Origin of the sequence: Pseudomonas sp. Mn2068 (genome assembly GCF_049319725.1) — a bacterium.
GTDB classification, from domain to species: domain Bacteria; phylum Pseudomonadota; class Gammaproteobacteria; order Pseudomonadales; family Pseudomonadaceae; genus Aquipseudomonas; species Aquipseudomonas gingeri.
Genome location: NZ_JBMOUG010000008.1, coordinates 109,797 through 221,889, shown reverse-complemented (window position 1 = coordinate 221,889; position 112,093 = coordinate 109,797). Strand labels below are relative to the sequence as shown.

Sequence of the window (112,093 nt, the reverse complement as noted above, 5' to 3'; positions counted from 1 at the left end):
GCTTGCCGAGGTTTGACAGGGCCTGTTCGAGAAAGGGCGTGTTCGGGCGCAACTCGATGGCCTGCCGATAACCCGGGGCGGCGAGGTCGCGCTCGCCCAACGCCTCGTAGACAAAGCCGGCCAGGTAGTGACTGAACGCGCTCTGGTAGCCGTTTTTCAGCGCCAGAACTTCGGGCGCATCGAGGATCGCCACCGGATAGCCCTGCAAATCCTTGTAGCGCAGGCTGATGCCCTGCTCACGGGCCTGCGTCTCCAGCCGCAGGTATTCCTTGTCGCGCAATTGTGCGATCTGCGCTTCGCGCTCATGGGTTTTCTTGATATCGACCCGGGCACCGTCGAAGTCGCGCAGGGCCAGGAGGTTGAGGGCCATCTGGGTGGTCAGCATGACCTTTTCATAGTCATAGCCGTCGTAGCGGCGGATCTTGTCGTTGATCGACATCGTGCCCAGTTCGGCCAGGAGCTTGCCGTAGTCGAAGTCCGTCGCGTCCTCGCGCTGGAACACCGCGCGATCCGCGGTCCGCCAGGCCCCCTGGCTGGCGAGCAGGTCGCCCCTGGCCCGCAGCAATTCGCCTTTCTCCAGGTAATACAGCAGGTCCTTGGCGTCCCAGGGGTTATGACGTTCGAGCAGGTACAAGGCCTCGTCGACATTGCCGGCGGCCAGTTGCTCGTTGGTTATCCGCAGTTCGTCGTTGTAGTCGCGATAGGCCGCGCAACTGCCCAGCAGACAGAAGAGGCACAAGAAAGTGAAGAGGCGCAAACCCATTTGCGTATGGCTTCCCTGGCGTCCGGAAGTGGTTCGGTTGTGCATTTCCTGCACAGGACATGTCGCAGAAGCGGCGTAGTTGTACCCGGGGCGCGTCCATAGACTTTCTGCGAGATGTTTTACTTCCTTCCTTGCAGGAGTTCCACCATGTTTGCGTTCCCTTCGAAATCCCTGCCACAGCTTTTTGCCGCGCTGTGTGCCGGCCTGAGTCTTTCATTGAGCCTGCCGATGCAGGCCGTGGCCGGCGAAAACCCGCCACCGACCATCCGGGCGATGTTCGGTGCCAAGCCCCTGGAGCGACTGGAGCCGGCCAGTACAGCGCTGCTGGTGATCGACTTCCAGAACGAGTACTTCACCGGTCGCATGCCGATCCCGGATGGCCCGGGAGCGCTGGAAAAGACCCGCGAACTGATCGCCTTCGCCGACCGGGCGAAGATCCCTGTCTACCATATCCAGCATGTCGCGCCAGCGGGTTCGCCGGTATTTGCCCGGGGCAGCGAGGGCTGGAAATTCCATCCGGACATGCGGCCACGCCAGCAGGACAAGGTCCTGGAGAAAACCACCGTCAGCGTCTTCGCCAGCACGGACCTCGATGCCCGGCTGAAGCGGGACGGGATCAGGACCCTGATCATCAGCGGGCTGATGACCCATGCCTGTGTCGCCGGAGCGGCCCGGGACGCGGCACCGCTGGGTTACCAGGTCGTGGTAGCATCGGACGCGACGGCAACCCGCGCGATCACCCGCTACAACGGTGAGGGCGTCGACAAGGACAGTCTGCATCGTGCCGCCCTGGCCGAGATCGAAGACACCTTTGGCGACGTGCTGACCACCGCGCAGATCATGCGCCTGTCGCTGCACTGAGTGTCGACCCATCACTGGCGGGATGAACCCGGTCATGAATCAATTGCTGGCCATGCGAGCTTTTCGCTGCATCGTTGAATCCGCGGGTTTCAGCGCCGCTGCCGAGCGCCTGGACACCACGCATTCGACGATTTCCCGGCAACTGCAGCAGCTCGAACAGGCGTTGAGCGCGCGCTTGATCAACCGCAACACCCGCCGCTTCAGCCTGACGCCTGCCGGCGAACAGTACTACGCTGCCTGCGTCGATATCCTCGACCGTGTCGATGCCGCCGGGCAGGCGCTGGCCTCCGAGCGGCCTGCCGGCCCGTTGCGCATCAGCGCGCCGGTGGTGATCGGCACGCTGGAGCTGGCGAGCTGGTTGCCGGCCTTCCAGCAGCGCTACCCCGAGATCCAGGTCGACCTGTCCTGCGACGATCGTTTCATCGACCTGGTGGCCGAGGGCATGGACGTGGCCTTGCGGATCAGTACGCCGTTGGCCGATTCGTCGCTGGTGGCGCGGCTGCTGATCGTCTCGGAACTGGTGCTGGTGGCCTCGCCGGCCTATGTCGCCCGCCACGGCTTGCCGCGTCGTGCCGAGGAACTGGCGGGGCATCGCTTGCTGGCCTTCAGCGGGGGTGCGGACTGGGAGCTGGCACCGCCCCGGGGCGCGCCCGTGCGGATACGCCCCCAGGGTCAATTCAAGGCGGACTCGATCAGCGCGCTGCACGCGGCGGCCCTGGCCGGCGTCGGCATCGCCGCGTTCACCCGGGTGACCGTGCATGAGGCGTTGCTGAGCGGCCAGTTGGTCCGGCTGCTGCCGAACTACAGCCTGGGGCAGCGACACTATTACGCACTCTATCCCCATGGGCGGCACCTGGCGCCCCAGGTGCGGGCGTTTGTCGACCACATGAGCGAGCATTACCGGGGACTGGCGGTCGGCCATTGAAGAGCACTATTTGCACCTTCGGGATGCACGGCGCTTGAGTGAAGCGCAGTGAGAGGGAACAATGTGTTACTTCGCATTTCCATTTAGGTTGTTTCAATGATTGTTCCCACGCGTTTCCTGGCCTGGCTGATGCTGCCGATGTTCGCCCTATGCAGCTCCAGCCTGCTGGCGAACACGGTGGAAGGCGCCCCCCAGGCCCTGCACCTGATCGACTACATCGGCGCGGACTATCCGGCCACGGTGGCGGATGGCAAGGTCATCGACGAAACCGAATACCACGAACAGCTGGAGTTCCTGACGGCCCTGCAGAAGCTGGTGGTCGCGCTGCCGGCCCGTGCCGAGCGGGCGGAGCTGGAGCAGGGCGTGGTCGATCTGCGCACGGCCATCAGCCAGCGCCAGGACGGCACGCTGGTCGCGCGCCAGGCCCGGCAACTGGGGGCACGACTGGCGGTGACCTATGAGGTCAGCCAGGCTCCGGCCATCACCCCGGACCCGAGCCGTGGTGCACCGCTCTACGCCCAGCAGTGTTCGGTCTGCCATGGCGACACGGGTGCCGGCGACGGTCCGGCGGGTGTCGGCCTGACACCGCCACCGGCCAACCTGCGGGATGCCGCGCGCCTGGATCGGCTGAGCCTGTATGGCATCTACAACACCCTGACCCTGGGTGTCGAAGGCACGGACATGCCGTCGTTCGCCGACCAGCTCGATGAACGTCAGCGCTGGGACCTGGCCACCTATATCGCCGGCTTCAGCGCCGCGCCGGTGGCAAAGAGCGACAAGGCCTACAACCTGGCCGACCTGGCCCGCCAGACCCCTGCCGAAGTGCAGGCCGCCGAAGGCAACGAGGCCGCCGCGCTGTTCCGCGCCCAGCGTGCCCAGCCGCCGCAGGTCAAGCGCGGCCCGGCGCAGTTGCTCGACTACACCGGCGCGACCCTGGACAAGAGCCTGGCGGCCTACCGTGCCGGCGACCATGAGCAGGCCTACGACCTGTCCGTGGCCGCCTACCTGGAAGGCTTCGAACTGGTCGAAAGCTCCCTGGACAACGTCGACGCCACCGTGCGCAAGGACACCGAGAAGTCCCTGATGGCCTATCGGCAATCCCTGCAGGACGGCCTGCCGGTCGAGCAGGCCGAGCAGCGCCTGGCGTTCGCCAAGGGCAAGCTCAAGGAATCCGCCGGGTTGCTCGGCAACGACGGCCTGAGCCAGTCCCTGAGCTTTATCTCGGGCCTGCTGATCCTGCTGCGCGAGGGCCTGGAAGCGATTCTGGTGCTGGCGGCGATCCTCGCCTTCCTGCGCAACACCGGCCAGCAATCGGCCGTGCGCAGCGTCAATATCGGCTGGGGCCTGGCCTTGCTGGCGGGGCTCGGGACCTGGGCACTGGCGGCCTATGTGATCGATGTCAGCGGCGCCCAGCGCGAGTTGCTGGAAGGTTGCACGGCGCTGTTCGCCAGCGTGATGGTGCTCTGGCTCGGCGTGTGGATGCACGATCGCCGTCATGCCGCGGCCTGGCAGGACTACATCAAGAGCAGCCTGGTCAGCGGTGGCGGCCGTTTCGGTTTCGCGATCCTGGCGTTCTTCTCGGTGTATCGCGAGCTGTTCGAAGTGATCCTGTTCTATGAAACCCTCTGGCTGCAGGCCGGTCCTGCCGGGCACAACGCGGTGCTGGCGGGCGGTGCGACGGCGCTGGTGCTACTGATCGGCCTGGCCTGGGTGATCCTGCGCGGCTCGGCGAAACTGCCGCTGGCACTGTTCTTCGGTATCAATGCCGGGTTGCTGTGCGCGCTGTCGGTGGTGTTTGCCGGCCATGGCGTCAAGGCGTTGCAGGAAGCCGGGATCTTTGGCACGCGGCCGGTGGCGTTCTTCGACTTCGACTGGCTGGGAATCCATGCCGACGCCTACTCGCTGGGCGCCCAGGCTGTCGCCTTGCTGGCGATCATCGTGCTCTACAGCCGCAGCAAGCTGGCCGAGAAGCGTCGGTTGCAGGCTTCCTGAGCATGCGCGTGTGGATCGATGCCGATGCCTGTCCCAAGGCGGCCAGGGACCTGGTGGTGAAGTTCGCCCTCAAGCGCCACTTCGACGTGGTGCTGGTGGCGGGCCAGCCGCAGGTCAAGCCGGCCTTCGCCTGCGTCAGGTTGATCGTCGTGCCCAGCGGACCGGACGCCGCCGATGATTACCTGGTGGAGCATGCGGTGTCGGGGGAACTGGTGATCTGCAGCGACGTGCCGCTGGCCGACCGCCTGGTGAAAAAGGGCGTGGCGGCACTCGATCCGCGGGGCAAGGAGTTCGACCCGAACAACATGGGCGAGCGGCTGGCGGTGCGCAACCTGTTCACCGACCTGCGCGAGCAGGGGCAGATGGGCGGCGGTCAGCCGCCCTACGGCGAGCGGGAGAAGCAGGCTTTCGCCAATGCCTTCGACCGCATCCTCACCCGGCTTTCCCGCGCTTCCCGAGCTTGATCCACAGGGGTGCGATCAGGCCTGCTGGGTCAGTTCCAGCACCCGATCCACCAGCTTGTTGATCCCGGACGCCGCCTCGCCGATGGACTGCGCGAGCATATAGGCCGGGGTCGTCACCAGCTTGCGTGCCTTGTCCTCGACTATATCGCCCACCGCGCATTCCTTGTGGGTGGCGCCCATCTTGTCCAGCGCGGCGGCGGTATCGGCGTCGTTGCCGATGGTGCAGGTCACGCCCGGACCGTAGATCTTCGCTGCCAGGGCCGGGGTGATGCAGATCAGCCCCACCGGCTTGCCGGCTTCGGCAAAGGCTTCGGCCAAAGCCAGGACTTCGGCCTGTACGCTGCAATTGGCCCCTTCCAGGGCAAAGTTGGAGAGGTTCTTCGCCGCGCCGAAGCCGCCGGGTACGATCAGCGCGTCGAATTCCCGGACGTCGGCTTCGCGCAGGTCCTTGACCTCGCCCCGGGCGATGCGTGCCGACTCCACCAGGACATTGCGCGACTCGGGCATTTCTTCCCCGGTCAGGTGGTTGATCACATGCAACTGGGCAATATTCGGCGCAAAGCACTGTACCTTCGCGCCGCGCTGGTCCAGGCGCAACAGCGTGAGCACGCTTTCCTGGATCTCGGCGCCGTCGTACACGCCGCAGCCGGAAAGGATTACCGCGATTTTCTTGGTCATGTTCGATCTCCCGATGCCTGGCGTTAAATGTCTACCAATCTGGCATTCATTGTCAGCGGAATTTTTCCCGACTACACCTAATCTTGGACCCATCGTTCCTTTCGGGTGGCGCCATGGACCTTATTGCCCTTGCGGTTCCGTTTTTCGTCGTGCTGATCGTTGTCGAACTGCTGGCCGACTATTGGCGCGGCACCCGCAATTATCGCGTGGCCGACGCGATCAACAGCCTCAGCACCGGTGTGCTCTCGACTACCACCGGCCTGCTGACCAAGGGCGTCGGCCTGGTGACCTACGCCGTCGCCCTGGAGCACCTGGCGTTGTTCGACCTCGCGGCCGACAACCCCTGGGTCTGGGTCATGGCCTTCGTGGTCTATGACTTCTGCTACTACTGGCTGCATCGCATGGGTCATGAGCGCAATATCCTCTGGGCCGCGCACTCGGTGCATCACCAGAGCGAGGACTACAACCTGTCCACGGCCCTGCGCCAGACCAGCACCGGCTTTCTGCTGAGCTGGATCTTCTACCTGCCGCTGGCCGTCCTCGGTGTGCCGTTGACGGTCTTCGTGACAGTGGCGGCGTTGAACCTGCTGTATCAGTTCTGGGTGCATACCCGGCACATCCCCAAGCTCGGCTGGTACGAATGGTTTTTCGTCACGCCCTCCAATCACCGCGCGCACCACGCACAGAACCCTCTCTATATGGATCGCAACTACGGCGGCGTGTTCATTCTCTGGGACCGCCTGTTCGGCACCTTCCAGGAGGAGGATGACGCCGAGCCGGTGGTGTTCGGCGTGACCACGCCGCTGGCCAGCTGGAATCCGTTGTGGGCCAACCTGCAGTTCTATGCACAACTGGCGGCCGACGCCCGGCATGCCGAAAGCTACCGCGACAAGCTGCGGATCTGGTTCATGCGCACCGGTTGGCGTCCGGCGGATGTGGCGGCGAAGTACCCGCTGGCAAAGCACGACCTGGCGAAGTTCCGCAAGTTCGAGGTGCCGCTGGAGCCGCGCCAGCAGGTCTATATCGCCTTGCAGTTCGTGGTGTACGTGGCGCTGGGCAGCTACCTGATGAACTTCGCCGCCAGCCTGTCGCCAATCGCCCTGGTCCTGGGCTGGGGGGCCATGCTGCTGGGGCTGTTCGTGCTGGGGGCGGCGCTGGAGAACCGGCCGTGGGCGTTGAAGCTGGAAGTGACGCGGCTGCTGTTGAATGTGCCGCTGGTCTGGCTGGCACCGCTGGTGGGGTTGTGGCCGGCCAGCCCGCTGGGCTGGATCGGCCTGCTCAGCTACAGCCTGCTGAGCGTGATCGGCCTTTACTGGAGCCGTAGCCGGCTCATTCGCCTGGCGGGGTCTTAGGTCCGGCCAGGGAGGCTTCGGCCTCGGCCTTGCGGGCGAGGCGCGCGCTCTTGATGCGGCGCCAGCTCCAGAGGATCAGGCCGACCACCAGCAGGCCGCCGAGGACCCACAGCTCGTATTTCTTCACGCTGCCCAGCAGACCTTCGAGGATCGCGCCGAAGTGATAGGCGGCGGCGGCCAGGGCCGCGGCCCAGATCGCCGCGCCGATGCCATTGAGCAGCAGGTAGCGTCCCGGTGGATAACCCGACAGGCCGATCGCCACCGGCATCACCGTGCGCAGGCCGTAGACGAAACGGAAGCTCAGCACCCAGATATCCGGATGACGACGGATATGCTCCAGTGCCCGGTCGCCCATCATCTGCCAGCGCGGCTTGCGCGCCAGCAACTTGCGCCCATGCCGGCGCCCCAGGAAATACCACAGCTGGTCGCCGGCATAGCTGCCGAAGAAAGCCACGATAACCACCAGGTTGATGTCCATGTATCCGCGGAACGCGAGGAAGCCCGCGAGAACCAGAATGGTCTCGCCTTCGAAAAACGTGCCGAGAAACAGGGCGAAATAGCCGAAATCCTGCAGAAATTGTTGGAGCATTGTCTGGATGCTGGCGAAATGAACGCGCAGCCTAACCCTTCGAGGACAGAGAGGAAAGTGTCCAAATGTGTCTCGACGTTAACATTTCCTACAAGAACGGCGCGTGCGGCGCCCGGTCGCAGGAGTAAGCACAACTGTCATTCCTTCGTCATAATGGCCGCTTATAACTGCCATGCTCGCCCGCCTGCGCGGGCTCAGGAGTCTGCCGTGAGCTTTACCCCCGCCCATCGCCTGTTTCCCGCCACCCGCCTGCGACGCAATCGTCGTGATGATTTTTCTCGGCGCCTGGTGCGTGAGAATGTTCTGACTGTCGACGATCTGATTCTGCCCGTGTTCGTGTTGGACGGTGAAAACCATCGCGAAGCCGTGGCTTCGATGCCGGGCGTCGAGCGCCTGACCATCGATCTGTTGCTGGAAGAGGCGGCGAAGTGGGTCGAGCTGGGGATTCCCGCGCTGGCACTGTTCCCGGTCACGCCGGCCGGGTTGAAGTCGCTGGATGCCGCCGAGGCCTGGAACCCGCAGGGCATTGCCCAGCGCGCCACCCGCGCCTTGCGTGCGCGATTTCCGGAGCTGGGGGTGATTACCGACGTGGCCCTGGACCCGTTCACCACCCACGGCCAGGACGGCATTCTCGATGAGGAAGGCTACGTCCAGAACGATATTACCGTCGACGCGCTGGTCAGGCAGGCCTTGTCCCATGCCGAGGCCGGGGCCCAGGTGGTCGCGCCGTCCGACATGATGGATGGCCGCATCCAGGCGATTCGCGAAGCCCTGGAGCTGGCCGGCCACGTCAACGTGCGGATCATGGCCTACTCGGCAAAATACGCCAGCGCCTACTATGGCCCGTTCCGCGATGCGGTGGGTTCGGCGCTGAACCTGGGCAAGGCGAACAAGGCCTCGTACCAGATGGACCCGGCCAACGGCAACGAAGCCCTGCATGAAGTGGCCGCCGACCTGGCCGAAGGTGCCGATATGGTCATGGTCAAGCCGGGCATGCCGTACCTGGATATCCTTTACCGGGTCAAAGATGAATTCAAGGTGCCGACCTTTGTCTATCAGGTCAGCGGTGAATACGCCATGCACATGGCGGCGATCCAGAATGGTTGGTTGAGTGAAGGGGTTATTCTCGAATCCCTGACCGCTTTTAAACGTGCCGGCGCTGATGGCATCCTGACTTACTTTGCCGTTCGCGCCGCTCAATTGCTACGAGAGCAAAAATAGCCCTCACAGGAACACTCGATGAATACCGAAGGACTCAGCGAAGTTGAAGTAAAAGACGCTCAACCGGTGGTCGAGCAGATCGTCGAAACCCCGCCGGAGCTGGAACCCGCGCCGGTGGTTGCCGAGGCGCCGCATGTGGCGGTGCCGTCGGCGGTGGCGATTCCCAGCCTGGATGACAGCAGCCTGTACATCCACCGCGAGCTGTCGCAGCTGCAGTTCAACATCCGCGTGCTGGAACAGGCGCTGGACGAGTCCTACCCGCTGCTGGAACGGCTCAAGTTCCTGCTGATCTTCTCCAGCAACCTGGATGAGTTCTTCGAGATTCGCGTTGCCGGGCTGAAGAAACAGATCACCTTCGCCCGCGAACAGGCCGGCGCCGACGGCCTGCAGCCGCACCAGGCCCTGGCGCGCATCAGCGAGCTGGTCCACGGCCAGGTCGACCGCCAGTACGCGATCCTCAACGACATCCTGTTGCCGGAGCTGGAAAAGCACCAGGTGCGCTTTATCCGTCGCCGCTACTGGACCACCAAGCTCAAGACCTGGGTCCGCCGCTATTTCCGCGACGAGATCGCGCCAATCATCACGCCCATCGGCCTCGACCCGACGCACCCGTTCCCGTTGCTGGTGAACAAGAGCCTGAACTTTATCGTCGAACTCGAGGGCATCGACGCCTTCGGTCGCGATTCCGGCCTGGCGATCATCCCCGCGCCGCGCCTGCTGCCGAGGATCATCAAGGTACCCGAAGAGGTCGGGGGCCCTGGCGATAATTATGTATTCCTCTCGTCGATGATCCACGCCCACGCCGACGATCTGTTCCAGGGCATGAAGGTCAAGGGCTGCTACCAGTTCCGCCTGACCCGCAACGCCGACCTGGCGCTGGACTCCGAGGATGTCGAAGACCTGGCCCGCGCCCTGCGCGGCGAGCTGTTCTCCCGTCGCTACGGCGATGCGGTGCGCCTGGAAGTCGCCGACACCTGCCCGAAACACCTGTCGGACTACCTGCTCAAGCAATTCAACCTGTCCGAGACCGAGCTGTACCAGGTCAACGGCCCGGTGAACCTGACCCGGCTGTTCAGCATCACCGGCCTGGACAGTCATCCGGAGCTGCAATACACGCCGTTCACTCCGCAGATCCCCAAGCTGCTGCAGAACAGCGAGAACATCTTCAGCGTGATCAGCAAGCAGGACATCCTGCTGCTGCACCCGTTCGAGTCCTTTACCCCGGTGGTCGATCTGCTTCGCCAGGCCGCCAAGGACCCGCACGTCCTGGCTGTGCGCCAGACCCTGTACCGCAGCGGCGCCAACTCGGAAATCGTCGACGCGCTGGTGGATGCCGCGCGTAACGGCAAGGAAGTCACCGCGGTGATCGAATTGCGCGCGCGCTTCGACGAAGAGTCCAACCTGCAACTGGCCAGCCGCCTGCAAGCGGCCGGTGCGGTGGTGATCTACGGTGTGGTCGGCTTCAAGACCCACGCCAAGATGATGCTGATCCTGCGTCGCGAAGCCGGCGAGATCGTCCGCTATGCGCACCTGGGCACCGGTAACTACCACGCCGGCAACGCCCGCCTTTACACCGACTACAGCCTGCTGACTTCCGACGACGCGCTGTGCGAGGACGTCGGCAAGCTGTTCAGCCAGCTGATCGGCATGGGCAAGACCCTGCGCATGAAGAAACTGCTGCATGCGCCGTTCACCCTGAAGAAGGGCATGCTCGACATGATTGCCCGGGAAACCCAGTTCGCCGTCGACGGCAAGCCGGCGCACATCATCGCCAAGTTCAACTCGCTGACCGATCCGAAGATCATCCGCGCGCTGTACAAGGCCAGCCAGTGCGGCGTGCGGATCGACCTGGTGGTGCGCGGCATGTGCTGCCTGCGTCCGGGCATTGCCGGTGTCTCGCACAATATCCATGTGCGCTCGATCATCGGCCGCTTCCTTGAGCACACCCGGGTGTTCTACTTCCTCAACGGCGGCGAGGAACAGATGTTCCTGTCCAGCGCCGACTGGATGGAGCGCAACCTCGACAAGCGCGTCGAGACCTGCTTCCCGGTGGAGGGCAAGAAGTTGATCCTGCGGGTCAAGAAGGAACTGGAAAGTTATCTCACCGATAACACCCACAGCTGGAGCCTGCAGTCGGACGGCCGCTACATCCGCAACACGCCGACCGGCAACCAGAACGCCCGCAGCGCCCAGGCGACCCTGCTCGATCGCCTGAGCAACCCGCTGCTCAGCGTACGTTGAGGGTAATACTGACTCGGGTCAGCCACTCCGCTTCCAGCGCGAAGTCGGCCTGAGTCAGCTGGTTCTGCTCCAGCCAGTCCTTGGGAAACACTACATCCAGGCTATCGCCGTCGGCACGCAAGGTGACCTGCGGCATTTCCTGGGTGCCACGGATGTGATGGAACAGGATCGCGAAGCGCAGCAGTACGCACAGGCGGATCAGCTTGGTGCCTTCATCGCCGAACTCGGCAAACTTGTCCCTGGGGATGTTGCGGCGATGCCCGCGCACCAGCAACGCCAGCATCTGCTGGTCTTCCCGGGAGAAGCCGGCGAGATCGGAGTGCTCGATCAGGTAGGCGCCGTGCTTGTGGTACTGGTAGTGGGCGATATCCAGGCCGACTTCATGGACCTTCGCCGCCCAGCCCAGCAGTTCCCGCCAGACACCGTCTTCCAGCTCCCAGTCCTTGGCCACCTGGTCGAAGGCATAGAGCGCCTTGCGCTCGACCCGCACGGCCTGCTCCTGGTCGACGTGATAACGCTCCATCAGCGAGGTGAGGGTGCGTTCACGGACGTCTTCGTGGTGATGGCGACCCAGCAGGTCGTAGAGCACGCCTTCGCGCAGTGCACCGTCGCAGTGATCCATGCGTTGCAGGTCGAGGGCATCGAAGATCGCCTCGAGAATCGCCAGGCCGGCGGGGAAGATGGTCCGACGGTCGGGCTTGATGCCCTCGAAATCGATTTTCTCTGCGTCGCCGAGCTTGAACAGTTTGCGCTTGAGCCAGGCCAGGCCTTCGGCATTGACCTCGCCGCCGCCGTGGCCGCCGGCTTTCAGGGCCAGGCCGATGGCGCGGATGGTCCCGGATGAACCGATGGCCTCGTCCCAGGTCAGGCGATGCAGGGCATGCTCGATGCTCATGATTTCCAGGCGCGCCGCCGTGTAGGCCTGGGCGTAGCGCGCCGGGGTGATCTTGCCGTCGCGGAAATACCGCTGGGTATAGCTGACGCAGCCCATCTGCAGGCTTTCGCGCAGCAGCGGTTCGAAGCGCTGGCCGATGATGAATTCGGTGCTGCCGCCGCCGATATCGGCGACCAGGCGCTTGCCCGGGGTGTCGGCGAGGGTGTGGGAGACACCGAGGTAGATCAGTCGGGCCTCTTCACGGCCGGAAATGACTTCCACCGGGTGACCGAGGATTTCCTCGGCGCGGTGGATGAACTCGGCCCGGTTGCGCGCTTCGCGCAAGGCGTTGGTGCCGACGATCCGCACGGCGCCCAGGGGCATGCCGTTGATCAGTTGGGCAAAACGTTTCAGGCAGTCGAGCCCGCGCTGCATCGATTCTTCGCTGAGCCTGCGCTCTTCATCGATACCGGCGGCCAGCTGAACCTTTTCGCCGAGCCGCTCCAGAATGCGTATTTCGCCGTTCTGGGCCTTGGCCACGACCATGTGGAAGCTGTTCGAGCCCAGGTCGATAGCGGCGATCAGGGAAAGATTCTTGGCTTGGGAATGCGGCATGGTTGAAGGATCTCGGTCGATAACCCGGCCATCGTGCCACGATCGACCGTCGCCGCCAACGGATGGTGCTTGAGGCTCGGTAGACCACCGGGCTGTTTACCCGGTCAGGCAGGAAAGATCAGGGCGATGAGTGGGACTGCTTTTGAAAGGGCTTGGCGTATCTGGAAATTTTTATCAACGAGACGATATTAGGTGATTTTTCCTACTGAAATATGACATTCCAGTGACGCAGACGACGGGAGGAGGGGAGTGCCGTGGCATGCGCCACGCACAAGCGTGGCGCAACCAGGGGGCAGCAAGGGAGGTTCGGGCGGGCGAGGGCTCAGGCCTGCGCTTCCACGGTGCCGATGAAGTTGGCCAGCTCGGCGGTCTGCGGGTTGGCGAACAGCACCTTCGGATCGCCGATTTCATGCACCTTGCCCTGGTGCATGAACACCAGCTTGTCGCCGACTTCCCGGGCAAAGCGCATTTCGTGGGTGACCATGATCAGGGTCATGCCTTCCTTCGCCAGCTGGCGCACCACGCTGAGCACCTCATTGACCAGTTCCGGGTCCAGCGCCGAGGTGATCTCGTCGCAGAGCAGGACTTTCGGCGACATCGCCAGGGCCCGGGCGATGGCCACGCGCTGTTGCTGACCGCCGGACAGGCGATCCGGGAAGGCATCGAATTTTTCCCCCAGGCCGACCCGTTCGAGCATCTTGCGCGCCAGGATGGCGGCCTTGGCCTTGGGTACCTTCTGCACGACCTGGGGCGCGAGCATGACGTTTTCGCCCACCGTCAGGTGCGGGAACAGGTTGAACTGCTGGAACACCATGCCGACCTTCTGGCGCAGGCTGCGCAAGTCGGCGCGGGCGGCGTCGAGGTATTCGCCATCGACCTCGATCACCCCGTCGTTGATCGACTCCAGGCCGTTGAGGGTGCGCAGCAGGGTGCTTTTGCCCGATCCGCTGCGGCCGATGATCGCCACCACCTGGCCTTCCTCGACGCTCAGGTCGATGCCTTTGAGCACATGGTGGTCGCCGTAGTATTTATGCAGGGCGGAAATTCTAAGAAGCGGCATGCAGTCTCCTTTCCAGGTAGCGCGCGCTGAGGGACAGGGGGTAGCACAGCAGGAAGTAGCCGGCGGCTACCAGGCCGTAGACCATGAAGGGTTCGAAGGTGGCGTTGGCGAGCATGCCGCCGGTCTTGGTCAGTTCGGTGAAGCCGATGATCGAGGTCACCGCCGTGCCCTTGACCACCTGCACCGAAAAGCCCACGGTCGGCGCCACGGCAATGCGCAGGGCCTGCGGCAGGATCACATGGCGCAGTTGTTCGTAGGGAGTGAGCGCCAGGCTGGACGAAGCCTCCCACTGGCCATGGGGAATCGATTCGACGCAGCCGCGCCAGATCTCCGCCAGGTAGGCGCTGGTGAACAGCGTCAGGGCGATTGCCGCCGCCAGCCAGGGCGAGATATCCACCCCGAGCAGGGCCACGCCGAAAAACACCATGAACAGTTGCATCAGCAGCGGCGTGCCCTGGAACAGTTCGATATAGGCGCGGGCAAAGCCGCGGGCCACGGACCTGTCGCAAATGCGCATGACCATGATCAGCAGGCCGATCAGGGCGCCGCCGACAAAGGCCACCAGCGACAGCACCAGGGTCCATTGCAGGCCCGCCAGCAGGTTGTTGACGATATCCCAGAAGGTGAAGTCCATCAGCGGCTCCTCGCCAGGTAGCGGCGCCCGAGCCAGTTCAACAGCTGGCGGATCAACAGGGCCATGCACAGGTAGATCAGGGTGGTCAGGGTGTAGGTTTCAAAGGCGCGGAAGTTGCGCGACTGGATGAAGTTGGCGGCGAAGCTCAGTTCCTCGGTGGCGATCTGCGAACAGACCGCCGAGCCCAGCATGACGATGATGATCTGGCTGCTCAGGGCCGGCCAGACCTTGCCCAGCGCCGGCAGCAGGACCACGTGGCGAAAGGCTTCGAAACGGCTCATCGCCAGGGCGGCCGCGGCTTCCAGTTGCCCGCGCGGGATCGCCTGGATACCGGCGCGGATGATCTCCGTGGAATAGGCGCCGAGGTTGATCACCATCGCCAGCACCGCCGCCTGCCATTCGGAAATCTGCAGTCCCAGGGACGGCAGGCCGAAGAAGATGAAGAACAACTGCACGAGGAACGGCGTGTTGCGGATCAGTTCGACATAGACGCCGAAGATCGCCGCGAAGGGCTGGATCCGCCAGGCCCGGACCACCGCCCCGACGATCCCCAGACTGACCCCGAGCAGGGTGCCGATGGCGGTCAGTTCCAGGGTGAACAGGGCGCCGCGCACCAGCAGGTCGGCGCTGTGCAGCACCGGCAGGAAGTCGAACTGATAAGCCATGGAGCGGACCTCGGGAAAACCGGATCAAAGATCGGCGGGCAGGGGTTGCTTGAGCCAGAGTTGGGCGTTCTTCTCGAGGCTGCCGTCAGCCTTGGCCGCGGCGAGGATCTGGTTCACTTTCTCCAGCAGGGCCGGTTCGTTCTTGTTCACCCCGACGTAGACCGGGGAGTCCTTGAGCTTCACTTTCATCGCCGGAATGCGTTTCGGGTTGCGTTCGGCGATGGCCACCATCACCACGTTGCCGCTGGCGATCAGGTCGACCTGCTTGGCCAGGTAGGCGGCGATGGTGGTGTTGTTGTCCTCGAAGCGCTTGATGGTCACGCCTTCGGGCGCCACGGCGGTCAGCTCGATATCCTCGATGGCGCCGCGGGTGACACTGATGGTCTTGCCCTTGAGGTCAGCCAGGCCGTTGATCGAGGCTTCGGGCGGACCGAACACCGCGAGGTAGAAGGGGGCATAGGCGCGGGAAAAGTCGATGACCTTCTCGCGCTCGGCGTTCTTGCCGAGGCTGGAGATCACCAGGTCGACCTTGCCGGTGGTGAGGAACGGAATACGGTTGGTGCTGTTGACGGGGATCAGTTCCAGCTTGACCTTGAGCTGGTCGGCCAGCAGTTTCGCGGTGTCGATATCCAGGCCGCGTGGCTTCATGTCCGGGCCGACCGAGCCGAATGGCGGGAAGTCCTGGGGCACGGCGACCTTGAGCGTGCCGCGGGCGACGACGTCATCCAGGCCGTTGGCATGGGCGGCCGCCTGGCCCAGCATCAGGCTGGCGAACAGGGCAGTGAGCAGGGCGCTGAAGCCTTTGGTCATGGCAGATCTCCGAATTGAAAAGGCGATGATTTCTGTCGGTCGATATTGCACAGCCCATGCCAGACTGGCCTGGAACCGCGCCCTTCATGGCTTCAAGGCGCTTTTCATGGTCTTACTGGTCTGAACAGTTGCCAGGCATTTCGCACTGTTATCGGGCATTGGCCGCGCCGACCGAACCAGCGCTGGGCGTGACTTGCCGCCCGCTCGCAATAGCTTTACAACTAGCGCTCCACCGGACCGATCAGCCTGAAAACAATGAATTCGATTTCCCGCGCCGTACCCGAAGTGGCGCTGCAAGCCATCCGTAAACTGATCAGCGACGAGGGCTTTGGCCCGGGCGATGCGCTGCCCTCGCAACGCGACCTGGCGTTGCAACTGGGGGTGAGCCGCGCTTCCCTGCGCGAGGCGCTGTCGTCCCTGAGTGCACTGGGGGTGATCAGCGTGCAGCCGGGCAAGGGCGTATTTGTCCAGGCGACGGTCGAACAGGTGCCGGCGGCCGGCGGGTTGTCCTGGCCGTTCGCGGCCCAGGCGTCGGCCGAGGACATCTTCCAGCTGCGGTATGCCCTCGAAGGGTTCGCGGCCGGGCTGGCGGCGGTGACGTTGACGGCGGACGAGCTGGACACCCTGCAGGACAATGTCGACGCCATGCGCGCCGAATTGCGCGCCGGGGATTTCGAGGCCGCTGCCCGCCTGGACTTCGATTTCCACCGGCGGATCCTGCTGGCCAGCGGCAATCAGGCGATGGCCGGCATTCTCAGTGCCAGCGCCGAGCTGTTCCTGGAAAGCCAGAAGCTACCGTTCATCCGGGCGGAACGGGCGATGGAAACCTGGCAGGAGCACCGCAAGATCCTCCGCGCCCTGGCCCGGCGCGCCTGCGGCCCGGCGCAGAAGGCCATGCAGGAACATGTGCGCAATGCCGCGTTGCGCACCGGGATCGCCTTTGTCACGCCCGGTTGATCAGCCCCAACCGAAGCTGCGCACGGGCTCCTGCAAGGGGCGGTGCTGTTCACGCGCGCGCATTTGTGCGGAAGAAGTCGGATTGGGCTATACCCTGACTCATGGAACACCATAGTTAGACTCAATCATCTGCGGCTTCCTGTACGTAGGAAGGACGGCTATGATGAGCAACGTTTTTTTTGGCTCACAACTCCGGAGACATCCATGAGCAGCGATCTTATCAAGCACGTCACCGACGCGAGCTTTGAAGCAGAAGTCCTGAAGGCTGAAGGCCCTGTCCTGGTCGACTACTGGGCTGAGTGGTGCGGTCCGTGCAAGATGATCGCGCCGGTCCTGGACGATATCGCCACTACCTACGAAGGCAAGCTGACCATCGCCAAGCTGAACATCGACGACAACCAGGAAACCCCGGCCAAGCATGGCGTGCGTGGTATCCCTACGCTGATGCTGTTCAAGAACGGCAACGTCGAGGCGACCAAGGTCGGCGCCCTGTCGAAGTCGCAGCTGCAGGCATTCCTCGACGCCAACATCTAAGCGTCGTTCGGCTGTCCTCAAAAAGCCCCGCAAATTGCGGGGCTTTTTCGTAAAAAGGGGCTAGACGCTCCGAAACCCAGGTGTTACATTCGGCCCCGCACTGGTTTCTCCACTGCCCCCTGCAAGCCGTCGCCGACGCTCTCCTTTTCGAACAAGTACGCGATCCTGTCGCCTTCTCTGCGGCGCGGCCTCATTAAGCCAAAAGCTTAATTTCCCCCCTCCATAAATGATTACGTCATTCCTATATGAATCTGACTGAACTCAAGCAAAAGCCGATTACCGAACTGCTCGAATTGGCCGAACAGATGGGCATAGAAAATATGGCCCGTTCGCGCAAGCAGGATGTGATTTTCTCCCTGCTGAAAAAGCACGCGAAAAGCGGCGAGGAAATCTCCGGTGATGGCGTGCTGGAGATCCTCCAGGACGGCTTCGGCTTCCTGCGTTCTTCCGACGCATCCTACCTGGCCGGCCCGGACGACATCTACGTCTCGCCAAGCCAGATCCGTCGCTTCAACTTGCGCACCGGTGACACCATCGTCGGCAAGATCCGCCCTCCGAAGGAAGGCGAGCGTTATTTCGCCCTGCTCAAGGTCGACACGATCAACTACGATCGTCCGGAAAACGCCAAGAACAAGATTCTCTTCGAGAACCTGACCCCGCTGTTCCCGACCGTGCGCATGAAGATGGAAGCCGGCAACGGTTCCACCGAAGACCTGACCGGTCGCGTGATCGACCTTTGCGCTCCGATCGGCAAGGGCCAGCGTGGCCTGATCGTGGCACCGCCGAAAGCGGGCAAGACGATCATGCTGCAGAACATCGCGGCGAACATCACCCGCAACAACCCGGAAGTGCACCTGATCGTACTGCTGATCGACGAGCGTCCGGAAGAAGTGACCGAAATGCAGCGCACCGTGCGCGGCGAAGTGGTTGCCTCGACGTTCGACGAGCCGCCGACCCGCCACGTGCAGGTTGCCGAAATGGTGATCGAGAAGGCCAAGCGCCTGGTCGAACACAAGAAGGACGTGGTGATCCTGCTCGACTCCATCACCCGTCTGGCCCGTGCCTACAACACCGTGATCCCGAGCTCCGGCAAGGTCCTGACCGGTGGTGTCGATGCCCACGCCCTGGAGAAACCGAAACGTTTCTTCGGTGCCGCGCGGAACATCGAGGAAGGCGGCTCGCTGACCATTATCGCCACCGCGCTGGTTGAAACCGGTTCGAAGATGGACGAAGTGATCTACGAAGAGTTCAAGGGTACCGGCAACATGGAACTGCCCCTGGACCGCAAGATCGCTGAAAAGCGCGTCTTCCCGGCGATCAACATCAACCGTTCCGGCACCCGTCGCGAAGAGTTGCTGACTGCCGACGACGAACTGCAGCGCATGTGGATCCTGCGCAAGCTGCTGCATCCGATGGATGAAGTGGCCGCCATCGAGTTCCTGGTCGACAAGCTGAAACAGACCAAGACCAACGATGAGTTCTTCCTGTCGATGAAACGCAAGTAAGACCGCGTTTCAGGTCAGAAAAAAGCGCCCCGACGGGGCGCTTTTTTTTTGCCGGGCGCGTTTGGCAGGGAACGATCGCCGTGCCTGATCGTCTCACCACACGCTGGCCATAATGGACATCAGGGCAGAAAGGCGGTTTTTGATCGGCGAGCGCAGGATTGAAAAACGCGGCTACGCTGGATGTCACCGTATTTTCCATCTGAACAGGTTTCTCCGGTTGATGAGCTCTCTCGCCTATCGAAAGGATATCGACGGCTTGCGTGCTGTAGCGGTCATCGCAGTTGTGCTGTTTCATTTTGATGTTCCTGGATTCACCGGCGGTTTCGTCGGCGTCGACGTGTTTTTCGTGATCTCCGGTTACCTCATCACCTCGATCATCTGGCGCGAGCGTCAGGACGGACGTTTCAGTCTCGTCGAGTTCTGGAGCCGGCGTGCCCGGCGTATCCTGCCGGCACTGTTCGTTATGATGCTGGCGAGTCTGGTGGCCGGGTGGTTTCTGCTGGCCCCCAAGGACTACGACGAGCTGGGACGCTCTGTTCACTACCAGGTGATTTTCACTTCCAACCTGTTGTTCGCGCGTCAAGATGGCTATTTCGAGACGGCGTCCGATCTCAAGCCGCTGCTGCATACCTGGTCGTTATCGATCGAAGAGCAGTTCTACGTCATTTTTCCGCTCCTGCTGATGTTGCTGTCGAGTCGCTTGAAGTATTGGCGCATGGCCTTGTTCCTGTTGCTGCTGATGTCTTTTGCCATGAGTCAGTGGACGCTAGGCCTCTCTCCGCAAAAAGCCTTTTACCTCTTGCCCATGCGCGCCTGGGAGTTGCTGGCAGGCGTGGTGTTGGCGGTCATGCCTGTCGGGCAACGTATCAGCCTGATAAAGGCCCAGGCCGTCAGCGTGTTCAGCCTGGGGCTGATCCTGCTGGCGGTGTTTGCTTATGATTCGGGCACCTCCTTTCCCGGGGCTGCGGCCTTGTTACCGGTAGTGGGCGCGGCTGGCCTGATCTGGGCCAACGGCCAGCAGGCAACCCTGGTGGGCCAGGTGCTGGGCAGTCGTTTGCTGGTAGGCGTCGGGTTGATTTCCTACTCCTGGTACCTGTGGCACTGGCCGGTGCTGGTGTTTGGCAAGTACGCCAGTGTCTACGGCCTGGGGGCCTGGGGGCTTGCCGGCCTGTTCATTTTGAGCCTGGTGCTGAGTTATGGATCCTGGCGGTTTGTCGAGGTGCCGTTTCGTGAGCGACGCTTGTTGGCCGGTCGCCGGCAGATCCTCTTGGTGTCTGGTGTGGCCATCCTCGGCCTGGGCCTGTTGGGAAAGAGCCTGGGTTGGGCCGCCGGTGTTCCCTGGCGGCTGTCACCCCAGGCGCTGCAATATGCCCAGGCGCGCACCTGGAGTCCCGAGCTGATGAGCTGCCTCTCGGATGACAAGAAACGCGATCGCCCGTTCTGCCACTTCGGTCCGCAACCTCAAGCGGCGCGCGCGCTGGTCTGGGGGGATAGCCATGCCGCGGCGTTGATTCCGGCCCTGGAAGATGAAGCGCGCAAGCACGGCGTCAACATTACCCATGCCGCCTATTCCGGGTGCCTGCCTTTCAGCAGGAGCGAAAGCACCCCGGGTTGTGCGCGCTTCAACCAGCGTGTAGCCCGGGCGCTGGACGAGGAAAAGTACAGCGACGTGGTGCTGGTCGGACGCTGGAGCCTGTACGTCTATGGGCAACGCTCGGGTGATACCGGGCCTGCCCTGATGGACCCGGCAACCGGGAAATACGACCGGGCCGTCGCCGAGCGGCGTTTCGCCGAAGGCATGGGGAACCTGGTGCGGCAGTTGCGCGGCGCTGGTCATCGGGTCTGGCTGGTCAAGGAAGTCCCGCTGCAGGACTTCAGTGTGCCTTATCGTCTCAGTCGCCTGGCGATGGTGGGGCTGCCCATCAACAGTGAGGGCATAGCCCTGGCGGAGCATCTCAAGCGTCAGGCCTATATCGATGCGCTGTTCGTGCAACTGGCTGATGCCGATCCCGAAGTGGAGTTGCTGGATCCTGCGCCGAAATTGTGCGACGCAATCGCCGGGTGCCGGGTCGAGCTTGATGGCCGCTCGTTGTACTCCGATGACAACCATCTCTCCGACGTGGGATCGCGGTATGTCGAGGCGTTCCTTGAGCCCTTGTTCACCACCTTGCGCAATCAAACCGTGACGGGGCGTCTTTAGCGGGAATGGCTGGCAAGGATATGCAATAAGCTGCCAGCGGTCGTAAGAGCAGGTAGGATGTACGCCTATTTTACGGGTGCATGGTTAATGAAATTCAAGGATCTTCGGGATTTCGTGCAGCAACTTGAGCAGCGCGGAGAGTTGAAACGTATCCAGGTGCCGGTTTCCCCAGTCCTGGAGATGACTGAAATTTGTGACCGTACCCTGCGCAAGAAGGGGCCGGCCCTGCTGTTCGAAAAGCCTACCGGCTTCGATATTCCCGTGCTCGGCAACCTGTTCGGCACGCCGGAGCGCGTGGCCATGGGCATGGGTGCCGAGGCGGTCGGCGAGCTGCGGGAAATAGGCAAGCTGCTGGCGTTCCTCAAGGAACCCGAGCCGCCGAAGGGGCTGAAGGATGCCTGGTCCAAGCTGCCGATCTTCCGCAAGATCATTGCCATGGCGCCCAAGGTGGTCAAGGACGCGGTCTGCCAGGAGGTGGTCATCGAAGGCGATGATGTCGACCTCGGCATGTTGCCGGTCCAGCATTGCTGGCCGGGCGACGTCGCGCCACTGATCACCTGGGGCCTGACGGTCACCAAGGGGCCGAACAAGGATCGCCAGAACCTTGGCATCTACCGCCAGCAGGTGATTGCCCGCAACAAGGTGATCATGCGCTGGCTCAGCCATCGTGGCGGCGCGCTGGATTACCGCGAGTGGTGCGAAAAGCACCCGGGCCAGCCGTTCCCGGTGTCCGTGGCCCTGGGCGCGGACCCGGCGACCATCCTCGGCGCGGTCACGCCGGTGCCGGACAGCCTGTCCGAGTACGCCTTTGCCGGCCTGCTGCGGGGCAATCGCACCGAGCTGGTGAAATGCCGTGGCAATGACCTGCAGGTCCCGGCCACCGCGGAGATCGTCCTGGAAGGCGTGATCCATCCGGGCGAGATGGCCCCGGAAGGCCCCTATGGCGACCACACCGGCTACTACAACGAAGTCGACAGCTTCCCGGTGTTCACCGTCGAGCGCATCACCCACCGGATCAAGCCGATCTACCACAGCACCTACACCGGACGGCCGCCGGATGAACCGGCGATCCTCGGCGTGGCGCTGAACGAAGTGTTCGTGCCGATCCTGCAGAAGCAGTTCCCGGAAATCACCGACTTCTACCTGCCGCCCGAAGGCTGCTCGTACCGCATGGCCGTCGTGACCATGAAGAAGTCGTATCCGGGCCACGCCAAGCGCGTGATGCTGGGTGTCTGGTCGTTTTTGCGACAGTTCATGTACACCAAGTTCGTTATCGTCACCGACGACGATATCAACGCCCGGGACTGGAACGACGTGATCTGGGCCATTACCACGCGCATGGACCCCAAGCGCGACACGGTGATGATCGACAACACGCCGATCGACTACCTCGACTTCGCCTCGCCGGTTTCCGGCCTGGGGTCGAAGATGGGACTGGATGCCACCCACAAGTGGCCCGGCGAAACCACGCGCGAGTGGGGCCGGGTGATCGTCAAGGATGAGGCCGTGACCCGGCGGATCGATGCCATGTGGAACCAGTTAGGAATAGATTGATGCGTGTGACCTTGCAGCCCACCGGAGCCGTGCTCGAGATACGGCCCGGCGAGCGGATTCTCGATGGTGCCCGGCGACTGGGCTACGACTGCCCGCAGAGCTGTCGCAATGGCAATTGCCATGTCTGCGCGGCGTTGCTGGTGGAAGGGCGGGTCGAGCAGGCGGGCGATGTGCGTGACCATGGCGAGTTCTACACTTGTATTGCCGAGCCCCTGGAAGATTGCGTGGTGCTCTGGGATGGTGTTCTCGCCCTGGGAGAGCTGCCGGTGCGTAGCCTTGCGTGTCAGTTGACCGAATGCGCGGAAATCGGTGGCGATGTCTGGCGGGTGCGCCTGCGGGCCCCGGCGGGCAAGCCGCCACGTTATCACGCCGGGCAATACCTGATGATCGAGCGCGACAGCGGCGAGAAATCGGCGTTTTCCCTGGCCTCGGCGCCTCACGCCGGGCGTGACCTGGAGCTGCATGTGCTGGTGCGCGAAGCCAGTGCGCAGAACCTGATCGAGCAGTTGCAGCGCAACGGGATGGCCCGGGTCGAGTTGCCGTTCGGCGATACCCACCTGGCGGAACTGCCGGACGGCCCGCTGGTGCTGATCGCCGCAGGTACCGGTATGGCGCAGATGCACAGCCTGATCGAGCATTGCCGCTCTGCTGGCTTCCAGCATCCGGTACACCTGTACTGGGGCGTGCGCCGGCCCGAGGATTTCTACGAGCTGGAACACTGGGACGAATGGAAGACGCTGCCCAACCTGTTCCTGCACAAGGTGGTCAGCGATCTGTGCGGCTGGGAAGGCCGTTGTGGCATGCTGCACGAGGCGGTCTGCGAGGACATCGCCGATCTGTCGAGCGTGCAGGTCTATGCCAGCGGCTCACCGGCGATGATCTATGCGACGCTGGACGCGCTGGTGGAGGCCGGAATGGATGCCCACCAGATGCGCGCCGACGTGTTTGCCTACGCGCCCAGGCCCTGACCGCGGCAGGCGGTGTTGCCCCGGTGGGTGGTTCGGAGGCTCAGAACCGCACCCCCGTGGTAATCATCGCCGCATTGAAACCCAGAAATACCAGTTCGGTCGCCAGCGGCCCGTAATGGGCGCCGACCGACGGAATGATCACGGGCGCCACGCCCAGGCGATTCAACGGGATCTTGTCGCGGTACTCACCGCGATATCCCTGTAGCAACCCTCCCGTCACCTTCGCATACAGCGGATAACGCGAGCTGTCGAAACGCTGGCCGACGTAGCCGTAGTACGAACGCTGGCTGAACGAGTTGCGAAAGGTCGCCGCGCCATACACCCATCCCGACGCTTCATGGCGTTCCAGACCGATCAGGTCCTGGCGATTGTTGTGCTCGGGGTCCGGCGAATAGTGTCGGGTATACAGGCTGGTCTGGGCGTACCAGAAGCCTTTTTCCCCAGGTGCTTCCTGGACGGCGTACGCCACGCCGGTCGAGCCCAGCAGCAGGGTGAGAACCAGAGTGAAGGTCGATGTGTTCATGAGCGCAGGCCTTTCGTGGTGTGCGGCGATTAAAGAAGTGGCCGTTATACGAAGCCGGGCAATGGGTTGTCAGACCCTGGAGTCTGAAAAGGATGTAGGGTTTTTTACCGATACTGCATTTAGCTTATATATATTCGATTCCGATATTTAATTTCTTTGTTACATATCATTAAGCTATATGACATCGGACTACCGGCTTTGTATCTGCCAATCATCAACACAATGACCGACACCGTTCGCCACACGGACCGATCGTGCGAACTCGGGGCAAGACGCCCCGACTTTGGATTCCAAGGGGAGCGGTATGGGGAGCAACACGCAACACCGGCTGTACTCGGCGATTTTGTCTGCGCATTTGCTGACCGCCGCAGGCGCAATAACCTTCAGTGCGGCGGCTGCCGCCGAGTCTGATAACACCACGGCCGACGCGCCGATACTCGACACCGTGATTGTCACCGGCACCCGCGCCCAGGAGCGCACGGCCAGCGCATCGCTGTCACCCATCGACGTGATCAGCGGCGACAGCCTGCGCAGCAGCGGTTCGGATGAACTGGGCACCGTGCTGGCACGGCTGATTCCATCGATCAACTTCCCCCGCCCGAGCCTGGTGGACGGCGCCGAACTGGTGCGTCCGGCACAACTGCGCGGGCTGTCGCCGGACCAGGTACTGGTGCTGGTCAACGGCAAGCGACGCCATACCAGCGCCTTCGTCAACCTGGGGGGAGCGGTGGGCCGGGGTTCGGCCCCGGCCGACCTGAATGCGATCCCGCTGTCGGCGGTCGACCATATCGAGGTGCTGCGCGATGGCGCGTCCGCCCGTTATGGCTCCGACGCCATTGCCGGGGTGATCAACGTGATCCTCAAGAGCACCGATCATGGCGGCTCGATCTCCAGCAAGTTCGGCGAATACAAGAAGGGCGACGGCATCCAGCGCCAGATCGGCGGCAACAGCGGCTTTGCCCTGGGCGACAACGGCTTCTTCAATCTCTCCGGCGAAGGCGCCGACAACGACTATACCAACCGCGCCGGCAAGGATTACCGTCCGGCCAGCATCGGTTCGACGACCTACGGCCAGCAGGTATTCCGCCAGGGCGAGCCGTCGACCAACGAAGGCAAGCTGCAGTTCAACTCTGCCTACAGCTTCAACGATGCCGCCGAACTCTACAGCTTTGGCGGCTACAGTAAGCGTCGGGGCGAAACCGCGGCGTTCTACCGGGCCAGCAATGCCTCGAACAACATCCCGGCGATTTTCCCCAACGGCTACCTGCCGCTGATTCACGGCAACCTCGAGGACACCTCGCTGGTGGTTGGCCTGCGCGGCCTGCTGGCGGACGACTGGCACTACGACCTGTCGGCCAACTACGGCAAGAACCAGTACGAGCTGAGCACCGAGACCATCAACACCTCGCTGGGCCTGAACAGCCCGCGCAAGTTCGATAACGGCACCCTGAGCAACGACCAGCGCCAGTTGAACTTCGACCTGTCGCGGGAATTCAACCTCGGCTGGCTGCCGTATCCAGTATCCGTGGCGGTGGGGGCCGAGTACCTGCGTCAGGGCTACCAGATCAGCGCCGGCCAGCCGGAGTCCTACTACCAGACCGGCAGCTCCGGCCTTGGCGGTTTCCGCGCGGCCGATGCCGGCAGTTATTCGCGGCACAACTTCGCCCAGTACCTGGACCTGGAAACCAACTTCACCGAGAAACTCAGCGCCTCGGCGGCGGTACGTCATGAGGACTACAGCGATTTCGGCTCGAATGTCAGCGGCTCGTTGTCGGCGCGCTACGACTTCACCCCGCAGGTGGCCGTGCGCGGCAGCATCTCCAACGGTTTCCGCGCGCCATCCCTGGCCCAGCAGAACTTCACCTACACCTCGTCGCAACTGATCGGCCCGACTATTCAGGAGGCCGGCACCTTCGCGGCCAACAGCCAGGTGGCGCGCCTGCTCGGGGCCGAGGACCTGAAGGCGGAGAAATCGCGTAACTACAGCCTCGGCCTGGTGCTGGAGCCGACGGACAACCTGACGGTCACCGCCGATGTCTACCGCATCGATATCCGCGACCGGATCAGCCTGTCGTCCAACCTGGTGCTGAACAACGCGGCGATCAACTACCTGCAGGCCAACGGTGTGGGCAATATCAACTACACCAGCGCCCGCTACTTCACCAATGCCACGAATACCAGCACCAGCGGTATCGACCTGGTCGCCAACTATCGCTACCAGCTGGATAACGGCGTGCGCTGGAACAGCACCCTGGGCTACAACTACAACCACACCAAGGTCACCGACGTGAAGGACAATCCGGCGATCCTCAACCAGCTCGGGGTCAACCTGGTGCGGGTCGATCGCCGGGAAAAGCTCGGCCTGCTGGGTGACACCACGCCACAGCACAAGCTGACCTTCGGCAACGACCTGAGCTTCGGCAACTGGGTGCTGCACAGCAACCTGGTGCGCTATGGCGAATTCACCAGCTACCAGGCCGATGCGATCAACGACCAGACCTTCAAGGCGGCATGGCTGCTGGACCTGGCGGCGGACTACAAGCTCAAGCAGTGGACCTTCACCCTGGGTGGTGACAACGTCACCGACAAGTACCCGGAAAAGCTCAGCGCCTACGCGAACAGCGGCGGCAACCTGGCCTACAGCACTTATTCGCCGTACGGTTACAGCGGTGCGTTTTATTACGGTAAAGTGACTTACAACTGGTAACTATTTCAGGAGCTCCACGCGATTCGTCATGGCTGTCACAGATCCTGCGTTGTTGAGTCTGGCCTATCCGCCGCGCCTTGAGCTGGGGGCGCAGCTGACCCACGAACAATTGCTCAGCTCGATGCAAGCCACCATGGCCCGGCACAAGGGCGGGCCGGTCTGGCTCTTCGCCTACGGCTCGCTGATCTGGCGTCCGGAGTGTTCGGCGGCGGAGCGGGTGCGCGGCCGGGTCCACGGTTATCACCGTGGCCTGTACCTGTGGTCCCACGAGCACCGCGGGACGCCGGAGTTGCCGGGGCTGGTGTTCGGGCTGGATCGCGGGGGGTCTTGCAGTGGTTTTGCCTATCGGCTGCCGGAGGAGCAACTGGAGGCGTCGCTCTACGCCTTGTGGCAGCGGGAGATGCCGGTGCCGTCCTACCGGCCGCACTGGCTCAATTGCCGCCTGGAGAATGGCCAGACGGTCCAGGCCCTGGGCTTTGTGCTGGAGCGGCACCTGCCCAGCTATGCCGGCAACCTGCCCGACAGTGTGCTGACCCAGGTGCTGCAGAGCGCTTGCGGACGCTACGGCACCACCCGTGACTATGTCGAGCAGACCGCCAGCGCCTTGCGCAGCCACGCCATGCCGGATCGTAATCTGGAGGCGCGGCTCAAGCGCTGCCGTTCAGGCGCGCATTAGGCAATGGCTTCGCGGCTCTGGCTGGCGACCTGCTTGTGCCACAGGGTCGGGGCCAGGAACGCCATGGACAGCAGGCAGGCCGCGACCAGCAGGACAAAACCGCCGTCCCAGCCGAAGTGGTCCACGGTGTAGCCCATGGCCGCGCTCGCGGCGACCGAGCCACCCAGGTAGCCGAACAGCCCGGTAAAGCCGGCGGCCGTGCCCGCGGCCTTTTTCGGCGCCAGTTCCAGGGCCTGCAGACCGATCAGCATCACCGGACCGTAGATCAGGAAGCCGATGGAGAACAGCGCGATCATGTCGATGGTCGGGTGGCCGGCCGGGTTGAGCCAGTACACCAGCGTCGCCACGGTCACCAGGCCCATGAATACCATGCCGGTCAGGCCGCGGTTGCCGCGGAAGATCTTGTCCGACATCCAGCCGCACAGCAGCGTGCCCGGGATCCCCGCCCACTCGTAGAAGAAATACGCCCACGAGGTCTTGTCGACGTCGAAGTGCTTGGCTTCCTTGAGGTAGGTCGGTGCCCAGTCCAGTACGCCGTAGCGCAGCAGGTAGACAAAGACGTTGGCCATGGCGATGTACCAGAGCATCTTGTTGCGCAGCACGTACTTGACGAAGATTTCCTTGGCGCTGAATTCGTCTTCGTGGCTGGCGTTGTAGCCTTCCGGGTAGTCGTTCCTGTACTTCTCGATCGGCGGCAGGCCGACCGACTGCGGGGTATCGCGCATGGTGATGAAGGCGAAGGCCGCGACGGCCAGGGCCACGGCCGCCGGGACGTAGAACGCCGCGTGCCAGTCATTGAACAGGCCCATGCCGAGCAGGAACAGCGGACCGATCAGGCCGCCGCCGACGTTGTGCGCCACGTTCCACACCGAGACCACGCCGCCGCGTTCCTTCTGCGACCACCAGTGCACCATGGTCCGCCCGCTTGGCGGCCAGCCCATGCCCTGGGCCCAGCCGTTGATGAACAGCAGGATAAACATCATGGTCACGCTGGACGTCGCCCAGGGCGCGAAACCGAAAATGAACATCACCCCGGCGGACACCAGCAGGCCGAAGGGCAGGAAGTAGCGCGGGTTGGAGCGGTCGGACACCAGGCCCATGAGGAACTTCGACAGGCCGTAGGCGATGGCGATCGCCGACATCGCCAGGCCCAGCTCGCCGCGGCTGTAGCCTTCGTCGATCAGGTACGGCATGGCCAGGGAGAAGTTCTTGCGCAACAGGTAGTAGCCGGCGTAACCGAAGAAGATCCCGGCGAAGATCTGCCAGCGCAGGCGGCGGTAGGTACTGTCTATTTTTTCCTCAGGCAGGGGCGCCTGATGTGCGGCAGGTCGAAAGAAGGCAAACATTCAAGAGCTCCAGATTTCTTGTTTTGACTGCGGATGCGAATGTTACATTTTCGTTACCGAAAATAGCAGGCTTTCGCATTCACAAAAGTCAGAAATGGATGACTCTCGATGTTGTTTTATGAACATGTCGCCGAGGGGCAGGCAGGAGGCGTTTCTGGAGGATGGATGTTGCCGGATATTTCCAGATTGATGGCCGTCCTGCAGGAGCGGGCAAGCCCGCCCCTACGGTTCAACGTACCTGGACCACCACCTTGCCCACGGCCTTGCGCTGGCCGAGGTCGTTGATGGCCTGGGCCGCGTCGGCCAGCGGATAGGTCTGGGACACCAGCGGCTTGAGCTTGCCCTCGGCGAACCAGGCGAACAGCTGCTGGAAGTTCGCCGCGTTGTCCTGAGGCTGACGCTGGGCGAACGAGCCCCAGAACACGCCGACCACCGCCGCGCCCTTGAGCAGGGCCAGGTTCACCGGCAGCTCGGGGATGCGCCCACTGGCAAAACCGACCACCAGCAACCGGCCGTTCCAGGCAATGGCGCGCACGGCCTGGTCGAACAGGTCGCCGCCCACCGGATCGTAGATCACGTCGGCGCCATTGCCGTCGGTCAGGCGCCTGATCTCGTCCTTCAGGCTGGTTTCGCTGTAGTTGATCAGTTCATCGGCCCCGGCGGCCTTGGCCACCGCCAGTTTCTCCGCGCTGCTGGCGGCGGCGATGACCCGCGCGCCCATCGCCTTGCCGATTTCCACGGCGGCCAGGCCTACGCCGCCGGAAGCCCCCAGCACCAGCAGGGTTTCGCCCGGCTGCAACTGCGCGCGTTGTTTCAGCGCGTGCATCGAGGTGCCGTAGGTCATGCTGAAGGCCGCGGCGCTGGTGAAGTCCATCGCGGCGGGAATCGGCAGCACGTTGTAGCCCGGCACCGCCACTTCCTCGGCGAAGCTGCCCCAGCCGGTCAGGGCCATGACCCGGTCGCCGACCTTGAGGTGGCTGATCTTTTCCCCCACGGCCGCGACCACGCCGGCAGCTTCACCGCCGGGCGAGAATGGGAAGGGCGGCTTGAACTGGTATTTGCCCTCGATGATCAGCGTATCCGGGAAGTTCACCCCGGCGGCGTGCACCTGCAACAGGATTTCGTTCTTTTTCGGCGTCGGACTCGCGACCTCTTCCAGCACCAGCGTTTCGGCGGGGCCGAAGGCTTTGCACAGCACGGCTTTCATCGGGCTATTCCTTTGGGAGTGATGGCCGATAAGTGTAGGTGTGTGAGTCAACGGGTCAACGAGCATGCCCTGGCCTGATAGTCGGTTATAAGCTTTGTGCTTGGGCTCGACGGCGGGGATCGATATGCTAGGCCGCAAACCGGATAAGGAGCGAATTGTGAAAGCGTGGATCATGTTGATGTTGGCCTTGTCGCTACCGATGGCGGCAATGGCGGAAGAGGCCAAGGAAGGTGAAGCGGCGGGTCCCAAGGTCAGCTATATCAGCCTGACGCCACCGTTCGTCGGCAATTATGGCCTGGACGGCAGCCCCAAGCTCAAGGTCTACAAGGCCGATGTCGCCTTGCGTGTGACGGGTGACGCCGCGGCCCAGGCGGTCAAGGCCAACGAGCCGTTGATCCGCAACCAGCTGGTGGCGCTGTTCGCCCAGCAGAGCACCGAGTCGATGAGCAATGTCGACGCCAAGGAAAAGATGCGCCAGGAAGCCCTGAAGCAGGTCCAGCAGGTATTGAGCGACGAGACCGGCAAGCCGCAGGTGGAAGACCTGCTGTTCAACAACCTGATCGTGCAGTGATCCGGGATTTGTAGTGTCCGCTCCAGCTTTTCGCGGGCTTGCCCGCGAAGAGGCCCTTGGTCGCGACAACAAGCCGTGCTCCCGTTTCAGGACGCCAGGCTCTTGCGAAACCGCGCCAGCGCAATCGCGAAGAACACCAGCCCGATGCCCGCCAGCGCCAGCACATCGGGCCACACCACGCTGATTCCCGCATCGCGAAACAGGATCGCCGCGCCGAGGCTGACGAAGTGCGTCGACGGCGAACCCTGCATCACCCATTGCAGCCATTCGGGCATGCTGTCCAGCGGCGTGCTGCCGCCGGACAGCAACAGCATGGGAATGATCACCGGGATCGCCAGCAAGCCGAATTGCGGTGTCGAACGCGCCAGGGTCGCGAGAAAAATGCCCAGCGCCGTGCTGGCGAACAGATACAGCGCCGTCACCCCGAGGAACAACCCCAGCGAACCGGCCAGCGGCACGCCGAGGGCGCCCTTGACGATCACTTCCAGGGAAATCCAGGTGCAGATCACCACCACCAGCAGGTTGCTCCAGATCTTCGCCAGCATGATTTCCAGGGCGGTCAGCGGCAGCACCAGCAGGTGGTCGAGGGTGCCGTGCTCGCGTTCGCGCAACAGCGCGGTGCCGGTGAGGATGATCGCCAGGATGGTGATGTTGTTGACGATCTGGATCACTGCCAGGAACCAGCCGCCTTCCAGGTTCGGGTTGAACAGCGCGCGGCTGGCGAGCAGCACCGGCGCCTTGCCGGCGGCGTCGGCCTGGCCGCCATAGCCCAGCAGTTCACGCTGGAAGATCCGTCCGATATAGCCGGCGCCCATGAACGCCTGGCTCATCGCGGTGGCATCGACATTGACCTGCACCGCGGGTTGTCGCCCGGCCAGCAGGTCGGCCTGGAAATTCGCCGGCACGTTGATCACGAATGTGTACTGGCCGCTGTCCAGGGCCTGGTCCAGCCGGTCGTAGGCCAGTGGCGCGGGGCGCTGGAATTCCGGTGGCTGCAAGGCTTCGCCGAGCTGGCGCGAGAGGGCGCTGTGGTCCTCGTCCACCAGGGCGACACTGGCGTTGTGCACGCCGATCACCGAGCCGGCGGCCGGCATGTAGATCGCCACGCTGAAGGCGTACAGCAGGAACAGCAACAGTACGCTGTCATGGCGCAGGCTGGTCAGCTCCTTCAGGCCGAGACGCAGGATATGGGCAAGCTTGTGCATCACGCCTCCTGTTTCTTGAGCATGACCAGGCTCAGGCCGGTGAAGGCCACGAAGAACCCGGCCAAGGTCAGGCACTGCGGCCAGAGCTGGCGCAGGTCCAGGGCCTTGGTGAAGGTGCCGACGGCGATATCGAGGAAGTGCCCGGCGGGAAAGAGCATGCCCATCAGCGCCGCGGCGCCCTCCAGGGACGAGCGTGGCACGATCAGCCCGGAAAACTGGATGGTCGGCAGGCTGGTGATGATCATGGTGCCGAGGATCGCGGCGATCTGGGTGCGGGTAAACGCCGAGATCAGCAGGCCCATGCTGGTGGTCGCCAGCACATAGAGCAGGCCGCCGAACGCCAGGGCCAGGCCGCTGCCCTTGAACGGCACGCCGAACAGCCAGCGATTCATCGCCACCAGCAGGCCCAGGTTGACCAGGCTCACCGCCAGGTACGGCGCCTGCTTGCCGAGCAGGAATTCCAGGCGGGTCAGCGGCGTGGCGTAGAAGTTGGTGATCGAGCCCAGTTCCTTCTCGCGGACAATGCCCAAGGCGGTGAGCATGGCCGGGATGAAGGCCAGGATCAGCGCCATGACGCCGGGGCCGATGGCGTTCACGCTGACCACGTCCTGGTTGTAGCGAAAGCGGGTTTCCAGGCGGGCGGCCGGTCGGTTGTCCAGGGCCGGGCTGCCTTGGGCGGCCCCCTGTTCGAGATTGGCCTGGTGCACCGCCTCGACATAGTTGCGACTGGTCTCGGCACGAAACGGCATGCCGCCGTCCAGCCAGGCGGCGACCGTCGGCTGGCGCCCGGCGTACAGGTCGCGGCCGAAGCCCGGCGGGATCTCCAGGGCCAGCTTGATCTCCGAGCGTTGCAGGCGTGTGTGCAATTGCGCGGCATCGCGGATCGGCGTCTGTTCGGCGAAGTAGCGGGAACTGCGAAAGGCTTCGAGGTAGGCCCGGCTTTGCGGGGTCTGGTCCTGGTCGTAGACGGCAAAGGCGAGTTTTTCCACGTCCAGAGAAATCCCGTAGCCGAAGATCACCATCATGAACAGCGCGCCGAGCAGGGCAAAGGCCAGGCGCACCTTGTCCCGCAGCAGTTCCTTGCCCTCGCGGCTGGCGACCGCCAGCAGGCGCGCAAGGCTGAAGCCGCTGCCGTTGGATGACGCGGCAGCCGGGGCAGCCGGCGTTTCTGTCGTGGGGGCCGGCGCTTCAGGCGTGGCGCTGTCCTGTGCCTGTTCCAGGCAGCGGACGAATGCCGCTTCCAGGGTCTCGCCCTGGAACTGTCGTTGCAGGGCGTCCGGGGTATCGCAGGCCAGGACTCGCCCCGCGTGCATCAGCGAGATGCGGTCGCAGCGCCGGGCTTCGTTCATGAAATGGGTCGAGAGGAAGATCGTCACCCCCTGTTCCCGGGACAACTCGACCAGCAGCCGCCAGAAGTCGTCCCGTGCCGCCGGATCGACGCCCGAGGTCGGCTCGTCGAGGATCAGCACTTCCGGGCGATGCAGCACCGCCACCGCCAGGGACAGGCGTTGCCGCAGGCCCAGGGGCAGGGCGGCGGAGGGCTGGTCGGCGATCTCGCCGAGGTCGAAGCGCTGGATCAGTTCCTGGATGCGCGCGGTGCTGTCGGCCTTGGGCAGGTCGAACAGGCGGGCATGCAGTTCGAGGTTCTGCCGGCTGCTCAGCTCGCCATACAGCGAGAAGCTCTGGGACATGAAGCCGACGCGCTTGCGGGTCGCCAGGTCCCGGGCATCCACGGGTTTGCCGAGCAGCCGGGCGCTGCCTTCGCTGGCCGGCATCAGGCCGGTCAGGACCTTCATGGTGGTGGTCTTGCCGCAGCCGTTGGAGCCGAGGAAGCCGAAAATCTCGCCCCGGCCGATGGCAAAGCTGACCTTGTTCACCGCGGTGAAGTCGCCGAAGCGCAGGGTCAGGTCGTGGGCCTCGATGGCGATATCGATCTGGCTGTTGTCCCGGGGGGCGATGACCAGGGGCCGGTTGTCGCGGCTGCTGTCGCCCTGGAAGTGGGTGAAGGCATCGTCGAGCTTGCCGCTGGCGGTGCTGCCGGCCAGGGTCCGGCTCGGCCCGGCGGCGATCAGCTTGCCGCGATCGAGCATCAGGCAGTGTTCGAACTGCTCGGCCTCCTCCATGTAGGCGGTCGCCACCAGCAGCGTCAATTGCGGGCGTTGGCGGCGGACCTCGTCCACCAGCTCCCAGAAGCGTCGGCGTGACAACGGGTCGACGCCGGTGGTCGGTTCGTCGAGGATCAGCAGGTCCGGTTCGTGGATCAGTGCGCAGCACAGGCCGAGCTTCTGCTTCATGCCGCCGGAGAGTTTGCCCGCCGGTCGCTCGGCGAAGCGTTCGAGGTCGGTGGCGCGCAGCAGGTTGTGCATGCGCTGGTCGCAGTCGGTTTTCGACAGACCGAAGAGCGTGCCGAAGAAGCGGATGTTTTCGCTGATGGACAGTTCCGGGTAGAGGTTGCCACCCAGGCCCTGGGGCATGAAGGCGATACGCGGATAGAGGCTGTTGCGGTGACGCCGGTCGTCGATGGCGCCACCGAGCACTTCGAGCCGGCCCTGCTGGAGTTTCTTGACCCCGGCGATCAGCCCGAGCAGGCTCGATTTACCCGCGCCATCCGGGCCGATCAGCCCGCAGCGGGTGCCGGCCGGCAGGCTGAAACCGATATCCAGCAGCGCCGCCTGCCTGCCGTAGCGATGGCCGATGCCGCTGGCTTGCAGCGCCAGGCCGCTCATTGCAGGTTGGCCGGCCAGTCCGTGGGCGCCGTGCGCACGTAGCCGGCGCCGGGCATGCCGGGTTTGGCCTGGGGCACGGCGGCGGGGTCGGTCAGGCGCAGCTTGACCCGGAACACCAGTTTCTGGCGCTCGTCGCGGGTTTCCACTTCCTTGGGGGTGAACTGCGACTTGGCGGCGACGAAGGCGATTTTCGCCGGCAGGGGTTGTTCGGGCAGGGCGTCGAGCAGTACACGCGCCTCGTCACCCGGGGTCAGGCGGCCGACGACGGAGGCGGGCAGGTAGAGGTTCATGTACTGGTCGCCCGGGTCGATCAGCAGCAGTACGCGACCGCCCGCCCCGAGGACTTCGCCCGGTTCGGCCAGGCGCAGCTGGATGATGCCGTCGATGGGGGCGAGCAGGCTGCTGTCGTCGATTTCGCTGGTCAGTTGGGCAACCTGGGCCTGGGCGGCGCCGATGGAAGCGCTCAGTGCCGCGACCTGGGCCTTGGCGGCCAGGACGGCGGAGTTGCTGGTGTCGTAGCGGGCCTGCTGCTGGTCGAGCAACTGGCCGCTGGCGAACCCGCGCTGGGACAGTTCGCGAAAGCGCTTGAGTTCCTGGCCGGCCAGCAGCAGTTCGCTCTGGCGCAGTTGCACGTTGGCCTGGGCCGCGGCGAAGGTTTCCCGGGCCCGCAGCACTTCGGCCTCGGCCTGGACCCGCTGGGCTTCGAGGGTGCGCGTGTCGATGCGTGCCAGCAGTTGGCCCTTGGTGACCTTGTCGCCTTCGTTGACCAGGACCTCGGCCAGTCGGCCGGGGATCTTGCTGGCGATCTGTACTTCGGTCGCCTCGAGGCGGCCGTTGCCCATGCTCAGGCCTTCGGGCAGGCGGTCATGGAGGGATTTCCAGTAGCCGAAGCCGCCGGCGGCCAACAGCACGATCAGCAGGGAACCGGCGAAAAGACGGGAACGGCGGTGATTCATCGACATTGCTGCATCCTGCATCGGTAGCGTCCTAGTCTGACCGGTTCCGCGCGGTGGCGGCTTGATGCCGGTCAAATGAAGGGCAAGCCTAACCTGATTGGCGGACCGCTGGCAGGGAGAATGTCGTGACCGGGCAGTTCCGCTCGTTTCAGCGCAAGGCCAGGACGGCCGCCCACTGCTGCGGCGTGACCGGCATCACCGACAGCCGGCTGCCTTTCTGTACCAGCGGCATCTGCTCGAGCGCCGCCTGCTGCTTCAGGTAGCCGAGGCCGAGCACCTTGGCGAAGGTTTCCACATGGCCGACCTGCAGCGCGCTCCAGGGATTTTTCTCGGGGGTGGCTTTCGGGTCGTGATAGTGGCTTTGCGGGTCCAGGGCCGTCGGGTCCGGGTAGGCCGCCTCGACGATCTTGCCGATGCCGGCGATCCCCGGTTCCGGGCAACTGGAGTGATAGAAGAAGAACTGGTCGCCGATCGCCATTGCCCGCAGGAAATTGCGCGCCTGATAGTTGCGCACACCGTCCCAGCGGGTCTCGCCGAGCTTGGCCAGACCTTCGATCGAGAGTTCGTCCGGCTCGGACTTCATCAGCCAGTAGGCCATGGTTTTGCTCCTTGGGCAGTTTGTCGGGCAATTTCTTGCACAAACCGACAGTCGGTTGACGTCAGCGTTTGCGTAGCGGTTCACGTTATCGCAAAATGCCGGGATTTTAAGCTTGACGCTGCTGCACGGCCTATAAAGAAAAACCGCTGCTGTCATCGTATGTGATTTGCCTAGGGGGGCAATCGATGAAACGCAAACCGGATTTACTATGGATTTTGGTTATTTTGTTCGGTTTGGGTGTGGTAACCACGGGTTACGCACAGGGCCTGTGGTCGGGCAAGAAAGACGTCCCGGTTGAAATCGTCCAGCACCAGCCCCAGCAATCGACCCTGTTCAAGCGCTGATCCCGTCGCAAGGGCGTCGCCATCCCCGGTGACGCCTCGTCCCCCGTTTATTTCGCGATATACCAGGCACGGTCGCTGACCGTTCCCTGCAGCGGCACGTCCCAACTGGCCTGGTCCAGTCTCCCGACCTTCTGACATTCATGGGCCAGCCCCAGCAGGAGCGGCTTGCGCCAGCTCTGGCGGCGGGACTGATAGGCCAGGCTGCGGTCGTAGAAACCGCCGCCCATGCCCAGCCGTCCCCCCTGCGCATCGAAGCCGACCAGCGGCAACAGCACCAGGTCGAGTGCCCAGACCTTGCGCTGCGCGGCCGGATTGATCCGCGGCTCAAGGATGCGAAAACGGTTGGGGTGGAGCTTTTCCCCCGGACGAATCCGCTGGAACACCATCTTCGTTCGTGGCCAGGCGCTCAGCACCGGCAGGTAGGTGTGCTTGCCGCGGCGCTGGGCTTCACGCAGCAGCAGGCGCGGATCGATTTCACCGTCGGTGGGCAGGTACAGGGAGACATGGCGGGCGCGGCGAAACAGCGGGTGTTGCGCCAGTTGCCGATACAGGCCGCGCGCGGCCTGGCGTTGTTCGCCGGGCGTGAGGGCGCGGCGGGCCTTGCGCAGCAGTCGTCGAAGTTGCGGGCGGGAAAGCGGCGCAGGTTCGCTCATGGGATTCGGCTGTCGGCAATCGAGCGGCCAGGACGGCGGCTCGTGAAAGACCAACGCCGGCGCGATGGCCGGCATTGGACGATAATTCAGGCTCCCCGACGTAGCGCTGTCGGCTTAGCCCTTGAACCCGAAAGTTCAAGGTGGAAGTTACAGTAGACCTTAAGGCTTTCCGTCTAGCGGACATGCACACCGGCCCAACGTGTAACACCCAGGGTAGTGCGAATCGGCTCAGGGACATCACCAACTGGCAAGTACTCCAGGGAGTGACGCCAGTATACCTGAAAGTGGCCGCGGGAATCAGCCCTTGCTGGTATCCGAGTCGGAAGACAGCACCAGATCCACACGATCCAGCAGGTCGCGCACCTGTTCGCGCGTCGAGCCGCTGGCCTGCACATCAGGGCGTTCCTGCTTGTGCAGCAGGTCATGGGTAATGTTCAGCGCGGCCATCACGGCGATGCGATCGGCGCCGATGACTTTTCCGCTGCTGCGGATTTCGCGCATCTTGCCGTCCAGGTAGCGGGCGGCGCTGACCAGGTTGCTGCGTTCTTCCTGGGGGCAGATGATCGAATACTCTTTGTCGAGGATCTGCACGGTAACGTTATTGCTTGAACTCATGAGTCTTGCTCCAGGGCCTTGAGGCGCGAAATCATCGATTCGACCTTACGCCGGGCGATTTCGTTCTTTTCAATAAGGTGTGCGCGCTCCTCGCGCCAGGTTTTTTCCTGAGCTAGTAGGAGTCCGTTTTGGCTTTTAAGTTGCTCGACCCGGGTAATCAGCAGTTCGAGTCTGGCCATCAGCGCGTGCAGGTCGGTGTCTTCCATTCGTTATCTACTTTGGTGTCCACTGAATATGACGAGCGGCATGCAGGTCGTCGCTGGAGCGCTTGGCAAACGAGTTATCCGCCTTGATGGTCTTGGCGTGTTCCCGAATGCTAGGATACAAGGCCTTCATTCTAGACATTGCGCCGTTCGGCGCCTAGCCGCCCATGCCTATTCAGAATTCCCCGTACAACGCCTTTGCCACCCTGCTGAGCACCAGCGGTCATCCGGTCTCTCCCGCCGAACTGCACGGGCTGTTGCTCGGCCGCAGTTGTGCCGGTGCCGGCTTCGAAGCCGACAGCTGGCTGGTGGATGCCGCCGAACTGCTCGAAGGCGAACCGCAGGACAACGTGCGCAACGCCCTGGTCGGCTTGCAGGAGATGGTCAAGGGCGAGCTTACCAGCGACGACATGACCGTTGTCCTGCTGTTGCCGAGCGACGATGCGCCGCTCACCGAGCGGGCGATTGCCCTGGGCCAGTGGTGCCAGGGTTTCCTCGCCGGTTTCGGCCTGACCTACCGCGCCAACGCCCTGAGCATCGAGGCCACCGAGGTGCTGCAGGACCTCGCGGCCATCGCTCAGGTCCAGGACGCGCTGGAAGAGTCCGACGACGGCGAGAACGACTACATGGAAGTCATGGAGTACCTGCGCGTCGCACCGCTGCTGCTGTTCACCGAGGTCAACAAAGCGGTTGAGCCGGCTGCCAAGCCTTCGTTGCACTGAGCCAGGACAGGGAGCTCCATCTGCCCATGATTCATATCCCCAAAGCGGAATACGCCCGGCGCCGCAAGGCGTTGATGGCGCAGATGGAACCCAACAGCATCGCGATCCTGCCGGCCGCCGCCGTGGCGATCCGCAATCGCGATGTCGAGTATGTCTACCGCCAGGACAGCGATTTCCAGTACCTCAGCGGTTTCCCCGAGCCCCAGGCGGTGATCGTGCTGATCCCCGGCCGGGCCCACGGCGAATACGTGCTGTTCTGCCGCGAGCGCAATGTCGAGCGTGAACTCTGGGACGGCCTGCGCGCCGGCCAGGAGGGCGCGATCCGCGATTTCGGCGCGGACGACGCGTTCCCCATCAATGATATCGACGACATCCTGCCGGGCCTGATCGAAGGGCGCGACCGGGTCTATTCGGCGATGGGCAGCAACCCGGAGTTTGACCGCCACCTGATGGACTGGATCAATGTGATCCGCTCCAAGGCGCACCTCGGCGCGCAGCCGCCGAACGAATTCGTTGCCCTGGATCATCTGCTGCACGACATGCGCCTGTATAAATCGGCGGCGGAAGTGAAGGTGATGCGCGAGGCCGCGGCGATTTCCGCCCGCGCCCATGTGCGCGCCATGCAGGCCAGCCGTGCCGGCCTGCACGAGTTCAGCCTGGAAGCCGAGCTGGACTACGAGTTCCGCAAGGGCGGGGCGAAGATGCCGGCCTACGGCTCCATCGTCGCCGCCGGACGCAACAGCTGCATCCTGCACTACCAGCAGAATGACGCATTGCTCAAGGATGGCGACCTGGTGCTGATCGACGCCGGTTGCGAGATCGACTGCTATGCCAGCGACATCACCCGTACCTGGCCGGTCAGCGGCAAGTTCTCGCCCGAACAGAAGGCGATCTATGAGCTGGTGCTGGCTGCCCAGGAAGCGGCGTTCGCCGAGATCGCGCCGAACAAGCACTGGAACCAGGCGCACGAGGCCACGGTGCGGGTGATTACCAGCGGGCTGGTGGCGCTGGGACTGTTGCACGGCGATGTCGACGAGCTGATCGACGGCGAGGCCTACAAGGCCTTCTACATGCACCGCGCCGGCCACTGGCTGGGGATGGATGTGCATGATGTCGGCGAGTACAAGGTCGGCGGCGAATGGCGCGTGCTGGAAGTTGGCATGGCGCTGACGGTGGAGCCGGGGATCTACATTTCCCCGGACAACCAGGACGTGGCGAAGAAATGGCGCGGCATTGGCGTGCGCATCGAGGACGACGTGGTGGTGACCAAGCAAGGTTGTGAAATCCTGACCGGCGGCGTGCCCAAGACCGTTGCCGAGATCGAGGCCCTGATGGCTGCGGCCCGGACCGAAGCGGCATGAGCCGGGTCAATCTGGCGATTATCGGCGGCGGCCTGGTTGGTGCCAGCCTGGCGCTGGCGTTGCAGGCCGGGGCCAGGGCACGGGGCTGGAAGATCGTGCTGATCGAGCCCTTCGCCCCCGGCGACAGTTACCAGCCGAGCTACGACGCCCGCTCCTCGGCGCTGTCCTTCGGTGCCCGGCAGATCTACGAACGCCTTGGCCTGTGGCAAGCGATTGCGCAGCGGGCCGAGCCGATCAAGCAGATTCACGTGTCCGATCGCGGACGTTTCTCCACGGCGCGGCTGTCGGCCATCGAAGAAGGGGTTCCGGCCCTGGGCTACGTGGTCGAGAACGCCTGGCTCGGTCAATGCCTCTGGCAGGGACTGGACCGGGAGGTGGTCAGCTGGCGTTGTCCGGCCGAGGTCACCCGCCTGCAGCCGCTGGAAGACGGCTACCGCCTGACCCTCAACGATGAAACCGTGCTCGAGTGCGATCTGGCGGTGCTGGCCGATGGCGGCCGCTCCGGCCTGCGCGAGCAACTGGGCATCGGCGTGCGCAAGCGGCCGTACAACCAGAGTGCGCTGATCGCCAATATTTCGCCGAGCGAGGCCCATCACGGCATGGCCTTCGAGCGGTTTACCGATGAAGGGCCGATGGCCTTGCTGCCGTTGCCGGACAATCGCTGTGCGCTGGTCTGGACCCGGCTCGGGATGGACGCCCAGCGGCTGGCGGAACTGGATGAGCGCAGCTTCCTCAGTGAATTGCAGGGTGTATTCGGTTATCGCCTCGGCACCTTGAAGCAGGTCGGTGCGCGGCACCTGTACCCGCTGACGCTGGTGGAGGCCGAGGAGCAGGTCCGTCCGCACCTGGCGGTGCTGGGCAACGCGGCCCACAGCCTGCACCCGATTGCCGGGCAGGGCTTCAACCTGTCCCTGCGCGACGCCCAGGCGCTGGCGGATGCCCTGCTGGCCAGTGAGGCGGGGTTGGGCGACTTCGCCACCCTGCGCGGTTACCAGGAGCGCCAGCGCCTGGACCAGACGCTGACCGTCGGCTTCTCCGACCAGGTCACCCGGCTGTTCGGCACGGCACAGCCGCTGGTGGCCCTGGGGCGCAATCTCGGCCTGCTCGGCCTCGACCTGCTGCCGCCGGCCAAGCGCTGGTTCGCCCGCCAGGCCATGGGCCTGGGTACCCGTTCCGATGTCTAGAACCCCGAGCCCTGTAGGAGCCGGCTTGCCGGCGATGAACGATAACGCGTTGCAACAGATGCACCGCGCCGTCTGCCATCGCCGGCAAGCCGGCTCCTACAAGGTTTGCCTAACGTTGACTAAGGCTTAAAGCATGGAAATGCGCGCAGATGTGCTGATTGTCGGGGCCGGGATGGTCGGCAGTGCCCTGGCCCTCGCCCTGAAAGACAGCGGGCTGGAAGTACTGTTGCTCGATGGCGGTCCGATGAGCGTCAAGCCGTTCGACCCGCAGGCAGCGTTCGAACCCCGGGTGAGTGCCCTGTCGGCCGCCAGCCAGCGCATCCTCGAGCGCCTGGGCGTGTGGTCGGGCATTGCCGGCCGGCGCGCCAGTCCCTACCGCGACATGCAGGTCTGGGACGGCAGCGGCACCGGACAGATCCACTTCTCGGCGGCCAGCGTGCATGCCGATGTGCTCGGGCATATCGTCGAGAACCGGGTGGTCCAGGACGCCTTGCTCGACCGCTTGCACGATTGCGACATGGGCCTGCTGGCCAATGCGCGGCTGGAGCAGATGCGCCGCTCCGGTGATGACTGGCTGCTGACCCTGGCCGGCGGGCGCAAGCTGCGCTCGCCGCTGGTGATCGCCGCCGACGGCGCGAACTCGGCGGTGCGCCGCCTGACCGGCTGCGCGACCCGCGAGTGGGATTACCTGCACCACGCCATCGTCACCAGCGTGCGCAGCTCGAAGCCGCACCAGATGACCGCCTGGCAGCGCTTTACCGATGACGGCCCGCTGGCCTTCTTGCCGCTGGAACGCGATGGCGGCCAGGACTGGTGTTCGATTGTCTGGTCGACCACGCCGGGTGAAGCCGAGCGCCTGATGGCACTGGACGAGGCGACTTTCTGCCGCGAGCTGGAGCGGGCCTTCGAAGGTCGACTCGGCACGGTACTGTCCGTCGACCCACGCCTGTGCGTGCCGCTGCGCCAGCGCCATGCCAAGCGTTATGTCGCCGAAGGGCTGGCGCTGATCGGCGACGCGGCCCATACCATTCACCCATTGGCCGGGCAGGGCGTGAACCTGGGGTTCCTCGATGCGGCGGTACTGGCCGAGGTGCTGTTGCACGCGGTCGAGCGTGGCGAGCGGCTGGCGGATGTACAGGTGCTCAGTCGCTTCGAGCGTCGGCGCATGCCCCACAACCTTGGCCTGATGGCGGCGATGGAAGGTTTCGAGCGACTGTTCCAGGCCGATCGCCTGCCGCTGCGCTGGCTGCGCAACACCGGCCTGAAGATGGTCAACCAGATGCCGGAGGCCAAGGCCCTGTTTGTCCGCCAGGCGCTGGGCCTGAGTGGCGACCTGCCGGAGCTGGCCAGGGCCTGACAGTGCGCGGCAACATCTGGTAACGCCTCCGCGCCGACTTCGGTTGAGGTGCCAAATGTGAGTCACTATCATTTCGCGTTCATTTCGAATTCGAGAGATCGCTCCCATGTCGGCACCGAAGCGTCTACTGACGGCCCTGGCCCTAACCTTCGTGGCGGGCGCGGCCCATGCCGCCGACGAAGTGGTGGTGTACTCCTCGCGTATCGATGAGCTGATCAAGCCGGTGTTCGATGCCTACACCCAGAAGACCGGGGTGAAGGTGAAGTTCATCACCGACAAGGAAGCGCCGCTGATGCAGCGGATCAAGGCCGAGGGCGAGAACGCCACCGCCGACCTGCTGCTGACCGTCGATGCCGGCAACCTCTGGCAGGCCGAACAGATGGGCATCCTGCAGCCGTTCACCTCCAAGGTGATCGACGCCAATATCCCGCTGCAATATCGCTCGTCGGCCCACCAATGGACCGGCTTGAGCCTGCGGGCGCGGACCCTGGCCTATTCCACCGAGCGGGTGCAACCCGCCGACCTGACCACCTACGAGGCCCTGGCCGACAAGCAGTGGGAGGGTCGCCTGTGCCTGCGCACGGCGAAGAAGGTCTACAACCAGTCACTGACCGCCACCCTGATCGAAACCCATGGTGCGGCCAGGACCGAGCAGATCCTCAAGGGCTGGGTGAACAACCTGTCCACCGACGTCTTCTCCGATGACATCGCGGTGCTCGAGGCGATCAACGCCGGGCAGTGCGACGTCGGCATCGTCAATACCTACTACTACGGTCGCCTGCACAAGCAGAACCCGAACCTGGCGGTGAAACTGTTCTGGCCGAACCAGGGCGACCGAGGCGTGCATGTGAACCTGTCGGGGATCGGCCTGACCCGGCATGCACCGCACCCGGAAGCGGCCAAGGCGCTGGTGGAATGGATGACCACACCTGAAGCCCAGCGGATCTTTGCCGACGTGAACCAGGAGTTCCCGGCCAACCCGGCGGTGCCGCCGTCGGCGGAAGTGGCGAGCTGGGGCAAGTTCGTGCCCGATGCCCTGCCGGTGGAAATCGCCGGCAAGCGCCAGGCCGAGGCGATCCGCCTGATGGATCGCGTCGGCTGGAACTGACAGGGGCGCCAGACAAAGCCCGGTCGCGACACAAAACCCTGTGGGAGCCGGCTTGCCGGCGATAGTATCGATGCGTTCTCCTGCCCGACCCTGTCGTCTGGATCGCCAGCAAGCCGGCCCCCACAGGGGGCCGGCGTGTAAACACCTGTTCTGAGAGCTCCCTTGGCCCATCCCGCCCAACGCCGCTGGTATCCCCTGGTTCTCGCCGTCGCGGCCCTGGTGCTGTTGCCGCTGAGCGTGCTGTTGCTGTCCTGGCAGTCGATCGACCTGCAGATCTGGTCCCACCTCTGGGAAACCCAGATGCCCCGCCTGCTGGGCAATACCCTGACCCTGGTGGTCGGCGTCGGCGTCGGCGTCACCCTGCTTGGCGTCAGTCTCGCCTGGCTCACCAGCCTCTGCGAGTTTCCCGGCCGTCGCTGGCTCGATTGGGCGTTGATGCTGCCCTTTGCCATTCCGGCCTATGTCCTGGCGTTTGTCTTCGTCGGCCTGCTGGATTTCTCCGGCCCGGTACAAAGCCTGTTGCGGGAAGTCTTCGGCAGCGGCCTGCGCCTGCCACGGGTACGCTCCACCGGCGGGGTGATCCTGGTACTGGTGCTGGTTTTCTACCCTTATGTCTACCTGCTGGCGCGCAACGCGTTCCTGGCCCAGGGCAAGGGCTTGATGGAAGCCGCCCGGGTCCTCGGCCAATCTCCCTGGCAGGCATTCTGGCGCGTGGCCCTGCCCATGGCGCGTCCGGCCATCGGTGCCGGCGTGGCCTTGGCGCTGATGGAAACCCTGGCGGATTTCGGCGCGGTCTCGGTGTTCAACTTCGATACCTTCACCACCGCGATCTACAAGACCTGGTATGGCTTCTTCAGCCTCTCCAGCGCGGCCCAGCTCGCCAGCCTGCTGCTGCTCGCGGTGATGCTGGTGCTCTACGGCGAGCGGCGGGCCCGCGGCGCCAGCCGTGCCGGCAACGAGCGGCCGCGGGGCAAGGCGCTGTATCACTTGCGTGGCCTGAAGGCATGGGTTGCCAGCGGCTGGTGCCTGCTGGTGTTCGCCTGCGCCTTTGTCATTCCGTTGCTGCAACTGGTGGTGTGGTTCTGGCAGCGCGGCCGCTTCGACCTCGATGAGCGTTACACCGGACTGATCCTGCACACCCTGTACCTGGGGGGCATGGCCGCGCTGATCACCGTCGCCGTGGCGCTGGTGCTGGCGTTCGCGCGGCGCCTGGCGCCGACCCGGGCCATCCGCGCCGGAGTCAGCCTGGCCAACCTCGGCTATGCGCTGCCCGGCTCGGTGCTGGCGGTATCGATCATGCTCGCGTTCAGTTACCTGGACCGGGAACTGGTGATCCCGTTGTCCGGCTGGCTCGGCGGTGCTGGCAAGCCGTTGCTGCTGGGCAGCCTGTCGGCCCTGCTGCTGGCGTACCTGGTGCGTTTTATCGCGGTGGCCTATGGGCCGCTGGAAAACAGCCTGGCGCGGATTCGTCCGTCGTTGCCGGAAGCGGCCCGCAGTCTGGGTGTCGGTGGGCCGCGACTGTTTTTCAAAGTGTATCTGCCGTTGCTGCTGCCCGGCACCTTGAGCGCCGCCTTGCTGGTGTTCGTCGACGTGCTCAAGGAAATGCCTGCGACCCTGCTGATGCGCCCGTTCGGCTGGGATACGCTGGCGGTGCGGATCTTCGAGATGACCAGTGAGGGCGAGTGGGCGCGGGCGTCGCTGCCGGCGCTGACACTGGTGCTGGTCGGCCTGTTGCCGGTGATCGGCCTGATCCGTCGCTCGGCTCGGCAAATCGGTTAGGTGCCAGGTCGGTCCCTTGCGGCTACAATGCGCGGCATTCGGTGCGGTCCGTCTGACAGACCGGGTGCTGGAACATGGCTCAAGGCCCCATCCATAAAGGGCTCAAGCCAATCCGACGCCTGTCCGCACCTTCGCCACGCCCGGAAGGAGAAACCCATGGGACAGCGTACGCCTCTGTATGACCTGCACCTCGCCCTTGGCGCGAAGATGGTCGATTTTGGCGGTTGGGATATGCCTCTGCATTACGGCTCGCAAGTCGAGGAGCACCATCAGGTGCGACGCGATTGCGGGGTCTTCGATGTTTCGCACATGACCGTGATCGATATCGCCGGCAGCCAGGCCAAGGCCTGGCTGCGGTACCTGCTGGCCAATGATGTCGAGCGTCTCGACAGCCCCGGCCGCGCCTTGTACAGCGCCATGCTCGACGAGCAGGGCGGGGTGATCGATGACATGATCGTCTACCGCATCGACGACGGTTATCGCCTGGTGGTCAACGCGGCCACCCGCGACCAGGACCTGGCGTGGATGAACGCCCGGATCGGCCAGTTCGACGTGCAACTGCTGGAGCGCCCCGAACTGGCGATGCTGGCGATCCAGGGGCCGCAGGCCCGGCACAAGATCAGCGAGCTGGTGACCCAGTCCCGTGGCCAGTTGATCCAGCAGCTCAAACCCTTCGAAGGCCGCAGCGACGGCGACTGGTTTATCGCCCGCACCGGCTATACCGGCGAGGACGGCCTGGAGATCGTGCTACCGGCCGAGCAGGCGCCCGGTTTCTTCAACGACCTGGTCGGCGCCGGCATTTCCCCGATCGGCCTCGGTGCCCGCGATACCCTGCGGCTCGAAGCCGGAATGAACCTGTACGGCCAGGATATCCACCTGGATGTCTCGCCCCTGGCCGCCAACATGGCCTGGACCATTGCCTGGGAGCCGGCGTCCCGCGACTTCATCGGCCGGGCCGCCCTCGAAGCGGAAAAGGCCCGCGGACCGGAGCTCAAGCTGGTCGGCCTGGTGCTGGAGGAACGGGGGGTTCTGCGTGCCCACCAGGTGGTTCGTATCGCTGACATTGGCGAAGGGGAGATCACCAGTGGTAGTTTCTCTCCTACGCTAAGCAAGTCGATTGCGCTGGCGCGCGTTCCCTCGGCGACGGCTGATCGCGCCGAAGTGGAAATTCGCGGCAAATGGTACCCGGTTCGCGTGGTAAGGCCGACGTTCGTGCGTCATGGCAAAACCCTGGTCTGATCTTATCTGGCGAGCCCGCGTGGCGGGTCCGCCGACACTTCTTCTCGAGGACATTGAATATGAGCGATATCCCTGCCGAACTGCGTTTTGCCGAAAGCCATGAATGGGCCCGCCTGGAAGCCGACGGTACGGTCACCGTGGGCATCAGCGACCACGCTCAGGAGGCCTTGGGCGATGTGGTGTTCGTTGAGCTGACGGAAGTCGGCAATGTGTTCGCTGCCGGTGATCAGGCGGGTGTGGTGGAGTCGGTGAAAGCCGCCTCCGATATCTACTCGCCGGTTGCCGGCGAGGTGATCGCGGTCAACGATGCACTGTCCGGCGAGCCGGAGCTGTTGAACAGCGACCCTTATGGGGCGTGGATCTTCAAGCTCAAGCCGAACGACGAGGCGGACCTGGGCAAGCTGCTGGATGCGGCGGGCTACAAGGCAGCCATCGGCGAGTAATAGGTACACTGAATTGTGGGAGCCGGCTTGCCGGCGATGAGGTCCTCAAGCCTTGTACTGTCCTCAGGGACGCCATCGCCGGCAAGCCGGCTCCTACAGTTTTTCATGCGGTATCAGCGTTTCAATGCTGTCTTGACCGCCGCCACGGCGCGCTCGACATCGGCCCTGGTGATCACGTTGAACATCGGCAACGAGACGATCAGGCGCCCGACGCGTTCGGCGACCGGGAACATGCCTTCCTTGAAACCGCGTTCGCGGTACAGGCTCAGCAGGTGGATCGCCGGGTAGTGGTAGCCGATACCGATGCCCTGCTGCTTCATGTCCTCCATGAAGGTCGCCCGCGCCGGCTGTCCATCGGTACGCTCCGGCAGGACCAGCTGGAACATGTGCCAGTTACTGTGGGTGAAATCCTGTACCGGTAGCTGCGCGCCGTACTGCTCCTCGAAATCGCTGCCGAACAGTTCGAAGTAGTAGCGGGCCATCTCCCGGCGATGGGCGGTGATGGTGTCGATATGGGCGAACTGGCCCAGGCCGATGGCCGCGGCGACGTCGGTCATGTTGAACTTGCCGCCGAGCACATCCACGTCCAGCCCGTCATGGCCGGTGCGGGTCACGCCCTGCAGGCGATATTTTTCCGCCAGGCGCGCTTCCTCGGCGTTGTTCAATACCAGGCAACCGCCTTCGGACGAAGTGATGTTCTTGTTCGCCTGGAAGCTGAACGACACGAAGTCACCGAGGGCGCCGATCTTCTGCCCGTGCCACTCCGAACCCAGGGCCTGGGCGGCGTCTTCGACGATGCGCAGGTTGTGTTTCTTGGCGATGGCGTAGAGACGGTCCATATCCACCGGCAGGCCGGACAGGTACACCGGGATGATCGCCCGGGTACGTGGAGTGATCGCGGCCTCGACCTGATCCAGGTCGATATTGCGGGTCACCGGGTCGATATCGGCGAACACCGGGGTGGCGCCGACTTCTATGATCACGTTGGCGGTGGCGACCCAGGAGATCGGCGTGGTGATGACTTCGTCACCCGGGCCGATGCCGGCGATGCGCAAGGCGATCTCCATGGTGCAGGTGCCGGAGTTGAAGGTGCGCACGGGACGGCCGCCGAAGTATTCCGACAACTGGGCTTCAAAGGCCGCCACCTTGGGACCGCTGGTGATCCAGCCGGACCGCAGGACTTCGGCGACCGACGAGATGGTCGCTTCGTCGATGGTGGGTTTGGAGAAGGGCAGGAAAGGAAGTTGGCTCATGGGGTCGTGACGTCCGATGTGAAGGCCGGGAAATGATCCGCAGGCGATAAAGGATAGACAGCTCGTGGCCTGTACGGCTAGTTCGTTAGCTCAAATTCGGATGCCAGAAGTTCCTGACCAAGGCGCTGTGACGAGTCATAGCCCGCTATGGCGAGGAACAGCAACGCAGGACAGGGGCTTATGGCGCCGAAGTTGACTAACAGAACTGGCCACACAGGCCACTAGGCCGCGATGCTGTCGATGATACTGATTTGATGTGAAATTTCGGTTCTTTTTGCTGTCCTGATGCTGAACGGACGCTTCGCGGCGCCCCGGGAGGCGGGCTGCTATGCTGCTTGCACAGTGGCCGAAACGACGTGTCCACCCGTCGTCGTCTCGGTGATTCCCGTGTTGCCTCGACGCTGCGCGCCGCCAAGAGAGAGCCCGTCATGTCCCTATCGCCGTCCTTGAGCCAGTTGCGAGATCCCCAGGCTTTTCTGCGTCGTCACCTGGGCCCGGATGCCGCCGAACAGCAGGCGATGCTCGATGTCCTCGGGCTCGGGAGCCGGGTCGAACTGATCGAGCAGACGGTACCGCCTGGCATCCGCCTGAATCGCGAACTGGACTTGCCCGCGGCGCTGGACGAGCAGGCGGCCCTGGACAAGTTGCGCGGTTATGCCCAGCAGAACCAGCTCTGGACCAGCCTGATCGGCATGGGGTACCACGGCACCCTGACACCGACGGTCATCCTGCGCAATGTCCTGGAGAACCCCGGCTGGTATACCGCCTATACCCCCTATCAACCGGAAATCGCCCAGGGCCGGCTGGAAGCCCTGCTCAATTTCCAGCAACTGACCATCGACCTGACCGGCCTGGAACTGGCCAATGCCTCGCTGCTCGACGAAGCCACCGCGGCGGCGGAAGCCATGGCCCTGGCCAAGCGGGTGGCGAAGGCGAAAAGCAACCTGTTCTTCGTCGATGAGCAGTGCCATCCACAGACGATTTCCGTGGTGCGCACCCGGGCCGAGGGCTTCGGTTTCGAGCTGGTGGTCGGGCCTGTGGATAACTTGAGCCAGCACCAGGTATTCGGTGCCTTGCTGCAGTACCCCGATACCCATGGCGAGATCCGTGACCTGCGGCCGCTGATCGAGCAATTGCATGCCCGGCAGGCGTTGGCCTGCGTCGCGGCCGACCTGTTGAGCCTGTTGCTGCTGACGCCGCCCGGCGAGCTGGGGGCGGACGTGGTGTTCGGTTCGTCCCAGCGTTTCGGCGTGCCCATGGGCTACGGTGGGCCGCACGCGGCGTATTTCGCCACCCGCGATGAGTACAAGCGGGCGATTCCCGGGCGGATCATCGGCGTGTCCCGGGATGCCCGGGGCAACATGGCCCTGCGCATGGCCTTGCAGACCCGCGAGCAACATATCCGCCGGGAAAAGGCCAACTCGAATATCTGCACGGCCCAGGTGCTGCTGGCCAATATCGCCAGCTTCTACGCGGTCTACCACGGACCCGAAGGGCTCAGGCGCATCGCCCAGCGGGTCCACCGGCTGACCTGCATCCTCGCCAGCGGCCTTGAGCGCAAGGGCATCGCGCGCCTCAACCGGCACTTTTTCGACACCCTCACCCTGGAGGTCGGTGGCAGTCAGACGGCCATCCTCGAAAGTGCCCGGGCGGCGCAGATCAACCTGCGGATTCTCGGGCGTGGTCAGCTGGGCCTGAGCCTGGACGAGACCTGCGATGAGACCACGGTGTTGCGCCTGCTGGATATCTTCCTCGGTGCCGATCACGGCCTGGACGTCGCCGAACTGGACGCGCAAGCCCTGGACAGCGGTATTCCGGACGACCTGCAACGCCGTTCCGCGTACCTGACCCATCCGGTGTTCAATGCCCATCACAGCGAAACCGAGATGCTGCGCTACCTCAAGCAACTGGAGAACAAGGACCTGGCCCTCAACCAGTCGATGATCCCGCTGGGCTCCTGCACCATGAAGCTCAATGCCAGCAGCGAGATGATTCCCATCACCTGGCCGGGCTTTGCCAACCTGCACCCGTTCGCCCCGCGCGAACAGGTCCAGGGCTACGCGGCGATGATCGAGGAGCTGGAACGCTGGCTTTGCGCGATTACCGGTTTCGACGCCATCTGCATGCAGCCCAACTCCGGTGCCCAGGGCGAGTACGCCGGGCTGCTGGCGATCCGCAAGTATCACGAAAGCCGTCAGCAGGGCGCGCGCAATATCTGCCTGATCCCGTCATCGGCCCATGGCACCAACCCGGCCTCGGCGCAGATGGCCGGCATGCAGGTGGTGATCGTCGAGTGCGACGAGGCCGGCAATGTCGAGCTCGAAGACCTCAAGGCCAAGGCTCTGGCCGCCGGCGATCACCTGTCCTGCCTGATGGCGACCTACCCGTCGACACATGGTGTGTACGAGGAAGGCATCGGCGAGATCTGTGAAGTCATCCACCGCCACGGCGGCCAGGTGTACATGGACGGGGCCAATCTCAACGCCCAGGTCGGCCTGGCCCGGCCGGCGGATATCGGTGCCGATGTCTCCCACATGAACCTGCACAAGACTTTCTGCATCCCCCATGGCGGCGGCGGGCCGGGCATGGGGCCGATCGGCGTGCGGGCGCACCTGGCGCCTTTCGTCGCCAACCACCCGGTGGTGCCCAACGACGGGCCGTTGCCGCAGAACGGCGCGGTCAGCGCGGCGCCCTGGGGCAGCGCGAGCATCCTGCCCATCAGCTGGATGTATATCGCGATGATGGGGCCGCAACTGGCCGATGCCAGCGAGGTGGCGATCCTCGCCGCGAACTACCTGGCACAGCAGCTCGGTGGTGCGTTCCCGGTGCTCTACAGCGGACGCAATGGCCGCGTCGCCCATGAGTGCATTCTCGACCTGCGCCCACTCAAGGCCCAGACCGGGATCAGTGAGGAGGACGTCGCCAAGCGCCTGATGGACTACGGTTTCCATGCCCCGACCATGTCATTCCCGGTGCCGGGCACCTTGATGGTCGAGCCCACCGAAAGCGAGTCGAAGGCGGAACTGGACCGTTTTGTCGAGGCCATGCTGCGCATCCGCGCGGAGATTGCCGAGGTGCAGAACGGCAACTGGTCCGCCGAGGACAACCCGCTCAAGCGCTCGCCCCACACCCTGGCGGATATCACCGGGGTCTGGGAGCGCCCCTACAGCATCGAACAGGCGGTGACCCCGACGGCTCACACCCGGGCGCACAAATACTGGCCGACGGTGAACCGGGTGGACAACGTCTACGGTGACCGCAACCTGTTCTGCGCCTGCGTGCCGGTGGACGATTATCGCTGAGCACCGGGGCGCTGCCGCAGGGCCGCCGCCCGCGCCGGCAGGCTGCTATCGACCAGGCGCTTGCCCAAGGGATACAGGTGCAGCAGTTCTTCCTCGACGATGCGGTTGCTCATGCCCAGTTCCAGCTCCGGGCAATCGAGGTCGAGCCAGTCGCCGTGTTGCAGCTGCGCGGGGTTGTCCCGCCGCTCCAGGCCATGAAACACGTAGTGCAGCATGCCGGGCTGGAGGAACTGCTCATGCTGTTCGAGGAACGCCTGGGTATAGCGGCGCAGCGCCTGCCATTCCTTCAGTTCGATGACGTATTCACGAGAGGAAATCTGCGCGTCCAGGCGTTCGATACGGGCGTTGATGGACAGCCGGCACTGCATCTCCCCGAGAATCATGGCCGGGGCAATCGCGCATTCGCGCAGGCTGGCCTGCAGAGCATCCGGTGAGTCGAGGTTGCCGAGCAGCGGGTCCTGCACTTCGTTGCCGAGGGTGAAACCGACGAAACGCAACTTGCCAAAAGGATCGACCATATAGATGCAGACGATCCCCGGTTCGCTGGCGATGCTCAGGGCGTGATAGGGGATGTTCAGCGCTTCGCCATCGGTCTTGAGCAGGCTGCCGTTGCCTTTGTAGAACCACGCCTGGTTGCGCTTCGGGGTCGCCAGGCTGACCGCGCTGACCTGGGCCAGCAGGTTGTTGGCGGGCTTGAGCGGTGGCCGCAGACTGATTTCCCGGGTGCTGGTGCTGGCCGGCAGGGACTTGAGGTGGTCGGCCCAGCCCAGGTGCCAGCGGCTGCAGTACTGCAGCGTCTCATACAACCCGCCCTGCTCGGGAAACAGCCGGGCGTTGCGGCCGGTCTGGAAATCGAACAGGCCGATGCCACGGTGCTCCTGCTGGCACAGGTCGAGCAACATCAAATAGTGTCCCATGATTCTCTACTCCTTCAGGGTCAGGCTTGCCGGCAACGCTTCCATGGGCTGCAGGACGGAGGCGGGGGTGCGTCGTGCCTGGCTGTCGCGCAGGCACAGTGACAACAGCAGGCCGGCGATGCTTCCGGCCAGGGCGACGTACAGAATGGATGGCAGGCCGAAATGAGTGGCGGCATAACCGGCGACGGCGGGGGATACGCCACCCCCGAGGATCTCGCCGAAGCCCACGACGATGCCGGTGGCCGTGGGCAGTAGCGCCGCCGGCACCGACTCGCTGGTCAGCGGGCCGACGGTCATGCAGATCAAGCTGAAATTGAAGAACGACAGCAGGAACAGCAACAGGAACAGCAGACCGGTGATCGCCGGGCAGATGATCAGCAGGCCCACCAGTGTCGCGCTGGTCATGAATGAAACCATGACCACCGGCCGGCGTCCCAACCGGTCCGACAGCGCCGGAATGATCAACTGGCCGATGAAACCGCCGATGCCGATGGCGGAAATCACCACGGCCATGGACAGGGTTTCCAGGTGCAGGTAGTCCGTGAGGTAGCTGGGCAGCATCGCGCACAGGACGAACTGGCAGGTGAGGATGCAGAACATGATCAGGATGTTCAGGCTGACATTGCCGCTCCTGAAGGCCGCCAGCCAGTTCCGGGCATTGCCACGGGCTTGCCGTTGCTGCCCGGACAGCGGAGCCGGTCGATAGACCTTCCACAGGTAGGCGGCCAGCAGCAGGCCGGGCAGGGAAATGATCGCGAACACCGTGCGCCAGGAGCCGAACAGTTCCAGCAGGCTGGCTGCCAGCAGCGGTCCCAGGCACAGGCCGAGAATCGGAAACAGCGCCTGCTGGAAACCCAGGTTCTGCCCGCGTCGGTCGGGATGCGAGACCTCGTCGGTGACGATGATGCTGGTCGGCGTGAACGCGCCCTCGCAAAGTCCCATCAGGGCGCGAAGGAGCACCAGGCCGAACAGGCCGCTGGCCAGGGCCGAGAGCCCCGCCAGCAGGGACAGCACGGCGATCGACAGGACCAGGGCGTTCTTGCGCCCCAGGCGATCGATCACGTAGCCCGCGCCGAGGGCCGAAAAACCCCAGGTGAAGGCCAGCGCGGCCGAGAGAAAACCGAGGTCCTGATAATCCAGGTGCAGGTCGTGCATGATCACCGGGAACAGCGGCAGGATGATAAAGCGATCAAGCCCGACCAGCCCGAAACTCAGGGACAGCAGCAGTACCATGCGTCGTTCGTAACGCCGCCTGGGCAGCGTCGTGTGATTGTCTGTGTTCATCGCTCATCTTCCGTGTGAAACCATGAACCAGGCGCAATGAAGCGCTGCGCCGTCTTGCGCGATGCCCGAGGGCGCGCGGCAAGCCCTGGCGTCGATTGACGGTCAGGGCTTGCGTAGCGGTTCCCCGTTGCCCGAGCAGATATCCGGCCTGTCAGGCCGCCCATTCACCCACGGACATTTCGGCGGTGAAGCCCGGACCGAAAGCCGCCAGCATGCCGACGTCGCCCGGATTCAGACCGGCCTCGAACTGTCGCTTGAGCACGTCGAACACCACCACGCTGGCGATATTGCCGGCTTCGGAAAGGCTGGTGCGCGACTGCGAGACACGGTTGGAGGCGAGGTCCAGTTGCAGGACCAGTTCGTCGAGGATCTTGCGGCCGCCGGTATGGAAGATGAAGAAGTCATTCTGCGCGCAGTTCTGTTCGAACGTGTCGTAGTTGAGTTTCTCCATGATCGGCGCGACATCCTTGATGGAGTTCATCACGGCTTTATCCAGGGTGAAGTGGAAGCCGGTGTCCTTTACATCGTATTTGATGTAGTGCTCGCTTTTCGGCAGGAAGAACGAGTTGGTCGAGTGGATCTTGAAACCCGCTGCCTGATCATCCGCGCGCAATACACAGGCGGAAACGGCGTCGCCAAACAGCGCGGCGGAAATAAAGGCATGCAACTTGGTATCGTTGGGCTGGTAACACAGCGAAGAGAACTCAAGGGAAACGATCAATACATGATTGCGCGCGTCCAGCTTGGCGAAGTCATTGGCCCGGTTGATGGCGGCGGCCCCGGCGACACAGCCGAGCTGGGCGATCGGCAACTGCACGGTGGAGGTCGGCAGGTCGAGGTCGTTGATCAGGTGCGCGGTCAGCGACGGCATCATGAAGCCGGTGCAGGAGGTGACTACCACCATGCGGATGTCGTTGACCGTCAGGCCCGCGTTTTCAATGGCCTGGCGGGCCGCGGCGGAGGACATCTGGCGGGCTTCGCGCTCATAGACGATGCTGCGGTGGGTGAAGCCGGTATGCACCGCCAGTTCGTCGATCGGCAGGATCAGGTGGCGTTCGTTGACCTCGGTGTTCTGGATCATGCGCTTGGCCACCGCCATGCGCGGATGGTCGGCGTGCAGGCTTTCCAGGTGGTCGATCATCTGTTGCTGGGTAATCTTGTTTTTCGGGAACAGTACGTGTGGGAGACAAAGAGTAGACATGATGAATCCTCGGCTATATATAGGCCAATAATGAGTATGGGGAGTCATTCCCCGCTTTTAAGACGAAGGCAGTCCGTAGCCCCTGAAGCAACAGGGTCTTAAAGGCTTCTGCAATATATGTAGAGGCCGTTGTTATAAAGCTGACGCACAGTTCTTGTTTTTGATATCGGGAGGGCAGGGCGTCAATAACTGACGCCCTGCAAGTTGCATGTTACTTATATATCCAGGACAAACTTGTAGGCGTATTGCCAGGCCAGGTTGCTTTCCCGGACGTGCTTGCGCACGACCATGCGTACCGGCGCGCCGGCCTTGAGTTGTTCCGGGTGGGTGACGTCGACGATTTCCGAGGCGATGACCAGGCCATCGTCCAGGCGCACCATCGCCATGCAGCGCGGTACGGTTTCGCCGTAGCCCATGGCGGCGAGGATCGGGTTCTCGGCATGGGCCATGACTTCGATCTTGCCGCTGCGGGCACAGCGGTAGGGCTTGACGCTCAGCGAGTTGCAGGCACCGCAGACCGTCCGGCGTGGGAAGAAGATTTCATTGCACTCTTCACACTGGCTGCCTTCCAGGCGGTATTTGCCGCCATGTTCGCGCCATTCGCGAAGCATGCTGGCGGTGGTCATCCGGTGGATCTGTTCGGGGTACATGGACATGGTCCGGCTCCTTAGTCGTTGGAAAGAACGATCACTGAGTTGTGGGCGGCGTAACCCCCCAGGTTCTGCGACACGCCGATGCGTGCGCCCTTGACCTGGTTGTCGGATTCGCCGCGCAACTGGCGGAACAGTTCGGTGATGTGCAGGATGCCGTCGCAGCCGGAGGCATGGCCGCGGCCGATATTGCCGCCGTCGGTGTTCAGCGGTAGCTGGCCGTCGATGGCGATACCGCCTTCGAGGACAAAGTCGCCGGCCTGGCCCTTGCCGCAGATGCCCATGGATTCCATCTGGATCAGGCCGGCGCCGAGCAGGTCGTAGACCTGCGCCACGTCGATATCCTTGGCGGTGATCCCGGCTTTCTTGTAGGCGATTTCCGCGCAGGCGATCGAGTTGGCCGAGACCGCCATGCCGACATCCTTGGGCAGGCCCGGGTGATGCAGGGTGGGATTGTGGAAGCGGGTACCGAAGTAGTGGGACACCCCGGTGTAGGCACAGCCACGGACGAACACCGGTTTGTCGGTGTACTTGTGGGCCAGGTGTTCGGCGACCAGGATGGCGCAGCCGCTGGCTTCGCCCCAGGCCAGCATCGAGCCGAAGGCTTCGCTGTTCTTCAGGGCCTCGAGGGACGGAATCGGCAGTCCGTAGCGGGTGGCATTCGGGGTGTTCTGCGCATAGATGCGCATCTGCCGGCCGAAGGTCGCCAGTACATCGGCCTCGCGCCCGGCGTAGCCGAACTTCTGGAAGTACTCCGCCGTCGCCAGGGCGAAGGCGTCGGTGTGGGAGATGCCGAGGAAGTAGTCGTACTCGCACTCGGTACTGGAGCCGATGTACTCGGCGTAGTTGAAGTGGTCGGTCATCTTCTCGAAGCCGCCGACCAGGACGATGTCGTATTCCCCGGAGGCGATCATCTGATGGCCCATCTGGAACGACACCGAACTGCTGGTGCAGTTGGCCGTGCTCATGAAGGTCGGTGCCGGGCTGATGCCCAGGGCGTCGGAGATCGTCGGCCCGAGGCCGCCGTATTCCGAAATGCCTTCACCGTGATAACCGTAGGCCACACCCTGGATTTCCCGCGGGTGCATCCTGGCGTCCTTGATGGCTTTGTAGGCCGACTCGACGATCATTTCCTTGAACGTCTGCCGGACCCGCGAACTTCCCGGTTTCGGCGTGTAAGCGGCCGAAACGATTGCAACACGACGTGCGCACATGTTCATGCTCCTTGCGTAGACAGGCGAAATCAGAGGTAGGCGGTCAGGGCGTAATCGGCCCGCAAATACTTGAACTCGTATTTGATGGAAGTGCCGTAATCGACGTACAGCTTGTTTTCGAGCAGGTCGCGCAGCGGTTTGTTGTGTTTCTGGTAGGCCTCGATGGCCGGTGTGACGGTCAGGGCGATGGCGTCGCTGCCGGCCCCGAAACCGTAGGACACCAGCAGGATCTTCTGCCCCGGGCGTGCCTGGTCGAGCACGTTGATCAGGCCGAGCAGCGGGCTGGCGGCGCCGGCGTCGCCCACGCTGCCGGCGTAGATACCGGGTTCGACCTGCTTGGGCTCGAAGCCCAGGTGCCTGGCCAGGGAGTAGGGCGTGGACACCAGGTTCTGCTGGAACACCACGTAGTCGTAGTCCTTCGGTTCGGTGCGCAGCTTGGCCATCAGGCCTTCGGCCGCCCGGCGGGTCTGGTCTTCCAGGCCGATGCTGTTCTTGTCCGAGCCCAGGCCCATCCCGGAGCGGATGTAGCGGTCGCCTTGCGGGCGAATGTTGTCGGCGACGTCGGCCGCGCAGGAAAAGCTGCCGTCGAATTCGGCGATGACATTCTGCGTGCCCACCAGCAGCGCCGCCGCACCGGCACCGGCGTAGGATTCCGTGAGGTCGCCGGGGGCGGTGTTGCGGTTGATGGTGTCGGCGCCGATGGCGATGGCGCTGCCGGTCATGCCGGACGCTACCAGCGCCTGGCAGATCTGCAGGGCCGAAGTGCCTGACTTGCCGGCGAACTGTACGTCGGCGCAGTAGGCGTCGTAGCCGGCGCCGAGCATTTCGAGAATGACCGAGGCCGAGGCGCGGGAGTCATAGGGGTTGGTGCAAGTGCCCAGGTAGAGGGCTTCGACGCTGCTGCCGGGGACCTTGTCGAGTGCCCGCTGGGCCGCCAGGACCCCGAGGGTGATGACATCTTCGTCCGGTTGCAGCACCGCTCTTTCGGTCACACCCAGCTGGTTTTGCACCAGGTGCAGATCGGTGTTCTTCCAGACGTTGATGACGTCTTCGACTTTCAAGCGACAAACGGGAACGCCGGTGCCGTAGCTCACTATCCCTACTTTTTTCACGTTCATTTTCCTCTTGATTCCATTCTTTGTCAGAAAACCCTGGTGGCGTCTTGCCAGACACCGTGAAACATACGGAAAACAGTTTGTAGAGCCCTGAGTCTTGGGAACGCCGTTTTATCCAGTGATTTCAACTACTTGGCGTTTTCGACCGATGGGTCTGAAAACGTGCCAAATATTGCCTTTTTACCTCTCAAGCTGCTATGATACGAAACGTATCGTTTGATTCATAAAACAAATGACTTGATTTCATAGGTGGAAAAAACAGCTGCCGACTGATGGGGGATGCCCTGAGCAGAAGGCTTTGTTTCCTGCACGCTAATGAGAAAATCGGAAAACAGATTGATCTAAGTCAGTCGTTCATAGTTTCATCGAAATGAAACGAAACGGACCGTTTCATTTAATTTCGAGGGAATCCTATACCTTGCGTTGCTTTTGTCAAGCACCCTGCCTGGAGATTTCACCGTGGCTCGTACACCCTCTCGCAGCTCCATCGGTTCCCTACGAAGCCCCCACACCCATAAGGCCATCCTCAGTTCGACGATCGAGATTCTCAAGGAATGCGGTTATTCGGGACTCAGTATCGAGTCGGTTGCCCGACGGGCGGGTGCCAGTAAGCCGACGATCTACCGTTGGTGGAACAACAAGGCGGCGTTGATCGCCGAGGTTTACGAGAATGAAAGCGAGCAGGTGAGGAAGTTTCCTGATCTCGGCTCTTTCAAGGCAGATCTCGACTTTTTGCTGCACAATCTCTGGAAGGTATGGCGTGAGACGATTTGTGGCGAGGCTTTTCGCTGTGTCATCGCGGAGGCCCAGCTGGATCCGGTCACCCTGGTCCAGCTCAAGGACCAGTTCATGGAGCGGCGGCGGGAGATGCCGAAGAAGCTGGTGGAAAATGCCATCAGTAATGGTGAACTGCCAAAGGACACCAATCGCGAATTGCTGCTCGATATGATCTTCGGTTTTTGCTGGTATCGCCTGCTGACCGAGCAACTGACAGCGGAACAGGATATCGGGGAATTTACGACGCTTCTGATAAACGGTGTGTGTCCGGCGGGGCAACGCTGAGGCCTGGAGGTCATTCCGCCCGCCGGGCGGAATGCCTTGCCCGGTGATTCAGCCGGCGCTGAATTCCCGGTACAGATCCGGCAGGAAACTGGCCAGGTGGTTGAATTCGCACAGGTCGTGGACGGCGAACTCGTAGGCCAGGGTCTCCAGTTCCGCCTCACCCAGGCCGTTGGCCTGCAGCAGCGCCGCGGCGCGTTCGGCACCGGGGAAACGCGCCATCGACGGATGGCTGCCGACCCAGTAGCGGCTGGTCAGGTAGAGGCCATCCGGGGTCTGCTTGAACAGGTGGACCATCAGCGACACCGGCACATCCGGTTGTTCGGCGAGGCTCATCAGCGCGCTGACGCTGCCGTCGATCTTCGCATCCCGGTACAGCTCGGTGCGCAGGCCCAGTTTCTCCGGTTCCTGGAAGTGGATATGCAGGTGCATCAGGCGATCACCGACATATTCCGAGGCGCAGAAGGTATTGCCGTACAAGCGTTCTTCGAAACTCAGGGAATCGTCCTTGAGCCGTTCGTGATTGACGCAGGGATTGCTGACATGGGCATAGGGAAACCACAGGGTATAGCGCTCGGCCTCGAGCGGATGCCACATGAACCACCACTTGAACATCTCTGCGGTGCAGCCGGGAAAGAACTTGCGGCTCTGGACGTAGGCCATGGGCCCGGGCAGCAGGGCATAACCCGACTCGGCGCTGATGAAATCCGCTTCCAGCAGACGATTGATATCCTCGATGCCCGGCGTCAGCGTCTGTTCCGGAGCCAGTGGTCCTTGCTGGATCCCGCGCACGGCAGACAGCGGAACCTGCATGTGCCCGCTGAAATACCTGGCGTAGGGCTTGTCCTTGATCGCCTCGCGGTTGCGCAGGAACAGCTTCTGCATCGGCAGGGAGAAGTAGGTGAACGGGGTCATGACGCGCGCATCCATTGCGGTAATTTCCTTTGGCTAAACGGCTGTGGACCTGACAGCATCTGTCGGCAGCGTCCACGCCTGTCGAGGGGAGTGGTTGATTTGAAACTAAGCCGTGTATAAATAAAAGTCAAATTTGAATTTGATCTAGTGAGGAATCCCATGCCCGTGTCCGGTCCCAACCAGACCGCCTCTCAACGTGCCCAGCGCCAGGATGGCCAGGCGACCCGCCAGCAGATCCTGGAAACGGCGGGTCAGTTGTTCGCGCAGCTGGGATACGCCAATACCACCAGCAAGCAGGTCTGTGAAAACTCCAGGTCGAATGCCGCCTCGGTCAACTATCACTTCGAGAACAAGGACGGCCTGTACCGGGCCGTCCTGCTGGAGGCCCATGATCGCCTGCTGCGCATCGATACCCTGCTCAGCCTGAGCCAGAGCCCGGCACCTGCCGAGGACAAGTTGCGGTTGATCATCACGGTGCTGGTGGAGCGCCTGCAGGATCATCGCGAGGCCTGGGCCCTCAAGGTCCTCAGTCGGGAACTGCTGTCGCCCTCGAGCCTGTTGCCCTCGGTGCTGGAACAGCAGGCGTATCCCAAGGCGAAGATCTTCCGTGGCATCCTCGGGCAGATCATGAACCTGCCGGACGACCACCCGACCACGTTGCGCTGTGCGCTGGGGGTATTCGCCCCTTGCCTGTTCCTGCTGCTGGCCCATGAGACCCTGAGCCAGAACGTGTTGCCGGGCCTGGATATCGAGCCCCAGGCGCTGATCGAGCACATGATGACTTACGCCCTGGCGGGGCTGAAGGCGGTAGCGGCGCAATAACGGAGTGGCAGAAACGAAAAACGCCGACAGGCTGTCGGCGTTTTCATCATTCAGTTCGACGAGCTGTCGATCATTCGTCTGCCAGTGCGTTCTTCGCCAGGATCGCGTTGGCCAGTTCCATGTCGCTTGCTTTCAGGTCCGGATTATCGGCACGCACTTTCTGCATGGCGGCTTCCAGATAAGGGCCGCGGATATTGCCGTCGCTGGCAACAAAGCTGCCGGCATCGTCCTGGGCGGCGACGATCAGCTTGTGGTCCTTGAAGGTCAGGTAGGTCGAGCCGGTGGTGGCTCCGGACGAAATGACGTTGCGCCAGAAACCGTCGGCCATGGCCGAGCCAACGGGGATGGACAGCAATGCCAGGGTGGCGACAGCATATTTGAGACGCATGGTGGTGACTCCGCATGGGGGTATATGAACCGTTGGATTGCGGTTATCGATGCGGAGTTCCATTGTCTTCATTCAACGGTTTCGACCTGCAGGATCGTGCCGTTCTGGCCGACCACCCGGACCCGTGCACCGACCTCGGCGTCGGGGCCGGTGACCATCCATACGCCATCGCCGACCTTGACCTTGCCGCGACCGTTGCTGATCGCCGCGTGTACCACGAAGGTCTTGCCGATCAGCTCATGGCCGCGTTCGTTGAGGCCCGGCTGGTCGCTGACGCTGGCGGCGCTGCGCTGGCGTTTCCACCAGTACACCGCCGTCAGCACCGAGAGCAGGCCGAACAACAGGAATTGCACGGTCCACGGCAGGCCGGGAATCACGAAGGTCAACACGCCGACCGCTGCCGCGGCAATGCCGACCCACAGCAGGTAGCCGCCGGCGCCGAACACTTCGAGTATCAGCAGGATCGTGCCGAGGGCCAGCCAGTCCCAGAAGGACAGGTGTTGCAGGAATTCCCACATGGCGGTGCCTCAGGCCTTCTTGCCGTCGAAAGTGGCCTTGACGATTTCGCCGATGCCGCCGACCGCGCCGATGACCTGGCTGGCTTCGAGCGGCATCAGGATCACCTTGCTGTTGTTGGCCGAGGCCAGCTTGCCGAGGGCATCGATGTATTTCTGCGCGACGAAGTAGTTGACCGCCTGCACGTTGCCGTTGGCGATCGCCTCGGACACCACCTGGGTCGCCCGGGCCTCGGCCTCGGCTTCCCGTTCGCGGGCCTCGGATTCGAGGAAGGCGGCCTGGCGATTACCTTCGGCTTCGAGGATCTGCGCCTGCTTCTTGCCTTCGGCGGTCAGGATCGCCGAAGCCCGCAGGCCTTCGGCCTCGAGGATCTGCGCGCGCTTGACCCGTTCGGCCTTCATCTGCCCGGACATTGCCGCCATCAGGTCGGCGGGCGGGCTGATGTCCTTGATTTCGATCCGGGTGATCTTGATGCCCCACGGTGCGGTGGCTTCATCGACGGTGCGCAGCAGTTTCTCGTTGATGGTGTCGCGCTGGCCGAGCATGGCATCGAGTTCCATGGAGCCGAGCACGGTGCGGATGTTGGTCTGCAGCAGGTTACGGATGGCGTGTTCGAGGTTGTTCACCTCGTAGGCCGCCTGGGCCGTATTGACCACCTGGAAGAAACACACCGCGTCGATCTGCACGGTGGCGTTGTCGGACGTGATGACTTCCTGGGGCGGGATATCCAGCACGCTTTCCATCACGTTGATCTTGCGCCCGATACGGTCCATGACCGGGACGATGATGTTCAGGCCGGGCTTGAGGGTGGTGGTGTAGCGGCCGAAGCGTTCCACCGTCCACTGATACCCCTGGGGTACGACCTTGAAGCCCATGAAGACGATGGCAATGGCCAGGCCGACGAAAAGCAGAAGCACGCTACCGATTTGCATGACGGTTCCCTGTGTTCAAGTGTTTATCGAGGTGGCGATAGTGGAATGATTGTAGCGAGCCTGGTTGAAGATAAGTGTTTCATTTGTATTCAAGTGTAGAGGTCGGGCCATGCTAATTTGGCGGTCCTTTCACTGTCGCATCCTGTGAGCGCCTGGTTTCGATGATCTTCGGTCCCGATCCCTCCGTCATTTTCCTGGTTTTCCTGCTGATCGCGCTGGCGGCGCTCAGTGCCGCCGGGTTGCTGTGGGTGCTGGTGGCCTCGCTGTTCGCGCCGACGCGCGATCACCTGCGGCGCAACCCCCGGCGTTACGCAGTGCTGATACTGGTCGCCCTGGTGTTTGCCGGACTGGGCGGGCTGATGTGGCGGGATTTCCAGCGGATCGACGAGGAAGCCGAATCGCAACGGCAGGCACTGAACCCTCGCCTGCAAGCTGATCTGCAGTTGGGCGAACTGCATTTTCCGGCGGGCAGCCAGGCGCATATCGGTACCTTGGAGGCGCTGGACTGGCAGGGGCAGCCCCAGGCGCACGGCCTGCAAAGCCTGACGTCAATCGAATTGCCCGGTGCCCTCGATGTCCTCGGGTTGCCGGTGGTGGCGCTGGATTTTTCCTGGGGCTCCGACAACGCCCGTGTACGTCTCGAGCATGACCGGATGGTGCAGGGCTGGTCCTGTGCCGCAAGTGCCTGGGTGGTCTTCGGGCATGCAGCCGACGACAGGTTCCGGCCAAGTCGCTGGCATTTCAAAGAGTGTGGCCTGGTCCCCGGGATGGGTGTGGCCGGGGTGGACTGGCCGGTGGGCACGGTGGTCTCTGGCGACAGGTCGGGTTGGATGCTGCGGGCCGAGGACGCCGACAACCTGAGCATCGACCTCGACGGCCTGCAACTGGCGGCGCTGCGCATGATGCTCGATGCGCAGCGCCAGCCGCTGGCCTGGCAGGGCCAACTGGCCCAGTCCGCCACGCTGGGGGACTGGCGCTACGTGGCGGGCACGCGGGTAAGGGGCGATGCCGGCGGCGCCTGGTTGTTCAGCCCTTCCAGGGCGCAGGATGCCGTCAATCTGCGCACGGGAGAAAAGGTCAGCCTGGGCCGTTCGATCCTCCAGCGTCGTGGCAATGAGGACTCGGTGAGCATCAAGGCCAATGCCGAGGTCGGGGTGATCGACTGGTTGGAGATCACCCCGTAATGAACGCCTGCCGGACGGGCCCGGACACTGGTCGCGGCACGTTCAGCGCTGTTCGCTCTGAGGCGTGACCCGCAGCACTTCCTCGATGGTGGTCAGCCCCGCCGCGACCTTCTGCGCGCCGGACAGGCGCAAGCTGCGCATGCCTTCCATGAACGCCTGGCGGCGCACCGCCAGCAGGTCGGTATCGGCATGGATCAGCGCCTTCACGCTGTCGCTGAGCAACATGATCTCGTAGACCCCGGCTCGCCCGCGATAACCGGTATCGCGGCACTCCAGGCAGCCGATGGCGCGCTGCGCGCCGGTGGGCAGCGGTGCCTGCCAGGGCCGGGTCAGGGTCTGCCAGTCTTCCTCGGACAGGCTCTGCGGTGCCTTGCAGTGTGGGCACAGGGTGCGCACCAGGCGCTGGGCCATGACGCCGAGCACCGTGGCCTTGATCAGGTAATGCGGTACACCCAGTTCCAGCAAACGGCTGATGGCGCTCGGCGCGTCGTTGGTGTGTAGGGTCGAGAGCACCAGGTGCCCGGTCAGCGCCGCCTGGATCGCCATCTCGGCGGTTTCCAGATCGCGGATCTCGCCGATCATGATGATGTCCGGGTCCTGGCGCATCAGGGCGCGTACGCCGCTGGCGAAGGTCAGGTCGATATTGTGCTGGACCTGCATCTGGTTGAAGGCCGGCTCGACCATCTCGATCGGGTCTTCGATGGTGCAGAGGTTGACCTCCGGAGTCGCCAGCTTTTTCAGCGTGGTGTACAGCGTGGTGGTCTTGCCCGAGCCGGTGGGCCCGGTCACCAGGATGATGCCGTTGGGCTGGCGGGTCATGTCCTGCCAGCGGCGCAGGTCTTCGGCGGAGAAGCCGAGCTGGTCGAAATCCTTGAGCAGCACTTCCGGATCGAAGATGCGCATGACCATCTTCTCGCCGAACGCGGTCGGCAGGGTCGACAGGCGCAATTCCACTTCGCCGCCGTCCGGGGTCTTGGTCTTGATCCGGCCGTCCTGGGGTTTGCGTTTTTCCGCGACATTCATCCGACCCAGGCTCTTGAGGCGGCTGACAATCGCCATGGTCACCTGGGGCGGGAACTGGTAGACGTTGTGCAGTACACCGTCGATGCGAAAACGCACCGTGCCCTGCTCGCGCCGCGGCTCGATATGGATATCGCTGGCCCGTTGCTGGAACGCGTACTGGAACAGCCAGTCGACGATATTGACGATATGCGCGTCGTTGGCGTCCGGTTCCTGGTCGCTGGCGCCGAGGTTCAGCAGTTGCTCGAAGTTGCCCAGGTTATGGCCTTTCTGGTCGACCATGTTGGCGCCGCTAACCGACTTCGCCAGGCGGAAGAATTCCACGGTGTAGCGCTGGATATCCACCGGGTTGGCCACCACCCGCTTGATCGGCAGCTTGAGCACATGGCTCAGGTCGGCTTCCCAGGCCTTTACGTGGGGCTGGGCGCTGGCGATGGTCACGCCGTCGTGATCCACCGCGACGGCGAGGATCTTGTGGCGCTGGGCAAAGGCATAGGACATCAGCGGCATGATCGCGGCGACGTTGATTTTCAGCGGATCGATGCGCAGGTACGGCTGGCCGACCTGTTGCGCCAGCCACAAAGTCAGGTTCTCGAGCTCCAGCGGCTTGCCGGGGCGGCTCTGGTCGGGCAGGTGCTGGCTGGCGATGAATTCCAGCGGATGCAACTGGCTGTTCTGCGCGTTGCGCCGGATGGTCAGGGCGTGCTCGGCCGAGTCCTGGCTGATAAAACCCTGGGCGACCAGTTCGCGCAGCAGCTCGTTGAGATCCAGCCAGCGGTCCTGGGAGAGTGGGGCGACGGGCATGCGGGCTCCTATTCAGGCGGTCTTGCAACCATTGATTCAGACGTAGTCCCTGTCTGACCCTGGATTGCAAAGAATAGTCGCGAGGCTGCCTGACGTTTGGTCCGATACCAAGACAAAGATTGCTATTTTTTTCAGCGGGGGCCCGGCCGGCATCCCGGCCTGCCCGCGCAGAGGTTCTGAGCACCGCCAGAAGCTGCGCTGGCCAGCCAGGCTCATGCAGGTTGCGAGGTTACAGGCGCAGCAAGGTCTTCCAGGCACGGCTCTGGAACACCGTCAGCGCCTGCTGCACCCGCGCTTCCAGGACTTCTTCGCTGATATCCAGTTCCGCCAGTTGGGCCAGCTTGTTCAGTTCGCCGAACAGGCGATCCAGGTCCGGCAGGTCCAGCACGCCACGGGCCAGGTGCAGCCAGGCCTGGATCCGCTCGATGCGCGGCAGTTGCTCGGCGAGATCTTCCGGTTGCTGCTGGTAGCGTCCCAGTTGCAACGAAGTGGCTTCCTCGGCCAGCAGGCGTGGCAGCCAGTTCTGCAACTGCGCCGCGCCCTGGCGGTTGCCGCGGGTGGTACGGTCGGCCGCCCAGCTACGGGCCAGCAACCAGCGCGAGGTGTTCAGGGAGAACAGGCCCCAGCGCACGTCTTCCAGCTCCTCGAGGAACTGTTCCGGCGCGGCCTTGCGCACGTCTTCGTCTTCCGCACCGGCGTTGAGCAACGGACGCCAGTCTTCCAGCAGCGCATCCAGGGCACTGCGCAGCTCGCTGGTCGCCTGCCGTGGCGCGGCCTGGCCGAGGCTGCCGACCAGGGCGCGCAATTCGATCAGTTGCGCGACCCAATCCTGCAGCAGGCGCCAGTGGCCGTTGAAGCGGTATTGCTCGGCCAGTCGCTGGCTGCTGCCGAGCAAATGCCAGGCCAGGGCGGCGAAGGCGTCGTCCAGCGGCATCTCGGCGGTCAGTTGCGGGGCCGGCAGGCTCAGGGAGTAGCTGTTGGCGTCGAACAGGCGATAGCCGCGCTCGGCCTTGCTGATGTCGCAGGGCATCAGTGCCAGCTTCGCGGCCAGCTCGGCAGCCAGTTCCAGCAGGGCGGCCGGCTCGCCTTCGCGCAATTCCAGTTCCAGCTCGCAGATTTCTTCCTTCTGCTTGCCGGCGACAACGAAGCCCAGGTCCAGAGCGGCTTCGATCACCACCTTGGACTTGCCGCGCCCCCAGGCGATTTCTGCCCGTTCGCGGACGAAATCGGTGGTGAAGATCGGCTTCAGGGTCTTCTTGTCCAGCTCGGCCAGTGCTACTGGCCAGCATTCGCCGTCGAGCTTCTTCACATCGAGCTTGGCCTTGGGCAGGTGCCAGTCGTACTCGTTGCGTTCCGACAGCCCGGCGACGCTCTGGCCACGGGTCTTGAGGGTTTGGATCACTTCTTCGCCGTCACGGCGCAGGCGCAGGGCGACCTTGGCCTTGGCCAGGTCGCGTTCGGGGGTGTCGAAATACTGATTCGTCAGCTCGCGACGTTCCCAGCCACTTTTGTTGCGCTTCTTCAAAAGCGGGTGCTCGCGCAAGGCGGCGAGGGTTTCGCGGCTGACGCGGAGTTTGATTTCGGTTTCTTTCTGCATGGCCGGAAAATCCAGGATCGGGAGCGCAGCCGGGGAAAAGGGTGGCTGCCTAGGCCGTGCAGTGTACAGGACAAGCGGGTCGCACGCGTCGCGGCGGTTTATTCCGGGCGTTGGATGGCTCTATGATGGGGCATCGCCCGGATGCCGATCGATTTCGAAATCCACGCGATCCTTGCAGGAGTCCGGCTTGCCGGCGATGAGGCCGTCATGCCATGCGTTGTCCTTGAGGACGTCATCGCCGGCGAGCCGGGCTCCCACAGGATGGCGTGAGGCCTGGAGGCGTGCAGCAGGGGCCGTCCTGTGAACAAGGAGCAAGTGTATGCTTTTGCCGTCGATGAAAGATCAATTCGCTGCCCTGATCGCAGTTCCCTCCGTCAGTTGTACCCAGCCGAACCTGGACCAGAGCAACCGGCCGGTGATCGACCTGCTGGCGGGATGGCTCGGCGACCTGGGCTTCAGCTGCGATATCCAGCCGGTCAGCCCCGGAAAATTCAATCTGCTGGCCAGCTTCGGCAGCGGTCCCGGCGGGCTGGTGCTGGCCGGGCACAGCGATACCGTGCCGTTCGACGAGGCGCTGTGGCAGACCGACCCGCTGAAACTGACCGAGGTCGACGGCCGCTGGGTCGGCCTGGGCAGTTGCGACATGAAGGGCTTTTTTGCCCTGGCCATCGAGGCGGTCAAGCCGTTGCTCGACCAGCCGTTCAAGCAGCCGTTGCTGATCCTGGCCACCTGCGACGAAGAAAGCTCGATGTCCGGTGCCCGCGCGCTGGCCGAGGCCGGGCGGCCGCTGGGGCGCGCGGCGGTGATCGGCGAGCCGACCGGGCTCAAGCCGATCCGCCTGCACAAGGGCGTGATGATGGAGCGCATCGAAATCCTCGGGCGCAGTGGCCATTCGTCGGATCCAAGCCTGGGGCACAGCGCCCTTGAAGCCATGCACGATGCGATCGGCGAGCTCAAGGGCCTGCGCTGGCAGTGGCAGCGCGAGTACAACAACCCGCAGTTCAGCGTGCCGCAGCCGACCCTGAACTTCGGCTGTATCCATGGCGGCGACAACCCCAACCGCATCTGCGGCCAATGTTCCCTGGAGTTCGACCTGCGGCCGCTGCCTGGCATGGACCCGGGCGTGCTGCGTGCGGCGATCCGCGCCAAGCTCGAACCCCTGGCGGAACTGCACCAGGTCCGGATCGACTATGCGCCGTTGTTCCCCGAGGTGCCGCCCTTCGAACAGGTGGCGGATGCCGAACTGGTGCGCATCGCCGAAAAACTCACCGGCCATCGTGCACAAGCAGTGGCGTTCGGCACCGAAGCGCCTTATCTTCAGCGCCTTGGCTGCGAGACCCTGGTACTCGGCCCTGGCGATATCGCGTGTGCGCATCAACCGGGGGAATACCTCGAAATGTCACGTTTGCAGCCTACCGTGGCGTTACTGCGTGAACTGATTGAACATTATTGCTTGAGCCCGGCCCCGACCTTGCGTTAAATGCCAGGCCAGACCATCCGTTACCGATTAAGGAGAGCCCGCGTGTCGCCAAGCCTGTTCCGACGATAACCAACAGCCCGTTGTGCGTTTTCATGTTGCACCCACTTTTTATTGGCTGTTTTTTATACAGGTTCAGGTCATGCCCGAATACGTAAACTGGCTTCGCCATGCGTCTCCCTATATCAACGCCCACCGCGATTGCACCTTTGTCGTCATGCTGCCCGGTGACGGGGTCGAGCACCCCAACTTCGGCAATATCGTCCATGACCTGGTGCTGCTCCACAGCCTGGGCGTGCGCCTGGTGCTGGTCCACGGTTCGCGCCCGCAGATCGAAAGCCGCCTGGCGGCCCGTGGCCTGACCCCGCATTACCATCACGGCATGCGCATTACCGATGCCGCCACCCTGGAATGCGTGATCGACGCGGTCGGCTATCTGCGGATCGCCATTGAAGCGCGCCTGTCCATGGACATGGCCGCCTCGCCGATGCAGGGTTCGCGGTTGCGGGTCGCCAGCGGCAACCTGGTGACGGCGCGGCCGATCGGTGTGCTGGAAGGGGTCGACTATCACCACACCGGCGAGGTGCGCCGGGTCGACCGCCGGGGCATCAACCGCCTGCTGGACGAGCGCTCCATCGTGCTGCTGTCGCCGCTGGGCTACTCGCCCACCGGGGAAATCTTCAATCTCGCCTGCGAAGACGTCGCGACCCGCGCCGCCATCGACCTGGGGGCGGAAAAACTCCTGTTGTTCGGCGCCGATCACGGCCTGATCGATGAACATGGTCGTCTGGTCCGCGAGTTGCGCCCACAGCAGGTGCCGGCGCACCTGCAGCGCCTGGGCAGCGATTACCAGGCCGAGTTGCTCGACGCGGCGGCCGAAGCCTGCCGTGGCGGCGTGGCTCGCAGCCATATCGTCAGTTATGCTGAAGACGGCGCGCTGTTGACCGAACTGTTCACCCGCGACGGTGGCGGTACGCTGGTGGCCCAGGAGCAATTCGAGCTGGTGCGCGAAGCGGCGATCGAAGACGTCGGCGGCCTGCTCGACCTGATCAGTCCGCTGGAAGAACAGGGCATCCTGGTGCGGCGTTCGCGGGAAGTGCTGGAGCGCGAGATCGAGCAGTTCAGCGTGGTCGAGCGTGAAGGGATGATCATCGCCTGTGCGGCGCTGTACCAGATCGCCGATTCGGATGCCGGTGAGCTGGCATGCCTGGCGGTGAACCCGGAGTACCGTCATGGCGGGCGCGGGGACGAACTGCTGGAGCGTATCGAGACTCGGGCCCGGGCCCAGGGCCTGAAGACCCTGTTTGTCCTGACGACCCGTACCGCCCACTGGTTCCGTGAGCGCGGGTTTGTGCCGAGCAGCGTCGAGCGCCTGCCGAGCGCGCGGGCGTCGTTGTACAACTACCAGCGTAATTCGAAGATCTTCGAAAAGGCCCTCTGAGCTTCAGAGCCAGTTGGGTCTGCGGGGCTTTGGAGCGCTCCAGGGCCTCTTCGCTGGCAAGCCAGCTCCTACAAGGATGCGGGGTCGGCCACGGATGTGTGGCCGACTGAAGTCTCTGTGGGAGCCGGCTTGCCGGCGAAGGCGTCAGTACAGGCGCCGCCTCAGTTGCTGATCGACAGGATGCTCGCCTGGTACGACCCGACAAACACGTCGAAATCACCCACTTCGTTCTGCTCCAGCTCCAGTTGCTGGACAAGCGACTGGCGCGCGCTTTCTTCGAAGGCGGCCTGTTCGTCCTTGGCCAGCGGCTGGCTGCGGAAGTACTTGGCATGGGCCAGGCTCTGGCGCATGGAGAACTGGGCAAAGCTTTCCTTGTGCTGGGTCATGCTCGCCAGCACCTGGGCCGACGGCGTCAGGGACGAATCGCGGACCTTCGCCATTTGCTCGTCCAGGGACTTGCTGTGACCATCGCCGCCATGGCTGCGGTCGAGCAACGCCGACAACGGAGCAATCTGCTCGAGCAATTCGGCGGCCCATTCCTTCATGTCCACCGCCTGGCCCCGACGCTGCAATTGCAGGCCCGGACGCCGGCCTTCCTTCACCACGGTGAGGAAGTTCGAAGTGGCATGGTTGCACTCGTTGCTTTCGAACAGCGGGCTGTCGTTCAGCGCGCAATACAGCAGGAACGCATCGAGGAAGCGCGCCTCGGTCAGGTCGATGCCGGTCGGCAGGAACGGGTTGATGTCCAGGCAGCGCGCCTCGACATACTGCACGCCACGGGCCATCAGCGCCTGGATAGGCCGCTCGCCGGTGTAGGTCACGCGTTTCGGGCGGATGTTGGAGTAATACTCGTTTTCGATCTGCAGGATGTTGGTGTTGAGCTGGACCCACTCACCGTCCTTGTGCGTGCCGATCTCGACATATGGCGCGTAGGGCGTCGCCACCGCCTTGCGCAGGCTGTCGGTGTAGCTGCTCAGGTCGTTGTAGCACGGCGTCAGGCCGGCCTGGGCGTTGCTCTGGTAACCCAGGTCGCTCATGCGCAGGCTGGTGGCGTAGGGCAGGTACAGCGTGTCGGCGTCGAACTGTTCCAGCGAATGCGAGCGACCGCGCAGGAAGCCCGCGTCCAGGGCCGGCGAAGCACCGAACAGGTACATCAGCAGCCAGCTGTAGCGGCGGAAGTTACGGATCAGCGCGATATAGGCCAGCGACTGGTAGTCGCGGTCCGTGCCGACAAAACCTTCGGCCTGCTTGAGCACCGGCCAGAGTTTTTCCGGCAGCGAGAAGTTGTAGTGGATTCCGGCAATGCACTGCATGGTCTTGCCGTAGCGCAGGGCCAGGCCCTGGCGGTACACATACTTGAGCTTGCCGATATTCGAGGTGCCGTAGTAGGCGATCGGAATATCTTCCTCGGCTGGCAGCGGGCAGGGCATCGACGGGCTCCACAGGTACTCGTTGCCGAGCTTGCTGTAGGCAAAGCGATGGATCTTGTCCAGGCTTTGCAGGGTGTCGGCCGGGTCGGGCAGGGCCGGAGTGATGAACTCCAGCAGCGACTCGGAGTAGTCCGTGGTGATTTGCTCGTTGGTCAGTGCGGCACCCAGTTCTTCCGGATGCGGTGTCTGCGCCAGGCGGGCTTCGCCGGTGACGCGCAGGCATTCGCGCTCGATGCCGTGCAGGCACTCTTCGAGCAGGGAGAGGTGGGCGCGCTCGCCGAGCAGAGCCAGGCGGCGGTTGAGAAGTTCGCTCAAGTTGGATTCCTTCACGCGTCAGTCGCCCCAATATGGGGGTGGGCAAGACGGTCTACAAGGGTGAAGTTGAGAACTGGCGTTGTCGCCTGGTAAATGTCAGAAAACGCCGATACTTCGTCCCTGAGTCGGATGTGATGCCGACGGAAAATTCCGACACCGCATTCGCAGTGCCGAAATTAACCCAAATCGAGACGGGACAGCTAGAGAACAGCGAACGTGCCTTGTGCTTTCGCGACAAGTTTGTCGCCCTGGCGCACTTCGGCCTCGACCACCAGGGTGCGGCGCCCGGGGTGGATGACGGTGGCGATGCACAGCACATCGCCTTCGGCCACCGCCCGCATGTAGTTGATCTTGCACTCGATGGTCACGCTGCGCTGGTCGAAGCCATGGGTCGCCGAACAGGCCAGGCCCATGGTGATATCCACCAGGCTGAACAGCGCGCCGCCATGCAACACGTTGCCGCGATTGCGCAGTTGCGGAGTCAGCGACAGGGCCACCTCCGCAACGCCGCTGTCGAGGCGTTGCAGGCGGCAGCCGATCAGCTCGCTGAAGGCGCTCTGGGTAAGGCCGTCAGGGATTTCCATCAGCGTTTCTTCAGCTGCTTGGCGTTGGCGAACAGCGAGGCCATGGCATTGTTGCTCGGTGCCGGTGCCACGGTTTCCTTGCGCGGGGCGTTGTTCTGCGACTGGCGCGGGGCCGAGCCCGGACGCGAGCCGCGGGCGCCGTCGATCTTCTCGCCCGGGGTATCGCTCATGCGCATCGACAGGCCGACGCGTTTGCGCGGGATGTCGACTTCCATGACTTTCACCTTGACCACGTCACCGGCCTTCACTGCTTCACGCGGGTCCTTGATGAACTTCTCGGACAGCGCCGAAATGTGCACCAGGCCGTCCTGGTGGACGCCGATATCGACGAAGGCACCGAAGTTGGTCACGTTGGTCACCACGCCTTCGAGGATCATCCCCAGTTCGAGGTCCTTGAGGTCCTCGACACCGTCCTGGAACTCGGCGGTCTTGAACTCGGGACGTGGGTCGCGACCCGGTTTCTCCAGTTCCTGGAGGATATCGGTGACGGTCGGCAGGCCGAAGGTCTCGTCGGTGTACTTTTTCGGGTCCAGGCGCTTGAGGAAGCTGGCGTCGCCGATCAGCGAGCGGATATCACGGTCGGTTTCGGCGGCGATGCGCTGTACCAGCGGATAGGCTTCCGGGTGCACGGCGGACGAGTCCAGCGGGTTGTCGCCGTTCATCACACGAAGGAAGCCGGCGGCCTGCTCGAAGGTCTTTTCGCCCAGGCGCGCGACTTTCTTCAGGGCGGCGCGGGTCTTGAAGGCACCGTTCTCGTCGCGATGGTTGACGATGTTCTGCGCCAGGGTGGTGTTCAGGCCGGAGATCCGTGCCAGCAGCGCCACCGAGGCGGTATTCACGTCGACGCCGACGGCGTTCACGCAGTCTTCCACCACCGCGTCCAGGCCGCGCGCCAGTTTCAACTGCGACACGTCGTGCTGGTACTGGCCGACACCGATGGATTTCGGATCGATCTTCACCAGTTCGGCCAGCGGGTCCTGCAGGCGGCGGGCGATGGACACCGCGCCCCGGATCGATACGTCGAGGTCCGGGAACTCCTTGGACGCCAGCTCCGAGGCCGAGTACACCGAGGCGCCGGCCTCGGAGACCATGACCTTGGTCATTTTCATGGCCGGGTATTTCTTGATCAGTTCGGCGGCCAGCTTGTCGGTTTCACGGCTGGCGGTGCCGTTGCCGATGGCGATCAGGTCCACCGAGTGCTTGGCGCACAGCGCGGCGAGGACGGCCAGGGTCTGGTCCCACTTGTTGTGCGGCACGTGCGGGTAGACCGTGGCGTGGTCCAGCAGCTTGCCGGTGGCGTCCACCACCGCGACCTTGCAGCCGGTACGCAGGCCCGGGTCCAGACCCAGGGTCGCGCGCGGGCCGGCCGGGGCGGCCAGCAGCAGGTCATGCAGGTTGTGGGCGAACACGTTGATCGCCTCGGTTTCCGCGCCGTCGCGCAACTCGCCCAGCAGGTCGGTTTCCAGGTGGGTGTAGAGCTTGACCTTCCAGGTCCAGCGCACCACTTCGCCGAGCCATTTGTCGGCAGGGCGGTTCTGGTTCTGGATGCCGAACTGCTGGCCGATCATGCCTTCGCACGGATGCATGGTGCCGGGCAGTTCGTCGCCGACTTTCAGTGCCGAGCTGAGGATGCCTTCGTTGCGGCCACGGAAAATCGCCAGGGCGCGGTGCGACGGCATGCTCTTGAGCGGTTCGTCGTGTTCGAAGTAGTCGCGGAACTTGGCGCCTTCTTCTTCCTTGCCGGCGATCACGCGGGCACTGAGGGTGGCTTCCTGCTTGAGGTAGTTGCGCAGCTTGTCCAGCAGGCTGGCGTCTTCGGCGAAGCGCTCCATCAGGATGTACTTGGCGCCTTCGAGGGCCGCCTTGGTGTCGGCGACGCCTTTTTCCGCGTTGACGAAGCGCGCGGCTTCGCTTTCCGGGGTCAGCGACGGATCGTTGAACAGGCCGTCCGCCAGCTCGCCGAGACCGGCTTCCAGGGCGATCTGGCCCTTGGTGCGGCGCTTCTGCTTATAAGGCAGGTACAAGTCTTCGAGGCGGGTCTTGGTGTCGGCGAGCTTGATGTCGCGAGCGAGTTCCGGGGTCAGCTTGCCCTGCTCCTCGATGCTGGCGAGGATGCTGATGCGCCGCTCGTCGAGTTCTCGCAGGTAGCGCAGGCGCTCTTCCAGGTGCCGCAGCTGGGTGTCATCCAGGCTGCCGGTCACTTCCTTACGGTAGCGCGCGATGAAAGGTACGGTAGAACCTTCATCCAGTAGAGCGACGGCCGCTTCGACCTGTTGTGGGCGTACGCCGAGTTCTTCGGCGATGCGGCTGTTGATGCTGTCCATAAAACCACCTGACAAAGTGTGAAATCAGGCACGCCGGGCCTTTGGGCCTGTCGGGCGAGCCTGGTTTGGGATCAAAAGGCGCACCTTGTGACCCGTGAAATCAGCACATTGCTGTGAGCCTTTGAAAAAAAGATGGCATCGAACAGCAATGATCAGACGTTGCCTGACGCAGAAGGCGGGGCATTATAACCAGCGTTCCGGGCTTGGGGGGATTGTGCGCGTGTAGGCATAAAACAGCGTTTGCTGGTAGTCGAGGAAAAATCTGCTAACAATGCACAGGATACGTATAACGGTCGCTGGCCCCATAATGCGCGCCGAGATCAAAGGAGCAACCCATGAGCAGCACTGCACAAACTGCTGAAGGCGAAAAAATTCTCATCGTGGATGACGATCCGGGGCTGAGCAGCCTGCTGGAACGTTTTTTCACCAGCAAGGGCTATCGTGCCCGCGCGGTGGCCAACACCGAGCAAATGGACCGTCTGCTGGCGCGTGAAGTGTTCAATCTGGTGGTCCTCGACCTGATGCTGCCTGGCGAAGACGGCCTGACGGCCTGCCGTCGCCTGCGCGCGGCGAACAACCAGGTGCCGATCATCATGCTGACCGCCAAGGGCGACGAGCTGAGCCGGATCAAGGGCCTGGAACTGGGCGCCGACGATTACCTGGCCAAGCCGTTCAACCCCGACGAACTGATGGCGCGGGTCAAGGCCGTGCTGCGGCGTCAGGCGGCTCCGGTTCCGGGCGCTCCGGGCAGCGAAGACGAGAGCGTCACCTTCGGCGACTACGAGCTGTCCCTCGCCACCCGCGAACTCAAGCGCGGCGACGAAGTGCACATGCTCACCACCGGCGAATTCGCCGTGCTCAAGGCCCTGGTGATGCATGCCCGCGAACCGCTGACCCGCGACAAGCTGATGAACCTGGCCCGTGGGCGGGAATGGGATGCGCTGGAGCGTTCCATCGATGTGCAGATTTCCCGCCTGCGTCGCATGATCGAACCGGACCCGTCGAAGCCGCGCTATATCCAGACCGTCTGGGGCGTGGGTTATGTGTTCGTGCCGGATGGCGCTGCAACCAAGTGACCGGTGATTTGTAGGAGCGGGTTGCCCGGGTGTGCGAAAGCCGCCCGGGCAAGTCGCGATCCACAATTGTGCGAGCCCGCCTGCTCGCTCCTGCAAAGTATGTAGCGGCTGTCTATGAAAACCCCTCTCTGGTTTCCCCAAAGTTTCTTCTCGCGCACCCTTTGGCTGGTGCTCATCGTGGTGTTGTTCTCCAAGGCACTGACCCTGGTCTACCTGCTGATGAACGAGGACGTCCTGGTGGATCGCCAGTACAGCCACGGCGTGGCCCTGACCCTGCGGGCCTACTGGGCCGCGGATGAAGACGACCGCGACAAGATCGCCGATGCGGCCGGCCTGATCCGCGTGGTCAGTGGTGGCGTGCCGGAAGGCGAGCAGCACTGGCCCTACAGTGAAATCTACCAGCGCCAGATGCAGGCCGAGCTGGGTGCCGATACCGAGGTCCGCCTGCGCATGCATGCGCCGCCGGCCTTGTGGGTGCGGGCGCCGAGCCTGGGCGCGGGCTGGTTGAAGGTGCCGCTGTATCCGCATCCGCTACGCGGGCAGAAGATCTGGAGTGTGCTGGGCTGGTTCCTGGCCATCGGCCTGCTGTCCACGGCATCGGCGTGGATCTTCGTCAGCCAGCTCAACCAGCCGTTGAAGCGCCTGGTCTTTGCCGCGCGGCAACTGGGCCAGGGTCGCAGCGTGCGCCTGCCGATCAGTGACACCCCGAGCGAAATGACCGAGGTATACAGCGCCTTCAACCAGATGGCCGAGGACGTCGAGCAGGCGGGGCGCGAACGGGAGCTGATGCTGGCCGGGGTTTCCCACGACCTGCGCACGCCGCTGACGCGCTTGCGCCTGTCCCTGGAGCTGATGGGCGACCACAGCGACCTCAGCGAAGACATGGTGCGGGATATCGAGGACATGGACGCCATTCTCGACCAGTTCCTCGCATTCATCCGCGACGGCCGCGACGAGTCGGTGGAAGAAGTGGACCTCAGCGACCTCGTGCGCGAGGTGGTGATGCCCTACAACCAGAACGAAGAGCGGGTGCGCATGCGCCTGCAGCCGATCCAGCCGTTCCCCCTGCGGCGGGTATCGATGAAGCGGCTGCTGAACAACCTGATCGGCAACGCCCTCAACCATGCCGGAGAGGGCGTGGAAGTGGCGGCCTATGTGTCGGGAGATACCAGTGCGCCCTACGTGGTCCTGAGTGTCATGGACCGTGGCGCGGGTATCGATCCGGCCGAACTGGAAGGAATCTTCAACCCCTTCACCCGGGGCGACAAGGCCCGTGGCGGCAAGGGCACCGGCCTGGGCCTGGCGATCGTCAAGCGGATCGCCTCGATGCATGGCGGCAATGTCGAACTGCGCAACCGCTCCGGTGGGGGCCTGGAAGCGCGGGTTCGTCTGCCGTTGGGCCTGATGCTGCCGCGCGACGCGGTCTAGCCGGCCTTGGCCGGATAGCCGTGCAGCGCGGATCTGAATAGACGATCAGCCCTTGCCCTTGGTGCGGGTCATGTTCGGCCCGCCATTTTTCTCGATGTGCTGGATGATCATTCCCGCCACATCCTTGCCGGTGGTGACCTCGATCCCCTCCAGGCCCGGAGACGAGTTCACCTCCATCACCAGCGGTCCGTGATTGGAACGCAGGATATCCACCCCGGCCACGCTCAGGCCCATCACCTTGGCCGCGCGTATCGCGGTCATGCGTTCTTCCGGGGTGATCTTGATCAGGCTGGCGCTGCCGCCACGGTGCAGGTTGGAGCGGAACTCGCCCGGCTTGGCCTGGCGCTTCATCGCCGCGATCACCTTGTCGCCGACCACAAAGCAGCGGATATCCGCGCCGCCGGCTTCCTTGATGTATTCCTGGACCATGATGTTCTGCTTCAGGCCCATGAAGGCCTCGATCACCGACTCCGCCGCCGTCGCCGTCTCGCACAGCACCACGCCGATACCCTGGGTGCCTTCCAGCACCTTGATCACCAGCGGGGCGCCGTTGACCATCTCGATCAGGTCGGGGATATCGTCCGGCGAGTGGGCGAAACCGGTGACCGGCAGGCCGATCCCGCGGCGCGACAATAATTGCAGCGAGCGCAGCTTGTCCCGCGAACGGGCAATCGCCACCGATTCGTTGAGGGGGAAGACCCCCATCATTTCGAACTGGCGCAACACCGCGCAGCCATAGAAGGTCACCGAAGCACCGATCCGTGGGATCACCGCGTCGAAACCCTCCAGCGGCTTGCCGCGATAGTGGATCTGCGGCTTGTGGCTGGCGATGTTCATATAGGCGCGCAGGGTATCGACCACTACCATCTCATGGCCACGCTCGACACCGGCTTCGACCAGGCGACGAGTGGAATACAGACGCGGGTTACGCGACAGCACAGCGATCTTCATGCAACACCTGTGGCAGAGGTAGTAGTGACCGGGAAAACCGGCTTGTCTTGAACGTATTTCTGGCCCGGATTGACCACCAGCTGACCGTCGATCAGAGCTTTGGAACCCAGCAACAGGCGATAACGCATGGCCTTGCGACAGGCGAGGGTGAATTGCACCTGCCAGACCTTGTCTCCCATGGCCAGGGTGGTCGCGATCACATAGCGCACCTGGGCATGGCCGTTGGAGCTTTTGATGGTTTTCATGGCCAGCAACGGGGCTTCGCAGCGCCGATGGCGCAATTGCACCAAGCTGCCCAGGTGGGCGGTGAAGCGCACCCACTTCTCTCCGTCGCGCTCGAACGGCTCGATTTCGGTGGCATGCAGGCTGGAGGTACTGGCGCCGGTGTCGATCTTCGCCCGCAGGCCCGCGACTCCCAGATCCGGGAGCGCCACCCACTCGCGCAGACCTACAACAGTCAAATGGTCAAATGTCTTCAAAATGCTCAACCGGTGAGAAACCCGCTCAGGCCGCGAGGCGGCCATAATCGCGGTATTCACGCAGAATAATGGGTAAATGGCGACAGATATCTGTGCGACTTGTATCAGGCCGTGAAATCAGCCCGGCTCCCCGCATTCTAGACTGGCCAGGGACATTCAGCTTCGACGGCAACGGTAGTACAGTTCAGCAATATTTCAGTTTGAGGAATCCCCGTGGCGCAGAAACCGGAAGCGGACGACAAGGTTCGACTCGACAAGTGGTTATGGGCAGCGCGCTTCTACAAGACCCGCGCCCTGGCCAAGGACGCGATCGAAAGCGGCAAGGTGCATTGTCGCGGCGAGCGCTGCAAACCGTCCAGGGAGCCCCATGTGGGCGACGAGTTGCTGATTCGCGTCGGCTTCGACGAGCGTACCGTGGTGGTGCAGGCGCTGTCGGTGGTCCGGCGCGGCGCACCGGAGGCGCAGGCGCTCTACACTGAAACCGAAGCCAGCATCGCCCGGCGCGAAGCCGCCGCGGCCCAGCGCAAGGCCGGGGCCCTGGGGCTGACCACCGATGGCAAGCCGAGCAAGAAGCAGCGGCGCGACCTGTTCAAATTCCGCGGCAGCGGCGCCGACTGACTATCGGCTCGCACGGTTATTAGAGGACCTCATGTCCTTGACTGGCCGACATTCGCCCCCATGTTGCTTGGTTCGAACCCTGTTTGTTCATAAAATGCTCATATTTCCTGAGCCGAACGCCCTTATTCCTACTTCCAGAATTGAACCCTATGTCAGATCTACCGGACACCGATTACACCCAACGCTTCATCTTCGATGACAGCGACACCCGTGGCGAACTGGTGTCTCTGGAGCGCAGCTATGCCGAAGTCCTGGCCAAGCACCCCTATCCCGAACCGGTTGCGCAACTGCTCGGTGAACTGATGGCCGCCGCCGCCCTGCTGGTCGGCACCTTGAAGTTCGACGGCCTGCTGATTCTCCAGGCCCGTTCCGAAGGCGCGGTGCCGCTGCTGATGGTGGAGTGCTCCAGCGAGCGCGAAATCCGCGGCCTGGCGCGCTATGAAGCGGACCAGGTCGCCCCCGGTGCGAGCCTCGCCGACCTGATGCCCAATGGTGTCCTGGCCCTGACCGTGGACCCGATCCAGGGCCAGCGCTACCAGGGGATCGTCGACCTCGACGGCGCCACCTTGTCGGAGTGCTTCACCAACTACTTCGTCATGTCCCAGCAGGTCGGTACCCGTTTCTGGCTCAACGCGGATGGCCAGCGTGCCCGTGGCCTGCTGTTGCAGCAATTGCCGGCCGACCGCCTCAAGGATGAAGAAGAGCGTGCCGCCAGCTGGCAGCACATCACCGCCCTGGCCACCACCCTGACCGCCGAGGAACTGCTCGGCCTCGACAACGAAACCGTGCTGCATCGCCTCTATCACGAAGAGGCTGTGCGCCTGTTCGATATCCAGCCGCTGAGCTTCCGCTGCAGTTGCTCCCGCGAGCGTTCGGGCAACGCGCTGGTCAGCCTGGGACTGGAAGATGCCCAGGAACTGGTGGTCGAACGGGGCGGTGTCGTGGAGATCGATTGCCAGTTCTGCAACCAGCGTTATCTGTTCGATGCGGCCGATATTGCCCAATTGTTTGCCGGTGCCGGGGTCGACACCCCGTCAGATACTCGTCACTAAAACGCTTCAGCACAGGTAAATCTCCTGTCAAACGCCGGAAAATAGGCGTTCTGACAGGAGGGCCCTACTCTTTTTGGGCTTTTCTGGCATAATCCGGCCCACTTTTTTCGCGGTAGTAGTGCACGACTTTCTACTACAAAACGTTTGGAGCACTCGGCCACTGGCCGACGGGGAATCTCATGACGCAAGCAAACAATGCCGTGTACACCGATCTGAGTGTCGATGATCTGGTCAAGGAAGCCCTGGCTCGTGGTGAAGGCGAACTCGCCGATACCGGCGCGCTGGTCGTGCGGACCGGTCACCGCACCGGTCGTTCGCCGGTAGACCGTTTCATCGTAGAAGAGCCTTCCACCCAGGATGCCATCGCCTGGGGCCCGATCAACCGCAAGTTCCCGGCCGACAAGTTCGACGCCCTGTGGAACCGCGTCGAAGCCTTTATCGGCGAGCGCGAGCGTTTTGTTTCCCACGTGCACGTAGGTTCCGATCCTGCGCACTACCTGCCGGTCAAGATGACCACCGGTACTGCCTGGCACAACCTGTTCGGTCGTTGCCTGTTCATCAACCCTGAAGCCGGCCAGTACAACGCCGGTGGCAAGGACGAGTGGCAGATCCTCAACGTTCCGGAGTTCGAGTGCGTCCCCGAGCGTGACGGCACCAACTCCGATGGCACCGTGATCCTCAACTTCGCGGCCAAGAAAGTCCTGATCGCCGGCATGCGCTACGCCGGTGAAATGAAAAAAGCCATGTTCTCGGTGCAGAACTTCCTGCTGCCGGCCGCTGACGTGCTGCCGATGCACTGCGCGGCCAACATGGGTGAAGAGGGCGACGTGACCCTGTTCTTCGGTCTGTCGGGCACCGGCAAGACCACCCTGTCGGCTGACGAAAGCCGCTACCTGATCGGCGACGACGAACACGGCTGGGGCGTGGGCGTGGTGTTCAACATCGAAGGCGGTTGCTATGCCAAGTGCATCGACCTGTCCGAGAAGAACGAGCCGGTGATCTGGAAAGCCATCCAGCACGGCGCCGTGCTGGAAAACGTCGTGCTCGATGCCAACAAGAAGGCCGACTACGCCGACAGCAGCCTGACCCAGAACAGCCGTGCGGCCTACCCGCGTGAACTGATCGAAAAGCGCGCGCCGAAAAACCTCGGTGGCGAGCCGAACGCCGTGATCTTCCTGACCTGCGACCTGACTGGCGTACTGCCTCCAGTGTCGATCCTCAGCGAAGAGCAGGCCGCTTACCACTTCCTGTCCGGCTACACCGCCCTGGTCGGTTCGACCGAGATGGGTTCGGGTGGCGGCATCAAGTCGACCTTCTCCACCTGCTTCGGCGCGCCGTTCTTCCCTCGTCCGGCCGGCGAATACGCGGAACTGCTGATCAAGCGCATCCGTGGTTTCGGTTCCAAGGTCTACCTGGTCAACACCGGCTGGACCGGCGGCGGCTACGGCGTTGGCAAGCGCTTCAACATCCCGACCACCCGTGGCGTGATTGCCGCGATCCAGAGCGGCGCGCTGATCGGCGTTGAAACCGAGCACCTGGACACCGTCAACCTGGACGTGCCATTGGCCGTACCGGGCGTCGAGACCGGCCTGTTGAACCCACGCAACACCTGGGCCGACAAAGCTGCCTACGACGAAGCGGCAAAAGCCCTGGCAGGCCTGTTCATCGAGAACTTCAAGAAGTTCGACGTGAGCGACGCGATCAAGGCGGCGGGTCCGAAGCTGTAAGCATCGGTTGCCAGCTGTTTGAAAAGCCGCCCTTCGGGGCGGCTTTTTTATACCCGTTTTTCGACGAGGCGTTCCAGTTCGGCTGTGTTCCAGTGTTTCTGTCGGATGGCCTGATAGAGCATGCCGATGGTCAGGGCGACCTTGCGGCTGCGCACCTTGGTGCGACGTTTGGCGAAAACATCGAAACCTTCGGGTTCGAAATAGCGATAGGGATCGAAGTCGATGAGATCCAGGATGAATCGTTCTTCCAGTGCTTCCATCAACTCACTGGCATCCTTGCCGTCGCAGCCCAGGTCAAGATTGATGGCTGTGTGCAGGCCAACGGACTTGTGCTCCGGCAAGCCGATCTCGTCGTCCAGCAACTCGATCAGTTGTTTCATCAATTCGGTGTCTGGAAGGCTGCTGGCCAATATCATCGGGGAGGTGTCTCAGTGGAAGCCCGAAAACACGAAGGCCCGCTAGACGAATCGATGCGGGCCTTGGACGTTGGGCAAATATTCAACGCAGATGCGTTGCGGAAATTTTATCAATCGGCCTGACCCTGCACAACAAACCTGGCGGGTAATGCCTCAATGAACCCAGTCTTCGTATTCGAGCCCTGTAACACGGCTGAACTCACGTAGATTGTTGGTGATCAGCTTGCATCCCGTGGCTATGGCGTGGCCCGCGATGGCCGTGTCATTACCGCCAATGAGCGAGCCGATATCCGTCAGTTGGCGTCTCACTTCGACTGTCGCGTCCACGGCGTTCTGATCCCACGGCAGGATCGCATCCAGGCGCTTCACAAACTCATCGATCATTATTTTGTGCCTGGAGGAAGCTTTTTTGCCGATCTGTCCGTAGCGCATTTCTGAGTAAGTGATCGCAGAGATTACGATCCGGTTATTTCGACCCACTTCTGCTGCCAATCGCTTCAATACAGATTCGGGGCGTTCACGCATGATGAACGAGCAAATACAGGTATCGAGCATATAGGTGGTCACAGACTGAACCTGCCTTCATCGCCGATGATGTCCGGGCGTTCTTGTAGAAAGTCAGCATCAGCCGCAGGTAGCTCTGCCAGCGATTGCCAGCTGGGGCGCACAGGGCGCAGGGTGATCACATCGCCATTGCGCGTGATCTCCAGTTCTCCTACGCCTTCATAAGCCATGTCATTTGGCAGGCGTATCGCCTGATTTTTGCCGTTCTTGAAAATTGAGACTGTGCGCATGATATCGCCCCTGCATATGTCTGGCATATGCAGTGTAGTGTCGATTTTTTGCATAGGCAAGGCATATGCCAGCTCGGGCATCGTCTGAATTGTCACCGGGTTACCTCCAGAAGGTATTTCCTCCGGGCTATGAAAGTCAGCGTCAGAAGGTCGAATGAAATAATGGCGGTGCTGACACCGGCTGTGGATCAGCTTTTACCTTCAATCTCGTAGCCAGACTCTCAAAATGGGCTGTGAATTCCACAATATCAGTAGGCCATTTCCTATTGTGAAATGGCCTGTTTGTCGTGATGTTACTGGGCGACTTGCCTGCTCAATGCCATCGTTCGCTGCTGAACCAACTGCAACAGGACACAACCTTCGCGCACCAACAGGTAGGCGGCATTGGTGACATGGGGGAGGTCTTTGTCGCAGGTGGTGTCGAGGCTGACACAGGTCATGGCTTCCAGCAGGTCGCTGGCGGCCTGGAGGCGTTGGTGGGCGCTGGTTTTACGATGATGTTCTCGAACAGAACTCGCTGGGCTCGTCCATTGCCTTCGCGAAAAGGGTGAATGACATTGAAGTCTCCATAAGTTTGCGCGATTTCGACTATGAGCTCGGAGCGGGGGAGATTGCGCAGAACCTGGGTGCTGGGGTCGCAATACGGATTTTTACCAATTCCGTATTGGGCTGGCATCAGTTGGAGATACTACGGTACTGGCTGAGAACGGCTTCCATCGTCGGGAGCGGTTTATCGACATCGGCACGGGAAGTGTTGAACCCTTCGAGACGAAGGCTTGCCAGGCTGTTTGATCGACGGATCTTGTTGTAGTGATCCTGCTTTTCCCGAAATGTCAGTTTGCTCATGATTTCTATCTCAAAGGACAAGGTCCAAGCGTAGCGGAAACAGACGGTCACCCCTGCGGGCTATACGTCTGCATCGCCGTGCAATACCGTGCCTGCATCCCCTTGCTTTGCTCGTCCTTGTCGCGGTTCGAGCGTTTGCCCCATTCCGCGCACTGTTCCTTGAAAAACACCTCGGCGGCCTTGCGGCATTCGCGATGTTCCGTGGAGGTGGTCGGGAAGTTTGCGCAGACGCTGGCATTGTCGATGACGTTGTTGAAGATGCGCCATTTCGCGGCGTAGCGATTACGTCCGTCCCACTCGCGGATGAGTACGGTGGCGACTTCGCCCCGGCGCGTATGGGTGGCTTCGGGCGCCTTCAGGTCGGCCTTGTACTCGGCCAGGTAGCTGGCGGATACCAGTCCCTGGGCCTTGGGCGGCGGTGCCTGGATTTGCGCGGCGACGGGCTCCGCCGGCAGTGGCGCGAGGTTGGCGCTGGGTTCGGTCCGCAATTGCAGCGGCTCTGCCGGGGCTTCGGGCTGGACGCCAGGCTCGGTCGCCAGCGGTTCGGCAGCAGGCTGTGGTACCGGTTCATTCTGTGGCGGGCGATGACTGCTGTTGCGGCTGTGCACCATGTAGCCGAGCATACCCAGCAGGATCAGCAACAGTATCCACAGGCCGTAGGATCTGGGGCGAACCGGACGTGGCGGCTTTTGCCGGGTCGGGTGCGATCCCAGCACCACATCGAAATGCTCGGGGTGCAGGCGCTTGAAATGAATGACGCCGTCGTCTTCAGGTGGTTGTTGCATGGTTCGCCGCTGCCTTCCTTGGTGAGTCAGCGGGTTATCGGCGCTTTCTCATGGGCTTTGAGGAGATTTGCAGATTAAATCGCGAAATAGCCGTTTGCCAGTAACGACGGCTCCACAAAAATGAAATTTCCCTTATGAAAGTCAGACACTTCAGGCAAAAAATCGGTATGTTTCCCTGCAATTTTACGGGCGTCATCCGATGCTCGAACTTGCACTTAAAGGGAGTTAAGTATGTCTCTGCTTCGCGTGGCCTCGGTGGTGTCGTTGTGTGCCGCGGCATGGACGGTCCAGGCCGAATCATTGCCCATCGAAGTACTCAGTGCCGTGGTCAAGGATCAGAAGATCGCCGACGCCGAGGTGCTGTTGCAGCGCAACGGCGAGCAGAACGTGGTCGGCAAGACCAACGCCCAGGGCCAGGTCACCCTTGCCGCCAACTTCGCCGATGACGCCAGCAACCTGCTGATCATCAAGAAGGCCGGTTATTCCAACCTGGTGGTCAAGTGCCCGTGCAAGGACATGACCTACGCCATCAGCCCGGTGATGCAGAGCCTCGACGGCCTGCGCGTGGTGCTGACCTGGGGCAAGACCCCGGCTGACCTCGACTCCCACATGATCTTCCCCGGCAACAATATCTACTTCGAACAGCAGAGGGGCGACGATGCCGAGCTGGATGTGGATGACACCGACAGCTATGGCCCGGAAACCATCACCCTGCAGAAGAAGCACTATGGCGAAAGCTATGTGTATGCCGTGCATGACTTCACCAACGGCGGCAATCCGAGCTCGCGCCAGTTGTCCAATAGCCAGGCCAAGGTGTTTGTCTACATGGGCCAGTCCCTGGTTCGTACCTACTACGTGCCGGCCAATCGCAGCGGCAACCTGTGGACCGTGTTCCGCATGACCGGCAACGGTGATTTCCAGGACATCAACACCTTCAGCGGCGTGACCGTGGAAGCCAAGGATGTGCTGAACGAAGTCTCGCCGTTGCTGGACGACAAGGTGGCGGTCGCCGAAGTGGCCGTCAGTTCCACGGCCCAGGCCGATGCGAAGGCGCTGAATGTCAAAGGTGAAGCAGCCTACAAGGCTGGAAATCTGGAACAGGCGATTGCCTTCTTCCGCCAGGCCATCGATCTGAACAACAGCTTCGGCCAGGCCTACAGCAACCTCGGCCTGGCGTACCAGAAGGCCGGCAACACCGCCGAAGCCATCTGGGCCAACCGCAAGGCCGTTGCCCTGGCATCCGGCAACTCGGCGAACACCGTGCGCGCCAGTTCCTACTACAACATTGCGCGTATCTATGAAGACGCCGGGCAGTTCTCCGACGCGCTGCGTCACTACGAGCTGGCCAAGGAACAGAAAGCCAACCCGGTGTACGACACGGCGATCGAGCGGGTCAGGAATCGCTGAATAGCGAACTGATCCAAGCCCACAACGCGCCCTGTCTGGCGCGTTGTGCGTTTGTGCGGGGCCGTTACCGTTGGGCCGGCGTCGTCGGCGGGTTCTTCACCCGTTCGGCTGCCAGTTGCGCCGCCGCCGCCAGATCCATCAGCCCGCGTCCGTAGGCTTCGCCCTTGGCGTAAGGCCCGCTGTGGTTGGCGCTATCGAGCAATACATCGCGCAATTGCTGGGTGGTGAGTTCGGGAAAGCGACTCTGCAGGGCGGCGAGTGCGCCGCTGACCAACGCCACGGCGGGCGAAGTCCCGGCGGTTTCCTGGTAGCCGCCCTTGGCGCTGGTGGTGAGCAAGCCATTGTCGACACCACCATCCCCGCCCGGGACCGCGATGCACCATCGCTCTGCCACGCCACAGTAATTGGATTTCTGGTTGATGAGCGTGCCGTCATTCTTCAGCGCCACCACCGCGATCCAGCCCTTCTCCAGTTCAGGCAATGCCTGGGGCAGGCCAGGTTCGGCCAGGGGCTCGCGCCGCAGCTCGTTGCCCGTGGGGAAAACAAACACGGCGCCTTCGGCCACCAATTGGCGGGCGACCGGCAAGGAATCGCCCATCACCTGCTTGTACCGCGCTTCAGTGATTTCGGTGGCGGGAATATCGTTGGCCCAGGAGTTACTGAGAATCCTGGCGCCAGCGGCGAAGCTGTCTTTCCAGGCGCGGGCGATCTGATCGTCAAAAAAGAACGGTTCGTTGTTGTCGCCAATACGCATGACGATCAGCCTGGCGTCGAAGGCGATGCCATGCATGCCCTGGCCGTCGCGGTTGGCGGCGACAATCCCGGCCATCTGGGTGCCATGTCCGTGGGGGTCGATCAGTGCGGGGACGTCGCGTACGTAGTCGTGACCCGGGGTGGCGAGGCGGTCCTTGAACTCGGGTAATTGTGTGTTGAGTCCGGAGTCGATGATGGCCACGCTGACCCCCTTGCCGGTGCCGCCCAGTGCATACAGGGTCGACGCCTTGACCAGTGCGAGCGCGCGTTGTGCCTTGTATTCCGGGGTTTCGAAACGGCTGGACGGCGGCTCGACGCCCGCCGCGCCCGGCTTGAGCAGGCCGGAGTCCGGGCCGGACAGGCAACCGCTGAGCAACAGGGGCGCGAGTAGCAGGCCGTGACGGGCCAGTGAAGAGAAGGGGCGAGGGGCGGTGTCCATGGGGGGCTCCTGGGTAAACGAGCGTCGTTGAACCGTCCGTTTCAACGACGCGAAGATCGGCGACCGGGTATCAGTCAACATAGGAGGCTTGGATATAATCGACATTTTCGCGGGGGCGCACCCGTGGATTTGTATCCGGCTATTGGTGGTTATCCCGCAACCGCGGCCGGCTTTGCGATAGGCTGGCGCGCTGTAGTGGTTTGTAATGCTTGCCTCGGACCTTTTCTCGCCTGACCGCCTAGGGTTTGTTTATCCACAGCGGTCAACGGAGTGACAGCCTATGCACGACACCCTCCAGCGGGTTTTTGGTTATCCACGGTTTCGCGACGGCCAGGAAGCGGCGATCAGCGCGGTCCTGGCCGGGCGTTCGGCGGCGGCGATCTTTCCCACCGGCTCCGGCAAGTCCTTGTGTTATCAACTGCCGGCACTGCTCCTGCCGCACCTGACGCTGGTGGTGTCGCCACTGCTGGCACTGATGCAGGACCAGTTGGCCTTTCTGCAAGGCCACGGCATTGCGGCGGCGAGTATCGACTCGGTGCAGAGTCGCGATGAGGCCAATGCGGTGATGGCCCGGGCCCGCTCCGGGGAGCTGAAGATCCTGATGATTTCCGTGGAGCGCCTGAAAAACGAGCGCTTCCGCCATTTCCTGCAGCAGGTGCAGATTTCCCTGCTGGTGGTGGACGAGGCGCACTGCATCTCCGAGTGGGGCCACAATTTCCGCCCGGATTACCTCAAGCTGCCAGATTATCAGCGCCAGTTCCGTATTCCCCAGGCCTTGTTGCTGACCGCCACCGCGACGCCGAAGGTGATCGTCGACATGCAGGCCAGGTTCGCCATTGCGCCGACCGATGTGGTGACCACCGGTTTCTATCGGCCGAACCTGAACCTGCTGGTGGAGCCGGTCAGCGGCCCGGACAAGCGTCGTCGCCTGGTGGAGTGGCTGGGCGAACGCAGCGGGCAAGCGAGCATCGTCTACGTCACCCTGCAGAAAACCGCCGAGCAGATCGCCGAACACCTGAGCCAGCGCGGTATTGCGGCGAGCGCTTATCACGCCGGCCTGCCCCATGAGCAGCGCGAGGCGATCCAGAAGCAGTTCATGGCCGGGCAGTTGAACTGCATCGTCGCCACCATCGCCTTCGGCATGGGTATCGACAAGAGCGATATCCGCAACGTGGTGCACTTCGACCTGCCCAAGTCCATCGAGAACTACAGCCAGGAAATCGGCCGGGCCGGGCGCGACGGCCAGCCTTCCGATTGCCTGGTGCTGGCCAACCGCGACAGCCTCAACGTGCTGGAAAACTTCGTCTACGGCGATACCCCGGAGCTGGAGGGGATTCGGCGGGTGCTGGACGAACTGCAGGGCGCGAGCCCGGACGGCCAGTGGGAATTCCTTCTCGGGCCCCTGGCCGACCAGAGCAATATCCGCCAGTTGCCGCTCAAGACCTTGCTGGTCCAGTTGGAGTTGCGTGGCTTGATCGCACCGCGTTATGCCTATTTTGCCGAGTACCGTTTCAAGTTCCTGGTGGAGCCGGAGGTGCTGCTGGCGAAGTTCGAGGGCGAGCGCCGCGATTTTGTCGCGGCGATCATCCACACCTCCAGTCGCGCGCGCACCTGGGCCACGGTGGATTTCGACGCCATGTACCAGCAGCACCAGGCCGAGCGCGGGCGGGTGGTGAAGGCCCTGGATTTCTTCCAGGAACGGCGCTGGATCGAGTTGGAGAGCAAGCAGATGACCGAGGTCTACAGCCTGCTGGTCAGCGACTTCGATCCCCATGCCTTGAGCCTGGAGCTGTATGCCTGTTTCGCCCAGCATGAGGTCAGCGAGATTGCACGGATTCACGCGATGCTGGCGTTGTTTGCGACCGAGCAATGCCTGGGTTATCGGCTGGCCCGCTATTTCGGCGACGAGCAGGCACCTGAACGCTGCGGGCATTGTTCGGTGTGCCACGGGCAAGTGGCCCGTCTGCCGGAGCCACCGGCACTGCCTGCGCTCGAACAGCGGGATTTCCCGGGGCTATGCAGTGGATTTATCCACAAGCACCAGGAGCACAGTGGACACTCACCGAGTACGGAATGCCTGACGCGCTTCCTCTGCGGTATCAGCGTGCCGTTGTTCACGAAATTGAAGGCGCGGGCGCTGCCGGGGTTTTCAGCGCTGGAGGCCTATCCCTATGCGCAGGTGCGGGAGTGGGTCACGGCCTGGTCCCATGCCGGGCAGGCACAAACCGCCTAGGCTGAAGTTGTCTGTGGAAGCCTGGCTTGCCAGCGAAGCTTCTGGCGGCCTTGAGGACGCATTCGCCGGCAAGCCGGGCTCCTGCAGGTTCGCGGTGTTTCAGGCGCCCTGCTTTATCGTTGAGAGGCGTGCCTTACTCTGTGGCAGCCGGTCGGTCACTGAGGACGGCGTACTCGTCACCCTCCAGGGTGAAACCCGCGACCTCGCGCATCCCCAGGCGTTCATGGGCGCGCAGCGAGGCGCCGTTGTCCCGGCGGATGAACAGAATCGCTTCGCGGCCAGGATAATGCTGCTGGAGCTGGGCATAGAGTCGCGGCAGGAGACCCTGGCCTCTTTCCGTGCTGGCGATGCAGGCGGGCCCGTACACGTAGGCATCGGGCGTGCCCGGCCATGCGGCCAGCATGGCCTGGATCGACGGCGGGGCGGGGTGCATGTCCCTGGCCGCGCTGAACAGCACGCCAACGACTTTGTCATCGCGAGAGGCAACCACCACGGGGGAGCCGCCGAGGGCCATCTGCCTGACCTTGTCGAGGGGAAACTCCCCGGTCAGCGATCCGCCCCGGGAGGGGGAGTTGGCCTGGAGCAGTTGGGCGATGCCCTCGATGTCCGCGGCGGTAGCGAGGTTGATCCTGTACATGAGTCGTCTCCTGAGGGGAGGTGAGCCTACTGCACGGATGGCACCCGGACTTTCATATTGCGCCTGGATTATAGACCGTTGCCGGCTGGGCTATGTGGCGGTCAGTTTCCAGGTTGCGCCGGCGCCAGGTTCTGGCCCACGGCCAACCCCGCGCGGATTGCCGCCAGGGCGGCCTGGTAGTACGCCTTGCCTTCGGCCGATTCGGCAAAGGTCGAGAACTCTTCCAGCTCGGGGTCGGACAGGTCGCGATAGACGTACAGCAAGGTGTTGTCCAGGTCGTTGCCGATCTGTTGCATCAGGCGTTCGCGCTGACCGTTGAGCAGGCCCTGGGCCGAACCCGCGCCCAGCAGGCCGGGAATCATCGAACTGAGGCTGTCGGCGGCGACGCCGGCGATGGCGAGACTGACTTCGGCACCGGCTTCACGGGCCGGCAAGGCGTTGGCCAGGTGGTTGATCAACAGGCGACGGGTCGCGCTGGCTTCGATATGCGGCAGGCCCTGGGCATTCTTGGCCAATTGGTCGCGTCGGGTGGCGAGCAGTTCGGCGGCGACGATCTTGCGTCCCAGCGGTGACTGGAAGAACGCCAGGGCCGGCTTCGGATCGTTCAGGTTCTGGCGCAGCTGGGCCTCGGCCCGCTGGTCCATGGCCTGCGGCGCAAAACGCTGGTTGCTGTTGTTGACCAGGGCCTGATAGACGGCCGGCGGCAGGCTGTTGCGGTACTTTTGCTGGGCGGCGCTCAGGGCATCGCTGAAATGCGCGCGTTGTTCTGGCCAACCGGCGACCTTGTACAACTGGTCGTGGCTGTCTGCCCAGGCGGGCAAGGTGCAGAACATCAACAGCGAAAAAAGCAAACGGCGCATAGGGACTCCTGTCTACAGCCGACTATTCTCCCGACGAGCGCGGGACTTGTCGAGAATTCGTATTGTCATGCCCGGTGGCTCTGTCGGATTTCCAGGCGTATGGATACTATGCGCGCCATGCAAATACCCTCTGATCATCCGCTGCTGTTACGTATCGTCGACGACCTGGCCGCGCGCGGCTGGTCGCGGCAGCCTGTGTTCCTGCCTGCTGCTCTGACCGTGGAGCTGGCCGCCGAGTGCCGTAAACGTGCGGCTGAAGGCGAACTGGCACCCGCCGCGGTGGGTCGTGGGCCGGCGCAACAGGTGCGCGAAGGCATCCGCGGTGACCATATCCAATGGCTGGAACCGGGTCAGGCAGAGCCTTGCGACCGTTATCTGGGGATGATGGACAGCCTGCGCGAGGCGTTGAACCGCGGGTTGTTTCTCGGCCTCGAGGATTTCGAGAGCCATTTTGCGCTGTACCCGCCCGGGGCTTTCTATCTCAAGCACGTGGATCGCTTTCGCGATGACGATCGGCGGATGGTCTCGGCCGTGATCTACCTGAACGACGCCTGGTTGCCCGAGGAGGGTGGCCAGTTGCGGATGTACCTGGACGGTGGCGTGGAGCATGACGTGGATCCGGCCGGCGGCAGCCTGGTGGTCTTCCTTTCCGGCGAGGTGCCCCATGAAGTGCTGCCGGCGACGCGCGAGCGCCTGTCGCTGACCGGCTGGTTCCGTCGTCGCGGCGATGAGCCTTTCTGATGCCGCAGAAAATTCTGGTCAGTCGCTGCCTGCTGGGGCATCTGGTGCGCTATGACGGCGGTGCCAGCGGTCCCTACGCCCAACTGGCGGCCTGGCAGGCTGAAGGCCGGGTCGTGGCCTTGTGCCCGGAAGTCGCCGGCGGCTTGCCGACCCCGCGTGCAGCGGCGGAGATTCCCGGAGGGCAGGGCGTGCAGGTGCTGGAGGGGCGTGCCCGGGTCATCACCACCGAGGGCGAGGACGTCAGCGCGGCCTTTCTCGACGGCGCCCGGCAGGCGCTTGAGCTGGTGCGGCGGCATGGCATCCGGATCGCGGTGCTCAAGGCCAATAGCCCGTCCTGTGGCAATCTGCTGACCTACGACGGCACCTTCAGCGGCGTGAAAGTGCCGGGAGAGGGCGTGACGGCGGCCTTGCTGAAGCAGGCCGGCGTCCAGGTATTCAGCGAGCTGGAACTGCCCGAGGCAGCGGTGGCCCTGGCTGTGCTGGACTCGGCGCAACCCTGACAAGCCGTCCCACGGGTTGCGTGGGACCGCCACCCTGGACGCTCCGCCTCCCTGGTATCAGGGCTTCGGCGGCTCGCTCGCATCCATGCCGAACCATTTTTCCGACAACGCCATCAGCCGGCCATCGGCCTTGATCCGCTGCAGGGCCCGGTCGATGCTGGCCTGAAAGGCCGGGTTACCCTTCTGGAACGGGATGGCCAGGGTCACGGTCGGCCCCACGGGAGGACCTTCCTTGACCGGCAGGCGGCTGTCGCGAATGGCGAAGGGGATCAGCAGGCGATCGCTGATCGCCGCGTCGATCTGCTTGTCGGCGACGTCCTTGAGTGGCTGCTGCGCGTTCGGGTAGCTGCGCAGGTCCACCCCTTCGACCGTCCGCGCTTCGTCGACGAACTGGCTGCCTTGGGCTACACCCAAGGCACGGCCTTTCAATGCGTCCAGTGTGCCCAGTGGTCTTTGTTCTTCCTTGCGCACGATCAACTGGGCGCTGGTGTAGCTGTAAGGTTCGCTGAAATCGAAACGTTCCTTGAGTTCCGGGGTCAGTGCTATGTGGTTGATGGCAATGTCGTACTTGCCGCTTTCGACGCCTTGCAGCAGATCGGCGGAATCGGTGGTGATAAACGACGGGTTGATGTCCAGCTCCCTGGCGAGCAGTTCGCCCAGTTCCACTTCGAAGCCGGTCAGGCGACCGTCTTCCTTGAAGCTGAAGGGCCGCATGTCACCTTCCAGGGCAATGCGCAGTTCGCCCCGGTCGTTGACGTCATCGATCAGTTCGGCTTGGGCGAAAGGACTTGCAAGGGGCAGTAACAGCAACAGGCCAGGCAAAAAACGCATGGTCACTCCTAGATGAATTCGTAACGGGCGATGCGCAACTGCTGCTCGCTTTGCTTTATGTTGATTGGCAGGTTTGGACAACGATTTGTCCTGAAGTTGTCATGACTGCCCAAATTTTGTGGAAAAACCGGAGAAGTTAATGAAAACCTTAGTGTCTCGCGTCGCTTTAGCCACTGTTTTGTTGAGTTCCAGCCTGCTCGCCGTCGCGGCCGACGGCATTCCGCGCTCGGCACCCCCCGAGGGCGCCAAGGTCTTTATCGAGTCGCCGAAGGACGGTGCCACCGTCGACAAGACCTTCACGGTAAAATTCGGCATGGAAGGTCTCAAGCTGGCCCCGGCCACCGACCAGACCCCGGGCACCGGCCACCACCACCTGCTGGTCGACCAGAAAGAGTTGCCGGACGCCAGCGTGCCGATTCCGGCCACCGACACCGTGATCCACTACGGCAAGGCGCAGACCGAAACCCAATTGACCCTCACCCCGGGCAAGCACACCTTGCAGCTGGTGGCTGGCGACAAACTGCACATGCAGTTCAACCCGACTGTAGCGTCGAAACGCATCACGGTTAACGTCAAGTAAGATTTGTTCAGAAAGAAAAAGGGAGACCCGAGGGTCTCCCTTTTTCATGAGCGCCGGTAAAGCTTAGAACAACACGCGGGACCGGATGGTGCCGTTGATGTGCTGCAGCTTCTCTTGCGCCAGGTCCGAGTACTCGGCGTCGACGTCGATCACCACGTAGCCGACCTTCTCGTTGGTCTGCAGGAACTGACCGGAGATGTTGATGCCGTTTTCCGCGAAGACCTTGTTGATCTCGCTCATCACACCCGGGATGTTCTCGTGGATGTGCAGCAGGCGGTGCTTGCCAGGGTGAGCCGGTAGCGCCACTTCCGGGAAGTTGACGGACGACACCGAGGTGCCGTTGTCGCTGTACTTGACCAGCTTTTCCGCCACTTCCAGGCCGATGTTGGCCTGGGCTTCGGCGGTGGAACCACCGATGTGCGGGGTCAGGATCACATTGTCCAGGCCACGCAGCGGGCTTTCGAAGATGTCGTCGTTGGAGCGTGGCTCCACCGGGAACACGTCGATGGCCGCGCCGATCAGGTGCTTGTCCTTGATCGCGTCCGCCAGGGCGTCCAGCTCGACCACGGTACCGCGTGCGGCGTTGATCAGGATCCCGCCCTTCTTGATGGCGCGGATTTCCTTCTCGCCGATCATCCACTGGGTTTCAGCGGTTTCCGGAACGTGCAGGGTGACGATATCGGACATGCCCAGCAGGTCGGTCAGGCTGGCGACCTGGGTCGCGTTGCCCAGCGGCAGCTTGGTCAGGGTGTCATAGAAGAACACCTGCATGCCCAGGCCTTCGGCCAGGACCGACAACTGCGTACCGATCGAGCCGTAACCGATGATCCCCAGCTTCTTGCCACGGATTTCAAAGGAGTTGGCCGCGCTCTTGATCCAGCCACCGCGATGGCAGGAAGCGTTCTTCTCGGGAATGCCGCGCAGCAACAGGATCGCTTCGGCCAGCACCAGCTCGGCAACGGAGCGGGTGTTGGAGTACGGTGCGTTGAACACGGCAATGCCGCGCTCGCGAGCCGCGTCGAGGTCGACCTGGTTGGTGCCGATACAGAAGCAGCCCACGGCGACGAGTTTCTTCGCGTGATCGAAGAGTTCCTCGGTCAGTTGGGTGCGGGAGCGAATGCCGATGAAGTGGGCATCGGCGATCTTTTCCTTCAGCTCGGCATCCGGCAGGGATTTGGTGTGGTACTCGATGTTGACGTACCCGGCGGCCTTGAGGACGTCGACTGCGGATTGGTGGACGCCTTCGAGAAGAAGGAACTTGATCTTGCTCTTATCGAGAGAAGTCTTGCTCATCTGCGTAAACCTGTGTCCCGGAGAAAAATGGCAGGGAAATGGACAGCTTGAGCTGACCCCACGGCGTGATCGCCGGCACCGCAGATCGGCCTGATAGCACGCTTCTGCGGGGTGCGTATGCTAGCATATGCGACCCGCAAACACTCATTCTGCGACGTGAAGCGTTCTCAGGGTGACCATGAAATGTTCGAGAGTTCTGTCGATGACCAATCCTGCCCTGATTGATGAGCTGAAGACCCTGGTTGAGCCTGGCAAGGTGCTGACCGATGCTGACTCCCTGAATGCTTACGGCAAGGATTGGACGAAACATTTCGCGCCGGCGCCGACGGCCATCGTGTTTCCGAAGACCATCGAGCAGGTCCAGGCCATCGTGCGCTGGGCCAACCAGCACCGCGTCGCGCTGGTGCCGTCGGGCGGCCGAACCGGCCTGTCCGCCGCCGCCGTGGCCGCCAATGGCGAAGTGGTGGTGTCGTTCGACTATATGAACCAGATCCTCGACATCAACCTGACCGACCGCACCGCGGTCTGCCAGCCGGGCGTGGTCACCGAGCAGTTGCAGAATCAGGCCGAGGAGCACGGCCTGTACTATCCGGTGGACTTCGCCTCGGCGGGCTCCAGCCAGATTGGCGGCAATATCGGCACCAATGCCGGCGGGATCAAGGTGATTCGCTATGGCATGACTCGCAACTGGGTGGCCGGCATGAAGGTCGTCACCGGCAAGGGCGATGTGCTGGAACTGAACAAGGACCTGATCAAGAACGCCACCGGCTATGACCTGCGCCAGCTGTTCATCGGCGCCGAAGGCACCCTGGGCTTCGTGGTCGAAGCGACCATGCGCCTGGACCGTGCACCGAAGAACCTGACCTGCATGGTCCTCGGCGCCCCCGATTTCGACTCGATCATGCCGGTGCTGCACGCCTTCCAGAGCAAGCTGGACTTGACCGCCTTCGAGTTCTTCTCCGACAAGGCGCTGGCCAAGGTCCTCGGCCGTGGCGATGTGCCGGCACCGTTCGAAACCGACTGCCCGTTCTACGCGCTGCTGGAGTTCGAAGCGACCACCGAAGAAGTGGCCAACGATGCCCTGGCGACCTTCGAGCACTGCGTGGAGCAGGGCTGGGTGGTCGATGGCGTGATGAGCCAGAGCGAGCAGCAGTTGCAGAATCTCTGGAAATTGCGCGAGTACATCTCCGAAACCATCTCCCACTGGACGCCGTACAAGAACGACATCTCGGTCACCGTGTCGAAAGTGCCGGGCTTCCTCAAGGAAATCGATGCGATCGTCGGTGAACACTATCCGGACTTCGAAATCGTCTGGTTCGGCCACATCGGCGACGGCAACCTGCACCTGAACATCCTCAAGCCGGAAAACCTGAGCAAGGACGAGTTCTTCGCCAAGTGCGCCACCGTCAACAAGTGGGTATTCGAGACCGTCGAGAAGTACAACGGTTCGATTTCCGCCGAGCACGGCGTGGGCATGACCAAGCGCGATTACCTGACCTACAGCCGTTCCCCGGCTGAAATCGAATACATGAAGGCGATCAAGGCGGTGTTCGATCCTAACGGGATCATGAACCCGGGCAAGATTTTCGCGGTTTGAACCTCGCGTCACGACGATAAAACAGATCAGGAGTCGGTCAATGAGCTATCAGCACCAGTATGTCGACGGTACCCGCATTCACTTTCCCCTGGGCAAGGTGGTCTGCATCGGTCGTAACTACGCCGAACACGCCAAGGAACTGGATAATCCGGTGCCTACCGAGCCGCTGCTGTTCATCAAGCCGGGCAGCTGTGTCGTGCCGATCGAGGGTGGTTTCAGCATCCCGGCCGATCGCGGCTCGGTGCATTACGAGGCGGAAATCGCCGTCCTGATCGGCAAGCCGTTGTCGACCAAGCCGAGCAAGGAAGAAGTGCTCGACGCGATTTCCGGTTTCGCCCCGGCGCTGGACCTGACCCTGCGTGACAAGCAGGCCGAGCTGAAGTCCAAGGGCCTGCCGTGGGAAATCGCCAAGTCGTTCGATGGCGCGGCGGTGATCGCGCCGTTCGTGGTGGGCAGCACCTTTCCCGACCTGACCCAGATCGGCATCCGCCTGACCATCAATGGCCAGGTACGCCAGGACGGCATCAGCAGCGACATGCTCAACCCGATCGTGCCGATGATCCAGTACATGGCCGCGTGCTTCTCGTTGCAGGCCGGTGATGTGATCCTGACCGGCACGCCGGCAGGTGTCGGTCCGCTCAACGCCGGTGACGAACTGGTGCTGGAACTGCCGAACGTCAGCACCTTCAGCAGCAGCGTCCGCTAAAAAACTGTGGGAGCGGGCTCGTCGGAGCGCCGCATCGCCGCGAAGCTTTCAGCGGCCTCAGGGCCCTCTTCGCTGGCAAGCCAGGCTCCTACAAGAGACCCTGTGCAGTCTGAATGACCCTTCCCACGCTTAATGTGTGACTGCTGCCCATGATCATTCCCATGCTCTGCGTGTGACTGCTGCCCATGATCGTTCCCACGCTCTGCGTGGGAACGCCTCCCTGGACGCTCTGCGTCCGCTGGTGATTTGTCCCCCCGTTTCCTGCCTTTTGCCGTTTTTTTCACATCCTGTCTGGATAATTTCCCGGCTGGTCGTTGTGCCTTGCCTACAGTGTGTTGTCCAAACGTCATAAAAATCAGGAAACAGCCCTCACATGGCCTCCCAATCGCCCCCCGCTTCGCCTTCCGCCCGTTGTTCCCGTTTCGCGCTGCGTTGGTATTACTGGCTGTTGCTGGTGGTCGTGATCGGTGCTGGCGTGTCTGTGCCGATGCACTGGGAGGACCGCGGCGTGCTGTGGGTCAAGGAGCGTTTCGAAACCCCGGCCGAGCGCAAGGACAGTATCTGGCTGCCGGGTTATCGCGCGGTGATCGACGCCAAGCTGCTGCCGGGCATGGAGAAGGACGAAGCTTCCGATGTCAGCTACAACCCGCGTACCAGAACGCTGTTTTCGGTCATGGGCAAGAATCCGTTCCTGGTCGAGCTGACCCTGCAAGGCGATGTCCTGCGCAAGATCCCGCTGGTCGGCTGGAACAATCCCGAAGCCGTGACGGTGCTTGAAGGCGAGCGCATGGCGATCGTCGACGAGCGCATGCATACCCTGACCATCGTCACCGTCGATGCCAATACCCGTGAACTGAACATCAAGGATTTCCAGCAGCACGACCTGGGCCCGTCGAAGAACCAGAACAAGGCCTTCGAGGCCGTGGTCTGGGACGCCGCCAACCAGCAGATCCTGTTGGGCGAAGAGCGGCCACCGGCCTTGTTCAGCCTGAAAAGCGACGGTATCCAGGTGTTCGGCGAGAAGCGGAAGCTGCCGAGCGATCAACTGGCCATGCGCAATATTTCCGCGCTGGCGATCGATCCGCGGACCCGCCATATGCTGGCGTTGTCGGCAGACTCGCATCTGTTGCTGGAGCTGGACGAGAAGGGCGAACAGGTCAGTTTCATGACCTTGCTGGGCGGTTTCAACGGCTTGAAAAATACCATTCCCCGCGCCGAGGGCGTGACCATGGACGAGGAAGGGACCGTGTACATGGTCAGCGAGCCGAACCTGTTCTACGTCTTCAAGCGCACACAGGACTAGACCCTGATATCACCCTTGCGGGAGCCGGCTCCCGCAAGGGTGACGCGTTTCAGGCCTTGAGGGTCTTCACGCCTTCGCTGGTGCCCAGCAGCAGCAGGTCCGCGGGACGCGCGGCGAACAGGCCGTTGGTGACCACGCCGACAATCGCATTGATCTGCGCTTCCAGCTCCACCGGGTTGGTGATCTGCAGATTGTGCACATCGAGAATGATGTTGCCGTTGTCCGTCAGCACGCCCTCGCGGTAGACCGGGTCGCCGCCCAGCTTCACCAGTTGGCGGGCCACGTGGCTGCGGGCCATCGGAATCACTTCCACCGGCAGCGGGAAGGCGCCGAGGACCGGTACCAGCTTGCTGCCGTCGGCGATGCAGATAAAGGTCTTGGCCACGGCCGCGACGATCTTCTCGCGGGTCAGTGCCGCACCGCCACCCTTGATCAGGTTCAGATGCGCGTCGCTTTCATCGGCGCCGTCGATGTAGAACTCCAGGTCGCTGACGGTATTGAGCTCGTACACCGGAATCCCGTGGCCCTTGAGGCGCGCGGCAGTGGCTTCGGAGCTGGCGACCGCGCCGTCGAAGGCGCCCTTGTGTTGCGCCAGGGCGTCGATAAAGCAGTTGGCGGTGGAACCGGTGCCCACGCCGACGATGCTTTTGTCATCGAGCTTGGGAAGGATGAAGTCGACGGCGGCTTGGGCCACGGCCTGTTTGAGTTGATCCTGGGTCATGCGGGCTCCGGAAGCGGGCAGGGTAGGCGAAAGGCCGGCATTATAAGCGCGGGCCCTGCAAAGGGGCGATCAAAACCGCAGGATCCCTGTGGTCGTTGTCGCAAGCGCTGGGTTAGACTCGTCGGTCCCTGCCCAACCCGCCAGCGATGCTTTCCGATGCTCGAACAGTACGTCAAGAAGATCCTCACCTCGCGCGTTTACGATGTTGCCGTGGAAACCCCGTTGCAGACCGCCCGTCAGCTCTCCGAGCGACTAGGCAACCAGGTCTGGCTCAAGCGTGAAGACCTGCAGCCGGTGTTCTCCTTCAAGATTCGCGGTGCCTACAACAAGCTGACCCAGCTCAGCGATGAAGAGCGTGCGCGCGGCGTGGTCACCGCATCGGCCGGCAACCATGCCCAGGGCCTGGCCCTGGCGGCCAAGGTGCTGGGGGTCAAGGCAACGATCGTGATGCCCAAGACCACCCCGGAAATCAAGGTTGAAGGCGTGCGTTCCCGTGGCGGCAAGGTGGTGCTGCACGGTGACTCCTTTCCGGAAGCACTGGCCTATTCGCTGAAACTGGTCGAGGAAAAGGGCTACGTCTACATCCACCCTTACGATGATCCGCACACCATTGCCGGGCAGGGAACCGTGGCGATGGAAATCCTGCGCCAGCATCCGGGGCCGCTGGACGCGATCTTCGTTCCGGTCGGCGGCGGCGGCCTGATTGCCGGCATTGCGGCCTATGTGAAGTACCTGCGCCCCGAGATCAAGGTGATCGGTGTCGAGCCGGACGACTCCAACTGCCTGCAGCAGGCCATGGCCGCCGGTGAGCGGGTGGTCCTCCCTACTGTAGGGATTTTCGCCGATGGCGTGGCGGTGGCGCAGATCGGCCAGCACACCTTCGATATCTGCAAGGACTACGTCGACGAGGTGATCACCGTCAGCACCGACGAAATCTGCGCGGCGATCAAGGACATCTACGACGACACCCGCTCGATCACCGAGCCGGCCGGCGCCCTGGGCGTGGCCGGGATCAAGAAGTACGTCGAACTGCGCAAGGTCAGCGGACAGACCCTGGTCGCCATCGACTCCGGGGCCAACGTCAACTTCGATCGCCTGCGCCATGTCGCCGAGCGCGCCGAGCTGGGCGAGGGGCGTGAAGCGATCATCGCCGTGACCATCCCCGAACAGCCGGGCAGCTTCAAGGCTTTCTGCGAGGCCATCGGCAAGCGGCAGATCACCGAATTCAACTACCGTTACCACACCGGTCGCGAAGCGCATATCTTTGTCGGCGTGCAGACCCATCCGGACAACGATCCACGCAGCACCCTGATCGAGAGCCTGACCGGGCAGGGTTTCCCGGTCCTCGACCTGACCGACAACGAGCTGGCGAAGCTGCATATCCGCCATATGGTCGGCGGTCATGCGGCGCGGGTCAGCGATGAAATCGTCCTGCGTTTCGAGTTCCCCGAGCGTCCGGGCGCGCTGTTCAACTTCCTCAACAAACTCGGCGGGCGCTGGAACATCTCGATGTTCCACTACCGCAACCACGGCGCCGCCGATGGGCGGGTGGTCGCCGGCTTGCAGGTGCCGGCCGAAGAACGCCACCTAGTGCCGGCTGCGCTGGCGGAAATCGGCTACCCGTACTGGGACGAAAGTGATAACCCGGCCTACCAGCTGTTTCTCGGCTGAAACCCGACGGATGGCTGCTACGCTGATGGGCAACGCTTAAGGAAAAGACGAAATGGAAACCTTCACGGCCCTGAAAGTGCTTCACAGTGTGGTCACGGTGTTGCTGTTGGGCAGTGCCCTGGCCGTGGCCATCTGGTTCTGGCGTGGGCGTCGGCGCGGGGATGCGACGATCCCGGGCCGGCTGTTGAAAATGCCCTGGGCCCTGGCCTGGTGGCTGATGGCGCTGTGTCTGGTGGTACAGCCGGTCAGTGGCTGGTGGCTGGTGCACTTGGGCGGTTTCCCCCTGGGCCAGACCTGGCTGCTGGGCTCCAGCGTGCTCTACACCATCGGTTGCCTGGCCTGGGCGTGGCTGGTGGTGCGGCTCAACCGCCTGCGTCGGGGTGATGTTTCCGGCAATGCGAAATTCACCCTGGCGCTGGCGATCTTCGGTGCCCTATGTTTTGTCGCGATCGCCGCCCTGATGGGCGCCAAGCCTGTCTGACGCGGGACCTGTGGGAGCTGGCTGCTTGTGGAGCTGGCTTGCCGGCGAAGGCGTTCTTGAGGGCGACGCGGGCCTTGCTGGCCTCATTCGCGGGCAAGCCCGCTCCCACATCGGACTCGGGCTACGCGCAATCGTTATGCAGGGCGCAGAACTTGTGGGAGCTGGCTTGCCAGCGAAGGCGTCCTTGAGGGCGGAGCGGGCCTTGCTGGCCTCATTCGCGGGCAAGCCCGCTCCCACATCGGACTCGGGCTGCGCGCAATCGTTATGCAGTGCGCAGAACCCGTGGGAGCGGGCTTGCCCGCGAAAGCAATATCAGCCGCGCAGGCTGATCACCGGCCAGCCGCGCTTCTCGGCCTCGGCCCGCAGGTTCGGATCGGGATCCACCGCCACCGGATGGCTCACCTGCTCCAGCAGCGGCAGGTCATTCATCGAGTCGCTATAGAAGTAGCTGTCCTCCAGGCTGTGCCCGGTCTCTTCCAGCCAGCGGTTCAGGCGCGTCACCTTGCCTTCGCGGAAGCACGGCACGTCGGTGCTGCGGCCGGTGTAGCGACCGTCGAGCATCTCGCACTCGGTGGCGATCAGGGTCTCGACCGCCAGGCGTGCGGCAATCGGCCCGGTCACGAAACGGTTGGTCGCGGTGATAATGACCAACTTGTCGCCGGCATCGCGATGGCGTGCCAGCAGTTCCAGGGCCTTGGGCAGGACGATGGGTTCGATGCAGTCGCGCATGTAGTCGCGGTGCCACTCGTCCAGCTGGGCCATCTCGGTGCGGCCGAGGATTTCCAGGCAGAAGTTCAGGTACTCGGCGTTGTCCAGCCTGCCGGCCAGGTAATCCTGGTAGAACTCGTCGTTGCGCGCCTTGTAGGCCACCGGATCGAGAATTCCCCGTTCGCACAGGTAATCGCCCCAGGCGTGGTCGCTGTCGCCGCCCAAAAGTGTGTTGTCCAAGTCGAATAAAGCCAGACGCATTGCGGTTACTCGCTGAAAAGCCTGTAAAAAGGTCTCCAGAATACGGTCTTTTCACAAGAGTGCACATAAGGTAGGAAGGCTCGTTGCTGCTTTCACAACCTTTGTGGAACAATGCGACGACATGCGTTTGCGAGGTGGTTGCCGTGATCGACCCCGATGGTTTCCGTCCTAATGTCGGGATAATTCTGACGAATGATGCTGGTCAGGTCCTGTGGGCACGCCGGATCAATCAAGATGCATGGCAGTTTCCGCAAGGCGGGATCAATCCGGACGAAACGCCTGAAGAGGCTTTGTATCGCGAATTGAACGAAGAAGTCGGCCTGGAACGCGAGGATGTGCAAATTCTGGCCTGTACCCGGGGCTGGTTGCGCTATCGTTTGCCGCAACGCCTGGTGCGTACCCACAGCCAACCGCTGTGCATCGGCCAGAAACAGAAATGGTTTCTCCTGCGCCTGCTCTCCAACGAGCAGCGGGTGCGGATGGATTTGACCGGTAAACCGGAGTTCGATGGCTGGCGCTGGGTCAGCTATTGGTACCCGTTGGGCCAGGTGGTGACATTCAAGCGCGAGGTTTATCGTCGCGCGCTCAAAGAGCTTGCCCCGCGCCTTTTAGCGCGCGACTGACACGGAGTTCGACCCCGAGCCATGCTCAATACGCTGCGCAAGATCGTCCAGGAAGTTAACGCCGCCAAGGATCTCAAGGCGGCGTTGGGGATTATTGTATTGCGCGTCAAAGAGGCCATGGGCAGCCAGGTCTGCTCGGTCTATCTGCTGGACCCCGAGACCAACCGCTTTGTGCTGATGGCCACCGAGGGCTTGAACAAGCGCTCGATCGGCAAGGTCAGCATGGCGCCGAACGAAGGCCTGGTCGGTCTGGTGGGGACGCGCGAAGAGCCCCTCAACCTGGAAAACGCCGCTGACCACCCGCGCTACCGTTACTTCGCCGAAACCGGTGAGGAGCGCTACGCCTCCTTCCTCGGCGCGCCGATCATTCACCACCGCCGCGTCGTCGGCGTACTGGTCATCCAGCAGAAGGAGCGTCGCCAGTTCGACGAGGGCGAAGAAGCCTTCCTGGTGACCATGAGCGCCCAGCTCGCCGGCGTTATCGCCCATGCCGAGGCCACCGGTTCGATCCGCGGCCTGGGGCGTGAAGGCAAGGGCATCCAGGAAGCCAAGTTCATCGGTGTGCCGGGGTCGCCCGGTGCCGCGGTGGGTACGGCGGTGGTCATGCTGCCGCCGGCGGACCTGGATGTGGTGCCGGACAAGGCGGTCAGCGATATCGATGCCGAACTGGCGCTGTTCAAGACCGCCATCGAAGGCGTGCGCAGCGACATGCGCACCCTGTCGGCCAAGCTCGCCACCCAGTTGCGCCCGGAAGAGCGCGCCTTGTTCGACGTCTACCTGATGATGCTCGACGATGCGTCCCTGGGCAGTGAAGTCACCAATATCATCAAGACCGGCCAGTGGGCCCAGGGCGCGCTGCGCCAGGTGGTCACCGACCACGTCAATCGCTTCGAACTGATGGACGACGCCTACCTGCGCGAGCGGGCCTCGGACGTCAAGGACCTGGGGCGCCGGCTGCTGGCCTACCTGCAGTCGGAACGCCAGCAGGCAATGGTCTACCCGGACAACACCATCATGGTCAGCGAGGAGCTGACGGCGGCCATGCTCGGCGAGGTGCCGGAAGGCAAGCTCAAGGGCCTGGTGTCGGTCCTCGGTTCCGGTAACTCCCACGTCGCTATCCTGGCCCGGGCCATGGGTATCCCGACGGTGATGGGCCTGGTGGACCTGCCGTATTCCAAGGTCGACGGGATCGAAATGATCGTCGACGGCGCCCGTGGCGAGGTGTTTACCAACCCGAGCGAGCTGCTGCGCAAGCAATACGCCAGTGTCGTCGAAGAGGAACGCCAGCTGTCCCAGGGGCTCGATGCCCTGCGCGAGCTGCCTTGCGTGACCCTCGACGGTCACCGCATGCCCTTGTGGGTCAACACCGGCCTCCTGGCGGACGTGGCCCGCGCGCAACAGCGTGGCGCCGAAGGTGTCGGGCTGTATCGCACCGAAGTGCCGTTCATGATCAACCAGCGCTTCCCGAGCGAGAAGGAGCAGTTGGCGATCTATCGCGAACAGCTCTCGGCGTTCCACCCGCAACCGGTGACCATGCGCAGCCTGGACATCGGTGGCGACAAGTCGCTGTCGTACTTCCCGATCGTCGAGGACAACCCGTTCCTCGGCTGGCGGGGTATCCGCGTAACCCTCGACCACCCGGAAATCTTCCTGGTGCAGACCCGGGCGATGCTCAAGGCCAGCGAAGGCCTGAACAACCTGCGGATCCTGCTGCCGATGATCTCCGGCACCCATGAAGTGGAAGAGGCCCTGCACCTGATCCACCGCGCCTGGGGCGAAGTCCGCGACGAAGGCACCGATGTGCCGATGCCGCCGGTGGGGGTGATGGTCGAGATTCCGGCAGCGGTTTACCAGACCCGCGAGCTGGCCCGGCAAGTGGATTTCCTCTCGGTCGGCTCCAACGACCTGACCCAGTACCTGCTGGCCGTTGACCGTAACAACCCGCGGGTTGCCGACCTGTACGACTACATGCACCCGGCGGTGCTGCAGGCCTTGCAGAACGTGGTGCGTGATGCCCACGCCGAAGGCAAGCCGGTGAGCATCTGCGGCGAAATGGCCGGTGATCCGGCGGCAGCGGTGCTGCTGATGGCGATGGGCTTCGACAGCCTGTCGATGAACGCCACCAACTTGCCGAAAGTGAAGTGGATGCTGCGCCAGATCAGCCTGAGCAAGTCCCAGGAACTGCTGGCCCAGGTGATGACCATCGACAACCCGCAAGTTATCCACAGTACCTTGCAGTTGGCACTGAAAAACCTCGGCCTGGCGCGGATGGCCAATCCGGTGGTCAAGCACTGACTGACCCTGCGTCCTTTGCAGGAGCCGGCTTGCCGGCGATGAGGCCTGCAAGCCTTGCATCGCCGACCCGGCCGCAATCGCCAGCAAGCCGGCTCCTACAGGGGGGGCGTCAGACCTCCATACATGATCGTTCCCACGCTCCGCGTGGGAGTGCCGCGCTGGACGCTCTGCGTCCGCTCTTGAAGCTGACGCGGAGCTTCATGGGCTGCATACCCACGCAAAGCGTGGGCACGATCAGTCAGTCCCGTGATGTGTTTCAGACCTTCAGTTCCACCTCTCCCAGATGCCCGCCATAGGGCCCGAAACTGCGCTCGACCAGTTGCCGCGTGCCATCGGCATTGACGATCAGCGCCGTACTGGCTCGCGTGCCATAGCTCGGGCTGGCGATAAACACACTCGACAGCAGGCTCTCCGTCGCCAGCCCGACGCCGGTATCCGGCAGTTCGGCAAAGGGTGCGGTCTGCGGGTCGGCCAGCAAGGCGAGCAGGTTCTCCGGTCGGGGATCGTCGAGGGTCTGCGCCAGCGCCGCCCTGGCCTTCAGCAACTTTGGCCACGGTGTATCGAGTCCCGCGTTGGACAGGCCGTAAACGCCTTCCGCGAGTTGGCGCGGCTGAGCCTCATGGGAGTTGAAATGCCACAACTCTCCAGCCGTACCCAGCAGCAGGTTAAAACCGGCATATTCCGGTGATCGTGCGGAGATATCCGCGAGATAATCGTCGATCGACGTTTCCCCCGCGAGGAACCGCGCCACCAGTTCGCCCCGGGAGCGCCGGGCCGGCGGCTGATGGGGATTGCGGATATTGGTCAGCGCGGCAAAGCGCTGGCCGGCGCCAACGCCCAGCCAGGTGCCGCCGGCTTCCAGGTCGCGTCCGGCGTGAACCTGCGGTGTTTCCGGCCATTGCGCCAGCGGCAGGCTGGGGCGGGCATAGAATTCGTCGCGGTTGGCCGCGACGATCAGCGGCTGGGCATGGCCCGGGCGCCAGGCGAAGACAATCAGGCACATCAGGTGGTCCTTCTGTGTTTTTGCCCACTCTACGCAGGGTGTCCGTCGTCATCCAGTAGAGACGAGCGGCATGCTTCCGTTACCATGCCGGTCTTGTTTCGGGGGCACCCATGGAATTTCTGCTCTATCTGGTACTGGGAGCATGCGCAGGCGTGCTGGCCGGGCTGTTTGGCGTCGGCGGCGGGATCATCATCGTGCCGGTGCTGGTGTTCAGTTTCACCTTGCAGGGGTTCGATACCTCGATCCTCACGCACCTGGCGGTCGGCACTTCCCTGGCGACCATCATTTTCACCTCGTTCAACACCATTCGCGGCCATCATCGCCGGGGCGCGGTGCGTTGGCCGATCTTCGCCTGGATGACCCTGGGCATCCTGCTCGGCTCTGGCCTCGGCGCGCTGACGGCCAAAGCGATTGCCGGGCCGAACCTGCAGAAGATCATCGGTGTGTTCGCGCTGATCGTTTCCGCGCAGATGGCCCTGGATCTCAAGCCCAGGGGCAGCCGCGGGATTCCCGGCAAGCTCGGGCTGGGCGTTGCCGGTGGCTTTATCGGTTGGGCCTCGGCGATTTTCGGTATCGGCGGCGGTTCGTTGACCGTGCCGTTCCTGACCTGGCGCAGCCTGCCGATGCAGCAGGCGGTGGCGACCTCGTCGGCCTGCGGCCTGCCGATCGCCGTGGCCAGTGCCCTGAGCTTCATGATCCTGGGGTGGCACGATCCGTTGCTGCCGCCCCACAGCCTGGGCTTTATCTATCTGCCGGCCTTGCTCGGCATCGCCCTGACCAGTATGTTTTTCGCCCGTTTCGGCGTGCAGTTGGCGCACAAGTTATCGCCGCTGTTGCTCAAGCGGTTGTTTGCCGGGCTATTGTTCTGTGTCGGGGTAAAATTCCTGATCTGAGTCTCAGGTCCGGTTCAGTCTTCCGGGCGCAATATTGGCTTAATGCGCGAGCCGCAACATGGCCCGCCGGTCCGGGCGCCGATACACCGCACGGACCCTGAATTTTCTACTCTATCGAGGAGTCGCAATGCTGCCTTACCCGCAGATTGACCCGGTGGCCCTGGCCATCGGTCCGCTGAAAATCCACTGGTACGGCCTGATGTACCTGGTCGGCATCGGCGGTGCGTGGCTGCTGGCCTCCCGGCGCCTGAACCGTTTCGACCCGACCTGGACCAAGGAAAAACTCTCCGACATGGTGTTCTGGCTCGCCATGGGGGTGATCGTCGGCGGACGCCTGGGATACGTGCTGTTCTACGATCTGCCGGCCTATATCGCCAACCCGACGCTGATCTTCGAGGTCTGGAAGGGCGGCATGGCGTTCCATGGCGGTTTCATCGGGGTGATGCTGGCCGCCTGGTGGTTCGGTCGACGTAACGGCAAGTCATTCTTCGAGCTGATGGACTTCGTCGCGCCGATGGTGCCGATCGGCCTGGGTGCCGGGCGTATCGGCAACTTCATCAATGCCGAGTTGTGGGGCAAGCCGAGCGACGTGCCGTGGGCGATGGTCTTCCCGCCGTTCAGCGACCCGGCGCAGTTGCCGCGCCATCCGTCGCAGCTGTACCAGTTCGCCCTTGAAGGCGTGGCGCTGTTCGTGATCCTCTGGCTGTTCTCGCGCAAGCCGCGGCCGACCATGGCGGTTTCCGGCATGTTCGCGTTGTTCTACGGGATCTTCCGTTTTATCGTCGAGTTCGTCCGGGTCCCGGATGCGCAGCTCGGTTATCTGGCATTCGGCTGGGTGACCATGGGGCAGATCCTCAGCCTGCCGATGATCATCGGCGGCCTGGCGCTGCTGTGGTTCGCCTATCACCGCGCCTCGACCACTCCGGCAACGAAAGACGCCGCGCTTTAAATTCGGATCGGGGCCCGCGGGCCCCGTATTCAAGGATGCAGGTAATTCATGAAGCAATATCTCGATCTGGTCGCCCACGTCATCAAGAACGGCACCAAGCAGGCCAACCGTACCGGCGTGAACACCATCAGCTTTCCGGGGGCGATGCTGCGGTATGACCTGAAGGAAGGTTTCCCGGCGATTACCACCCGCAAGATGGCCTTCAAGTCCGCCATCGGCGAGATGTGCGGTTTCCTCCGTGGCGTCAACAACGCCGCCGAGTTCCGCGAACTGGGCTGCAAGGTCTGGGACCAGAACGCCAACGAAAACGCCCAGTGGCTGGCCAACCCGTTCCGCCAGGGCGATGACGACCTGGGCGAGATCTACGGTGTGCAATGGCGCAAGTGGCCGGCGTACAAGCAGATCCCGACCGCTAATCGCGCCGCCATCGAGCAGACCCTGAGCCAGGGCTACCGGCAGATCGCCGAGGGCGAGGAAAACGGCCAGGCCTATGTGGTGCTGTACAAGGCCATCGACCAGGTGCGCCAGTGCGTCGACACCATCATCAAGGACCCGGGCAGCCGGCGGATCCTGTTCCACGGCTGGAACTGCGCGCAGTTGGATGAAATGGCCCTGCCGCCGTGCCATCTGCTGTATCAGTTCCACCCGAACGTGGAAACCCGGGAGATTTCCCTGACCCTCTACATCCGTTCGAACGACCTGGGCCTGGGCACGCCGTTCAACCTGACCGAGGGCGCGGCGCTGCTGAGCCTGATCGGTCGCCTGACCGGCTATACGCCACGCTGGTTCACCTACTTCATCGGCGATGCCCATGTGTATGAAAACCATCTGGACATGCTCAACGAACAGCTCACCCGCGAGCCGTTCCCGATGCCGAAGCTGGTGATTTCCGAGCGCGTGCCGGAGTTCGCCAAGACTGGCGTGTACCAGCCGGAATGGCTGGAACGGGTGGAACCGGGGGACTTCTCCCTGGAAGGCTACCAGCACCACGCGCCGATGACGGCGCCGATGGCGGTCTGAGCCAGGCTTGGGACCGCGTTATCGTTCTTCACGGGCAAGCCCGCTCCCACAGGGCCTGCGCCGTTCTTCACAGGTCCTGCGCCGTTGTGGGAGCGGGCTTGCCCGCGAAGAGGCCCTAATGGCCGTGACTTCTCGCGACATGTGAATGCTCTTCAGCCGGCAGCACGCTGCCGCTGACTTCCAGCCGCTGCAGGATCCCGCACTGATCGACATCCGGCCCTTCGCCACAACGCTGGCGCAGGTCGAGCAGTTGCGCCTGCAGTGCGAGCAGCCCGTCGATGCGCGCCTTGACGTGATGGATATGCTCGTCGATCAGCGCATTCACGCTTTCGCATTGATCCTGCGGACTGTCGCGCAGGTTCAGCAGGCTGCGGATCTCCTCCAGGGTCATGTCGAGGCTGCGGCAGTTGCGGATAAAGGTCAGGCGTTCCACATGGGCCTGGGTATACAGGCGATAGTTGCCCTCGCTGCGTGCCGGTTCCGGCAGCAGGTTTTCCTTCTCGTAATAACGGATGGTTTCCACCTGGCAGTCGGTGAGTTTCGCCAGTTCGCCAATCTTCATCGTTCGATCTCCGAAAAGGGTGCTTGACCCTATAGTGGCTACAGGGTGTTCACTTGGCAACAAGCACCTTCAGGGACGCACCCATGAGCGACTCCATTCATATCCATCGCAAGACCGACACCGACCACGAGCATGTCCATGGCTCGGTGAAAACCGTGCAACCGCAGGGCTCCTGCTGCTCGGGCAAAGCGGCTGCGCCGACTGATGCCGATCACGCGCACAAGCATGGCGACAGCCACGATCACGCCCATGACCACTCGTCGGTAAAGGTCGTGCACCAGCAGGACTCCTGCTGCTCGGGCAAAGCGGCTGCGCCGGCTGATGCCGGTCACGCGCACAAGCATGGCGACAGCCACGATCATGCTCATGACCACTCGTCGGCGAAGGCCGTGCATCAGCACAGCTGCTGTTCGGGCGCTGCCGAGGCGCCGGCGCTGATCAAGCTCAGCGCCACCACTAGCGCTACGGCCCGGCTCAGTCGTTTCCGTATCGAGGCGATGGACTGCCCGACCGAGCAGACGCTGATCCAGAACAAGCTCGGCAAGCTGGCGGGTGTGCAGCAGCTGGAATTCAACCTGATCAACCGCATTCTCGGCGTGACCCACGACCTGGCGTCGACCGCGCCGATTGTCGAGGCCATCAAGTCGCTGGGAATGCAGGCCGACCCGCTGGAAGAGGGCAGCGAAGCCGTGGGCGCACCTGCGGCCAGGAAATCCTGGTGGCCGCTGGCCGTTTCCGGGCTGGGCGCGCTGGGCGCCGAAGTGATCCACTTCACCGGCGCCGCGCCGAACTGGGTGGTGGCGATCATCGCCCTGGTGTCGATCCTCAGCGGTGGCCTGACCACCTACAAGAAGGGCTGGATCGCCCTGAAGAACCGCAACCTGAATATCAACGCCCTGATGAGCATCGCCGTCACCGGCGCCTTGCTGATCGGGCAATGGCCGGAGGCGGCCATGGTGATGTTCCTCTTCACCATCGCCGAACTGATCGAGGCCCGTTCGCTGGACCGGGCGCGCAACGCCATCGGCGGCCTGATGCAGATGACCCCGGAGCAAGCCACTGTCCGTGAGGAAGACGGTAGCTGGGTCGAGCGCGAGGTCAAAAGCATTGCACTGGGCGCCCTGGTGCGGGTGCGGCCGGGCGAGCGCATCGGCCTGGATGGCGAGGTGGTCTATGGCAGTTCCAGTGTCGATCAGGCGCCGATCACCGGCGAAAGCCTGCCCATCGAGAAGAACCCCGGGGACAAGGTGTTCGCTGGGACCATCAACCAGGCCGGTTCCATGGACTACCGGGTAACGGCGGTCGCGGGCAATTCGACCCTGGCGCGGATTATCCACGCGGTCGAGCAGGCCCAGGGCGCGCGGGCGCCGACCCAACGTTTCGTCGACAGCTTCTCGAAGATCTACACCCCCGCGGTGTTCGCCTTCGCCCTGGCCGTGGCGGTGATTCCACCGCTGTTCCTGGGCGGCCTGTGGTTCGACTGGATCTACCGGGCACTGGTATTGCTGGTGGTCGCCTGTCCGTGTGCGCTGGTGATTTCGACGCCGGTGACCATCGTCAGCGGCCTGGCCGCGGCGGCCCGCAAGGGCATCCTGGTCAAGGGCGGGGTGTACCTGGAAAGCGGTCACAAGCTGGATTACCTGGCCCTGGACAAGACCGGCACCATCACCCACGGCAAGCCGGTGCTGACCGACTTCCTGCCCCTGGACCCGCTGCTGAGCGAGTCGGCGCCGGCCATCGCCGCCAGCCTCGCGGCCCGTTCCGATCACCCGGTGTCCCAGGCGATTGCCCGGGATGCCCAGGACAAGCAACTGCTGCTGCAGGAAGTCGAGGCCTTCGAAGCCCTGGCCGGACGCGGCGTGCGGGGTGAAATCGGCGGCCAGCGCTATCACCTGGGCAACCACCGTCTGGTGGAAGACCTCGGCCTGTGCTCGCCGGCACTGGAAGAGAAACTCTTCGCCCTGGAGAAACAGGGCAAGACCGTCGTGCTGCTGCTCGACCGTTCCGGCCCGCTGGCACTGTTCGCCGTTGCCGATACGGTCAAGGCCTCCAGCCGCGAAGCCATCCGCCAGTTGCACGAGATGGGTATCAAGACCCTGATGCTGACCGGCGACAACCCGCACAC

At 63.1% G+C, this 112,093-nt stretch carries 103 protein-coding genes, 1 other RNA gene and 1 pseudogene (2 of these 105 only partly in view); 52 read left to right on the top strand and 53 right to left on the bottom strand.

What is annotated here, in order from left to right; all coding sequences use genetic code 11:
• A protein-coding gene (locus ACL9RJ_RS19910) for a COG3014 family protein (RefSeq protein WP_212810270.1) crosses the window boundary here: on the bottom strand, positions 1-763 show its 5' portion. The gene continues 563 nt to the left of window position 1, outside the view; the window shows 763 of its 1,326 coding nt (coding positions 1-763); it begins with the start codon at positions 761-763; the stop codon falls past the left edge of the window.
• A gap of 147 nt (positions 764-910) precedes the next feature.
• Here ACL9RJ_RS19910 and ACL9RJ_RS19905 point away from each other — a divergent pair, with 147 nt between their 5' ends.
• From ACL9RJ_RS19905 to ACL9RJ_RS19890, 4 genes are all read left to right on the top strand, one after another.
• Positions 911-1,624, top strand: a complete 714-nt coding sequence (locus ACL9RJ_RS19905; protein ID WP_017125469.1) for a cysteine hydrolase family protein — start codon at positions 911-913, stop codon at positions 1,622-1,624.
• A 34-nt stretch (positions 1,625-1,658) separates the two neighbouring features.
• Entirely contained in the window at positions 1,659-2,549 is an 891-nt protein-coding gene (locus tag ACL9RJ_RS19900) for a LysR family transcriptional regulator (protein WP_017125468.1), read from the top strand.
• 96 nt (positions 2,550-2,645) lie between these two features.
• Positions 2,646-4,541 carry an FTR1 family protein gene (locus tag ACL9RJ_RS19895; RefSeq protein WP_017125467.1) on the top strand — a complete coding sequence of 632 codons (1,896 nt, stop codon included), beginning with the start codon at positions 2,646-2,648 and terminating at the stop codon, positions 4,539-4,541.
• 2 nt (positions 4,542-4,543) lie between these two features.
• Complete coding sequence (locus ACL9RJ_RS19890; protein WP_422765580.1) at positions 4,544-5,005, top strand: YaiI/YqxD family protein; 462 nt, start codon at positions 4,544-4,546, stop codon at positions 5,003-5,005.
• A 15-nt stretch (positions 5,006-5,020) separates the two neighbouring features.
• Here the strand turns inward: ACL9RJ_RS19890 and elbB are convergent, their stop codons facing one another.
• Entirely contained in the window at positions 5,021-5,683 is a 663-nt protein-coding gene (elbB, locus tag ACL9RJ_RS19885; RefSeq protein ID WP_017125466.1) for an isoprenoid biosynthesis glyoxalase ElbB, read from the bottom strand.
• A gap of 113 nt (positions 5,684-5,796) precedes the next feature.
• On the opposite strand from elbB, the gene ACL9RJ_RS19880 reads away from it, so the two are divergent.
• Complete coding sequence (locus ACL9RJ_RS19880; RefSeq protein ID WP_017125465.1) at positions 5,797-7,035, top strand: sterol desaturase family protein; 1,239 nt, start codon at positions 5,797-5,799, stop codon at positions 7,033-7,035.
• Here ACL9RJ_RS19880 and ACL9RJ_RS19875 read toward each other — a convergent pair.
• Complete coding sequence (locus ACL9RJ_RS19875) at positions 7,013-7,624, bottom strand: DedA family protein (RefSeq protein ID WP_017125464.1); 612 nt, start codon at positions 7,622-7,624, stop codon at positions 7,013-7,015. The two genes, ACL9RJ_RS19880 and ACL9RJ_RS19875, sit on opposite strands and share 23 nt — an antisense overlap.
• A gap of 207 nt (positions 7,625-7,831) precedes the next feature.
• Between ACL9RJ_RS19875 and hemB the strand changes: the two genes are divergently transcribed.
• Together hemB and ppk1 are read left to right on the top strand one after the other, a co-directional pair.
• Entirely contained in the window at positions 7,832-8,845 is a 1,014-nt protein-coding gene (gene hemB, locus ACL9RJ_RS19870; protein WP_017125463.1) for a porphobilinogen synthase, read from the top strand.
• An 18-nt stretch (positions 8,846-8,863) separates the two neighbouring features.
• The gene (gene ppk1, locus ACL9RJ_RS19865; RefSeq protein ID WP_017125462.1) at positions 8,864-11,086 is read left to right on the top strand and encodes a polyphosphate kinase 1; all 2,223 of its coding nucleotides are present in this window, start codon (positions 8,864-8,866) and stop codon (positions 11,084-11,086) included.
• Here the strand turns inward: ppk1 and ppx are convergent.
• The 5 genes from ppx to ACL9RJ_RS19840 form a co-directional block, all read right to left on the bottom strand.
• Positions 11,073-12,575 (bottom strand): exopolyphosphatase, encoded by a 1,503-nt coding sequence (gene ppx / locus ACL9RJ_RS19860; RefSeq protein WP_017125461.1) that lies wholly within the window; start codon positions 12,573-12,575, stop codon positions 11,073-11,075. The two genes, ppk1 and ppx, sit on opposite strands and share 14 nt — an antisense overlap.
• Positions 12,576-12,897: 322 nt before the next feature.
• Positions 12,898-13,635, bottom strand: coding sequence for an amino acid ABC transporter ATP-binding protein (locus ACL9RJ_RS19855; protein WP_103033053.1), 738 nt, complete (start codon positions 13,633-13,635; stop codon positions 12,898-12,900).
• Positions 13,622-14,272, bottom strand: a complete 651-nt coding sequence (locus ACL9RJ_RS19850; RefSeq protein WP_177087455.1) for an amino acid ABC transporter permease — start codon at positions 14,270-14,272, stop codon at positions 13,622-13,624. Before ACL9RJ_RS19850 ends, ACL9RJ_RS19855 begins: the two co-directional genes overlap by 14 nt.
• The gene (locus tag ACL9RJ_RS19845) at positions 14,269-14,934 is read right to left on the bottom strand and encodes an amino acid ABC transporter permease (protein WP_177128225.1); all 666 of its coding nucleotides are present in this window, start codon (positions 14,932-14,934) and stop codon (positions 14,269-14,271) included. The genes ACL9RJ_RS19850 and ACL9RJ_RS19845 overlap by 4 nt, the downstream gene beginning before the upstream one ends.
• Positions 14,935-14,958: 24 nt before the next feature.
• Entirely contained in the window at positions 14,959-15,744 is a 786-nt protein-coding gene (locus tag ACL9RJ_RS19840; protein ID WP_017125458.1) for a transporter substrate-binding domain-containing protein, read from the bottom strand.
• A gap of 255 nt (positions 15,745-15,999) precedes the next feature.
• Between ACL9RJ_RS19840 and ACL9RJ_RS19835 the strand changes: the two genes are divergently transcribed.
• The 6 genes from ACL9RJ_RS19835 (at position 16,000) to ACL9RJ_RS19810 (ending at position 23,462) form a co-directional block, all read left to right on the top strand.
• Positions 16,000-16,701: a FadR/GntR family transcriptional regulator gene (locus ACL9RJ_RS19835; protein WP_017125457.1), complete on the top strand. Its 702-nt coding sequence runs from the start codon at positions 16,000-16,002 to the stop codon at positions 16,699-16,701.
• Between the two features lie 204 nt (positions 16,702-16,905).
• On the top strand, positions 16,906-17,235 hold the full coding sequence (gene trxA, locus ACL9RJ_RS19830) for a thioredoxin TrxA (RefSeq protein ID WP_017125456.1): 330 nt from the start codon (positions 16,906-16,908) through the stop codon (positions 17,233-17,235).
• Positions 17,236-17,480: 245 nt separating this feature from the next.
• Positions 17,481-18,740: a transcription termination factor Rho gene (gene rho, locus ACL9RJ_RS19825; protein WP_017125454.1), complete on the top strand. Its 1,260-nt coding sequence runs from the start codon at positions 17,481-17,483 to the stop codon at positions 18,738-18,740.
• A 220-nt stretch (positions 18,741-18,960) separates the two neighbouring features.
• A complete protein-coding gene (locus ACL9RJ_RS19820) occupies positions 18,961-20,940 on the top strand; it encodes an acyltransferase family protein (RefSeq protein ID WP_042935093.1) in 1,980 nt (659 codons plus the stop codon).
• A gap of 87 nt (positions 20,941-21,027) precedes the next feature.
• Positions 21,028-22,494: a 4-hydroxy-3-polyprenylbenzoate decarboxylase gene (ubiD, locus tag ACL9RJ_RS19815; protein WP_017125452.1), complete on the top strand. Its 1,467-nt coding sequence runs from the start codon at positions 21,028-21,030 to the stop codon at positions 22,492-22,494.
• Positions 22,494-23,462 (top strand): CDP-6-deoxy-delta-3,4-glucoseen reductase, encoded by a 969-nt coding sequence (locus ACL9RJ_RS19810; protein ID WP_017125451.1) that lies wholly within the window; start codon positions 22,494-22,496, stop codon positions 23,460-23,462. The genes ubiD and ACL9RJ_RS19810 overlap by 1 nt, the downstream gene beginning before the upstream one ends.
• Before the next feature lie 40 nt (positions 23,463-23,502).
• Here the strand turns inward: ACL9RJ_RS19810 and ACL9RJ_RS19805 are convergent, their stop codons facing one another.
• Positions 23,503-23,985, bottom strand: a complete 483-nt coding sequence (locus ACL9RJ_RS19805) for a hypothetical protein (RefSeq protein WP_017125450.1) — start codon at positions 23,983-23,985, stop codon at positions 23,503-23,505.
• A gap of 304 nt (positions 23,986-24,289) precedes the next feature.
• On the opposite strand from ACL9RJ_RS19805, the gene ACL9RJ_RS19800 reads away from it, so the two are divergent.
• Together ACL9RJ_RS19800 and ACL9RJ_RS19795 are read left to right on the top strand one after the other, a co-directional pair.
• Entirely contained in the window at positions 24,290-26,692 is a 2,403-nt protein-coding gene (locus ACL9RJ_RS19800; protein WP_422765578.1) for a TonB-dependent receptor plug domain-containing protein, read from the top strand.
• A gap of 28 nt (positions 26,693-26,720) precedes the next feature.
• On the top strand, positions 26,721-27,368 hold the full coding sequence (locus tag ACL9RJ_RS19795) for a gamma-glutamylcyclotransferase (protein ID WP_017125448.1): 648 nt from the start codon (positions 26,721-26,723) through the stop codon (positions 27,366-27,368).
• Here ACL9RJ_RS19795 and glpT read toward each other — a convergent pair.
• Both glpT and ACL9RJ_RS19785 read right to left on the bottom strand, forming a co-directional pair.
• On the bottom strand, positions 27,365-28,714 hold the full coding sequence (glpT, locus tag ACL9RJ_RS19790; protein WP_017125447.1) for a glycerol-3-phosphate transporter: 1,350 nt from the start codon (positions 28,712-28,714) through the stop codon (positions 27,365-27,367). The genes ACL9RJ_RS19795 and glpT overlap by 4 nt on opposite strands.
• A gap of 229 nt (positions 28,715-28,943) precedes the next feature.
• The gene (locus ACL9RJ_RS19785) at positions 28,944-29,921 is read right to left on the bottom strand and encodes an NADPH:quinone oxidoreductase family protein (protein ID WP_177087163.1); all 978 of its coding nucleotides are present in this window, start codon (positions 29,919-29,921) and stop codon (positions 28,944-28,946) included.
• Positions 29,922-30,078: 157 nt separating this feature from the next.
• Here ACL9RJ_RS19785 and ACL9RJ_RS19780 point away from each other — a divergent pair, with 157 nt between their 5' ends.
• Positions 30,079-30,492, top strand: coding sequence for a flagellar basal body-associated protein FliL (locus ACL9RJ_RS19780; RefSeq protein WP_017125445.1), 414 nt, complete (start codon positions 30,079-30,081; stop codon positions 30,490-30,492).
• An 86-nt stretch (positions 30,493-30,578) separates the two neighbouring features.
• On the opposite strand, the gene ACL9RJ_RS19775 is transcribed toward ACL9RJ_RS19780, so the two are convergent.
• The 4 genes from ACL9RJ_RS19775 to ACL9RJ_RS19760 all read right to left on the bottom strand — a co-directional run bounded on the left by ACL9RJ_RS19775 (position 30,579) and on the right by ACL9RJ_RS19760 (position 35,977).
• Positions 30,579-31,697: an ABC transporter permease gene (locus tag ACL9RJ_RS19775; protein WP_017125444.1), complete on the bottom strand. Its 1,119-nt coding sequence runs from the start codon at positions 31,695-31,697 to the stop codon at positions 30,579-30,581.
• Entirely contained in the window at positions 31,697-34,423 is a 2,727-nt protein-coding gene (gene rbbA, locus ACL9RJ_RS19770; protein ID WP_422765577.1) for a ribosome-associated ATPase/putative transporter RbbA, read from the bottom strand. Before rbbA ends, ACL9RJ_RS19775 begins: the two co-directional genes overlap by 1 nt.
• Positions 34,420-35,385, bottom strand: coding sequence for an HlyD family secretion protein (locus tag ACL9RJ_RS19765; protein WP_422765576.1), 966 nt, complete (start codon positions 35,383-35,385; stop codon positions 34,420-34,422). The genes rbbA and ACL9RJ_RS19765 overlap by 4 nt, the downstream gene beginning before the upstream one ends.
• 142 nt (positions 35,386-35,527) lie before the next feature.
• The gene (locus tag ACL9RJ_RS19760) at positions 35,528-35,977 is read right to left on the bottom strand and encodes an EVE domain-containing protein (protein ID WP_017125441.1); all 450 of its coding nucleotides are present in this window, start codon (positions 35,975-35,977) and stop codon (positions 35,528-35,530) included.
• Positions 35,978-36,162: 185 nt separating this feature from the next.
• On the opposite strand from ACL9RJ_RS19760, the gene ACL9RJ_RS19755 reads away from it, so the two are divergent.
• Positions 36,163-36,321, top strand: a complete 159-nt coding sequence (locus ACL9RJ_RS19755; RefSeq protein ID WP_085983771.1) for a hypothetical protein — start codon at positions 36,163-36,165, stop codon at positions 36,319-36,321.
• Positions 36,322-36,368: 47 nt separating this feature from the next.
• On the opposite strand, the gene ACL9RJ_RS19750 is transcribed toward ACL9RJ_RS19755, so the two are convergent.
• The 4 genes from ACL9RJ_RS19750 to ACL9RJ_RS19735 all read right to left on the bottom strand — a co-directional run bounded on the left by ACL9RJ_RS19750 (position 36,369) and on the right by ACL9RJ_RS19735 (position 37,795).
• Positions 36,369-36,974, bottom strand: a complete 606-nt coding sequence (locus tag ACL9RJ_RS19750) for a 5-formyltetrahydrofolate cyclo-ligase (protein ID WP_422765574.1) — start codon at positions 36,972-36,974, stop codon at positions 36,369-36,371.
• Between the two features lie 88 nt (positions 36,975-37,062).
• Positions 37,063-37,240, bottom strand: a non-coding RNA gene (gene ssrS / locus ACL9RJ_RS19745) — 6S RNA.
• A 31-nt stretch (positions 37,241-37,271) separates the two neighbouring features.
• The gene (locus ACL9RJ_RS19740) at positions 37,272-37,589 is read right to left on the bottom strand and encodes a cell division protein ZapA (RefSeq protein WP_017125438.1); all 318 of its coding nucleotides are present in this window, start codon (positions 37,587-37,589) and stop codon (positions 37,272-37,274) included.
• On the bottom strand, positions 37,586-37,795 hold the full coding sequence (locus ACL9RJ_RS19735; protein WP_017125437.1) for a TIGR02449 family protein: 210 nt from the start codon (positions 37,793-37,795) through the stop codon (positions 37,586-37,588). Before ACL9RJ_RS19735 ends, ACL9RJ_RS19740 begins: the two co-directional genes overlap by 4 nt.
• A 164-nt stretch (positions 37,796-37,959) precedes the next feature.
• On the opposite strand from ACL9RJ_RS19735, the gene ACL9RJ_RS19730 reads away from it, so the two are divergent.
• The 8 genes from ACL9RJ_RS19730 to gcvH all read left to right on the top strand — a co-directional run bounded on the left by ACL9RJ_RS19730 (position 37,960) and on the right by gcvH (position 46,985).
• Positions 37,960-38,514, top strand: coding sequence for a YecA family protein (locus ACL9RJ_RS19730; RefSeq protein WP_017125436.1), 555 nt, complete (start codon positions 37,960-37,962; stop codon positions 38,512-38,514).
• Positions 38,515-38,540: 26 nt separating this feature from the next.
• Positions 38,541-39,875 carry a Xaa-Pro aminopeptidase gene (pepP, locus tag ACL9RJ_RS19725; protein WP_177064550.1) on the top strand — a complete coding sequence of 445 codons (1,335 nt, stop codon included), beginning with the start codon at positions 38,541-38,543 and terminating at the stop codon, positions 39,873-39,875.
• Positions 39,872-41,059, top strand: a complete 1,188-nt coding sequence (ubiH, locus tag ACL9RJ_RS19720) for a 2-octaprenyl-6-methoxyphenyl hydroxylase (protein ID WP_422765573.1) — start codon at positions 39,872-39,874, stop codon at positions 41,057-41,059. Before pepP ends, ubiH begins: the two co-directional genes overlap by 4 nt.
• A 139-nt stretch (positions 41,060-41,198) precedes the next feature.
• Positions 41,199-42,416, top strand: a complete 1,218-nt coding sequence (locus ACL9RJ_RS19715) for a 2-octaprenyl-3-methyl-6-methoxy-1,4-benzoquinol hydroxylase (RefSeq protein WP_422765608.1) — start codon at positions 41,199-41,201, stop codon at positions 42,414-42,416.
• 106 nt (positions 42,417-42,522) lie between these two features.
• The gene (locus ACL9RJ_RS19710; protein WP_017125432.1) at positions 42,523-43,524 is read left to right on the top strand and encodes an extracellular solute-binding protein; all 1,002 of its coding nucleotides are present in this window, start codon (positions 42,523-42,525) and stop codon (positions 43,522-43,524) included.
• Between the two features lie 162 nt (positions 43,525-43,686).
• Complete coding sequence (locus ACL9RJ_RS19705) at positions 43,687-45,303, top strand: ABC transporter permease (protein ID WP_017125431.1); 1,617 nt, start codon at positions 43,687-43,689, stop codon at positions 45,301-45,303.
• Positions 45,304-45,459: 156 nt separating this feature from the next.
• Complete coding sequence (gcvT, locus tag ACL9RJ_RS19700) at positions 45,460-46,542, top strand: glycine cleavage system aminomethyltransferase GcvT (RefSeq protein ID WP_017125430.1); 1,083 nt, start codon at positions 45,460-45,462, stop codon at positions 46,540-46,542.
• Positions 46,543-46,601: 59 nt separating this feature from the next.
• A complete protein-coding gene (gcvH, locus tag ACL9RJ_RS19695; protein ID WP_017125429.1) occupies positions 46,602-46,985 on the top strand; it encodes a glycine cleavage system protein GcvH in 384 nt (127 codons plus the stop codon).
• A 113-nt stretch (positions 46,986-47,098) separates the two neighbouring features.
• Here gcvH and ACL9RJ_RS19690 read toward each other — a convergent pair whose 3' ends face one another.
• On the bottom strand, positions 47,099-48,238 hold the full coding sequence (locus tag ACL9RJ_RS19690) for a DegT/DnrJ/EryC1/StrS family aminotransferase (RefSeq protein WP_177118633.1): 1,140 nt from the start codon (positions 48,236-48,238) through the stop codon (positions 47,099-47,101).
• A gap of 428 nt (positions 48,239-48,666) precedes the next feature.
• On the opposite strand from ACL9RJ_RS19690, the gene gcvP reads away from it, so the two are divergent.
• Positions 48,667-51,540, top strand: a complete 2,874-nt coding sequence (gcvP, locus tag ACL9RJ_RS19685; protein ID WP_422765572.1) for an aminomethyl-transferring glycine dehydrogenase — start codon at positions 48,667-48,669, stop codon at positions 51,538-51,540.
• On the opposite strand, the gene ACL9RJ_RS19680 is transcribed toward gcvP, so the two are convergent.
• From ACL9RJ_RS19680 to ACL9RJ_RS19655, 6 genes are all read right to left on the bottom strand, one after another.
• Positions 51,531-52,457, bottom strand: a complete 927-nt coding sequence (locus ACL9RJ_RS19680; protein ID WP_177118634.1) for a fumarylacetoacetate hydrolase — start codon at positions 52,455-52,457, stop codon at positions 51,531-51,533. The genes gcvP and ACL9RJ_RS19680 overlap by 10 nt on opposite strands.
• Positions 52,458-52,463: 6 nt before the next feature.
• Entirely contained in the window at positions 52,464-53,741 is a 1,278-nt protein-coding gene (locus tag ACL9RJ_RS19675; protein ID WP_177118635.1) for an MFS transporter, read from the bottom strand.
• Positions 53,742-53,892: 151 nt separating this feature from the next.
• A complete protein-coding gene (locus ACL9RJ_RS19670) occupies positions 53,893-54,942 on the bottom strand; it encodes a type III polyketide synthase (protein WP_042935089.1) in 1,050 nt (349 codons plus the stop codon).
• Between the two features lie 215 nt (positions 54,943-55,157).
• Entirely contained in the window at positions 55,158-55,598 is a 441-nt protein-coding gene (locus ACL9RJ_RS19665; protein WP_017125423.1) for a Zn-ribbon domain-containing OB-fold protein, read from the bottom strand.
• An 11-nt stretch (positions 55,599-55,609) separates the two neighbouring features.
• The gene (locus ACL9RJ_RS19660; RefSeq protein ID WP_042935088.1) at positions 55,610-56,806 is read right to left on the bottom strand and encodes a thiolase family protein; all 1,197 of its coding nucleotides are present in this window, start codon (positions 56,804-56,806) and stop codon (positions 55,610-55,612) included.
• 29 nt (positions 56,807-56,835) lie between these two features.
• Complete coding sequence (locus ACL9RJ_RS19655; RefSeq protein WP_042935087.1) at positions 56,836-57,924, bottom strand: hydroxymethylglutaryl-CoA synthase; 1,089 nt, start codon at positions 57,922-57,924, stop codon at positions 56,836-56,838.
• Between the two features lie 456 nt (positions 57,925-58,380).
• Between ACL9RJ_RS19655 and ACL9RJ_RS19650 the strand changes: the two genes are divergently transcribed.
• Positions 58,381-58,983 (top strand): TetR/AcrR family transcriptional regulator, encoded by a 603-nt coding sequence (locus ACL9RJ_RS19650; protein WP_103033105.1) that lies wholly within the window; start codon positions 58,381-58,383, stop codon positions 58,981-58,983.
• Between the two features lie 48 nt (positions 58,984-59,031).
• On the opposite strand, the gene phlG is transcribed toward ACL9RJ_RS19650, so the two are convergent.
• Positions 59,032-59,910 (bottom strand): 2,4-diacetylphloroglucinol hydrolase, encoded by an 879-nt coding sequence (phlG, locus tag ACL9RJ_RS19645; protein ID WP_017125419.1) that lies wholly within the window; start codon positions 59,908-59,910, stop codon positions 59,032-59,034.
• A gap of 144 nt (positions 59,911-60,054) precedes the next feature.
• Here phlG and ACL9RJ_RS19640 point away from each other — a divergent pair, with 144 nt between their 5' ends.
• A complete protein-coding gene (locus tag ACL9RJ_RS19640) occupies positions 60,055-60,717 on the top strand; it encodes a TetR/AcrR family transcriptional regulator (RefSeq protein WP_017125418.1) in 663 nt (220 codons plus the stop codon).
• Between the two features lie 70 nt (positions 60,718-60,787).
• Here the strand turns inward: ACL9RJ_RS19640 and ACL9RJ_RS19635 are convergent, their stop codons facing one another.
• From ACL9RJ_RS19635 to ACL9RJ_RS19625, 3 genes are all read right to left on the bottom strand, one after another.
• Entirely contained in the window at positions 60,788-61,105 is a 318-nt protein-coding gene (locus ACL9RJ_RS19635; protein WP_017125417.1) for a DUF2388 domain-containing protein, read from the bottom strand.
• A 68-nt stretch (positions 61,106-61,173) separates the two neighbouring features.
• Positions 61,174-61,623: an NfeD family protein gene (locus ACL9RJ_RS19630; protein ID WP_017125416.1), complete on the bottom strand. Its 450-nt coding sequence runs from the start codon at positions 61,621-61,623 to the stop codon at positions 61,174-61,176.
• A gap of 9 nt (positions 61,624-61,632) precedes the next feature.
• The gene (locus ACL9RJ_RS19625; protein WP_017125415.1) at positions 61,633-62,553 is read right to left on the bottom strand and encodes an SPFH domain-containing protein; all 921 of its coding nucleotides are present in this window, start codon (positions 62,551-62,553) and stop codon (positions 61,633-61,635) included.
• A gap of 161 nt (positions 62,554-62,714) precedes the next feature.
• Here ACL9RJ_RS19625 and ACL9RJ_RS19620 point away from each other — a divergent pair, with 161 nt between their 5' ends.
• On the top strand, positions 62,715-63,737 hold the full coding sequence (locus ACL9RJ_RS19620) for a hypothetical protein (RefSeq protein WP_017125414.1): 1,023 nt from the start codon (positions 62,715-62,717) through the stop codon (positions 63,735-63,737).
• Positions 63,738-63,779: 42 nt separating this feature from the next.
• Here ACL9RJ_RS19620 and ACL9RJ_RS19615 read toward each other — a convergent pair whose 3' ends face one another.
• Together ACL9RJ_RS19615 and ACL9RJ_RS19610 are read right to left on the bottom strand one after the other, a co-directional pair.
• Positions 63,780-65,561 (bottom strand): GspE/PulE family protein, encoded by a 1,782-nt coding sequence (locus ACL9RJ_RS19615; RefSeq protein ID WP_103032769.1) that lies wholly within the window; start codon positions 65,559-65,561, stop codon positions 63,780-63,782.
• A gap of 229 nt (positions 65,562-65,790) precedes the next feature.
• On the bottom strand, positions 65,791-67,158 hold the full coding sequence (locus tag ACL9RJ_RS19610) for an inorganic triphosphatase (RefSeq protein WP_017125411.1): 1,368 nt from the start codon (positions 67,156-67,158) through the stop codon (positions 65,791-65,793).
• A 319-nt stretch (positions 67,159-67,477) separates the two neighbouring features.
• Between ACL9RJ_RS19610 and argE the strand changes: the two genes are divergently transcribed.
• Together argE and argA are read left to right on the top strand one after the other, a co-directional pair.
• The gene (argE, locus tag ACL9RJ_RS19605; protein WP_103032768.1) at positions 67,478-68,638 is read left to right on the top strand and encodes an acetylornithine deacetylase; all 1,161 of its coding nucleotides are present in this window, start codon (positions 67,478-67,480) and stop codon (positions 68,636-68,638) included.
• A gap of 139 nt (positions 68,639-68,777) precedes the next feature.
• Positions 68,778-70,076 carry an amino-acid N-acetyltransferase gene (gene argA, locus ACL9RJ_RS19600; protein ID WP_017125408.1) on the top strand — a complete coding sequence of 433 codons (1,299 nt, stop codon included), beginning with the start codon at positions 68,778-68,780 and terminating at the stop codon, positions 70,074-70,076.
• Between the two features lie 161 nt (positions 70,077-70,237).
• Here the strand turns inward: argA and gshA are convergent, their stop codons facing one another.
• From gshA to ACL9RJ_RS19585, 3 genes are all read right to left on the bottom strand, one after another.
• Complete coding sequence (gene gshA / locus ACL9RJ_RS19595) at positions 70,238-71,821, bottom strand: glutamate--cysteine ligase (RefSeq protein ID WP_422765571.1); 1,584 nt, start codon at positions 71,819-71,821, stop codon at positions 70,238-70,240.
• A gap of 200 nt (positions 71,822-72,021) precedes the next feature.
• Complete coding sequence (locus tag ACL9RJ_RS19590) at positions 72,022-72,405, bottom strand: PaaI family thioesterase (protein ID WP_017125406.1); 384 nt, start codon at positions 72,403-72,405, stop codon at positions 72,022-72,024.
• Complete coding sequence (locus ACL9RJ_RS19585) at positions 72,405-74,729, bottom strand: Tex family protein (protein ID WP_017125405.1); 2,325 nt, start codon at positions 74,727-74,729, stop codon at positions 72,405-72,407. Before ACL9RJ_RS19585 ends, ACL9RJ_RS19590 begins: the two co-directional genes overlap by 1 nt.
• Before the next feature lie 335 nt (positions 74,730-75,064).
• Here ACL9RJ_RS19585 and ompR point away from each other — a divergent pair, with 335 nt between their 5' ends.
• The gene (gene ompR / locus ACL9RJ_RS19580) at positions 75,065-75,805 is read left to right on the top strand and encodes a two-component system response regulator OmpR (RefSeq protein WP_017125404.1); all 741 of its coding nucleotides are present in this window, start codon (positions 75,065-75,067) and stop codon (positions 75,803-75,805) included.
• Positions 75,806-75,919: 114 nt separating this feature from the next.
• Positions 75,920-77,233, top strand: a complete 1,314-nt coding sequence (locus ACL9RJ_RS19575; RefSeq protein WP_177055827.1) for an ATP-binding protein — start codon at positions 75,920-75,922, stop codon at positions 77,231-77,233.
• A gap of 45 nt (positions 77,234-77,278) precedes the next feature.
• Here the strand turns inward: ACL9RJ_RS19575 and rimK are convergent, their stop codons facing one another.
• Positions 77,279-78,184, bottom strand: coding sequence for a 30S ribosomal protein S6--L-glutamate ligase (gene rimK, locus ACL9RJ_RS19570; protein ID WP_017125402.1), 906 nt, complete (start codon positions 78,182-78,184; stop codon positions 77,279-77,281).
• Positions 78,181-78,663 (bottom strand): ATP-dependent zinc protease, encoded by a 483-nt coding sequence (locus tag ACL9RJ_RS19565; RefSeq protein ID WP_422765607.1) that lies wholly within the window; start codon positions 78,661-78,663, stop codon positions 78,181-78,183. The genes rimK and ACL9RJ_RS19565 overlap by 4 nt, the downstream gene beginning before the upstream one ends.
• A 213-nt stretch (positions 78,664-78,876) precedes the next feature.
• Here ACL9RJ_RS19565 and ACL9RJ_RS19560 point away from each other — a divergent pair, with 213 nt between their 5' ends.
• The 3 genes from ACL9RJ_RS19560 to ACL9RJ_RS19550 all read left to right on the top strand — a co-directional run bounded on the left by ACL9RJ_RS19560 (position 78,877) and on the right by ACL9RJ_RS19550 (position 82,060).
• Entirely contained in the window at positions 78,877-79,281 is a 405-nt protein-coding gene (locus tag ACL9RJ_RS19560; RefSeq protein WP_177087133.1) for an RNA-binding S4 domain-containing protein, read from the top strand.
• 149 nt (positions 79,282-79,430) lie between these two features.
• The gene (hslO, locus tag ACL9RJ_RS19555) at positions 79,431-80,333 is read left to right on the top strand and encodes an Hsp33 family molecular chaperone HslO (protein ID WP_017125399.1); all 903 of its coding nucleotides are present in this window, start codon (positions 79,431-79,433) and stop codon (positions 80,331-80,333) included.
• Positions 80,334-80,512: 179 nt separating this feature from the next.
• Positions 80,513-82,060 (top strand): phosphoenolpyruvate carboxykinase, encoded by a 1,548-nt coding sequence (locus tag ACL9RJ_RS19550; RefSeq protein ID WP_017125398.1) that lies wholly within the window; start codon positions 80,513-80,515, stop codon positions 82,058-82,060.
• 47 nt (positions 82,061-82,107) lie between these two features.
• Here the strand turns inward: ACL9RJ_RS19550 and ACL9RJ_RS19545 are convergent, their stop codons facing one another.
• The 7 genes and pseudogenes from ACL9RJ_RS19545 to ACL9RJ_RS19515 all read right to left on the bottom strand — a co-directional run bounded on the left by ACL9RJ_RS19545 (position 82,108) and on the right by ACL9RJ_RS19515 (position 84,901).
• The gene (locus tag ACL9RJ_RS19545) at positions 82,108-82,476 is read right to left on the bottom strand and encodes a DUF1493 family protein (RefSeq protein ID WP_177087131.1); all 369 of its coding nucleotides are present in this window, start codon (positions 82,474-82,476) and stop codon (positions 82,108-82,110) included.
• 153 nt (positions 82,477-82,629) lie between these two features.
• The gene (locus ACL9RJ_RS19540) at positions 82,630-83,043 is read right to left on the bottom strand and encodes a type II toxin-antitoxin system VapC family toxin (RefSeq protein WP_017125396.1); all 414 of its coding nucleotides are present in this window, start codon (positions 83,041-83,043) and stop codon (positions 82,630-82,632) included.
• Positions 83,040-83,366 carry a type II toxin-antitoxin system VapB family antitoxin gene (gene vapB, locus ACL9RJ_RS19535; RefSeq protein WP_017125395.1) on the bottom strand — a complete coding sequence of 109 codons (327 nt, stop codon included), beginning with the start codon at positions 83,364-83,366 and terminating at the stop codon, positions 83,040-83,042. The genes ACL9RJ_RS19540 and vapB overlap by 4 nt, the downstream gene beginning before the upstream one ends.
• Before the next feature lie 197 nt (positions 83,367-83,563).
• The gene (locus ACL9RJ_RS19530; protein ID WP_017125394.1) at positions 83,564-83,710 is read right to left on the bottom strand and encodes a hypothetical protein; all 147 of its coding nucleotides are present in this window, start codon (positions 83,708-83,710) and stop codon (positions 83,564-83,566) included.
• Between the two features lie 50 nt (positions 83,711-83,760).
• Positions 83,761-83,868: pseudogene (locus tag ACL9RJ_RS19525) on the bottom strand (Fic family protein); the annotation flags it as partial.
• A gap of 77 nt (positions 83,869-83,945) precedes the next feature.
• The gene (locus ACL9RJ_RS19520) at positions 83,946-84,116 is read right to left on the bottom strand and encodes a YhfG family protein (RefSeq protein WP_085983767.1); all 171 of its coding nucleotides are present in this window, start codon (positions 84,114-84,116) and stop codon (positions 83,946-83,948) included.
• A gap of 47 nt (positions 84,117-84,163) precedes the next feature.
• Positions 84,164-84,901, bottom strand: a complete 738-nt coding sequence (locus ACL9RJ_RS19515) for a hypothetical protein (protein WP_212810264.1) — start codon at positions 84,899-84,901, stop codon at positions 84,164-84,166.
• A gap of 231 nt (positions 84,902-85,132) precedes the next feature.
• Here ACL9RJ_RS19515 and ACL9RJ_RS19510 point away from each other — a divergent pair, with 231 nt between their 5' ends.
• On the top strand, positions 85,133-86,308 hold the full coding sequence (locus tag ACL9RJ_RS19510) for a tetratricopeptide repeat protein (protein ID WP_177128265.1): 1,176 nt from the start codon (positions 85,133-85,135) through the stop codon (positions 86,306-86,308).
• A gap of 64 nt (positions 86,309-86,372) precedes the next feature.
• On the opposite strand, the gene ACL9RJ_RS19505 is transcribed toward ACL9RJ_RS19510, so the two are convergent.
• A complete protein-coding gene (locus ACL9RJ_RS19505) occupies positions 86,373-87,500 on the bottom strand; it encodes a S8 family peptidase (protein WP_212810263.1) in 1,128 nt (375 codons plus the stop codon).
• Between the two features lie 280 nt (positions 87,501-87,780).
• Here ACL9RJ_RS19505 and ACL9RJ_RS19500 point away from each other — a divergent pair, with 280 nt between their 5' ends.
• Positions 87,781-89,733, top strand: a complete 1,953-nt coding sequence (locus ACL9RJ_RS19500; protein ID WP_212810262.1) for a RecQ family ATP-dependent DNA helicase — start codon at positions 87,781-87,783, stop codon at positions 89,731-89,733.
• Positions 89,734-89,866: 133 nt separating this feature from the next.
• On the opposite strand, the gene ACL9RJ_RS19495 is transcribed toward ACL9RJ_RS19500, so the two are convergent.
• Positions 89,867-90,370, bottom strand: a complete 504-nt coding sequence (locus tag ACL9RJ_RS19495) for a GNAT family N-acetyltransferase (RefSeq protein WP_422765570.1) — start codon at positions 90,368-90,370, stop codon at positions 89,867-89,869.
• A gap of 101 nt (positions 90,371-90,471) precedes the next feature.
• The gene (locus ACL9RJ_RS19490) at positions 90,472-91,230 is read right to left on the bottom strand and encodes a DUF2059 domain-containing protein (RefSeq protein WP_422765569.1); all 759 of its coding nucleotides are present in this window, start codon (positions 91,228-91,230) and stop codon (positions 90,472-90,474) included.
• Between the two features lie 108 nt (positions 91,231-91,338).
• Between ACL9RJ_RS19490 and ACL9RJ_RS19485 the strand changes: the two genes are divergently transcribed.
• On the top strand, positions 91,339-91,971 hold the full coding sequence (locus ACL9RJ_RS19485; RefSeq protein WP_177128342.1) for a 2OG-Fe(II) oxygenase: 633 nt from the start codon (positions 91,339-91,341) through the stop codon (positions 91,969-91,971).
• Complete coding sequence (locus ACL9RJ_RS19480; protein WP_017125386.1) at positions 91,971-92,471, top strand: DUF523 domain-containing protein; 501 nt, start codon at positions 91,971-91,973, stop codon at positions 92,469-92,471. Before ACL9RJ_RS19485 ends, ACL9RJ_RS19480 begins: the two co-directional genes overlap by 1 nt.
• Before the next feature lie 57 nt (positions 92,472-92,528).
• Here the strand turns inward: ACL9RJ_RS19480 and ACL9RJ_RS19475 are convergent, their stop codons facing one another.
• Positions 92,529-93,302 carry a transporter substrate-binding domain-containing protein gene (locus ACL9RJ_RS19475; RefSeq protein ID WP_017125385.1) on the bottom strand — a complete coding sequence of 258 codons (774 nt, stop codon included), beginning with the start codon at positions 93,300-93,302 and terminating at the stop codon, positions 92,529-92,531.
• A gap of 139 nt (positions 93,303-93,441) precedes the next feature.
• On the opposite strand from ACL9RJ_RS19475, the gene ACL9RJ_RS19470 reads away from it, so the two are divergent.
• Complete coding sequence (locus tag ACL9RJ_RS19470) at positions 93,442-93,882, top strand: DUF4399 domain-containing protein (RefSeq protein ID WP_042935083.1); 441 nt, start codon at positions 93,442-93,444, stop codon at positions 93,880-93,882.
• A gap of 63 nt (positions 93,883-93,945) precedes the next feature.
• Here the strand turns inward: ACL9RJ_RS19470 and serA are convergent, their stop codons facing one another.
• Complete coding sequence (gene serA, locus ACL9RJ_RS19465; RefSeq protein WP_103032767.1) at positions 93,946-95,175, bottom strand: phosphoglycerate dehydrogenase; 1,230 nt, start codon at positions 95,173-95,175, stop codon at positions 93,946-93,948.
• 202 nt (positions 95,176-95,377) lie between these two features.
• Between serA and ACL9RJ_RS19460 the strand changes: the two genes are divergently transcribed.
• From ACL9RJ_RS19460 to ACL9RJ_RS19450, 3 genes are all read left to right on the top strand, one after another.
• Positions 95,378-96,772 (top strand): FAD-binding oxidoreductase, encoded by a 1,395-nt coding sequence (locus ACL9RJ_RS19460; RefSeq protein WP_017125381.1) that lies wholly within the window; start codon positions 95,378-95,380, stop codon positions 96,770-96,772.
• A 40-nt stretch (positions 96,773-96,812) separates the two neighbouring features.
• On the top strand, positions 96,813-97,478 hold the full coding sequence (locus tag ACL9RJ_RS19455) for a fumarylacetoacetate hydrolase family protein (RefSeq protein ID WP_017125380.1): 666 nt from the start codon (positions 96,813-96,815) through the stop codon (positions 97,476-97,478).
• A gap of 373 nt (positions 97,479-97,851) precedes the next feature.
• Positions 97,852-98,781: an SdiA-regulated domain-containing protein gene (locus ACL9RJ_RS19450; RefSeq protein ID WP_422765568.1), complete on the top strand. Its 930-nt coding sequence runs from the start codon at positions 97,852-97,854 to the stop codon at positions 98,779-98,781.
• Between the two features lie 49 nt (positions 98,782-98,830).
• Here ACL9RJ_RS19450 and rpiA read toward each other — a convergent pair whose 3' ends face one another.
• A complete protein-coding gene (gene rpiA / locus ACL9RJ_RS19445; protein WP_017125378.1) occupies positions 98,831-99,502 on the bottom strand; it encodes a ribose-5-phosphate isomerase RpiA in 672 nt (223 codons plus the stop codon).
• A 156-nt stretch (positions 99,503-99,658) separates the two neighbouring features.
• Here rpiA and ilvA point away from each other — a divergent pair, with 156 nt between their 5' ends.
• The gene (gene ilvA, locus ACL9RJ_RS19440) at positions 99,659-101,173 is read left to right on the top strand and encodes a threonine ammonia-lyase, biosynthetic (protein ID WP_177087118.1); all 1,515 of its coding nucleotides are present in this window, start codon (positions 99,659-99,661) and stop codon (positions 101,171-101,173) included.
• Between the two features lie 52 nt (positions 101,174-101,225).
• Positions 101,226-101,654: a DUF2269 domain-containing protein gene (locus tag ACL9RJ_RS19435; protein ID WP_177118646.1), complete on the top strand. Its 429-nt coding sequence runs from the start codon at positions 101,226-101,228 to the stop codon at positions 101,652-101,654.
• Between the two features lie 312 nt (positions 101,655-101,966).
• Here the strand turns inward: ACL9RJ_RS19435 and ACL9RJ_RS19430 are convergent, their stop codons facing one another.
• Positions 101,967-102,623, bottom strand: a complete 657-nt coding sequence (locus ACL9RJ_RS19430) for an HAD family hydrolase (protein ID WP_017124919.1) — start codon at positions 102,621-102,623, stop codon at positions 101,967-101,969.
• A gap of 143 nt (positions 102,624-102,766) precedes the next feature.
• On the opposite strand from ACL9RJ_RS19430, the gene ACL9RJ_RS19425 reads away from it, so the two are divergent.
• Entirely contained in the window at positions 102,767-103,246 is a 480-nt protein-coding gene (locus ACL9RJ_RS19425) for an RNA pyrophosphohydrolase (protein WP_042934836.1), read from the top strand.
• Positions 103,247-103,267: 21 nt separating this feature from the next.
• Positions 103,268-105,541: a phosphoenolpyruvate--protein phosphotransferase gene (gene ptsP, locus ACL9RJ_RS19420; RefSeq protein ID WP_017124917.1), complete on the top strand. Its 2,274-nt coding sequence runs from the start codon at positions 103,268-103,270 to the stop codon at positions 105,539-105,541.
• A gap of 256 nt (positions 105,542-105,797) precedes the next feature.
• Here the strand turns inward: ptsP and ACL9RJ_RS19415 are convergent, their stop codons facing one another.
• A complete protein-coding gene (locus ACL9RJ_RS19415; protein WP_017124916.1) occupies positions 105,798-106,544 on the bottom strand; it encodes an NRDE family protein in 747 nt (248 codons plus the stop codon).
• Between the two features lie 110 nt (positions 106,545-106,654).
• Here ACL9RJ_RS19415 and ACL9RJ_RS19410 point away from each other — a divergent pair, with 110 nt between their 5' ends.
• The 3 genes from ACL9RJ_RS19410 (at position 106,655) to ACL9RJ_RS19400 (ending at position 109,406) form a co-directional block, all read left to right on the top strand.
• On the top strand, positions 106,655-107,437 hold the full coding sequence (locus tag ACL9RJ_RS19410; protein WP_017124915.1) for a sulfite exporter TauE/SafE family protein: 783 nt from the start codon (positions 106,655-106,657) through the stop codon (positions 107,435-107,437).
• Positions 107,438-107,564: 127 nt separating this feature from the next.
• Positions 107,565-108,386, top strand: coding sequence for a prolipoprotein diacylglyceryl transferase (gene lgt / locus ACL9RJ_RS19405; RefSeq protein WP_017124914.1), 822 nt, complete (start codon positions 107,565-107,567; stop codon positions 108,384-108,386).
• 48 nt (positions 108,387-108,434) lie between these two features.
• Complete coding sequence (locus ACL9RJ_RS19400; RefSeq protein WP_017124913.1) at positions 108,435-109,406, top strand: thymidylate synthase; 972 nt, start codon at positions 108,435-108,437, stop codon at positions 109,404-109,406.
• Between the two features lie 115 nt (positions 109,407-109,521).
• Here the strand turns inward: ACL9RJ_RS19400 and cadR are convergent, their stop codons facing one another.
• Complete coding sequence (gene cadR / locus ACL9RJ_RS19395) at positions 109,522-109,968, bottom strand: Cd(II)/Pb(II)-responsive transcriptional regulator (protein WP_017124912.1); 447 nt, start codon at positions 109,966-109,968, stop codon at positions 109,522-109,524.
• Positions 109,969-110,051: 83 nt separating this feature from the next.
• On the opposite strand from cadR, the gene ACL9RJ_RS19390 reads away from it, so the two are divergent.
• A protein-coding gene (locus ACL9RJ_RS19390) for a heavy metal translocating P-type ATPase (protein ID WP_422765566.1) crosses the window boundary here: on the top strand, positions 110,052-112,093 show its 5' portion. It continues 439 nt past the right edge of the window; only the first 2,042 of its 2,481 coding nucleotides appear in the window; it begins with the start codon at positions 110,052-110,054; the stop codon falls past the right edge of the window.

Excerpts from the sequence above, each read along its gene's own strand:
- ppk1 (WP_017125462.1), top strand. The coding sequence starts at position 8,864 with ATGAATACCGAAGGACTCAGCGAAGTTGAAGTAAAAGACGCTCAACCG.
- ACL9RJ_RS19585 (WP_017125405.1), bottom strand. The coding sequence starts at position 74,729 with ATGGACAGCATCAACAGCCGCATCGCCGAAGAACTCGGCGTACGCCCA.
- ACL9RJ_RS19805 (WP_017125450.1), bottom strand. The coding sequence starts at position 23,985 with ATGAACACATCGACCTTCACTCTGGTTCTCACCCTGCTGCTGGGCTCG.
- ACL9RJ_RS19735 (WP_017125437.1), bottom strand. The coding sequence starts at position 37,795 with ATGGAAGACACCGACCTGCACGCGCTGATGGCCAGACTCGAACTGCTG.
- ACL9RJ_RS19880 (WP_017125465.1), top strand. The coding sequence starts at position 5,797 with ATGGACCTTATTGCCCTTGCGGTTCCGTTTTTCGTCGTGCTGATCGTT.
- ACL9RJ_RS19655 (WP_042935087.1), bottom strand. The coding sequence starts at position 57,924 with ATGAACGTGAAAAAAGTAGGGATAGTGAGCTACGGCACCGGCGTTCCC.
- ACL9RJ_RS19550 (WP_017125398.1), top strand. The coding sequence starts at position 80,513 with ATGACGCAAGCAAACAATGCCGTGTACACCGATCTGAGTGTCGATGAT.
- trxA (WP_017125456.1), top strand. The coding sequence starts at position 16,906 with ATGAGCAGCGATCTTATCAAGCACGTCACCGACGCGAGCTTTGAAGCA.
- ACL9RJ_RS19400 (WP_017124913.1), top strand. The coding sequence starts at position 108,435 with ATGAAGCAATATCTCGATCTGGTCGCCCACGTCATCAAGAACGGCACC.
- ACL9RJ_RS19630 (WP_017125416.1), bottom strand. The coding sequence starts at position 61,623 with ATGTGGGAATTCCTGCAACACCTGTCCTTCTGGGACTGGCTGGCCCTC.
- serA (WP_103032767.1), bottom strand. The coding sequence starts at position 95,175 with ATGAGCAAGACTTCTCTCGATAAGAGCAAGATCAAGTTCCTTCTTCTC.
- ACL9RJ_RS19785 (WP_177087163.1), bottom strand. The coding sequence starts at position 29,921 with ATGAAAGCCGTGCTGTGCAAAGCCTTCGGCCCCGCCGAAACGCTGGTG.
- rpiA (WP_017125378.1), bottom strand. The coding sequence starts at position 99,502 with ATGACCCAGGATCAACTCAAACAGGCCGTGGCCCAAGCCGCCGTCGAC.
- ompR (WP_017125404.1), top strand. The coding sequence starts at position 75,065 with ATGAGCAGCACTGCACAAACTGCTGAAGGCGAAAAAATTCTCATCGTG.
- ACL9RJ_RS19615 (WP_103032769.1), bottom strand. The coding sequence starts at position 65,561 with ATGCCCGTCGCCCCACTCTCCCAGGACCGCTGGCTGGATCTCAACGAG.
- ACL9RJ_RS19430 (WP_017124919.1), bottom strand. The coding sequence starts at position 102,623 with ATGCGTCTGGCTTTATTCGACTTGGACAACACACTTTTGGGCGGCGAC.
- ACL9RJ_RS19730 (WP_017125436.1), top strand. The coding sequence starts at position 37,960 with ATGCCTATTCAGAATTCCCCGTACAACGCCTTTGCCACCCTGCTGAGC.
- ACL9RJ_RS19750 (WP_422765574.1), bottom strand. The coding sequence starts at position 36,974 with ATGAGCGAACCTGCGCCGCTTTCCCGCCCGCAACTTCGACGACTGCTG.
- ACL9RJ_RS19755 (WP_085983771.1), top strand. The coding sequence starts at position 36,163 with ATGAAACGCAAACCGGATTTACTATGGATTTTGGTTATTTTGTTCGGT.
- ACL9RJ_RS19495 (WP_422765570.1), bottom strand. The coding sequence starts at position 90,370 with ATGTACAGGATCAACCTCGCTACCGCCGCGGACATCGAGGGCATCGCC.
- ACL9RJ_RS19660 (WP_042935088.1), bottom strand. The coding sequence starts at position 56,806 with ATGTGCGCACGTCGTGTTGCAATCGTTTCGGCCGCTTACACGCCGAAA.
- pepP (WP_177064550.1), top strand. The coding sequence starts at position 38,541 with ATGATTCATATCCCCAAAGCGGAATACGCCCGGCGCCGCAAGGCGTTG.
- ACL9RJ_RS19520 (WP_085983767.1), bottom strand. The coding sequence starts at position 84,116 with ATGAGCAAACTGACATTTCGGGAAAAGCAGGATCACTACAACAAGATC.
- ACL9RJ_RS19575 (WP_177055827.1), top strand. The coding sequence starts at position 75,920 with ATGAAAACCCCTCTCTGGTTTCCCCAAAGTTTCTTCTCGCGCACCCTT.
- rimK (WP_017125402.1), bottom strand. The coding sequence starts at position 78,184 with ATGAAGATCGCTGTGCTGTCGCGTAACCCGCGTCTGTATTCCACTCGT.
- ubiH (WP_422765573.1), top strand. The coding sequence starts at position 39,872 with ATGAGCCGGGTCAATCTGGCGATTATCGGCGGCGGCCTGGTTGGTGCC.
- rho (WP_017125454.1), top strand. The coding sequence starts at position 17,481 with ATGAATCTGACTGAACTCAAGCAAAAGCCGATTACCGAACTGCTCGAA.
- ACL9RJ_RS19505 (WP_212810263.1), bottom strand. The coding sequence starts at position 87,500 with ATGGACACCGCCCCTCGCCCCTTCTCTTCACTGGCCCGTCACGGCCTG.
- ACL9RJ_RS19470 (WP_042935083.1), top strand. The coding sequence starts at position 93,442 with ATGAAAACCTTAGTGTCTCGCGTCGCTTTAGCCACTGTTTTGTTGAGT.
- ACL9RJ_RS19450 (WP_422765568.1), top strand. The coding sequence starts at position 97,852 with ATGGCCTCCCAATCGCCCCCCGCTTCGCCTTCCGCCCGTTGTTCCCGT.
- ACL9RJ_RS19895 (WP_017125467.1), top strand. The coding sequence starts at position 2,646 with ATGATTGTTCCCACGCGTTTCCTGGCCTGGCTGATGCTGCCGATGTTC.
- ACL9RJ_RS19515 (WP_212810264.1), bottom strand. The coding sequence starts at position 84,901 with ATGCAACAACCACCTGAAGACGACGGCGTCATTCATTTCAAGCGCCTG.
- ACL9RJ_RS19875 (WP_017125464.1), bottom strand. The coding sequence starts at position 7,624 with ATGCTCCAACAATTTCTGCAGGATTTCGGCTATTTCGCCCTGTTTCTC.
- ACL9RJ_RS19680 (WP_177118634.1), bottom strand. The coding sequence starts at position 52,457 with ATGGGACACTATTTGATGTTGCTCGACCTGTGCCAGCAGGAGCACCGT.
- phlG (WP_017125419.1), bottom strand. The coding sequence starts at position 59,910 with ATGGATGCGCGCGTCATGACCCCGTTCACCTACTTCTCCCTGCCGATG.
- ACL9RJ_RS19435 (WP_177118646.1), top strand. The coding sequence starts at position 101,226 with ATGGAAACCTTCACGGCCCTGAAAGTGCTTCACAGTGTGGTCACGGTG.
- ACL9RJ_RS19590 (WP_017125406.1), bottom strand. The coding sequence starts at position 72,405 with ATGGAAATCCCTGACGGCCTTACCCAGAGCGCCTTCAGCGAGCTGATC.
- ubiD (WP_017125452.1), top strand. The coding sequence starts at position 21,028 with ATGAAATTCAAGGATCTTCGGGATTTCGTGCAGCAACTTGAGCAGCGC.
- ACL9RJ_RS19670 (WP_042935089.1), bottom strand. The coding sequence starts at position 54,942 with ATGTCTACTCTTTGTCTCCCACACGTACTGTTCCCGAAAAACAAGATT.
- ACL9RJ_RS19800 (WP_422765578.1), top strand. The coding sequence starts at position 24,290 with ATGGGGAGCAACACGCAACACCGGCTGTACTCGGCGATTTTGTCTGCG.
- ACL9RJ_RS19475 (WP_017125385.1), bottom strand. The coding sequence starts at position 93,302 with ATGCGTTTTTTGCCTGGCCTGTTGCTGTTACTGCCCCTTGCAAGTCCT.
- elbB (WP_017125466.1), bottom strand. The coding sequence starts at position 5,683 with ATGACCAAGAAAATCGCGGTAATCCTTTCCGGCTGCGGCGTGTACGAC.
- ptsP (WP_017124917.1), top strand. The coding sequence starts at position 103,268 with ATGCTCAATACGCTGCGCAAGATCGTCCAGGAAGTTAACGCCGCCAAG.
- ACL9RJ_RS19840 (WP_017125458.1), bottom strand. The coding sequence starts at position 15,744 with ATGACCAAAGGCTTCAGCGCCCTGCTCACTGCCCTGTTCGCCAGCCTG.
- ACL9RJ_RS19675 (WP_177118635.1), bottom strand. The coding sequence starts at position 53,741 with ATGAACACAGACAATCACACGACGCTGCCCAGGCGGCGTTACGAACGA.
- ACL9RJ_RS19795 (WP_017125448.1), top strand. The coding sequence starts at position 26,721 with ATGGCTGTCACAGATCCTGCGTTGTTGAGTCTGGCCTATCCGCCGCGC.
- ACL9RJ_RS19855 (WP_103033053.1), bottom strand. The coding sequence starts at position 13,635 with ATGCCGCTTCTTAGAATTTCCGCCCTGCATAAATACTACGGCGACCAC.
- ACL9RJ_RS19480 (WP_017125386.1), top strand. The coding sequence starts at position 91,971 with ATGCCGCAGAAAATTCTGGTCAGTCGCTGCCTGCTGGGGCATCTGGTG.
- ACL9RJ_RS19760 (WP_017125441.1), bottom strand. The coding sequence starts at position 35,977 with ATGGCCTACTGGCTGATGAAGTCCGAGCCGGACGAACTCTCGATCGAA.
- ACL9RJ_RS19765 (WP_422765576.1), bottom strand. The coding sequence starts at position 35,385 with ATGTCGATGAATCACCGCCGTTCCCGTCTTTTCGCCGGTTCCCTGCTG.
- argA (WP_017125408.1), top strand. The coding sequence starts at position 68,778 with ATGCCCGAATACGTAAACTGGCTTCGCCATGCGTCTCCCTATATCAAC.
- ACL9RJ_RS19665 (WP_017125423.1), bottom strand. The coding sequence starts at position 55,598 with ATGTCCATGTACCCCGAACAGATCCACCGGATGACCACCGCCAGCATG.
- gcvH (WP_017125429.1), top strand. The coding sequence starts at position 46,602 with ATGAGCGATATCCCTGCCGAACTGCGTTTTGCCGAAAGCCATGAATGG.
- ACL9RJ_RS19640 (WP_017125418.1), top strand. The coding sequence starts at position 60,055 with ATGCCCGTGTCCGGTCCCAACCAGACCGCCTCTCAACGTGCCCAGCGC.
- ACL9RJ_RS19690 (WP_177118633.1), bottom strand. The coding sequence starts at position 48,238 with ATGAGCCAACTTCCTTTCCTGCCCTTCTCCAAACCCACCATCGACGAA.
- ACL9RJ_RS19460 (WP_017125381.1), top strand. The coding sequence starts at position 95,378 with ATGACCAATCCTGCCCTGATTGATGAGCTGAAGACCCTGGTTGAGCCT.
- rbbA (WP_422765577.1), bottom strand. The coding sequence starts at position 34,423 with ATGAGCGGCCTGGCGCTGCAAGCCAGCGGCATCGGCCATCGCTACGGC.
- ACL9RJ_RS19610 (WP_017125411.1), bottom strand. The coding sequence starts at position 67,158 with ATGCAGAAAGAAACCGAAATCAAACTCCGCGTCAGCCGCGAAACCCTC.
- lgt (WP_017124914.1), top strand. The coding sequence starts at position 107,565 with ATGCTGCCTTACCCGCAGATTGACCCGGTGGCCCTGGCCATCGGTCCG.
- ACL9RJ_RS19620 (WP_017125414.1), top strand. The coding sequence starts at position 62,715 with ATGATCTTCGGTCCCGATCCCTCCGTCATTTTCCTGGTTTTCCTGCTG.
- ACL9RJ_RS19820 (WP_042935093.1), top strand. The coding sequence starts at position 18,961 with ATGAGCTCTCTCGCCTATCGAAAGGATATCGACGGCTTGCGTGCTGTA.
- ACL9RJ_RS19455 (WP_017125380.1), top strand. The coding sequence starts at position 96,813 with ATGAGCTATCAGCACCAGTATGTCGACGGTACCCGCATTCACTTTCCC.
- glpT (WP_017125447.1), bottom strand. The coding sequence starts at position 28,714 with ATGTTTGCCTTCTTTCGACCTGCCGCACATCAGGCGCCCCTGCCTGAG.
- ACL9RJ_RS19845 (WP_177128225.1), bottom strand. The coding sequence starts at position 14,934 with ATGGCTTATCAGTTCGACTTCCTGCCGGTGCTGCACAGCGCCGACCTG.
- ACL9RJ_RS19530 (WP_017125394.1), bottom strand. The coding sequence starts at position 83,710 with ATGACCTGTGTCAGCCTCGACACCACCTGCGACAAAGACCTCCCCCAT.
- ACL9RJ_RS19510 (WP_177128265.1), top strand. The coding sequence starts at position 85,133 with ATGTCTCTGCTTCGCGTGGCCTCGGTGGTGTCGTTGTGTGCCGCGGCA.
- ACL9RJ_RS19710 (WP_017125432.1), top strand. The coding sequence starts at position 42,523 with ATGTCGGCACCGAAGCGTCTACTGACGGCCCTGGCCCTAACCTTCGTG.
- ACL9RJ_RS19715 (WP_422765608.1), top strand. The coding sequence starts at position 41,199 with ATGCGCGCAGATGTGCTGATTGTCGGGGCCGGGATGGTCGGCAGTGCC.
- ACL9RJ_RS19490 (WP_422765569.1), bottom strand. The coding sequence starts at position 91,230 with ATGCGCCGTTTGCTTTTTTCGCTGTTGATGTTCTGCACCTTGCCCGCC.
- ACL9RJ_RS19835 (WP_017125457.1), top strand. The coding sequence starts at position 16,000 with ATGAATTCGATTTCCCGCGCCGTACCCGAAGTGGCGCTGCAAGCCATC.
- ACL9RJ_RS19810 (WP_017125451.1), top strand. The coding sequence starts at position 22,494 with ATGCGTGTGACCTTGCAGCCCACCGGAGCCGTGCTCGAGATACGGCCC.
- hslO (WP_017125399.1), top strand. The coding sequence starts at position 79,431 with ATGTCAGATCTACCGGACACCGATTACACCCAACGCTTCATCTTCGAT.
- ACL9RJ_RS19625 (WP_017125415.1), bottom strand. The coding sequence starts at position 62,553 with ATGCAAATCGGTAGCGTGCTTCTGCTTTTCGTCGGCCTGGCCATTGCC.
- gcvT (WP_017125430.1), top strand. The coding sequence starts at position 45,460 with ATGGGACAGCGTACGCCTCTGTATGACCTGCACCTCGCCCTTGGCGCG.
- ACL9RJ_RS19890 (WP_422765580.1), top strand. The coding sequence starts at position 4,544 with ATGCGCGTGTGGATCGATGCCGATGCCTGTCCCAAGGCGGCCAGGGAC.
- ACL9RJ_RS19485 (WP_177128342.1), top strand. The coding sequence starts at position 91,339 with ATGCGCGCCATGCAAATACCCTCTGATCATCCGCTGCTGTTACGTATC.
- ACL9RJ_RS19410 (WP_017124915.1), top strand. The coding sequence starts at position 106,655 with ATGGAATTTCTGCTCTATCTGGTACTGGGAGCATGCGCAGGCGTGCTG.
- ACL9RJ_RS19740 (WP_017125438.1), bottom strand. The coding sequence starts at position 37,589 with ATGAGTTCAAGCAATAACGTTACCGTGCAGATCCTCGACAAAGAGTAT.
- ACL9RJ_RS19900 (WP_017125468.1), top strand. The coding sequence starts at position 1,659 with ATGAATCAATTGCTGGCCATGCGAGCTTTTCGCTGCATCGTTGAATCC.
- ACL9RJ_RS19500 (WP_212810262.1), top strand. The coding sequence starts at position 87,781 with ATGCACGACACCCTCCAGCGGGTTTTTGGTTATCCACGGTTTCGCGAC.
- ppx (WP_017125461.1), bottom strand. The coding sequence starts at position 12,575 with ATGCCGCATTCCCAAGCCAAGAATCTTTCCCTGATCGCCGCTATCGAC.
- ACL9RJ_RS19545 (WP_177087131.1), bottom strand. The coding sequence starts at position 82,476 with ATGATATTGGCCAGCAGCCTTCCAGACACCGAATTGATGAAACAACTG.
- ACL9RJ_RS19415 (WP_017124916.1), bottom strand. The coding sequence starts at position 106,544 with ATGTGCCTGATTGTCTTCGCCTGGCGCCCGGGCCATGCCCAGCCGCTG.
- cadR (WP_017124912.1), bottom strand. The coding sequence starts at position 109,968 with ATGAAGATTGGCGAACTGGCGAAACTCACCGACTGCCAGGTGGAAACC.
- ACL9RJ_RS19775 (WP_017125444.1), bottom strand. The coding sequence starts at position 31,697 with ATGCACAAGCTTGCCCATATCCTGCGTCTCGGCCTGAAGGAGCTGACC.
- ilvA (WP_177087118.1), top strand. The coding sequence starts at position 99,659 with ATGCTCGAACAGTACGTCAAGAAGATCCTCACCTCGCGCGTTTACGAT.
- ACL9RJ_RS19905 (WP_017125469.1), top strand. The coding sequence starts at position 911 with ATGTTTGCGTTCCCTTCGAAATCCCTGCCACAGCTTTTTGCCGCGCTG.
- argE (WP_103032768.1), top strand. The coding sequence starts at position 67,478 with ATGCTTTTGCCGTCGATGAAAGATCAATTCGCTGCCCTGATCGCAGTT.
- gcvP (WP_422765572.1), top strand. The coding sequence starts at position 48,667 with ATGTCCCTATCGCCGTCCTTGAGCCAGTTGCGAGATCCCCAGGCTTTT.
- ACL9RJ_RS19635 (WP_017125417.1), bottom strand. The coding sequence starts at position 61,105 with ATGCGTCTCAAATATGCTGTCGCCACCCTGGCATTGCTGTCCATCCCC.